Genomic DNA, 115,343 nt, shown 5'->3' with positions numbered 1-115,343 from the left:
GAGTAAAAGCGAGCGGCATACTGTATTTGATGAGTGCCATAAGGCACTTAATCAAGGAGATATCTTGATTGTCTTTCCTGAAGGTAGTCGCGGTGAACCTGAAACTATGAGCGGGTTAAAGAAAGGGATTTATCACTTAGTTAATGAACATAAAACTTGTCCTGTCATTCCGGTGGTGATGCGCGGATTAGGTCGAGCGCTCCCTAAAGGAACAGCGATGCTTGTTCCTTTTAACTGTGATGTTGTATTGGGAGTGCCAATCGCGAGGTTTGAAAATGCAGATGACTTTCTAATAACCATGCAAGTTGAATATCAACAGCTTGCACAAGCATGTATTGTGACTAACCACGAAGAGTAGATACGTTCTAGCTCGACAGTACTCCATTATCGTTTAAAGCAAGAGCCCCAAAAACTTAGGGAATCCGTTTGTCTTACTAGATCCGAACCAGCAATTTTGGACACTGAATTAAGTAATTTTCTATACTTGAAGTTACTCGTACATTACTAATTTAAGTAGAAGTTCTAAGTAACTTTGCCCACCTGCAAGCTATAGTATTTTCTCAAGCTATATTAAGTTCTTAAAACCGCAGAGCTTAAATAGTGTGGTTAAGCCTTTGATTCGGATGTGGCCTGCCTTTGTAATCTCTTTCCCCAAAATACAATGTGTTTTGTTTTACAGGAGTCAGAATGCCTGGCTCCTTTTCCCTTTGCTTGTCGTGAGCTCTACCATCTTGGTCGTAGAGTATTGGTTACCGAAACCATTAACTCATGTTAGTGAAAGGAAATTCCTGAGCCCTATAGTGCTTCTTTCACCAATCTTCTGTTTGGGCCATTATTTCTAACATCCAGACGCGAAATAGCATAAGATACACGGCCTTTACTAGCACTGAGCCACTCATCGTAATGACAGATAAAACACAGCAAGCGACATTTGCCGATCTTGGCCTGATTCCAACATTAGTCGAGCGACTAGAAGCGTTGGAATACAGCCAACCGACGCCCATTCAATCCCGTTCTATTCCTGATATCCTTGAAGGGAAAGATATTATTGGTGGTGCCAATACGGGGTCTGGTAAAACCGCTGCTTTTTCGCTGCCAATCTTGCAAAAAATTGTTCAGCAAGACGAATCAAACAATCGCCGTGGCAACTTCGTTTCCCACCTGATTTTAGTACCAACTCGTGAGTTGGCATCACAGGTGGCATATAACGTCAAATCTTACTCATACCATCTCAGAGATAAGATCAAAACGGTTGCCGTATTTGGTGGTGTATCGGTGAACCCACAAATGCTGGCGCTTCGTGGTGGCTGTGACATCATTGTTGCAACGCCGGGTCGATTACTTGATCTGGTATCCAGTAACGCGATTAAGTTGGACCAAGTAAAAACGCTTGTTCTTGACGAAGCCGACCGAATGTTGAGCCTCGGATTTACCGAAGAACTGAATAAGATTCTTGCGTTACTACCAGAGAAGAAACAGACGCTGTTATTTTCTGCTACTTTCCCTGATAAAGTCACGACGCTGGCTCAGCAGTTGCTCCGCGACCCTGTTGAAGTTCAGTTGCAGAGCGCAGAAGCCAGCACTTTGGTGCAGCGCGTGTTTAGTGTAAATAAAGGTGAGAAGACGGCGGTACTCGCGCACTTAATCAAACAGCATCAGTGGCGACAGACTTTGATTTTTGTGAATGCTAAGAATGCCTGTAACCATTTAGCTCAAAAGCTGTCAAAACGCGGTATTACCGCTGAAGTTTTCCATGGTGATAAAGGGCAGGGCGCTCGTACTCGTGTCCTTGACGGTTTTAAGTCTGGCGAGATTCAAGTTCTTATTGCCACCGATATCGCAGCACGCGGCCTTGATATTGAAAAACTTCCAGTGGTGATTAACTTCGATCTTCCGCGTAGCCCTGCTGATTATATGCATCGAATCGGTCGTAGTGGTCGTGTTGGTGAAGTAGGTTTAGGGTTATCTCTTATCGATTACGACGACTACCACCATTTCAAAGTGATAGAAAAGAAAAATAAGTTCCAACTTGAACGCGAGCAGGTAGTCGGTTTTGAAGTGGAAGACGATCAGAGTGAAGCCTACTTTTTACCAATGAAGCCGCGAGCGAAGCCAGCAGGTACGGGTAAAAAGAAGAAAAAGCGTAATCAATAGAAAACGTAAACTACATGTGATTTTACTTACGGGAGTTGCTGGAGAAAGGGAATGCTCACTAGCTTGAGTCTTCGCTTCTAGCCATTCCTTTAAAGAACAATAGAGCCCTGCTGGAGCTACCAGTAGGGCTCTATTGCTTTTCAAGATAGTGTTATTGGCGACGAGCAGGGCGTCCGCGAGGTGAACGCTTTTTAAATGCAGACGCTGCTTTAGCTTGTGACTTAAGAATAGAGTCAACGGTTAGCGGCATTGGCTCTTTAGGTTCAAGGCCATGAGGGAAGGTACGAGCTCTTGGTGGTAAGTTGTATTCTTCTTCGCTCGCGCGTGGCATACGCTTAAAGCGATAAAGGTAAAAGTTTTCTAATTTTTCTCTCGCCCATTCGGTTTTCTTTAAATACTTCACGCTACTTGCAATCGAAGGCTTAGTGTTAAAGCAATTAAAACGCATTGCTTTATCTAGAATGTCCCAGCCGTAAAAATCTACTAACTCTTGCAACATAGTCTCTAGCTTTAACCCGTGCAGTGGATTGTTCTGTTGCAGCTCGATTCTCTCTTCGTCAGTCATCATTTTTAAGGGCCTTACTCATTAAAGGGCGGAGTTTAACAAAGTATACAATGCAGAGATATCTATAGTTACTTTGCGATGGATGCGAGCACAGTGCTCTCTACCTTGAAAGTATAAATCGGAATTGGCCGCTCTACTTGGCTCTCTGCTCAAAAATGACTCTTAAAAGTTCAAGCGTCCCAGCTCGATGTTAAATTATTGTGTAATAAGTGAGATTTTTGTTGTTCTTTTACTAATGTCTAATATTCCTACCCATAGCAACACATGCTTAATAAGCTCAAAATCAAAATTGGTTCATGCCGCTTTCTTAGTATGGCCTAGAAGTTTGATGTGGGTGTTGTCTCGTATTGGTCGAAGGTCTGTCTACCAAGCGAAACTCTAGTTGACGTAGTTCAACGTTGAAACATAAAAGGATGACTCAATGTCTGACAAAAGTAAGACTTTTTACAGGGATGTGCGCAAAAAACCGCATGAATTTGAAAACCGAGAAGACTTTCTAAATCATGATTTAACAGTCATGAGCTTCCGTCGCTGGGGAATTCATTTGCCCTCACGTGATTACAGTATTGAAATTGAAGACTGGGTACCTGCATTAGCAGCAACCATTGGTAAAGTGGTTATGGTCACTGCCATGGTTTCCGCTTTTGCTGCTCAGTTTGGTTTATCTCCGGAATTCATTGCAGAAAACGTGCGTTACGAATTACTTATCGCTGGAGCCCTGTTCGTCATCCTGTTTTCTGCCATCTTAAACCCGAATGCAAACTTAGCGGGTACCCATGGTCCAATGATACCGCTGATTCCTATGATCGCAGCTGCAGGAGGGCACCCTCTCGCGCTAGGTTTGATGGTATGTGTTTTTGGTTTAATTCTCGCTTTAACCAAAGGTGGCTCTAAACTCATGACTCTGACTGGTATCGGGGTTCGAGGAGGGTTGTTGATCTACCTTGGTGCTGTTGGGTTGCTCGGGCAAATTAATAAGACGGAAGCGTGGGCTGCAAGTACGGACCAAGGTTACATTTCGTTTGTGGTCATAGGCCTAACCGTTATGGTTTACGCTTACTTAGCCAAGATCAATAAACGTTGGCTCGCTATCCCATTGTGCTCTGCACTCGCGGGTATTGTTGCTTATTTGATGGGCGCTGAGTTTGCTTTTACCACAGAGCCGGGCCTGCCTAATTTCAGTCCATTCTACTGGTGGGGGGAAGATACAGGCTGGCAGCTAGGCTGGCCAACCCTAGAGCACTTTATTGCCGTGACTCCATTTGCTCTACTGGCTGTCGCTATGTGGTCCCCTGATTATCTCGGCCATCGTGTGTTTCAAGAACTTAACTACCCGAAAGAAGCGAAAGGCGTACTAATGGATGTCGACGACACGATGGTCGGAGCATCTGTTCGTCAGGGGGTTGGTTCACTCTTAGGGGGCGGAAACCTAGCTTCTTCTTGGGGAACGTACATGATTCCTGCCGCAATTGCCAAGCGTCCTATTCCAGGTGGCGCACTGTTAACGGGTTTCATGTGTATTGCGGCGGCGGTAATTGGCTACCCAATGGATCTAGCAATGTGGGAACCTGTTCTGCGCGTTGCTTTGATTGTGGGTGTATTCTTACCACTGCTTGAAGCCGGTATGCAGATGATCCATAAACATAAAGATTCACTCAGTGCAGGTATCTGTATTTTTGCCTGTGCATTCGTTAATCCTGTCTTCGGTTGGGCAATCACGATGCTGTTGGATAACCTCGGGCTTATCGGCGACCATGAGCGTGCTAACGAACTATCGCGCAAAGATAAATATCTGATTCCTGGCACTGCGTTTATCGTTTGTGCAGGCTCCCTTGCTGTTGTTGGTCAGCTTCCAGGCATTCCAGCTCTTATCGGTTAATCGAATTATGCTTTTAAGGCATAGTGGGATTGGTGAATAAAAGGACTTGCTTCTTAAAATACAAGACACAAACAAAAAGCTACCTAGTACCAGGTAGCTTTTTGTATATAGGGTTAGGCTACGGAGTTAGGCTATATGAGTGATTCAATGCCGTATTTTGCGCCGTAGTGTTCAACGACAAAATCAATGTCTTTGTCACCACGGCCTGATAAGTTGATCAAAATCGAGCCGGTTTCTCCTTGCTGCGCGAGTTTAATTGCGTAAGCGACAGCGTGTGAGGATTCAATAGCAGGGATTATTCCCTCTTCACGAGACAGCTCAAAGAAGGCATCAATCGCTTCGTCATCGGTGATTGAGCCGTAATTGACACGGCCAATGTCTTTTAAGTAACTATGCTGAGGTCCAACCGATGGGTAATCCAAGCCACTTGCTACAGAGTGCACTTCCTGAGGTTCACCTTGTGCATCTTTAAGCATGTAAGACTTAAATCCGTGCATGATACCTGGCTCACCGAGTGTGAGTGTTGCAGCATGCTCGCCAACCTTTTGCAAAGAGCGGCCCGCAGGTTCAACGCCGTGAATGGCGACTTGTTCATCCTCTAAGAAAGCAGTAAATAGCCCCATCGCGTTAGAACCACCTCCAACGCATGCGACGAGATTATTGGGTAACTTGCCTGTCATTTCTTTGAATTGAACTCGTGCTTCGTTACCGATAATTGATTGGAAATCTCTCACCATTTTAGGGAATGGGTGAGGGCCAACGACAGAGCCTATCGCATAAAGTTGTGTATCAGGATCTTTCAGATAAGCTTCGAATGCAGAATCTACCGCTTCTTTGAGAGTCTTGCGCCCATGAGTGGCAGGAATGACATTAGCACCAAGGATTCTCATGCGGACGACATTCGGATGCTCTTTGGCGATATCAACTTCACCCATGTAAATATCGCATTTCAAGCCAACCAATGCCGCGGCTGTAGCAAGCGCAACACCGTGTTGCCCTGCGCCAGTTTCAGCAATCAGTTTCTTCTTACCCATCTTTTTAGCGAGAATGGCTTCCCCTAAGCAGTGGTTAATTTTATGTGCGCCTGTATGGTTTAAGTCTTCGCGCTTTAGGTAGATGTCTGCTCCGTATTTTTTAGACAAGTTTTCCGCATGGAAGATTGGGCTAGGTCGTCCAACAAAGTGCTTATACAGGCGAGCGAGTTCCGCTTTAAACTCAGGATCTTTGCTGCATTCCTCATAAGCTGCGTTGATGTTATGCATGATTTGTTCAAGCTCAGGTGGAACAAAGCTACCACCGTATTCACCAAAGTATCCTTCTTCGTTGGGCATAGTGAGATCAAACGAGTTTTTCATTATTTACATCCTAGTTAACGAAAGTATTGATACTTTTATACCCAAAATTTGGAAGAGGTTGTGTGATCAGTTGCTTAAATAACAATTGACGATCTAGTGAACTAGTTAAAAAGTACAGCTTGTGTAGGGGATAATAGTTGTGATGTAGAATCAGGTGGTTTGAATAGGTGCAAAAAAGCCTCGAGAGATTCTAGGCTGTCATAAGAACCTCTCGAGGCAAACAGAGTGCTGGAAATACACTCTGCGATGGTGTCTGGAAACAAAAATTAGATTCGTTTCCTTTGTCAGATATTAGGGTTTTAGAATGAGTCGATGTCAGCGAAATGTCACAAGTTAACTGCGGTATTAAAAGCTTATTTTTTATTTTTGATTAATGGATTAGAAAGTAACCTAAAACAGGCTAACCTACCGCGTGTTCCGCGTCTTTTAAGTTGAACATGATCTTTCTTTGTCTCGAATCGGCGTCTTTAACCAACACGTGCACTTTGGTCCCTAAAGTAAACGTGGCGCTCTGGCTGGAAATTTTTTGTTTGACTGCATCAAATTCGAACTCACCATTTTGGAAACTTGATAAAGGAATGAGACCTTCGATTCGGTTCCTCTAACTCAACGTCTCAGCTAGGGATTATGTCCTCGTAGTTATTAGAATTTATTGATTGAGCAGATATATTTAATTTCATTTTTTCTCTTATATTCGCCAATCGCTTTTATTTTATAAACTTTATTTTTATGAGCAAAGCATGAGGCGAAGTGATTCAGATATGAATGAGATTAATTTAGTTCCAAACTGGAATTGCAAGGTAGGCCGTGTGATTACCTAAAGATGTATACCAAAGTGACTTTATTGAAAGTGATTAATGATGGTGTGGGAGAGGTAAGTGATTTGGGTATATAAACTTAGATAGAGAATAGTAAGGGCAGTAATAAGTGGAAGGGGATTGTGGCACCGACAACATTGATGCCACACAAAGAATTACAGTGCAGTTACTTCAGCTGCTTGTAGACCTTTGTTACCTTGTTCAACAACGAACGATACTTTTTGGCCTTCAGTAAGAGTTTTGAAGCCTTCAGAAACAATAGAACGGAAGTGAACGAATACGTCATCACCGCCATTGTCTTGAGAAATAAAACCAAAACCTTTAGTTTCGTTGAACCATTTTACTGAACCAGTTAATTTATTAGACATAGATACCTCTATATTTGATTGTTTTAAATATTGAATTTTTAGCTAATATCAAGTGCTACTATATGATTTTAGAGATAACTATTTTGTCGCAGGAACGTAAACGAGGAATTCGATGTGGAACTGAGAGAAACTTTGATCTTTAATTACATTAATAGCTCTTTCCGTAAGAGCTGATGTGCAGTATACCGACAAAATTAATAAAGGCTAGCCTTTTCTTTTTTATTTTTTTGAGTACACCAAGCGCATTGCTTTCAAAGCATACGCTTGGTGTATAAGACGGCGTGATGTTATAGGTGGCGTCGAGCGCTTAGTGTTTTCTGGTTGGGCCGTTACGAACGATGTCTTTACCATTGTCATATACGTGCTGCGAAACCCAGCGGCCAAGGAGCAATTGGTGCTTTTCTCCTAATACGGCAACAAATGGACGGCCATCGGTATTAGAGGTGGCTAGCGCAACGCCAGTGACACCTTCAAGACCCAGAGCGCCGCTTTCTACTAAATGCAGAAATGCCTCTAACTCTTCAATCGTTTCGATTACATGGTTATCAATATTCATTGTATTCAATCTCTTCGAATTGCATTGCGGTCGCGTACTCTACCTAAGTTAAGCGTGGAAACCAAGCTTCTACGTGCGTCATGTAATGAGAGAACCTTGCCCTGCCACTAATCATCAATAAGTTAGTCTCGATAGTCCGGAACTTGCCTAGATTCAATGAGGCAGAAAACACTCTCTGGTTAGACATGAGTCACATAATGTTGTCTGGTTTATCTCATCAATACTTTTGCTATTGGATGGGGTGAAGGGGAGTGCAATAATTTGTAAAACTCTTTTCCTAAAGGCTGTTATGAAGAAAGTCCTGATTACCGGTTTTGAACCTTTTGGTGGTGACGCCATTAACCCCGCCTTAGAAGCGGTCAAGCAATTAGAGGCTGCGGCCATAAAAGGCGGTGTGATAGTTACTTGCCCAGTCCCCGTAGTTCGATATGACTCGGTGAAAGTCGTTATTGAAGCAATAGAAGCGCACCAGCCAGACTGTGTAATTACTGTAGGGCAAGCGGCCGGGCGTAGCGCGATAACCCCAGAACGTGTCGCAATTAATGTCGATGATTTTCGTATTCCAGATAACGTTGGTTATCAACCGATTGATGAACCCGTGGTGGCTGATGGTCCTGATGCTTACTTCTCGACACTACCGATAAAGCGTGTTGTGCAAACATTGCAAACGCAGGGTATACCTAGTCAGATTTCCAACAGTGCCGGAACATTTGTATGTAACCACCTTTTTTATGGCATCCAACATTATCTAAAAGACAAACCTATTCGTCATGGGTTTGTTCATATCCCATTATTGCCAGAACAAGCAGTAGATGGCAGTCAGCCTTCCATGTCTCTGGAGATGATAGTCGAAGGGCTAAGGCTGGTGGCGCAAGTTTGTATTGCCAATGAAAACGACATATTGGTCAGCGGCGGGTCGATTTGCTAGTAAGTGCTTTACAGTCCACTAAGTGTCTGAAAGCTAGTAATAAGTTCATCGTTTGATGTTGTAATAAATGTTAGCTTTGTCAAATTTCACAAGTAGCGAAAGGAGTAGCATTGAATAGTCAGGTTGGATGTTGTTCAAACTGGCACTCCCCCTAATACAGGAGGTATTAGGGGCTACCCTTACGAAAGGCGAGTTATCATGAAAAGCAACAAAAGTAAGTCTATCGCACTTATCTCTGTCGTTGTTTTCGCATTGGCTATCGCTGCGCTTAAATTCGAAAACACACTCGGAGTTCTTCCCATTGTAGTCGCTATTATCGCGTTTTTTGCCTGCGTCATTTACACCAGTATGTATCTTTCTGATATGAAGCGTTCAGAGTTGATAAGTCACTCTGATCATTCTCAAAAAATGTATACCCACGCATCACGCAATGAGCTTGATGAGCGCGATAAAAAGCGTTGAAGCGAGTCACATTCTCCGTATACTTTGCTGGAGCATTAATGCACTAACGTGTCGGAGATAAGCATGTCAAATCGAGTACCAACCAACATACTGACCGGATTTTTGGGTGTCGGTAAAACGACCACGATTTTAAATCTACTGAAGAACAAACCGGAAAAAGAAAACTGGGCGGTTTTGGTCAATGAATTTGGTGAGATTGGCATCGACGGTGCACTGATGACCGACCAAGGCGCGCTGATTAAAGAAGTGCCGGGTGGTTGTATGTGCTGCACTGCGGGTGTGCCGATGTCGGTAGGTATCACAGCATTATTGCGTCAAAAACCGGACCGTTTATTGATTGAGCCGACAGGCCTTGGTCATCCAAAACAGGTTATCGCGACGCTTACCTCACAGCAGTATGAACCTTACGTTGATCTTAAAGCGACGATTGCCTTGGTTGATCCGCGTAACTTAAGTGATGAAAAGTATCTTTCTAACCAAAACTTCGTGGACCAGTTAGACAGTGCAGATGTGGTTATTGGTAGTAAGGTTGACCTATGTTCCAACCACGACCTTGATGTGTTTAATGACTGGGTGACGGACCAATCCCCTTCAAAAGTATTCAGTAAGCTTATTCATGACGGTGAGTTGCCGATAGAAGTCTTGGATATTGAGCGGGTTTACGGCAGCGCTTCTTCCCATATCGAGTCACATCATCATGACCACGCTCATCAAGAGCCTCAATTCCAGTTGGCGCCTGGTGAAGCCTTTGTGCGCAAAGAGAACAAAGGGCAGGGTTATTTTAGTTGTGGGTGGTTGTTTGGGGCAGAGTATAAGTTTGATTTTGAAAAGCTTTTCTCTATGCTTTCGGACTTGACCGCAGAGCGTGTTAAAGCAGTGGTCAATACGGATCAAGGTTGTTACGCGTTTAATGTTGCCAACCGAGTCGTGTCGGTGAATGAAATCAGCTTAGAAGGCTTTGAATCACGATTAGAAGTGATAGATTCTCAGCTGTTGCCATGGGATGAGCTTGAGCGAATTCTCCTTCAGTTATCTGGCATCAAACATTAAATCGCGCAAAGGTTAAACGAAAACGGTGAACCACTAATATATCTGTGCTCACCGTTTTTTCTTTTGTAGGATTTCAATGAGAAAAGTGAGATAAATCACTCAAATTCGGGTATAGTGCACGGCTAAATTTTTAAAGCTATTTTTAGTGGTTTGTTTAAGGAATACGCTCAATGTCATTTTCATCTCAAGGTTTTGCGCCAGAAGTGGTTAAAGCACTGGCAGAATGCGGTTATGAAAAGTTAACGCCAATTCAACAGAAGGCGATTCCAATGGCTCGCAAAGGCCATGATATTTTCGCTACAGCACAAACAGGTACTGGTAAAACGGCTGCGTTTTCTCTGCCTATGATTCAGCAGTTGCTAGACAGTAACCGTAGCGCTTCTCGTAAGACTGCTCGCGCACTTATCTTGGCTCCAACTCGTGAGCTTGCTGAACAAATTGCTGACAACATCAAAGCTTACACGAAGTACACGAACCTGTCGGTGGCCGCGATTTTCGGTGGCCGTAAAATGTCTTCTCAAGTAACGGCATTAGAAAACGGTGTAGATATCCTAGTGGCTACACCTGGTCGATTGGAAGAGCACATTGAACAAGGTAATGTCTCGGTCGCACACTTAGAGTTTTTAGTGTTTGATGAAGCAGACCGTATCTTGGACATGGGCTTTATTCACGCAGTACGTAAGATCATGCTAGATGTGGATACTGATCCGCAAATTATGATGTTTTCTGCAACGACTTCGAGCCAACTAAATCTGTTAGCAAAAGATATCCTGCGTAAGCCTAAGCGTATTGAAGTTGAGCGAGCGAATACGACAGCACAGACAGTTGCTCACGTGTTATATCCAGTTGATCAAGAGCGAAAAACGGAACTGCTTTCGGAGCTGATTGGTCGCAAGAACTGGAAACAAGTGTTGGTATTTGTGAACTACAAAGAGACCGCAAACGACGTTGTAAAAGAGCTGAAACTTGATGGTATCAAAGCGGTGGTTTGTCATGGTGACCGTGCTCAAAGTGCTCGTCGTCGTGCGCTAGAAGAGTTTAAGTCCGGTAAAGCACGTGTCATGGTGGCTACCGATGTCGCTGCTCGAGGTCTAGATATTGAAGACTTACCTCACGTTGTGAACTATGACATGCCTTTCCTAGCGGAAGATTACGTTCACCGAATTGGTCGTACGGGCCGTGCAGGTAAACAAGGTCATGCTGTTTCATTTGTAAACCGAGATGAAGAGCTCACGGTGGTTCAGGTTGAAAATCTAATCCAGCAACGCATTCGCCGTATTGAGCTTGCAGGCTATGAACCAAAACAGCGTGAATCTTACATTGAAAAGCTGCACTCAAAACCAGCATTCAAGAATCGTCAAGGTCGTCGTAATAATCCGAACCAGTCGGCAACAGACCAAGGGTCGGCAGAGCGTCGTCTTGCTATGGTGAAGCGCCTGAAAGCGCGTCGTGGCGCAAAGTAAATTACACAGTCTGTGTGAAAAGAGCCCCTCAATTGAGGGGCTTTTTTTGTTTTGTCGTTTCGCGTTAATTTAGGCCAAGCATATTTGGCTCACCACGATAAATAATGCGATCGTTTCCTCGGTGAATACCAAACATAACTGTAACAGGTGGATTTTCCTCTTCACTTGTCGTGTTATCCCAATCGTATTTCAGCCAAGGGATGCGATTACCTGAGCCGTCTAAATCCAGGTGGAATTGTATTTGCTCGCGTGCTGAGTCAATTTGGCTTGCAACGATATCGGTCATCCTGCCAACATGCATTGTCCCAACTCCAGAAAGCATGGCGTTGTTTGCAGGCGCATTCGACCAAATTGGCGTGCTGAAGTAATATTCACCATTCGCCGTTGTTGAGCTGTCATCGAAGTTAGTCGTAAATCGACCGTTTTGCCAAGTTTCTACAGCAAGTGGCACTTTGATCACCATGCCTTGGTTGCCACCTACATCTTGAAAGTTCAAACGACCGAATCGAATGTCCGGTTGTTGAGTGAGCATTTCGCTGTTATCAAAGAAATTTACCTCATCAACGGCTTTAGTCGTGACTATACCTATTTTGCTGCTGTCACTGTTAGTCCCTTTATTAAATGGGCCATCAGGATATTGCTTATCTGTCGTGTTCTTTTTCCAGCATGGGCTATTGTTACAAGTCGCATTGGTCGAGGGCTTCTCTATAACAAACGTTCCAACACTCGCGCTACCCAGTAGTTTCCAGTCTACCTTCTTAGGCTTAGGCGGCAAAAACCGATCGGAGTATGAGCTTAGCTCGCCTAAATCGAAATGTTGTTGAAGGTTAGACGAAAAGTGGACGTAATTCTTCACGTTTTCCTTATTCGCATTGAGTGCGACAACATCGTAAGTGACTTTCTCAAAAGGTTGATTCATGTAAGCAAAAGTTTGGCCATGTGGGTAGTGCCATTCTTGGTCTTGCACTTGAAAATATTTTGGGTAAAAACGACCAACGTAACGATAGCCTTCGTTCACAGTCATACCTAGATATTTACTTTCTAGGTTTGCTTTTACTCTCAAGCTCCCGACTTCTTCCCAATATAATCCATTAAAGACGAATTGATCATTCTTGGCTGAATTATGCGCCTGAGCCAGTGGGTCACTACTTTTTAGCAATTTTGAGGTTTGGTTCGCTGTCTCTGATGGCGTATGTTGCTCACTCGACAAGACAACCGATGCTGCTGGAGCGTCATCAAGCGTAAAATTACGGGTGATAGAAGCATCACAATAGCGTGCTGATTCAACAGACCCACTTACAGAGCCGTCAGGTTGCCAAATGATTGGTTTCACCGTTAGAGAGAAAAGTTCTCCGGCAGCAAGAAACCCTTCTCCTTGTTCAGAGGTGCCAGAAGGCAAAGCACGTTGGTTGTCACAAATAGCGAGTGTCCATGGTCGCGAGTGCACATTAAATGTCCCTTTCACTTCCACTTTGCCTTCTTCTGGACACTCTTCAAATCCCTCACATTCAAAATGATCGGACAATGTCACTTCAAATATGCCGGACTCGTTCGTGATAAGACCATGTTCAGACAAGCCGTCTTTAAATTCCGCTGAATAGCTAAAGTTTCCTTCACTTCCTCCTAATGGTTGAACCAATGGATGAAAAACCTTAGGCGTACCATTGTAGTTGCTTGCCACTACAGGTTCGCCGGTGGAGGCACAAGCAAGCAATCGCGTATGCACGTTTTCTGGTTTACCTGCAATAACGCGTATTTCATTTAAAGTTGCGCTTTTCGTCTTTGAGTAGGCCTCAAACATAAATGGCGTAAACATAAAGCGAACAGTTTGATGCTTGCTCGTGTCTTTCGCCATAGTGAAAGTTAGTGTGTAGTTGGTATCTAACGAGAACGTATCAATATTATTCGGAACCACTCGAACAACAAGTTCACCATTATCGTCAGATATAAATTGGTTGGCTCCTAATGTCTGATGACCTTTAACCACCTCTAAAGTGAATAAGTCAGGGTGTGATAGGACGGCACTGACTTCTGCGCTTACAACTTCTCCATTATTGGTTGTTGTAGCTGTAAATTGCGGAAGATCGTCGCCGCACATCAGTGCCATGTCGTCCGATGGTGTGGCGCTGAGGTTTAAGTCGTTCTCCGATGGAGGCTGCATGCTGCAATTCGGAACACCTTGAGGGGTGATTGGACAGACTTGGGAAGAGTAGTGACAATCAGCCTCGCCCAATCCACAGTATTGCGTGTATTTGTTGTCTTGTGCTTTCGTTTGTGCACTTCCTGGCGTTTGTTGGATTTCACCACAAACTTGACTAGGCTGATTTGGAGCGTTGTTGAAGTTCAATGTTTGGAAGTATTTAATTGCTGCGATGGAACTATAGAATGAGCCACTTAATGTAGCTGACGATCCTACAGATTCAGCTGTACCATAGATCGACATATCTTTTATAATCAGAGAGTTGTGCGCAGAAACATTACCGACGACAAAATGGTCTTGTAAAGGATGGTTTGTTTTTAGGTGTAGTGTTTCGCCTTGCGATTCGACCTTACCACAGATGTTTGTATTAAGTATATTGGTCGTGCTGTGTGTCGAAATATCACCAATAATGGTGTTGTACGTTCCATCAATGTTAAGTGTCGAACCTGTTAGCTTAATATTCCCGTCTATGAGAATGTTATGCAGCTTTGTTGGGTATGCCGATAGAAGATCACCATAGATGACAGTGTGTTTGTTTTGGTAATCGTCGAGGTTTGATGCTTTCTCATTGTTAACCGTTAATCCGGTAGCGAGGGCGTGTAGAGAGATACGTTTATTGGGTTCACCAATCGTATTATTCCCCTCTAACACAATTCCATAATCTGCTTTTAACGTTATCTCTTTTTCCGGTAATGAGGAGACAATTTTATCACCAGCGGGTAGGACTAGTTTCCCTGTACAGCGATAAGTCGTGCCATCGCTTTCGATACTAAAACTCTTGTGTGAGCAAAGTTGACCTAACTTAGATAGATCTTTTACGTCATAAGTGGTGGCGTGTGAGGTTAGCGGTAAAAAAAGAACCGCAGTGAAAATACTGCAAAGACGCATCATCAAATGTCCTAATGAGTGGAACAAGATGGCATCAAGCGAGCGTGAGCAAATGCTCACTGAAATTGGAATAGCTGCGGTACTTTTTGTTTTGAAGCCGCTTAGTTATTGAACTTTGGTTATTTTTTATTTCGTATGTCATACCAAAGTTTAGCGGCCTTATTACAACGTAAGTGTCAGGTTAGTTCAAGAGGTAAGTGTGATGTGTGTCAATTTATATGTGTAACTATTTGTTAGTTAAGGATAATAAGTAAGCATGTTGGTTCAGAATCAGGAAGGACGCGATCCTGATTCTGAATGTTTATAACGCTAGGCAGCGTGAACGATGAGTGGGGCCATCTGATATAACTCTTCTAGTATGGCTTTCGTTTGTCTCGAATACACCAGACAATCTCGATCGCCAACGAGCTGAATTGCTCGCACTTTACCTGCAACCAAACATTGCCTAATCGTGCGTAGAACCATTTGGATATCAATTTCTGACGCGCCATCAAGGCTGTTTTTGGTTTTTAGAGATCCAAGGTCGATGCTAATGATTATTTGGTCGCAGTGGTCTAGGTAATTGCCGATCTGTTGCTTAACGTTATTGCGATGACGAAAAGAAAACTCTTTCTCGGTCACCCAATCACAACCTTGATCTTCCGCGTATTCCCACGTTTCCTGCTTTGTATCTTGTTCGCTAACACCAGCAAAAAATAATCGCACGTTTTGATAGCGAGAAAGAGCAAAATGGAATGCCGAGCCTAAACGTGGTTCAAGTGTTGGTTTCAAGTTCATGTCATGTCCAATATTTACCACACCCACTTCGTCTCGATAGGACACGACCACAGGTAACATGGACAAGATTGCCTCGGTACAGTTAGTGACTAAAACAGGAATTGAGTGGCGAGAAAGCGAAAGGCTTAACGCTTCCTGAAACTCGCCATTCTCCAGTTTGTCGTGGTTGAAGTGCCCATAGTTCTCAGCGGTTTCATGATCGTGTTGTTGGTAAAGCCAATCACTAGCATTTTCCAAACTTTGATCAGCTAATTCAAACGCGCCCTTAGACATGGGTGGCAAATACTCACACACTGTCATAAAAGAAAAAGGGTAATGCTGCGGCTGTTTCACGGTGTGGTGGAGTTTATAGCGTTTGAAAAAGCTTAACATGATGAATTACCTTTCTGGTGGTAGTGCCCTTGCCGCTTGCAGTACATGTAAAATAATGCGCTGCTTGTCCTTTTCGACTCGGTGGGCCGGAGCCATCACCGAGACTGCGCCAATCAGTTTGCTTCCTTTCATTACCGGTGCGCTAATACCTGACACACCAGGGTCAATCTCAGAAGTACTGACGGCATATCCGTGTTTACGGATGGTTGTGAGCTCTTTTTCCCACTCGTCACGTCGGTGATCTTGATTAAAATATCTCAAGATTTTCTCGCATCGACTTTGAGGCATAAAAGCGAGCATCACTTTAGATGAGGCACCGCGCAGCAGAGGTTGACTTTGACCCTGGACGAAGCTGCAACGCAGCGCCTGCATACTTTCTTTCTGTCTGACACAAAGCGCACGATAACCCGCTGGTACCATATAAGCGGCCATTTCCCCGGTTTGTTGTACCAACCTAGCCAGTATGGTTTCGACCATGTCGAGCCCATGTTGCGCGGTCTCATAGCTGTGCATGAGTAATAATGCCGCCGGACCAACGACAAATGTCTTGTCGTGAACGCTTTCTTCGATCAAGTTCCATTCTTTAAGCAGTTTTAAGTGTCGGTAAAGGCTGCTTAAAGGAACGTTCAATTGCTCGCTTAGCGTTTTCGCAGAAACTGGGAACGGACTAACTGCAACTTGCATTAACAACTGCAGTGATTTTTCGTTTACCTGGTTAGCATTAGCTTTGTTTGTCGTCATGAGAGTGTTGTAACGTGTTGTAGGAGTTACGACAAATATAATTCTTAATCACTGAGAAAAGAAAAATAATTTTAATGGGTAATTCTTACATGATGAGAAACAGACAGGTAAAGACTTTCGCAAGTACCGATAGACATAACATGGTGTCGAATTAAAGTCTCAGGTTTGAGGCGCTTGATACTAAATTGGAACAGGAGTGAATAAGACATTGTTTAGTTTGCGGTATTACTCAGCGTTTCGCATACTGAGTTAATCCAAACAAATAATGTTAAAAAACGTGAGTTGCTAGCGGGTATCGGAATCGAGGTACCATCTCAGTAAATCGGTTTTATAAAAGGTTACTTTTATATGCTGAATAAGGCGATTTTTAAAAAAGCCATCATTTTCCTTCTGCCTATTCCCTTGGTTATTGGAGAGGTTTTGTATTTAGCTCGTGAAAGCGTGCAAAACAATCTCAATCATTTATTAGAAAAAAATGTGCAAATTGCAGATGAAATTTTATTCCAAATAGAGACAGAAAACCGCACGGCGCTGCTACACCCTGAACGATGTGAAGAGCTCCAGCAAAGCTTAATGTTTGAACGAGATATTGAAGAAATGCTCATTGTGAAAGAGGGAGTCATTACTTGTTCTTCGAAATTGGGAAGTATCTCTAAACCGTTAGCTGAGCACATCGCCTTTCCCAAGGGACAAACGCTAGCGCTTGGTAGTGTTGATAGCTTGTACGATCAGTTCTTGCTAGTGGTAACGGAAGGAGAGCGGGGTTATCAAGCCGTAACGATTATCGATCATGACTACTTTAATGCGACAATAGGGTTTAACAACGATTTACGCCTAAAACGCTCTGCGCTGTTTATCCATGATCAAGTTTCACCAGAAGGAGCATTAAGAGCGGGAAGTAATCCTATCGGTATCAAATCGTCGCAAATGTTTGAGTATGAAGCTTTGAGCGAAGCCAGCGATCTTTTCGTCAAACAGAGAACACTTTCCTATTTTTTGTACTCAATTCCAATTATTTTCGTTATCTACCTTTGCTTGTATGCGTTGAATAAGTTTATTGATCCCCATCGCAATTTGATACTGGATCTTAAAAGAGCGATAAAAAGAGGAGAGTTGACCCTGTATTACCAACCGCAAGTTAACGTTGATACCGGTCAGTTATTCGGGTTTGAAGCGCTAGTGCGATGGGAGCATCAAAGTAAGGGGTTCATTTCTCCGGATGAGTTTGTCCCTGCGGCAGAGCAAAGTGGATTGGTTTTTTTACTTACTGATTTCGTTCTGGATAAAGCGGCAGAGGACTTCAGTAAATTAGGCTTTGATCAGCCTGTCCACCTTGGTATTAACGTGCCGCCTGGTTATTTAGTCGGACCAAACGCGATCAGAAAAATTCAATTGCTCGACAGACAGTTGAGCCGAAACAAAGTCTCATTAGGGGTAGAGATAACGGAGCGTCAGCTCATTGATTCAGAGGCGAGAAAATGCATTGCAGCGCTGCGAGTGCATGGTATTGATGTGCTGATCGATGATTTTGGAACTGGCCAAACCTCGTTAGCATTTCTACAGCACATGCGCATAGATTACTTAAAAATCGATAAGTGCTTTGTCGAAACCATTGGTATTCCTAGCCTTAGTGCTTCTGTCTTAAAAGCGATGGTTCACTTCGCGGAAGAATTACAAGTACAATTGATCGCTGAAGGCGTGGAAACCATAGCGCAAGCTGAACACTTAAAGCAGATGGGAGTGAGATATCATCAGGGATACCTGTACTCCAAACCATTACCTTATGAGCAGCTTGCGCAGCGAAGTCATTATGATTGGTAGACGTTAGCTCTATAACACTGAGCATTTTCATCAAACACAAACTCTAACTCATTTTTGATGCTATCTAAGCGGTCTTCTTGGTAGTGAGACACATACAATAGTTGGCTTAAATTCTCTCTAGCGATGAGTTCAAGTGTGTTCTTAACTAACCGTCTACCCAAAAAATCTAACCCTTGATACGGCTCGTCCAAAATCAATAATGTGGGTTGTTTCACGATGGCTCTTGCAATCAGTAATAGTCGCTGCTGACCGTACTCTAATTGCTTGAATGAGGTTTTTTTGTACTGGCTCATATGTAAGATATCGAGCCACTCGTTTGCAATATTCATCTCTTTGCGAGTTGGCTGGTTATACAACCCAATCGAATCGTAAAATCCTGACAAAATGACTTCTAATGCGCTGCAATTGACTCGATATTGGAGGTGTAGCGCTGAAGACACCATGCCGATATGTTGCTTAATTTCCCAGATTGTCTCGCCAGTACCACGCGTTTTACCAAAAATATCAATGTCATTGCTGTAGCATTGCGGATGATCGCCAAAGATCAATCCAAGTAAGGTACTCTTTCCACAACCATTTGGGCCTTTGACCTGCCAATGTTGGCCCTTGTCTATGCGCCAGTTCAAGTCAGTAAAAATCTTCTTATCGGTGTATTCGACAGCCCCATTCTTTAGTTCAAATATTGGGTTGTTGAATGGCGTCGAGTGCTGATGCTGACGTATCAAGCTCATCATTTCTTCACTCTGTTGCTTTGACTGAGATTTAATTTGTCCAATGATTGGATGATTATCCCAACTGGACTTATCCATTGTACTATCAAGCTTTCCTGCACTGAAAAGCGCGATGCTATTGATCCACTCAGGCATGTCAGATTCGCGAGAGAAGGTTATGAGTAGTTGCACATTTTGAGAAAGCGAGTGTAAATAGCGAGCGAGAGCAGCTCGGTGCGCAATATCTAAGCCAGTAAATGGATTATCTAGTAATACTAAGTCAGGTTGTGTGGCTAAAGCTCGGGCGAGCATTACTCTTCTGGTTTCTCCGGTAGAGAGAACACGGAAGCCACTATCTTTAAGATGACTTAGGTCGAGATCATTAATTAGCTGTTCAGTTAAGTTGGTGTCTTGGCTCTGCTCTAGGATTAATGAATAAACAGTGCTCCCTTGGTCGATACGATCAAGAAAATCCGTATCATCTTTTTCTAATTCTCTTTCCAGTAATCGCTGTTGCTCTGATAACGACACTTGCGCAACGGACAGCCCATTTAGCTCAATTTCCCCACTATCTGGTGACATTTCATCACAAATAAGGTCTCCAAGCAGAGAGCCAATATCTCCATCCGCGCTGAATATCCCCCAAGACTGCTGAGTGTTAATTTTCCAATCGTCAATAAACAAGTGTGTCGTGTTTCTCTTAGCTGCAAGCTGACGAAAGTGAATAGTCATTGCGTTTGCCTTCCTTGTTTTCGTTTTAGTGGATTACTTATAACAATTTACGAACTCAGTACGGAAGCGCTTTTGTGTATTAATTTTGAACAGTGCTCAGTCTTGTGCATATTAACGAAGCCTTGTATTAGAGGATAAAAATGCGACTAGAGTCATTAAGTAACAAGTGAACTTGTCAATAATTTTGTTTTATTTTTGAATCAACCTATCATTATGCATGTATATGTTATGCTGATAAATTCATATTTGCCGTTTGTTAATTAATCAATGTAAGGACACATGTTTATGAGTGAAACGGAATACGATTACCCCTCGAGTTACAGCCTAGTTTCCATTACCGATACCTCCAGTTACATCAAATATGCCAGTGAAAACTTTAATGAAGTCGCGGGGTTTGATGAAGGGGAGCTTATCGGTAAACCCCACAATGTTGTGCGTCATCCTGATATGCCAAAACAGGCTTTTAAAGATTTATGGACTCACCTGAAAACTGGCAAACACTGGATGGGAATGGTCAAAAATCGACGTAAAAACGGCGGCTATTATTGGGTTGACGCGTTTGCTTCTCCTATAAAATCTAATGGTGAAGTTGTGGAATACCAATCAGTGAGATTTAAACCTGAGCGTATACACATCCAGCGAGCGGAAAAAGCGTATTCGAAGCTTCGAAATAATCGTAAGCCGTGGAAAATGTATCTTCCTCGTACACGTTTGTGGATGAGATCGGCCTTCTTCCTTTTAATTTCAAACCTTCTTGGCTTACTCATTCTACAAATGAATCAATCACCAGTGATAGCGTTTGGCGTTGTTGCGTTACTTTCCGTTTTCTCTATTTATGTATTAACCAGACCAGTTGAGAAGCTCGCTAAACAGGCTAGGCAAGACTTCAACAATCCACTCATGGAATATATTTATTGCGGAAGAATCAACGATCTGGCTGAGATTGAGCTGGGTATGAAGATGCGTAAGCAATTTGCCAATGCGCTACTGGGGCGCGTTGGCGTGTCTGTAAAAGACTCTTGTGAAGAAACGCGCGCAAGTGCTAACAGTGCTGCGACAAATAGCCAGCAAGTGACGGAGAACTTAAGCGCACAGAAAGTGGAGATTGACTCGGTCGCAACAGCGGTCAACGAGATGCAAGCCTCTTCATCTGAGATATCAAATAATGCTCAAGCGACCGCCGAGGCTACGTTAGAAGCGCAAAATACGATGATAGACAGCCGTAGCGTTATCGATAATGTTAACCAATCGGTTTTAGAGTTGGTTGATGAGCTCGGCGAAATATCTAAAGTGGTCATACGTTTGAACCAACAAACCGAGCAAATTGGAACCGTTGTTGAAGTCATCAATGGTATTGCCGAACAAACTAATTTATTAGCGTTGAACGCTGCAATTGAAGCCGCGAGGGCAGGCGAACAAGGCAGAGGGTTTGCCGTTGTAGCAGATGAAGTGAGAACCTTAGCTAAAAGAACTCAGGAATCGACAACAGAGATTAAATCGGCCATTGAAGGGATTCAAAATGGGAGCAAATCAGCGGTTTCTGCGTTAGAGAAAGGTAACGAAATGTCGACCGGAACGGTAACATTGCTGGGTACTGCTTTGGATAGCATTCAACAACTGGAGTCCCTTGTTCAGGACGTCGTCGAACGAAACCAACAAATTGCGGTTGCGATAGAAGAGCAGGTTTATGTAACGGATGAAATAAATGAAAACATCCAGTCGCTTAATTTAAAGTACAGTGAATCGTATGAACTGATGACTGAAACGAATCATATGAACACCAAAGTGCAAAATTGCACCAATGACCTGTCTGAAATGATTAAGAAGTTTGCTTAAACTTTAGAAAATCGGAGTTAAAAGCCCGCTAAACATTAGCGGGCTTTTAACTGGAATATAGTGAAGTGCCGGATTCGTTTACGATCGAGGATTTCTAAATCTCGTTTTTGTAAGAGCTAAAACGACGAAAGCTCGCAATAAATGCGAGCTTTCTAAATAAGTGGCGGGCCAATTGGGATGATTACGGGCACTGGTCGATCAAACTTGATGCTCACCTTACCAAGAGAAAATGATGTCGAATAACTAGAAAAAAGCCTTATAAATTATAAGTTAAGCCAGATATTATACTAATTATAATATCTGGCTTGTCAGACTCTTTACGATTGAGGCACATAGCACGGTGAGGGTGCTAAGGGATGTTTATTTACTTTTGAGGCACACAGATCAAAGCGCTTTCATATCAATTTTATTGTTCACTTTTCCCTGATGGCATGAAGCGTCGCCTACCTTCTGGACGAAACACAGACACTAGCTCCATTATATTCTCTGAGCATCCTTCTCAATAACAATGATTGCATGGATTATTTTAGTTACAGAGAAAGAAGCCACTACCTCAGGAAAGATAGCCACAATATCAACGTATCCGTGGTTTTAATCAAGTATTCAACAGAATGGATATGCTAGCATAACGCACGTATTTAAGTTGCTGAAAAATATAAAGAGGCGAACCTGTGCACTTAGAAAGTCTGACAATAAAAAACTATCGTAAGTTTCGTACTTCACACAACACTGTTTGTTTCGTAGAACCAGAGGTAATCGAGCTTGATACGGAAGAAACTAGACTTGCTTCTGTAATCTCCCCGTCAACCACTTTGATAATTGGTAAGAATAATGCGGGAAAAACAACCATCGCTAATGCTATAAAGCTGTTATGCAACAATGAGCAACCATCTGCATCAGACTTTAACCTTACCTACTTAAATGAGTTGTTTAATCAATATAGGTTGGCTTTTGAAGGAGATGAAACAACTAACTTTCCCAATTTAGATACACCTAGTATAGAGTTCTGCTTGAGCATCAAAGTGAACTTTAATGATGAAGATTTGATGACTCATCTAGCTCCTTTCATAGCAATAAGCGAAGATGGGAATGAGGGGCCAGTCTGCGTAAAGATAAAGGTTCGAATTGAGCTAGCAGAGGAGCCTGAGTTTAAAGAAGAAGTCAGTAGGATTTTTAAAGAAGCTGACACCGACGAGAAAAAGAAACAGCGTTTTGAGAAGTTCTACTCGCTACTTTCTAAGACAACGAGCAGCGTTAGCAAGGAAGGTAACTTATACCAAACTTCATTTATTGACCGTTTAGGAGATGCAACTGAAAAGTTTTCTTTAAAAAAGCTAATAAACATCAAAGAGATAAAGGCGAATCGACATCTCAAGGAAGGAGTACTAAGTGATGTATTTAATAAAATTGTCGCATTTCAGCTAACAAACGATAATAGTTCACGACAAGCGCTTGAACAGAATATAGATGCTATAAATGATCTAATTACAGGAAATGTCAGCCCAAAGAGCAGTGATATATCAAAGGTTCTGGGACAGGTCGAAAGCTCCGATAAGGTAGATCTAAATCTATCAGGAAACGTCACTTATGATGATATAATAAGACGTCTGATTAAATACAATTTTATGGATGGTGAGGATTATATACCTGAAGACCAGTTTGGATTAGGCTACATAAACCTACTAAATATAATTGGTGAAATAATACACTTTGTAGATAGCTATGAGGATAAAAGTCACTTTAGTAGAATCAATCTACTCTTTATAGAGGAACCTGAAGCATTTATGCATCCACAAATGCAAGAGTTCTTTATAAAACGTATTGATGATGCTGTAAAGAAAGCACTAGAGATAGCTAACACTTCCTCTGAGATATCAAAGACCCTTCAGTGTCAGATAGCAATCACAACTCACTCTTCACATATTGTTAACAGTAAGATTCATAGTAGTAACACCTTCAATAATCTTAACTATCTAACTTCGAATCGATAAATGTACAAAATCAATAAACCTAACAGATGAAGCCATAGTTTCAAGCTCTGAGGATGATAATGGAAAGGTGCTTAATTTCATCAAGAAACACATAAAGTATAAAGTTTCAGAGTTATTTTTTTCTGACGCAATAATCTTCGTGGAAGGAATTACAGAAGAAACATTGCTGAACTACTTCTTGGAAATACATCCTAAATTAAGTAAACACTACATTTCCGTTTTCAACATCAACGGTGCTCATGGCAAGCTGTATCTACCACTTGCGAAAAAACTATGTATCCCTAGCTTAATTGTTACCGATCTGGACATTAAGAGAGCAAAATGTGAGAAGGGTGAAAGACACAAAGATACAGAAAATTGTAGTGTTTGTGGGCAGATCGCAAAAAGTGATGACACAGAGTGTGTAAGAGGAACCCTTCCATCTTTTGTACAGATTACTAGCCTAGCTGACAGAACAACTACTAACGCCACTCTAAAAGAGCTGAATAAACAACTTAGAGATAAATCAGATTCTGAAGCCGACAAGCTTGACGATATAGAGTATTTTGAAGATGAAAACCTCTACGTAGTTTTTCAAAAGGATTCGATAGAGTCGCAACACGCATCAAGCCTGGAAGAAGCTTTGATATTAACCAATTATGATAATGATCTTATCAATAATGTAATTGAGATATGTAAACCAAATATTTATAACAGCATTATAAAACTTGGGGAAGATCCAGATGGCTCTCGAAGTAACCTGATAGATAACTCTTATAAACTACAAAAGAAACTGTCAGATAGTAAGAGTGACTTCTCAAATAACCTGATCTTTGGCCTGCTCTCTTTGGAAGAAGGTGATGTTCTGCCTAAATTGCCTAACTATCTAGAACATGGCTTTGCATGGCTCGAAGGTATGTTGGAACTTAATGATATTTCTGTTGCGCCAGAGGAAAGCAACGAAAGTTCTGACAGTGTTGTTCTTCAGGAGGAAGTGCTAGATGACGCCGAATGAGATAAGAGAAAAAGAGATCCAACAAAGCATATTTGAGCAAATCGATAACTTCAGAAGTTTTCGTTTCAACGCTGGTGCAGGTTCAGGAAAAACATATGCCTTAATTGAAACGTTAAAATACGTCTCTGTTCATAAGATTTTAGCTAAGAAAAGTCCTCAGAAAATAGCATGTGTTACATATACCAACGTAGCTGTTAATGAAATTGAAGGTCGTCTCGGTAACTCAGATTTAGTGCACGTATCTACAATCCATGAAAGAGTTTGGGATCTAATCAAACGTTCTCAGCCAGAGCTATTGAAATGCCACAAAGAGAAAATTGAAGAAACGATAGAACATATTGAACTGGACTTACAAGACTCAGATAAATCCAGATTCTTTAATGAGCTTTCCGAAGGCGATCAAAGAAGCCTAGTTGAGTTTGTATTTGAAAATAAGGATATCTATTTCAGGGTAAAAAACCTTAATGCTGCTGGCTTTCGAGGTGCTTATATTCAGAACTCTAGTGGTGAAGTGCAAAGTATCCTAAGAGGATGCTTAAGTAACATAGCCAACTTCAAGTATGTAATAGCTCTTTTGTATAAGAAAGACAATCTACAAAAGTGCTTAGAAAAGATAATTGAAGGCAGAGAGAAACGCGTCACTTACGATAGTAAAACAAACACCGATAGGCTTCACTATATGAAGTTTAGTCATGATACGTTGCTAGAGTATGGGTTGAAGTTAGTAACAAGCCATAAAACACTCTGTCGTATTATTATAGATACTTATCCGTATTTCTTTATAGACGAATACCAAGACACAAATGAAAACGTAGTTAATTTATTAAGAACTATACATGAGTATGCCGCACAAAATGATAAAACCTGGATGGTTGGCTATTTTGGTGATACTGCTCAGAATATCTACGAAGATGGAGTTGGAGAGCGTATAAGCGACTTACACGGTGAATTATTCGATATTGATAAGGAATTCAATCGACGTTCTCACGAGCAAATAATTGAAATTGTAAATAAGATTCGCGATGACTCGATAGTCCAAGAACCTATTTACGAAGATAAAAACCATGGCTCAGTTAGTTTTTTTTATCACAATTCAGAAAACAAAATTCAAACAGCGAAGCAGTTTCTCTCGTTCTATAGTGACGAGCTTGAAGGGAGCACTGACCTCGATAACAATAGTACATGTAAAATAAATTGTCTTGTGCTAACTAATCAGTTAATGGCTGAATTCAATGGATTTAAAGAGGTGTACGATGCTTTTAAAGCATCTACGATTTACTATGATCAATTAAGCACTCTTGTGTTGTCAAAACAATTAGAAAAACTACACCCAACAGCTTTAAATATATATCATCTGGTCAAGCTACATCATGAGATCACAAAATCTGAAGCATCTTATTATGATATTTTTGGTGCGCATAGCAAAAACATGACCTTTTCGGAGGCAAGTTTAATAATAAGAGAAATTAAAGCTGAAGAAGTTGAAACACTTGATGATTGGTGCAACTTAATTATAACAAAGCTTGAAAATGAAGATTTGAGAAAAAATATAGCCAGAGCCCTTGATAACTGCACGAATTATGACAGAAGTGCGATAGAAACATCAGAAGCTTTCAGGGCCACTTTGATAGATAGCATTCACTCTCTTATGCTAGATGGTACTGAAGAACAAGACGAAGTTGAACAGAAAACAAATAGTATTCTAGGTCTGCCAATTCGCTCTCTAGTTTGTTGGCTCAATTTTATTGATGGGCTTGAAAGTGATAAATTTAGCTATCATACATACCATGGAACTAAAGGCGAAGAGTACGACAATGTTGCAATAATTCTAGAGCATGATTTTGGAAGCAGGAATAGGAACAAGTTTAAAAACTATTTTGATTTGTTGCAAAAAACTGGAGAAGAAAAGGACACATTGCTATCGGATCAGGATTTTAAAAATAGACATACTAACACTAAAAACTTACTGTATGTCGCTTGCTCAAGAGCCGTCAAGAACCTCAAAGTTCTATATCTAGATGATATATCCGAGATAAGGAATGGTATAGAGCATATTTTTGGGGAAGTTACTCCTTGGTTAATTGACGATATCGAAAATATAACATCGGCTTGATGAATTCTTCCTTATTTAACATAGTATGTGTCCTGTAGGTACAAGACACATACTAATGTTTGTAAGAATCCTTCACAGCTTGAAACTAACTTTATTTGTATGTCGCTGTGGTAGAAAGGTGAACTAGGGTCTTCAAATAAACAACTGAGTCTCTCTGTGTTATCATAAAAAATGAATATAACACTGTCTTCCTTCATTGTCGTAATTACCGAGCGAAGCCAGAATAATTCTGACTGATTATTTCGATTAAATCTAGATAAATTTTTAAAAAGAACCACATTATTAACACAAATCTTGTCAATAAATTTCAAAAAAATCCAGCTTATAAAATGAACTACCTTGGAGCTCTTCTTCGCCTCTTATTAAATCAATATAGTCTTGGTTATATACATCACGGCTAATCGACATTATCTTAATCGAGAGAAGTCGAGCTTTATTTATAAGATCCTTAACATTGTTCATATGACTAACCTTTATCACTTTAGTTAATCTTACAGCTATATCGATGTTAATGTAATATCAATTTGTTCTATTAATAATTAATTATATAAAGAAGTACAGTTAGATATGTTTTTCATTATTACTTCAGAGTATAAGTTCATAGGTTGTGCTTATACTATTTCGGACTATTAAAGAAAAGGTAGACTACGTACTGGTATAAGAATTATTACGTTATATTTAAAGTTATAATATGTAGGTTATATAGTTTAAATTCTATCTCTTATATATCTATCACTTAGTGAATTATTATAGCCACAATAATATAGAGCATTCTATCTACCCATTATTATTACATTTATTATTCCTATTTCATCTGAAGTTTTCTACTTGCAATATGTATATCTCAGTTCTTAACTTTACATCAAACGTAGAGGAATTGAGATATGAAAAATGAAACGAATTCTAATGGCTTTAGATTTAGTCACAAGTTTAAAAAGCGAAGTAAAATAAAAAAGGTGCTAATCGACTTGGTAAGTGACAACAAATTAATGTTCATAGAAATATACAAAGATATATCTAAAAACAAGAGAGGTGTCGAATGAATGTAGTACTTTATATCCGCGTATCTTCAAATAGGCAAGCAGAAGAAGGTCACTCTATAGAAGGTCAACTGCAAGACCTCCAAAATTTCTGTTCTCGGAATGAACATGTCATTGTAAAAGAATACATTGAAAGTGGTAGCTCAGCGTACAAAGGCGAACGGCCAGTAATCAATCAAATGCTGGCAGAAGTAACTTCAAATGTGTTCGATGTCGAAGCAGTCATAGTCTATAGCTTATCTCGATTTGCTCGTGACCTGTTATATCAGTTGGCGTCAATAAAGAAGCTTGAAGACAGCGGTATCAAACTGATTTCTGCGACAGAACCTTTACCAGAGGACGATATGACATTTAAGTCGTTGACAGTAGTCTTGGGGCTAGTAAACGAAATGAATAGCAGGCAAAACGCTATAAACGTCAAATCTAGGCTAACGCAAACAGCTGAAGCAGGATACTTTACTGGGGGCCCTGTCCCTTTTGGTTACCAGTCGGTTGCGTGTGATCCAACCAAGAAGAACTCTCGGAAAAAACTCGTCATATGTGAAAAAGAAGCTGAAATAGTTAGGAAGATATATCAACTCTCGCTCAATGGTATGCGTGGTAAAGCTCTTGGTGTTAAAGCTATTGCTAAGTACCTTAATGATAAAGCTATTAGCAATCGAGGTTCAAAATGGTCTATCAATGCAGTACATAGATTACTTTGTTCAACAACATACTTTGGAGAGTTTGTATTTGGAAAATCACGTAAAGATAATAAATTGCCACAAGTTGTTGTACCTGTACCTCCGATAATCGATAGGGAACTATTCAACTCTGTACAAAATGGATTGCAAAGCAGAGATGTCGAACAAATTCATGTAAAAGCTATTCGTTCCCGTAGCTTGCTGACTGGGTTAATAAAATGTGGTAATTGTGGTAGAGGTATGACAGTGGCAACAGGTAAATCAGGGAAGTATAAGTACTATGCTTGTGCTACTAAGTTGAAAAATGGAGTATCTCTCTGTGATTCAAAGTGGGTATCCAAACCTAATTTAGAGCTTGAAGTTGAAGAGTTAATTCTTAAGCAAGTAATCACCAAAGATTTCATTCTCGATATCATCGATGACATAAAAGTCATGCTAACGAGCAAGCACACACAAAGCGAATCAGAGCTTTTGAAATTGTGCCGTAAGCTTAAGTCGATACAACAAAAGCTAGAGAACTCTTATGAGCAAATAGCAGCAAAAGAGAGCTTAATAGACGATTCTTATGCTGACTACTTGACTGGACTACAACACCAGAGAGCGGAATTACAAGAAAAGATCGACATGATAAAAGCACAAGGACATCTGCCTATCAGAAAGTTTGGAGATAAACAAATCGAGGTATTTGTGAAAGTGATGAGGCGTTTATTCAGAGAGCAAGACAATGAGGCTAAGAAGATTCTATATTTGAGTCTTCTTCAAGAAGTCAGAGTCTTTCCTGATAAGTTGATACTAAAAGGTTCAAAACTCGGCATGTTAGCTATGGTGTCAAAGACAAAAGAGGGCACTAGTAATCTAGTGCCCTCTTTCATATCAAAGTGGCGGAGAGATAGGGATTTGAACCCTAGATACGCTATTAACGTATGCCGGTTTTCAAGACCGGTGCTTTCAACCACTCAGCCATCTCTCCGTTGTGGGCGGTATAATAAGGAGCATAGTCCGACTTGTAAAGTGCTGAATTATAATAGAAGTACTGTTTGCTTGTTTTATGATCACTGATGTGATGTTGGACAGTTTGAAAGCGGAGTGAAAAAGGGACAAAAAGTACCAATTTATAGAGTTTTTACTTTATATTGGCGCACGTCAATAAAATGGTGTTTTATTGTTATCTTGCTGATATATAAGACATAACATGCTTTTAGGGTACATGTGTTCGCCCGAAAGTATTTGCAAGACTTTGTGAACTAATTCAAAATTAACTGGTATAGCCAGTTGTGCTTAGAATTCTTAAGGGTGTTTATGAAGGTCACAAATCTATTTAAAGACAAAGTTGATGCGATTTCTGCTCATCAATCCGAGTTTATGAATTGGATGTCTCCAACGTTACGCGATTATTGGAGTGACTTTTTGGGGAAAGCTCAAAATAGCTTTCTTTTCTCAAAAGTTCGTGATCACCAGCAGCCAGCCGTCAACGAAGAAGTTGCACCTCAACCTGCACCGATCGTAATGGCACCTGAGGCTCAAAAGCTTTATGACGAGTTAAGTGAAAAAATTGGCGAAGTTATTCACACTGGTGATTGGGTTCATGTGTCTCAAGAACGTATTAACCAATTTGGTGCGGTAACGGAAGACATGCAATGGATTCATACTGATCCAGAGCGTGCTTCAACTGAATCTCCATTTAAGACAACTATCGCTCATGGCTTTTTAACATTAGCATTGCTGCCTAAACTGACGGATTCAGTCGATCCAGACAAGCCAATGTTCCCAACAGCTAAAATGGTAGTTAACTTGGGTTTAAACCAAGTCCGTTTCCCTTACCCTGTCAAAGCAGGCAATAATGTTCGTGCAGTCAGCACGTTAACAAAAGTAACGCCAATCAAAAAAGGTTTGGAGATTGAGCGCGAAATTAAAGTGGAAATTGAAGGTATTCGTCGACCTGGTGCGGTTGTGGTCTCTGTAATTCAACTGCATTTCTAATTCCGAAACCGGAGAGAACACTACATAGGAAAAGAGAGCATCAAGGTGCTCTCTTTTTTATTTTTACTGATTAAAGTTTTTTACTGGCGTATAACCGTAATCTGCAATCGCTTTTTGTCCCTGCTCTGAACGAAGGAAAGCGATAAAACCTTTACCTGCATCGCTAATCTTATCTACTTTGTATAGCACTAGGAATGGTCGCGCCAACTTGTACTTATGATTGCTAATGTTTGTCGAGGTTGGGTCAATACCATCTAACTGAATCGCCTTGATCGAGCGATCTACTGACCCTACAGAGATAAAACCAATGGCGCGAGTGTTATGGTTAACAATGGTTTTTACCATGCTGTTGCTGTTTACAACCAAGTTGTTTGGGCTGATATCCGAGACAAGGCGATCATTAACGATTTTGGTCAGTCCCAGCAAGCTTTCGAAGCTGTAACGTGAACCTGAAGACGCTTCTCTAGTAACCACCGCGATAGGCTGATCTGCGCCCCCGACCTCTTTCCAATTCTTAATTTTACCTTTGTAAATATCAAATAGTTGTTGCTGAGAAAGGTTTTCTATAGAGTTGGTACGGTTTACAACAACAGCGAGGCCATCATAAGCGATAGGGTATACATTGAGATCTTCACCTTTTTCGCTTTCAGTCAGATAGCGAGAGCTCATGCCTATTTCGGCTACTCCTTTATTGACCATGGTGATACCAGCACTCGAACCAATGCCCTGAACAGCAACGTAATCGTCTGGGTGTGTTTTGTTGTATTCCTCAGCAAGTACATCCATCACACGAGCAACCGACGTTGACCCTGAGATGTTGATTTCTTTTGCAATGGTAGGGAGGGAGACTGCTATGGCCAATAACGTCGCCACAGTAAAACGTAACATATTAAACTCCATATACGGGATAAAGCAGAGTTTATGATATTGCGTTCAGGTTACACTTTTGTGAACTGTTAGCGCTAAACAGGGGAATTGTTTCTAGTCAAGAGGTGATGGAGCTAGCGTTTCCAAGTGGATTGAGATGATAATCTGGGCAAATGATAATATAGCTATCTTATACTTGAGTTAGGTAGATAACTACCATCGGTGATGATGTAAAGGTTATATACTAGGATCGACAGCTCTAACTATCATCCATCGGGAGAACGTTGATGTCAGTGTCCCAAATGGCGACAAGTCGTTTATACAAATCAGTTCAATCGCTCTGCTCTGTGCGTAATGCTAACTTGCCTGTCGAACAGGGCAAGTGCCTCTATGAGCTAGTAGAAAATGGTGTTGAGCTTCATCGGGCGCATTTTCTCCTCGACTCCCAGCATAGCGAGTATACTTCTCCCGTCGCGAAGATCATGTTTGATGAGGACAACCAACTTTGGTATTTCTATGTTCCCACATATCACAACGAGCTGTTAAGGTGGGTGCCTTATAAGCCACTTCCATTTAGCCGAATGCTTGAGGACTTACTCAACGAATTGGAGCGTGATCCTCAAGCGTGTTTTTGGGAATAGGGCGAGCCCAACGGATGCGAATGCCGACATGATTTATACTTTAGGCTTAACGACTTGGTTTCTAAAGTCTTTGGGGGTCATGTTGTAAACGGATTTAAATGCTGTACTGAAATGCGCTGCACTTTTAAAACCAGACTCAAACGCTATTTCTGTTATTGATTTTTCTGACTTGCGCAGTTGGGTTGCTGCGAAGTTTATCCGTTTCACCTTTAATATCTGAGAAAACGAAAGATCATCTGCGGCGAGGCGACGTTTCAAGGTCGCGATGGACATGCTCATATGAGCCGCTAAGCCTTCTAGCGTGATGTCTTTTTCAATATTACCCTCAATGTACTTAATGGCTTTTTGAGAGTCGCTCAGGCTACTTGCATCATCTATGATAGATAGGATGTTTGGCTCTACCTCAACCATCAACGACAGCAATGCCATTGCGATATGGCTTTGTGTGTAGTCTGGAGCGTTGCGACTCGCTAACTTAACCAACATGTCCTTCAATTGTGCTACTTCGCTACCGGATTGCGTCGAAAAAGGATAGAAGCGCCTTTCTTCCGTTTTGGAACGTAGCATCGGGTGCGCTTTCTTAAAGTCACAGAATATGTTTGGGTTGAAGACCAAAGCCAGTGCTTTAAAGCCACCGTCACTAGAGACGGCCTCTGCACTGCTCAGATCTGCGGAGTTATAGAGTGTGAAATCTCCGGCTTTAAGTTCAAATTGCTCACCATTAGGTTGATGAACTAATAGGGCACCTTCTTCAACAATATATAACCCATTATGTGTTGCAGTGTAACGCTCACTTTTGCGCGCAGTGAAGTGATTAAAGCGAATGATCTCAATGTTCGGCATACTCGTTCTTATCGTTTTACATAACAAATAAAAAAGGCGCTCAATAGAGCGCCTTTTAACTTCATTCGGTATTATTCACTTACAGTCTGTTCTGTTTGTGCTGCTGGTTGTTCAGCGAATACCTGGGTTGGCTTTGCAACTAAACTGCGGTTTTCTTGGTTTACGTCCGTAAGGACAATTTCCAATGTATCCCCAAGTTTGTATACGACCTCTTTATCGATAGAGATGGTACCGTTGTCGCCATTGCACTCAATTCTTTCTTTATTATCAAGAATTAGTGCACCAGGAATAAAGGCTGCTGCGCCATTTTCGAGAAGTCGGACACGTGCGCCTGCACGATTAATATCGAAAATCTCACCTGTGAAACAAGTTTTCTTGCTCGGCTCATCAGCAAGCGTGCGTGCATATAGCCAATCTGAGACATTTCGCTCAGCGATTTTATGATGTTTACGATGTAGAGCTAGCTCTTCGCCTACTTGGTCATCTGGTTTTTGTACGGGTTCTTTACCAAGGATGACGGCCTTCAACATACGGTGGTTGATCATATCACCGTATTTACGAATTGGTGATGTCCAAGTTGCATAGATGTCTAAACCCATTGCGTAATGAGGCAGAGGCTGATTACCCACTTCACTGTATGCTTGGAACTTACGAATACGGTTATCTAGGTAAGACGTTTCTTGAGCAGCCAACCAGCGGCGCAATGCAGCAAAGCCTTCTAGTGTAGCAATAGACTCCGCTGTGAACTCCAACTGGCCTTCTGGATTGACAAGTTGAACCACTTCTTCAATCTTCTCGTTCTTGATACCAGCATGCGTATTGAAAACACCTGTTTCAAATTTATCGCGTAATGTACGACCTGCACAGATGTTTGCGGTAATCATGGATTCTTCAACAAGGCGGTTTGCACTGCGGCGCATGTCTGCGTGGATAGCAATTACATCGTTATCTTCACTGAGCTCAAAACGGTAGTCAGGACGATCAGGGAAGACCACTGCGTTTTTCTCACGCCATTCAGCGCGAGCAAGAGAGAACTCATAAAGATCACGAACGATGGTCGCGATCTCTTCAGATGGCTGCCATGCTTCAGAGCTGCCGTTTTCTAACCAATCAGACACGTGATCGTATGCTAGGCGTGCATGTGATTTGATGTTTGCCGCGAAGAATTTAATATCGTCGCCAATCACACCATCTTTACTTACCGTTACGGTACAGCAAATAGCAGGGCGGGTTTCACCTTCAATCAGAGAACATAGGTTGTCCGCTAAATCACGAGGTAACATCGGGATGTTGCGGCCTGGAAGATAAATAGTATAGCCACGCTCACGCGCTACTTTATCCATTTCATCTTCAGGTGTGATGTAGGCGGTTGGGTCCGCAATAGCGATGGTGAGTTCGAAATCGCCAGATACGGTTTTCTTCGCGTACAGCGCATCGTCCATATCTTTAGTCGATTCACCGTCGATAGTGACGAATGGAACATGAGTCATGTCTACGCGTTCTAGCTCCGCGTCGTCTTTCAGTTCCCAGTTATCGATGCCTGCTGGCTCAGAGTTTGGTAGATCGTTTTGAGCAAGCGTTACCCACCAAGGCGCAATTTTATCATTCGCGTCAGTGATTTTTTCAGAAATTTCTACGAAGAAAGAGTTATCGCCTTTTAGAGGATGGCGAATAAGATGTGCGACAACCCAATCACCTTCGGCGAACTCGTCAGGTTTTAGACCTTTCTTTAGTTTCGCTTTAAGAGATAGCTTTTTAAGCTGTGGGTGATCAGGTGCTACGTTGAGCTTGCCTTTGAACATTTTTACTCGACCAATAAAGCGAGTCACGGCTTGTTCCAGCAGCTCTTGTGGCTCTGCAACTTCGCGTTCATTTTCGGTGCGGATAATGGCGATGACTTTGTCACCGTGCATGCACTTTTTCATGTACGCAGGCGGGATGAAGAAGCTCGTCTTACTGTCCACTTCCAAAAAGCCAAAGCCTTTATCTGTGGCTTTTATTGAGCCTTCTTTTTTAGGCAGGTTTTCTTGGATTTGCTGCCTAAGCTGAGCGAGTAGTGGGTTATCTTGAAACATCTTTTCTTAAATTACCTATGGAGTTGGGCACACTATAATCATTGCGAGCTATTATTACTACCTGTGGAGCGTAATTTCGCCGTGAATTTTGCCAATTTAACCACGAGAAATTGGCTTAAATATTGATGAAATTCTCATCTGTGAGTTACGCGAATCTACGGGGAATGGTAGGGTTGGTGGAAAAATATGCTAAAAATACCATTGTTGAGAATAAATTGTGATGTAATTCAATTTTTTCTGGATTTTTTTATGCTTTTAAGGAATAATCCGCCTCCCTTAGTCGTCCCTAATGGCTTATCGCGGTTGTGTACTGTGCTGTGTTCCCGTCTGAATGGAATCAGTATCTGGATGGATCAGTATCGAATTGGAAGAGCATATGGGACTGTTTTTTTGTTTAATTAAGTAGGATCCCAATGCAAGATTCTGTTATTCAATTCAGTGATTTATCTCTGAATGATTCTATCCTTTCTGCTCTAGACGGAATGGGTTTCGTGTCACCAACTCCAATTCAGGCTGCGGCAATCCCACACCTATTGGAAGGTGCTGACGCGCTGGGTAAAGCTCAAACAGGTACAGGTAAAACAGCAGCGTTCTCTCTGCCTCTTCTCAACAAACTCGATCTAAACCAACGCAAACCGCAAGCGATTGTACTTGCTCCGACTCGTGAGCTGGCAATTCAGGTTGCAGCGGAAATGAAAAACCTTGGTAAAAACATCAAAGGTTTGAAAGTTCTAGAGATTTACGGTGGCGCATCTATTGTCGACCAAATGCGTGCTCTTAAAAGTGGCGCTCATGTAGTTGTCGGTACTCCAGGCCGTGTTCAAGATCTTATCAATCGCGAACGTCTACACCTAGACGAAGTTAGTACTTTCGTTCTTGATGAAGCAGACGAAATGCTAAACATGGGTTTCGTAGATGACGTAACTGCGATCATGGAGCACGCTCCAGAGTCAGCACAACGCGTTCTGTTTTCTGCAACTATGCCTCCAATGCTGAAGAAGATCGTTGAACGTTTCCTTCGTGACCCTGTAACGGTTGACGTTGCTGGTAAAAACCACACTGTAGACAAAGTTCAACAACAGTTCTGGGTAGTGAAAGGTGTAGAGAAAGATGAAGCAATGTCTCGTCTTCTTGAAACTGAAGAAACTGACGCGTCAATCGTATTCGTACGTACTCGTCAAGATACTGAGCGTCTGGCTGACTGGCTATCTGCACGTGGCTTCAAAGCAGCTGCACTGCACGGTGACATTCCTCAGTCTCTACGTGAACGTACTGTTGATCACATCAAACAAGGTGTTATTGACATCCTAGTTGCAACTGATGTTGTAGCTCGTGGTCTTGACGTTCCACGTATTACGCACGTATTTAACTACGACATCCCATTTGATGTTGAGTCATACATCCACCGTATCGGTCGTACTGGCCGTGCTGGACGTAAAGGTAAAGCGATCCTTCTAGTTCGCACTAACCAAATTCGTATGCTTCGCACTATCGAGCGTGTAACTAAGTCATCTATGGAAGAAATCCAACTTCCTCTACGTGACCAAGTTGCTGAAGCTCGTCTAGCTAAGCTAGGCGCTGAGCTTGAAGCAGAGAAAGAGCACAAAGCACTAGACAAATTTGCTGAGCTGGTAGAGAAACTACAAACTTCTCTAGACATCGACCCAGCAACACTTGCTGCTATGCTTCTTAAGCGTCAGCAAGGCAAACGTCCTCTGTTCTACATTGGCGAAGACCCAATGGTTGAAGCAATTGAGCGTGACAAGCAACGTCGTAAAGAGCGCCGTGAAGGTGGTCGCGATGGCGGTCGTAACTTCAACAACCAAGACTGGGATACTTACCAGCTTCAAGTTGGTCGTGAGCAAGGCGTTCAAGTTAAAGACATCGTTGGCGCTCTAGCAAACGAACTAGGTCTAGGTAAAGGTTCTATCGGTGCGATCAAGCTAGCTCAAGGTCACACATTCGTACAGCTACCTAAAGCAATGACTTCAGACGCGGCGAACAAGCTAAGCAAACTACGTATCCGTCAACAAGATGTTGGTGCTGTAGTATGTGATTTCGATGATTTCCGCGAGTCTCGTGGTGGTCGCCGTGACGGTGGTCGTCGCGATGGTGGTCGTCGTGATGGCGGTGGTTACCGTGGCAACCGCGAAGGCGGCAACCGTGGTGGTGATCGTCGTGAAGGCGGCCGTCGCGAAGGTGGCTTCCGTGGTAACCGTGACGGCAACCGCGATGGCAATCGTGAAGGTGGCGAACGTCGTTTCGATCGCAACCGTGGTGGTGATCACCGTGGTGCACATCGTGGTGAACGTGGTCACGGTCGTGGCCGTCGTACAGACGCATAATCACTAGTGATTAAAGCGACGGTTTAAGTCGCTACAAAAAGAATTTAAAGCCGAGCAAAGCGCTCGGCTTTTTTATGCGCGTCTAATACGGTTTTGCTTTTCATCGTGTTTGTTTACCCAACTTATTACTTCGTCTAAGGGCAGGGCAGGACAGAACAAGTAACCCTGAATGATGTCACATCCTCGACTTCTCAAAAAATGCAGTGTGTCCATGTCTTGAACGCCTTCTGCTACGACCGAATACCCTAATCCATGTGCTAGCGCAATCGTGTTCTCAACGATAGAGCGGGAGCCTTCTGTGCGGCTTGCTGTGGAGAGAAATGAGCGGTCGATTTTAATTTGATCAACCGGAAGATCTCTTAACAGTGACAAAGATGAATACCCAGTGCCAAAATCATCCAAGCTGATCTTTATACCTAATCCTTTAATTTGATGAATTAAGGGGTTGAGCTCAACGACCCTATCGATCGCCATCGTTTCAGTGATCTCTAAACTTATTAGGTCAGCGAATTGCGGGTTTACTTTGAGCAAAGTTTCTAAGCGATTAAACAGCAAGTTAGATGAGAGATCTTTCGCTGATAAGTTTACGTGGACAGGAAGCTTAATGCCTTTCTCTATAAATGTTTGCAGATCCCTTTCTACTTGGTTAAGAACCCACATGGTAATGTTGTGCACCTGATTGCTACGCTCTGCGATAGGAATGAAGTCGTTGGGTGAGATCGTTTTACCATTTTCGTCATGCCAACGAATCACTGCTTCAAAACCGACAGCTAAGTTAGTGTGTGCATCAATCAACGGTTGGTAATACAACTGAAACTCCTCTTTTTCAAGCGCACATTGAATACGAGAAGATATCTCAAGTTGGTACTTAGCCCCGACGTTCATATCCTCATTATAAAACGCAAAAAGATTGCCATTACGCTTGGCGTGATACATAGCGATATCTGCGTGCTTGATCAAAAGATCATTGGTTAGGGCGTCATATGGGTAGGTGCTTATACCAAAAACAACGCGGCAGGAAACTTGAAACTCATCTAGATGAAAGCGTTCAGACATTGCAGAATCTAGTTCTTCTATGAGTTTTTTACCCGTTTCCTCGCATGCAGAAGATGTCAGGATGACAAATTCATCACCACCAACGCGGAATATCTGGTCATTGCCTTTCAGTTTCCCCTGAAGGCGTTGACCAATTTGAATAAGTAACTGGTCTCCACAAAAGTGACCCATTGCATCGTTGACTTGTTTAAAATTAACCACGTCAAAAAGGATCACCGAGAATGGGTCTCTAGATTGTATTCTGCCTTCGATAGACTCAAAGCAGTATTTACGATTAGGGAGCCCAGTAAGAGCGTCATGGACGGCATTGCGCTTCTCTCTTTCAGCAACGGTATGAAGCTCTAATATCGAATCGTTGCTCCACTTAATCACCAGCACGACAAAGATACTGCCGCCAAAAAGTATAAGAGAAACCCCCGTTTCTAAGAGAGAAGCAATAGGTTTTTGCATGATAGCGTGCAAAAAAACGGCATAAGCAAAAATGAAACAGCTGATTAACAATAATAGGAAAGTCCACCCGGTTACGTCAGTTTTCGAGCAGATGTTTTTTGTCATCTGCCATCCCCAGCAGAGCAAAATCAAACCTAAGATCACTAATAGAAATGCAATAGTGGGCACATTATTACCCCGATTTATTGATTGGTTTGTTATTTTTGTTCACCCAATAAACAACGTAGCTTATATATCTGACTTTGTACAAATTGACCTATTCATAAATTATGTTTAACAAGTGATATTTTTTAGTCTTCAAATAAAATCAAAACTTGCTACAGATCAACAAAATTTGTTCAATCAAATCGCTTTTACTAAAAGATTGTTGAAAGATTAAAAAATTATTGAATAATAGAGGGGCAAACAAGAAGTACGCAGCGCACAAGCGCTATTACAACCTCTGCTCTACAACAGGATAACTATTTCATGTCTAATTCGTTTGTACTGGTGATCAACTCTGGTAGCTCTTCATTAAAATTTGCTGTTATTGATTCTGAAACCGGTGAAGCTTTGGTATCAGGTATTGGTGAGTGTTTTGGTCTACCTGAAGCTGAAATCAGTTGGAAATATCAGGGAGAAAAAACCGTTGAAGCAATTCCAGCTGGCGGTAACCATCATCAGTACGCTGTTGAGCGAGTGGTAAAACTACTCGAAACTCTAGGTTTGAGCTCAAAATTTGTCGCTGTAGGCCATCGCATTGTCGCAGGCGGTGAAACCTTTAAAGGAACTGTGAAAGTTGATGAAACAGTTATTCAAGAAGTAGAGCGCCTTGCTGAACTTGCACCACTTCATAACAAAGCGAACGCTGAAGGCATGAGAGCGGCAATGGCGGCGTTCCCTTCACTGCCTCAATTTGCTGTATTTGACACTGCTTTCCACCAAACAATGCCAGCCAAAGCCTTTATGTACGCACTTCCTTACGAGCTTTACGAAGAGCATAAAGTGCGTCGTTACGGTGCTCACGGCACAAGCCACTATTACGTAAGCCGTGAAGCAGCGAAAATGCTAGATAAGCCGGTTGAAGAAAGCAGCTTTATCACTGTGCACTTAGGTAACGGTGCATCAGTGAGTGCGGTTAAAAATGGCGAATGTGTTGATACAAGTATGGGTTTGACGCCGTTAGCTGGCCTAATGATGGGCACTCGCTGTGGTGACCTAGACCCAAGTGTTATCGAGTTCCTTTTCCGTAAAGGCTGGGAAAAAGACGAAGTGTTCGAGATGATGAACAAGAAGTCAGGTTTCTTAGGTGTATCTGGTGTGACAAGTGATGCTCGTGGTGTACTAGAAGCAATGGAAGCGGGGAATTCACGTGCGAAGTTGGCATTTGAGATCTTCACTTACCGCGTTGCGAAATACATTACTTCCTACCTAGCGGCTCTGGATTCATTAGACGGCATCATCTTCACTGGTGGTATTGGTGAAAACTCACTACCAATTCGTCGTGAAATCTTGAAAAACCTAAAACTGTTAGGTTTTGTTGAAGATGAGAAAGGTAACGAAGATGCAAGATTTGGTAACGCAGGTGTTATTGCAACATCTGAGTTGTTAGGTGCCAAAGCTCTTGTTATTCCTACTAACGAGGAATTTGTGATAGCCAAACAATCGGTTGAGCTATTGTAATATATAACGAAAACAGAAAGTTAAAAGCGAGCCTCGTGCTCGCTTTTTTATTTAAAGCAATTTGGTAATTACTCTTTGAGTTTCAGAGCTTCGCGCTTTTCGATTAAAAAATCCATCAAGACGCGGATTTTTTTCGGCATATGCTCTCGTGAAGGTATATATAAATAAAACCCAGGAAACTCTTTGCACCAAGGTGTCAGAACTCGGGTCAATCTTCCCTCATTTATGTGCTTTTCCACCCATAAATCAATATGCTTCACTAAACCCACACCCTGTATTGCAGCTTGTAACATACTATAGTCATCATTAAAAATAGCATTGCCTTTAGGCTCGAAAACTAGGGTGCGCTTTGCAACATCTGGAGAGGTTAGGGACCAATGATCAATTGTTCCGCTAGAGGTAAAACGATAAGCAAGGCAATTGTGACCTTCTAAATCCTCAGGAGTTTGAGGTAGTCCATTTTGCCTAAAGTATTCAGGAGAGCCCACTATTGCGGTTGTTAACGGCGGAGTAATAGGGACCGCAACCATATGTTCATCTAAGCTTAATCCTAAGCGAATGCCAGCGTCAACGCCTTCTGCGACGATGTTAGAAAAGCCATCATCCATGATTAGCTCTAGGCGTATTTTAGGATAACGAGAGAGGAACTCACCTAGATAGGGCTCAATAAGCAGCCGAGCAGCGGTTCTTGATACACTGATACGGATTAATCCCGAAGGCTCAAGATGAGAGTCGTTCAATTCGTTAACGACCTGCTCAATGTTCACCAATGAAGGTTGCAAAATATCAAGCAGACGTTGGCCTTCTTCCGTCAGCGACATACTTCTGGTGGTTCGATTAATTAACCGAACTTGTAGCTGTTGTTCTAACGCTTTTAGGTGTTGTGATAAGGCAGCACGGGTTACCCCCATTTCTAAGGCTGCTTTAGTGAAACTGCGATGGCGAGCAATATGTGCAAACCACGTCAGTGATGAAATTAAAGAAGGTTCTATTCTCATTTGTTAAGTATAACTAAACAGTCATGTAGATAAAACGATATTTATCCGAAACAGTGTGTTGACTAATATTACATCGAAGCTTAGGTCAGCCTGAGATGAACAGTTAACCTCTAATGGAGAATGTCGCTATGTCTAAAGTCACTTTCAAAAATCTCAATGGTCAAGGTATTGAGATTTCAGCGGTTATCAACTTCCCTACAGATTTTGATGCAAGTAAACAATATGCTGCAGTTGTTGTTTCACACCCAGGTGGTGGCGTAAAAGAGCAAACCGCAGGCCTATATGCGAGTAAACTTGCAAAAAGCGGCATAATTGCCATTGCGTTTGACCGTTCGTATCAAGGTGAAAGTACAGGTGAGCCTCGCCAAATGGAAAACCCTTACACGAGTACTGAAGACGTGAGCGCAGTCGTCGACTATCTGACAACATTAGAGTACGTCGATAACGATAAAATTGGCGCAATGGGGATTTGTGCTGGTGCGGGCTATAGTGCAAATGCAGCGATCAATGACCGTCGAATCAAAGCACTGGGTATGGTTAGTGCCGTAAACATTGGCCAAATGTTCCGTAATGGTTGGGATAATTCGGTTAACGATGCTGACGCTGTTGGTTACTTAGAATTTGGTTCGAATGCTCGCACAACCGACACGAATGGTACAGAATTCGCGACTATTCCTCTAGCTCCGATGCGTGAAGAAGATGCCTCAAATGCAGAGCTACGCGAAGCTTGGGAGTATTACCACACACCACGTTGTGAACATCCAAATGCGCCGGGTTTTGCTCTAACTCGTAACTTAAACCAGATCATTACTTACGATGCGTACCACAAAGCGGAAGCATTCCTAACTCAGCCAATTATTGCTGTCGTTGGTAGTGACGCAGGCAGCAAATGGATGAGTGATGACCTGATAGAGCGTGCAGCGAGTTCAGATAAAACCTTGTATGCCATTGATGGTGCAAACCATATGTCGCTTTATGATGTTGCCGAATACGTCGATGACGCAGTATCCCAACTCGCATCTTTCTTCCAACGCACTCTTTAATATTCCCGATGAAAGGCTCAATTGCTTCGAGCCTTTCTGCTCTCAAGGCTTTTTACTCTTAAGGTATTGATTATGAATATGCAAAAAATCACTTTTAGAAATGCTGATATGGCTTGGGATATGTCTGCATTAATTTTATTCCCAGAAGGCTTCAATGAATCGAAACGCTACCCAACAATGATAAGTGTTCATCCTTTTGGTAGTTGTAAAGAACAAACATCCAGCGCTGTCTATGGTAAAGCCCTTGCTGAGTTAGGTTACGTCGTGATCGCATTTGACGCGAGCTTCCAAGGAGAATCGGGGGGATTGCCTCGCTACGTAGAAGATCCAAGTCAACGTGTTGAAGATATCAGTCGCGTTATCGACTATGCAGTGACTTTACCTTATGTCGATGAGAATAGAATTGGTGGACTCGGTATCTGCGGCGGTGGTGGTTACATGGTCAATTCAGCCCTAACCGAAAAGCGCTTGAAAGCTGTCGTAGGTATTACGCCTGTCAACTTAGGCCGCTTGTTCCGTGAAGGCTTTAGTATGTACGACCCTATCGCCAATCTTGAAGCTATGGCTGCACAGAGAACAGCCGAAGCTCGCGGCTCAGAGCTGAAAATCGATGAACTTCTTCCTCCAAATATTGAATTTGCAAAAGAAAATGGATTAACAGAACGAGACGTGTTCGAAGCTACTGAATACTACAAAACATCACGTGGACAAACCGAAGGTGGTGCAACTCGTATGCTGTTTTCACATGCACAGAAAACACTGAGCTGGGATGCCTTTGCATTTGCCGAAACGTTATTGACTCAGCCTGTTATGGCCGTGGTAGGGCAAAAAGTCGGGGCATTTGGTGCTTATCGTGATGGGCAGGAAATTTATGGCCGCTCTGTTCAATCAAAAGACCGACAGCTGGTTAATTTGGAAAATTGGTCTCACTATGAACTGTATGACCATCCAGAAGCAGTCGGCATTGCAATGGACAAGGTTTCTGCATTCCTTGAAACACACTTAAAATAATCTAATAAGTTAGAAGCGTTTTGTAGAGTTGCAAAGCGCTTATTTTTAACAGCGTAAGATGTAGTTCGAAGCGAGTAGGTCGGTAAATCTTCGTGCGAATAACCTCATCTACAGGCTATTGACTAAATACCACTGCCAAATACTGTTTAAGACAATGTACACTGAAACCTAATTAAAGGCGTTAGATAGGAATGAAGTTTAATTTATGCGCAAATCAGATAAGAAGGTCGAGAATCTAATTAGAGAAGTGTTGACCGAAGTTTGTGAAGATACGCTAAAAGGCTACGATGGCTTTCTTTGGGTGACTCATACCGTCAAATTCTCTTCTTTTCCACAAAGCTTAGAAATAGTCTGCGTCTTCGAAACGAAGCAAGATCGAGCTAACTTTTTTGAAGGAGAGGGCCGCCAGCATGTTTCCACAACTATTCAAAAGGCCTTTAATAAGGTAGGAGTGCAACTAAAGAACGTCAGTAAGCAAATCAGTTACGATACAAAACAAAAGTGTTAGTGCGGGCAGCAATTGAAGTGAGTTAGGGTTGTTTTAGGCATCCAAAGCTTCATTTTATGAGTTTTGATATAAAGCCTGAAGACTAAGCTTGGGCTTTCTCTGCCAAACTTATCTTTGCCCCAAAATAAGCTGGAATAAATACCCTACAAAATTTGGTGCTTGCGTTTTACCCTACGAAAAGTTATCCGATAGAATGTAACCCAACACTATTGAGCCTTCATTGTGTTTGTTTAATCTGTCAAACTTCCTATTTAATTGGTTAAATCGTCAGGTTATCTTGTTGAGGATAATAAATTACTGAAAATATTGTTATTATCCTTCTTATTCATCAGTAAAACCGACTTCTATGAGATATGAATCCGCTCCTGTAACCCCTGTAGAAAGGCCAAAAACCACTAGAGAAAGAGCAGCTCACCAACGCCGAGAGCGTCAGGAAGAGCTGAGATATACCGCGAGCGATGAAAAACGATGGGCTGAAAATAGAGAGCGCGTTCTTGCTGAACGAAAACCTGCTCAACAAGCGTATGACCTTACGAAAGAAGAATGGAATAAGGACTTACAGGATCAAGCGAAAGAATACCAGTGGGACACCTCACAGCAAGAGAACGTCAGTATTGCCGTACTAACAGTTGAAGAAGCCAACGAGTATTTAGATTTGCTCATCAAAGACACACACGGTCAGCTTTCTACAGGTAAGGACTACACTGGCGTTGGCGTAGGACTCAAAGGGGCTTATGAAGTCGCTAAAGAGCTTGGTGGATGGGGAGCAACCGCCAAAGCCGTCAATATCAATGGTGTAATGAATATTGTGGTTGAGAACTACAAGCCTCGATATTTAGATCTCGGTATCCGTTGGCAACAAGCAACGCCTAAAATGCTTAAGATTGGTCACGCATTGAATACTGTCCAAGGTAATGTCCGTTTTTTGAGAGGCAACATCTATTTAGAGTTTGTGTTTAGTAGTGCGGTCAATGCGGTTGATTACATGCTGCACGATGAGAAGACGCTAAGCGAAGTCGTAGGCCAACTTACGGCGGATGTTGCTAAAGGTGTAGTTGCTGGCGTGGCCGCTCAGGGAGTGCTTTTGGTTGCTCGTGCTGGTGCTGGGATTTTGTTTGGGTTTTCTTTACCTGCCGCAGTTGGGTTAGGTTTGTTTGTTTATTCAGCATTTAAGATCGGTGGATATGTATCGGAATTAGATAATAAGTACAAATTCACTAAGCCAATGAAAGAAACTGTAGAGGCATTAATTGACTGATCATGTTAGATTTTTTAAAGAAACTTACATTTTTAATATTTTTTACAGGATTTGCGTTATGGTGCGGGTCGGGAGCTTATAATTTAATTCATACTGTAGAAAATGTAGGAATTAACCCCGTAATCAGAGTATCGGGATACCTTAACAATACGTCGTCATTTGTATTGTTTGGTTTTTTTCTTCCTTCTATCCCAATGGCATTACTCAACATTGCCAATGGCATTCAACTACCAAAGTTAACTCTGAGATTAATGCTATTCGGAGCATTAATCTTTGCTTTAATCGGACACTATTTCGATACCTCGTTAAGAAAAGGTATAGAAACGTCAAACTACATCGAATGTACATCTAAGCGAGAACTTACATTGAAGCACTCAAGCCGTATTTATGTTCTTCCACCTGCAAAGTGCGATGATTTAACTTAAAGACTTTTTACTGCGAACCCAGCCAATACTTTTTCTGGTGCGATGTTATTCATCGCATCAGGACTTCATAAGTAAACTTACCATACCTGTAGTTATTGATAGTTTGCTAATCTAACAAAGTCACTAGCAAGCTTTTGTCCAAAAGCTTGTTGGTCGGTGTGCTGTTATTGGTTGCTCCGTGCGCTATTAATAGAAATGCAAGCGAATAAGGAGTGGGTAATCGCTCAAAAGTCGGGTGGAAAAGCGATAAAACGGCAAAAACTATTGGAATTAAGTCAAGGTTCTTTTTTAATGAAAAGGCTTATTGATCTGAACACAACACTTCTCCATATAAGTATATCCACAAATACAAACCTCAAACTGGCGATAAAGAGCTTTAATATTGATAAATATATAAACAGCTTGGGCGCTGAAGAAATTTCAGTATACTGCGCTTAGGTTACACTGTAGAAAAAATCGCCGTATTCCCAGCGGGGTCCTTTGATGAGAAATAGAAATCGCGTTTGAATATGCAACCAAACGATTTTGCCGCTTGCAGTTTATTCGGTATACAAATAATAAACCTTTGACTAGTCCGAAGGTCGGTCGAATGAGAGAAAGTCATGTTTTTTAATAAGTCGCTTCAACAAGAAAATCAACGATTAAAGCAGGAGTTGCAAATCCTGCAGCAAATCCAAACCAGTTTAGATGAAGAGATGATCCGCTTAACATTGGATAGTAAAGGCCTCATTACTTCTGCAAATACCAAACTACAGCAAGAACTTTTCTTACATGATGATGAGATCTTAACGAAATCAATTACTGAATTGGTACCGTCAAATTCGCGCAATACAGATCACTTTCATCGAATGAAGAAAGCCGTCCAAGATAAAGTGTTCTGGAATGGGGCATTGCAAGTACAGAAAGGTAATGGTGAGGAAGCCTGGTTAAGAACGATTATCCAGCCTGTTTTAAATGAGCACAGAGAAGTAGAAAGCTTTTTTGTTTTTGCTTCTGAACTTACGCGAACGATCAAATCATCTCGTGAGCAAGAGGACATGCTAAATGCATTAAGTCGTTCTATGGCGGTGATTGAGTTCACATTAGATGGCCATGTTTTAAAAGCCAACGATAATTTCCTAAACACAATGGGTTATACGCTTGATCAGATTCTAGGGAAGCATCATCGCATGTTTTGTGATCAGGAAGAGTCGAGCTCTCAAGCTTACCGTGAGTTTTGGCAACGTTTAGCAAAAGGGCAATTTTCATCAGAGCGATTCAAACGAGTTAACCGTTATGGTGAAGAGGTGTGGTTAGAGGCTTCATATAACCCAATCCATAACGACAGAGGAGAGCTCTATAAGGTCGTTAAGTTCGCGACAGATATTACCCAGCAGGTAATGCAGGAACAGAAAATGGCCCAGGCTGCGCAATTGGCGAATGAAATCTCCCAAGAAACTGGAACACAAACCCTGCAAGGGCAAGAGGTTATAGGCTCAACGTTAGAAAAGATGCAGATACTTTCCGAGCAAATGCAGCAAGCGAACACCGCGATTGACGAGCTTAAAGCGCACTCATCGCGTATTAGCGAGTTGGTAAATAGCATCAGTGGTATCGCTGACCAAACTAACTTATTGGCGTTAAATGCGGCGATAGAAGCGGCTCGTGCGGGTGAGCATGGTAGAGGTTTTGCCGTTGTTGCTGATGAAGTCAGACAGCTTGCTACAAGAACCAATGCAACCACCGATGAAATTGTCACAATGGTCAGTGAAAACCTACAGCGAACAGATAACGCAGTTAAGCTGATCGCTAAATGCCAAAAAGAAGCACTAGATACGCTAGAGCTCTCTGAAAAAGCAGGCAATGTGATGAATGAAATACAAGATGGCGCTAGCCGTGTTGTCGAGGCCGTGGAGCAATTTAACCGCTCGTTGTAGTTAATCAATAAGTTTTCATTGTAGGGGCGATGGGTAAAAAGCAATTCGCCTTATTCAACCTGTATTGAGGAGCGCTGAAGTCGCAATACTACTCCTGCCGCAGTCAAGTTAAGCGTTTTGAAGGGGAGGTAGTTCGACACCCGGTACAGGTTTTAGCCAGTTTGCTTGCTGTATAGAATGCTAAAGTAATTTAGTATGCGAAAAGGCTTGCCTTAAGACTTTGCCTGCATTTAATGTATCTAGCAGCAGAACTTCAATCTGCGTGACAACAATACAGGAGAGGATCGGGCTTTCACTTTTTCGCTCGACACAAACCCCTTTCAAATTTACACAATAGCGCAGTAAAACTCTCTTGCTGCGCTATTGTGTGTTCCATATTTTGTGAGTACTTATGTTTAACTCAGAACGCAAAGCGACGGTTATTCTGGTTGCGACGACGATGATCGCTGCACTTGGCTGGATATTCTCTAAGGAAACAATACAGGGTTTACCACCTTTTGGCTTTATTGGGGCGCGATTTACTATCGCTTCGCTCTGCTTACTGCCTCTATGTTACCGACCTTTGCTGAAAGCAAACTTAAAAGATGTGCTTTCTGCTGGTGGTGTCGGGCTCCTGTTAGGCAGTGCCGTTATGACATGGATTTACGCTATTTCTATCAGTGATACTCTTGGGGAAGGCGCATTTATCATGAGCCTTTCCATGCTGTTTGTGCCGATTGTTGCATGGGTTATGTTTCGTCAACGACCACAACGAATTTTCTGGCTTTCTTTGCCTATCGCTGTATTAGGCCTTGCTTGTCTTTCTTTAGTTGGTGGCTGGAAACAATCGGCCAGTCAATTGTGGTTTCTTGGTGCAGCACTGGTTTTGGCGCTTCATTTTAATGTGAACAGCAAATACTCTCAAAAACTACCTGTGCTGCTGCTTACTTGCGTGCAACTTTTTTCAGCAGGTTGTTTAGGTTTGTTGGTTTCATTTTTTATGGAATCTTTCCCGGCAGAGGTGGACTCCTCTATTTGGTGGTGGTTTGCGTTGAGTACCTTATTAGCGACGAGCTTGCGTTACGTAATGCAAACCATGGGGCAAAAATTTGTTCAGGCAGGTAACGCTGCTCTAATTATGATATTAGAACCAGTTTGGACGGTTATTCTGAGCGTGCTGTGGTATGGCGAAGTACTAACGGCAAATAAACTAGTAGGTTGTGTGCTTATCTTATTTTCTCTAATTATTTATCGTACTGGCGGGCGGTTTCGCTTCCCTACCCGAAAGTAGAGCAAATTAACTTGGGTTGGGAGAATTTGAGGTGCCGGATGGCCTTCTACGAAAGTGATAATACGCGGTTACGCAATGCTAATGACACTTTTGATGTAGGCTGCCGACCCAGCTCTTCGCTGATCATCCAGCCAGCTTTAGCCAGTAGCTCTAAGTCGATCCCCGTTTCTATTCCTAACCCTTGGCACAAATACAGTACATCCTCCGTTGCGACATTTCCTGATGCGCCTTGAGCGTATGGGCATCCACCCAGCCCAGCGACACTACTGTCGATGGTATTGATGCCCATACTCAGTGCCTGATAAATGTTGGTGAGAGCTTGTCCCCATGTGTCGTGGAAATGGACAGCAAGCTGGCGAAGAGGTGCAACCAACATGACGGCTTCCAGCATAGCAGCGATACGGTTTGGCGTGCCTGTACCGATTGTGTCGCCTAGAGACACCTCATAACACCCTAAATCGATGAGTGATTTGACCACGCTCGCCACTTGTTTAGGGGCTGTTGGGCCATCGTAAGGGCAGTCGGCAACGCAGGATAGATAGCCACGAACAGGGATGCCGTGTTTGGTGGCTAATCGCATTACAGGTTCGAAGCGAGTTAGGCTTTCTGCAATCGAGCAATTGATATTGTGTTGGCAGAATCCTTCTGAGGATGAAGTGAAAATCGCGACCTGATTGGCGTCAGCCTCCAACGCTTGTTCTAAGCCTTTTAGGTTTGGTGTCAGGGCAGAGTAGGTAACATGATTTCGCCGTGTTATTGCTTTCATGACCTCTATTGAGTCCGCCATTTGTGGCACCCACTTGGGTGAGACAAAAGAGCCCGCCTCAATATGCGTTAGCCCAGTATCAGAGAGTAAGTTGATCAACCGGATTTTAGTCTGGGTCGCAACAGGAGATTCATTTTGCAATCCATCTCGTGGACCTACTTCGACAATATTTACTTTGGAAGGCAGCATTACTTGTCCTGTGATTTGGTTACCCAACTTGGGCTTCGTTTTTCAAGAAACGCTTGCAAGCCATCTTGGCCTTGTGGCGATACCCTAATGTCCGCAATGAGCTTGCTAGTATAGTGAATCAGTTGTTGATCGATGGGGTTTTGATGACATTGGTGACAGAGCGTTTTCGCTTTACGCATCGCATCTGGGCTATTAAGTAGTAACGTCTTGATCACGCTATCGACCGCATTTTCAAGTTGTTTGGCTTCTTTCACTTCGTGCACAATACCAAACCGTTCGGCATCCTCGGCTGAAATGACTTCACCACTTAAGATATAGCGTCTAGCTTGTCTATTCCCCATCGCGCGCATGACGTAAGGCGCAATGGTCGCTGGAATTAAACCAAGCTTAACTTCACTTAAGCAAAAGTTGGCACTTTGGCTTGCGATGGCGATATCACTACAACAAATCAACCCTAAAGCACCACCATAAGCGGAACCTTGAACAACTGCGATGGTGGGTTGAGGGAACGAATCTAATGTTTCCATGAGTCTTGCCAAGTTTTGGGCATCAACGAAGTTATCTTGCCTCGTGCTGTCGGCCATCGACTGCATCCAATTCAAATCGGCCCCGGATGAAAAGTGCTTGCCGTTACTTCTTAATACCAAGCACCGCACATCCGTTCGTAAAGCGAGATAATCTAGGCGGTGGATCAGCAAGTCGATCGTACAAGCGTCAAAAGCATTGTGTTTAGCTGTTCTGTTTAGGGTAATGGTCGCTACGCCATTATCATCGACATGCCAAAGAACATCATCTTGCCTTTGGGCGTTGGGAATAATGCTTGGTTGCATTTCCTGCATACTAACTTCCTTAATTCATCTTTGGATGTTTACATTCTGAAGACGCCAAACTCGCTATCAGGAATGGGGGCATTTAATGCTGCCGTTAACGCTTGACTCAACACCTGACGCGTTTTTTTAGGGTCAATAATTCCGTCATCCCATAGCCGAGCACTCGCAAAATAGGGATGTCCTTGTGTTTCATACAAGTCTATGATCGATTCTCTAAAAATGTGCTCTTCTTGCTCTGACCACGCTTCCCCCTGACGTTCCTTCGCGTCTTTTCGAACTTGTGTTAAAACGCCTGCTGCTTGTTCTCCGCCCATCACAGAAATACGCGCGTTCGGCCACATCCACATCATGGTTGGATCATACGCTCGGCCGCACATGCCGTAATTACCAGCGCCGTACGATCCACCGATGATCACGGTAAACTTCGGCACGTCAGCACAAGCGACGGCCATCACTAGCTTGGCGCCATGTTTTGCGATGCCTTCTTCTTCAACCTTTTTTCCGACCATAAAGCCGGTAATGTTTTGGAGAAAAAGAAGCGGTGTTTTCCGTTTGGCGCACAGCTCAATAAAGTGCGCGCCTTTTTGTGCCGATTCAGAAAACAAGATACCGTTGTTTGCCACAATACCAATCAAGTGTCCTTGAATACGAGCGAAGCCACACACTAGCGTTCTGCCGTACAAGGATTTGAATTCGTCGAAATCAGAATCATCGACGATGCGGGCAATAATTTCTCGAACGTCGAATGACAGTCGTAAGTTGGCATTCACGATTCCGTAGATTTCTTCTGCGTCGTAGCGGGGAGGAAGCACGGTGTTTTCTGGCTTAACAGGTCTTGTTCTATTGGCATTGGCAATGGCTTCTCTCGCAAGCATTAGGGCATGTTCATCATTTTCAGCGTAATAATCTGCGACACCAGATTTTCGACAATGCACGTCTGCACCGCCGAGCTCTTCACCCGTCACGACTTCGCCAGTGGCCGCTTTCACCAAAGGTGGCCCCGCCAAAAAAATGGTGCCTTGCTCTTTAACCATAATGGACACATCCGCCATGGCAGGAACGTACGCGCCCCCAGCAGTGCAAAGCCCCATCACAACAGCAACTTGGGGGATGCCTTTCGCCGACATTCTCGCTTGGTTAAAGAAAATGCGACCAAAGTGTTCTTTATCGGGGAAGACGTTGGACTGATGAGGGAGATTTGCGCCACCGGAGTCCACCAAGTACACGCAGGGGAGTTGGCAACGTTGGGCAATCTCTTGCGCTCTAAGGTGTTTTTTTACCGTGAGTGGGTAGTAGGTTCCGCCTTTTACCGAAGCATCGTTGGCGATGACCATGCATTGAATCCCCTCTATGATACCAATGCCGGCGATAACACCAGCGCAGGGGATCGCTTCGTCATACACTTGCCAGGCGGCAAACTGGCTGATTTCAAGAAAGTCAGTGTTGTCATCAAGCAAGCGCGCGATGCGTTCTCGTGCGGGGAGTTTTCCTTTTTGCCTCTGGTGCTCAATGGCTTTTTCACCGCCGCCCTGTTTGATGGTCTCGATGTGTTGATTAAGTTGAGTGACCAACGTTTCCATCACGGCTTTATTGGAAAGAAATAACTCGTCAGTTGGCTTAGTTTTACTTTTGATAATGGCCATAATGACTTCCTTGTCGTATGTTCCGTTAGCGAGATTCTTCGAACAGCTCTCGGCCTATTAACATGCGGCGAATCTCAGAGGTACCCGCGCCGATTTCATAAAGCTTTGCATCACGTAGCAAACGACCAGCAGGGTATTCATTGATGTAGCCATTCCCACCGAGCAACTGGATTGCATCGAGTGCCATTTGTGTGGCGAGCTCTGCACTGTACAAAATCGCGCCAGCGGCATCTTTGCGTGTTGCGTTACCTCGATCACAAGCCGCTGCGACGGTATATACATACGCTTTTGCTGCACTCATTCGAGAGTACATATCGGCGATCTTGCCCTGAACTAACTGAAACTCGCCAATGGATTTTCCAAACTGCTCTCGTTCATGTACGTACGGGACCACAATGTCCATGCAAGCTTGCATTATCCCGAGTGGTCCGGCAGCGAGGACGACGCGCTCGTAATCCAGCCCACTCATTAACACCTCGACGCCTTTATTCAACTCGCCAAGAATATTCTCTTTTGGCACTACGCAATGGTTAAATACAAGTTCGCAAGTATTCGAGCCTCTCATGCCTAGCTTGTCCAGCTTTTGAGCATGAGTGAAACCTGTGAAGTTACGTTCAATAATGAATGCGGTAATACCACGTGAACCTGCGCTGACATCCGTTTTAGCGTAAAGCACCACTACGTCAGCATCGGGCCCGTTTGTTATCCACATTTTGTTGCCATTCAGTACAAAATGGTCGCCCTTGTTCTCCGCTTTCAGTTGCATGCTTATCACGTCTGAACCGGCATTGGGCTCACTCATCGCTAGGGCGCCAACGTGCTTACCATCAATGAGTTTTGGAAGGTATTTTTCGCGTTGAGAAGGCGTGCCGTTACGAAAGATTTGGTTGACGCACAGGTTAGAATGAGCGCCGTAGCTTAAAGCGACAGACGCAGAGGCACGGCTGATTTCTTCCATGGCAACAACATGAGCGAGGTATCCCATGCCTGCACCACCAAGCTCTTCATCGACGGTCACACCAAGCAACCCCATTTCTCCGAACAAAGGCCATAAATGATTCGGGAACTGGTTATCGCGGTCTATCTCAGCGGCGATGGGCGCAATATGTTCCGTAGCAAAGGCATTAACGTGTTCTCGGAGCATATCGATGGTATCACCAAGTCCGAAATTGAGTGGGGTATAGGTGCTTTTCATAACGTCTCCCGGTATCAGAGGTAGGGTGGAAAAGCCTGTAGCGGTCTTGCTAATTGAGTATAGCGTTTATGTCTGCTTGCTTTTGAGTGTTTGAATACAACGCTCCTTAGCGGCATTCAACTCTGCCATAACGACGCTGATGTCGTTGAGTTGTTGTTGTAGGACAGCTTGTTTCTCTTCAATGATATTGAGCATTTTCAATAACTGTCCTTCGGTTTGTTGCATGTCGTAGAGCTCGAAAAGTTCACGAATTTCTGCTAACGAAAAACCGAGTCGTTTCCCTCTTAAAATCAGTTTGAGGCGAATTCTATCCCTGCGTTGATAAACGCGCATATTGCCTTTTCGCTCTGGTTCAATCAGACCCACGTCTTCATAAAACCGGATACTGCGAGTAGTAATATCAAACTCCTTGGCGAGGTCACTGATCTTGTATTTTTCCATAACATACTTACCTCGAATAAAAATCCAGTTTCTGGAAATCGAACCTTAAATGGGAAGGCCGAACATCAACTTTGAAATATAAACGTCTGCTTGGTGTGTTTTTTCATCTCATTGTAAAGGCTAGTGCTATGCTTACGTAAACGTCAAGAAATCGCGGAATGAAAGTTTGTTAGTGAAAAAGGCGATAAAGGCTGGTGTGGCGCTTGGTGAGTAATTCTATGTAGGGTGTCATCAGTCTGCCAAGTGTTCACATATACCTTAAGGGAATGCGAATCATGGGAAAAGACATCTGGATTGTCAGCGCGAAAAGAACGCCAATTGGGCGCTTTCAAGGCAAGTTGCAAACTTACTCTGCTCCTCAATTAGGCGCACTGGCGATCAAGGCGGCAATGCACGAAGTGAATGTGACTTCGGTGGATGAAGTGTTCATGGGATGTGTGCTTCCAGCAGGGTGTGGACAAGCTCCTGCTAGGCAAGCATCTATGGGGGCAGATCTTCCTTTGGGCGTAGGGTGCACCACCATTAACAAAGTGTGTGGCTCTGGCATGAAGAGCGTCATGTTAGCGCACGATCTCATTAAAGCTGGAACGATTCGCTCTGCCATTGCTGGTGGTATGGAAAGTATGACCAATGCGCCGTATTTGCTGAGGGAGGCGAGAAAGGGAATGCGCATGGGGCACCAGTCTACGTATGACCACATGTTTCTCGATGGGCTACAAGATGCTTACGAAGGGCACTTAATGGGTGTTTATGCTCAGCAAGTCGCTGACAGGCTTAAGTTCACCAGAGAGCAAATGGATGAATGGGCCGTGATGTCGGCAAAACGTGCGTTGGAAGCTCAAGAGCGAGGCTTGTTTGCCGATGAACTTTCGCCGGTTTCACTCAATACCAAGTCAGAACAAGCGGTGCTGGACTACGATGAGCACCCTCGCTCGATTGACCTTGGTAAAATTCCTCAACTCAAACCTGCATTCGATGAAAAAGGTACGGTGACCGCTGCTAATTCGAGTGCCATTTCAGATGGCGCGGCGGCTCTGGTGCTTATGGATGAAGACACTGCGCGTCATCAGGGGCTTAAACCACTTGCGATCATCAAGGCGCACTCTACACATGCCAGAAAACCTGCAGAATTTACTTTGGCCCCCGTCTACGCAATTGAGCAACTGCTGTTCCAGCTAGATTGGTCCATTTATGAAGTGGACCTGTGGGAAATCAATGAAGCCTTTGCCGTCGTGACACAAATAGCGGTGGCGGAACTTGGGCTTGATACGAGCAAAGTAAATATTAAAGGTGGAGCCTGTGCACTTGGGCATCCGATAGGGGCTAGTGGCGCACGAATTCTGGTGACATTGATTCACAGTTTGCGTCAGTTACAAGCGCTAGGCACCAATGGTGATCTCGAAGCCAAAAAAGTGATGCGGGGTGTTGCGTCACTTTGTATCGGTGGTGGAGAAGCCACGGCGATAGGCATTGAAATACCGCTTTAATTGAAATCAGAAAGGAGTAAATGATGACTCGTTTGGTTCCCTTGTTTATTGGTGGCGAGTTTCGTGAATCTCAAACATCGGATTGGGTTGAGGTAACCAATCCTGCCACTAATGATGTCATTGCGTACGTTCCATGTTCCACAGAGCACGAGATGGAAGCCGCCATTGATAATGCGAAAGAGACATTCCAATCCTGGAAGGAAGTGGCAGTATCCGAGCGTGCCAGAGTCATGCTTCGTTATCAGCACTTGCTCAAAGAGCATCATGATGAGCTTGCCACACTGCTTTCTCATGAAACGGGTAAGATTTTAGCGGATGCTAAAGGCGATGTGTGGCGAGGCATAGAGGTTGTTGAGCAGGCTGCAAATATTGCCAGCAACATGATGGGCGAAACCGTCGAAAACGTTGCCACGGATATTGATAGTTACTCAATGATTCAGCCCCTAGGTGTGTGTTGCGGCATTACGCCATTTAACTTTCCTGCCATGATTCCGTTGTGGATGTTCCCAATCGCTATCGCTGTGGGCAATACATTTGTGCTTAAACCCTCCGAACAAGTGCCGTTGACCTCTATTCGTTTAGCTGAACTATTTGAGCAAGCTGGCGCGCCGGAAGGAGTGTTGCAGATCGTTCATGGCCGCAAAGAGCAAGTCGACTTTCTTCTGGCTCATCCTGATATTCGAGCGGTGTCATTTGTTGGCTCGGTTCCCGTTGCCCGTTATATCTACACCACAGGGACTAAACATTTTAAACGGGTTCAAGCTTTTGCTGGTGCAAAGAATCACATGGTGATCATGCCTGATGCAAACAAAGATCAAGTGGTGAATAACCTAATCGGAGCCTCCGTAGGGGCTGCGGGGCAGCGTTGTATGGCAATTTCTGTTGCGGTATTTGTCGGTGATTCAAAACAATGGATTACAGACCTCAAACAGGCAATGGCGAAAGTACACCCAGGGCCTTGGGACGATGAGCAAGCTGCTTATGGCCCACTGATCAGTGAGCAAGCTAAACAACGCGTATTGGACCTAATTGAAGATGGCAAACAACAAGGCGCAGTGTGTGAACTCGATGGCAGTCAGTGTGAAGTGGAAGGCTTTCCCGATGGAAACTGGATTGGCCCAACCTTGTTTAGCGGTGTAACAGCGAACATGTCGATTTACACGCAAGAGATATTTGGCCCTGTTTTAGTTTGTATGGAAGTCGAAACGTTGCAAGAGGCCATTGAGTTGGTGAATCGCAACCCATACGGGAACGGCACTTCCATTTTTACGGCTAATGGCGCTGCTGCGAGAAAATATCAGCATGACATTCAAGTCGGTCAGGTTGGGATCAATGTGCCTATTCCAGTTCCTTTACCATTTTTCTCCTTTACTGGTTGGAGAGGCAGTTTCTATGGTGATTTACATGCGTATGGTAAACAAGCGGTACGTTTTTATACCGAGACTAAAACGGTGACGGCACGTTGGTTTGATGACGATATTCCGACGGGGCCCAATCTGACCATCCAACTGCGCTGAGTGAATAAAAGGAGCTTTTATGGACTTTGAACTTAATGAAGATCAACGTGCATTTGCCGATACCGCTCAGCAATTTGCCGATGAGTGTTTAGCACCGATGGCGGCGGAGTGGGATGAAAAGCAGATCTTCCCCAAAGACGTATTGAGAGAGGCGGGGAACTGGGGTTTCTCAGTCTCTACACTCCAGAAGCGCAAGGTGGCCTAGGGCTGAGTCGCTTGGATGCTTCAATTATCTTTGAACAACTGGCCATGGGATGTACGTCCACTACGGCGTTTATGACGATTCACAACATGGTCAGTTGGATGATCGCGAGTTTCTCGAACGAAGAAGTGAGAGCCAAATATTGCTCTAAGCTGGTCTCTGGCGAGTGGTTGGGTTCATATTGCTTAACCGAGCCTAATGCGGGATTGGATGCCGCTTCGTTGGCCACAACCGCGAGCAAAAAAGGTGATACTTACGTGCTGAATGGCGGCAAAACCTTTATCTCTGGCGCAGGAGAGACAGATGTTTTGGTCGTGATGGCGCGAACCGGAGATGCGGGTGCCAAAGGTGTGTCCGCATTTGTTGTTCCTGCTCACGCTGATGGTATCAGCTATGGGCGCAAAGAACCCAAAATGGGTTGGAACAGCCAACCAACACGAGCGGTTACTTTTGAAAATGTCGTTATTCCAGCTAGCCATTTACTGGGCGAAGAAGGGCAAGGTTTTGTCTTTGCGATGAAAGGGCTTGATGGAGGGCGTATAAATATTGCGACCTGTTCCGTCGGTACGGCTCAACAGGCCCTTGAACGGGCGGCACGGTACATTCAAGAACGTAAGCAGTTCGGCAAGTCGCTTGCGCAGTTTCAAGCCTTACAATTCAAATTGGCAGACATGGCAACAGAGCTAGTGGCTGCGCGGCAGTTAGTGCGCTATGCCGCCAGTAAACTCGACCGAAATGACCCGGATGCCACGGCTTATTGCGCGATGGCAAAACGGTTCGCAACTGATGTGGGCTTTCAGGTTTGCGACCAAGCGCTGCAGCTTTATGGCGGCTATGGTTACATCAAAGAGTATCCAATGGAGCGTCATTTCAGAGATGTGCGTGTGCATCAAATTCTGGAGGGAACGAACGAAATCATGCGCTTGATCATCGCGCGCCGTTTGCTCTCTGAGGAATCGGCCTTGCTGTAGCGAAGTATTGGATTTGCTCATTGAGAAAGGATTCAGATATGCCATTAACCCAAACTGCCATTCAACATACGATCGCTAATCACGTTGCGCTGGTGACGATGAACAACCCGCCAGCCAATACGTGGACAGCAGAGAGCCTCAAGGCACTGAAGTCGCTGATACTCACACTTAACGATGATAAGCAGGTCTATTCATTGGTTTTAACTGGCAGTGGAGACAAGTTTTTCTCTGCTGGTGCGGATCTCAAGCTATTTTCTGACGGTGACAAAGCGGTTGCATTAGACATGGCGCGATGCTTTGGTGAAGCGTTTGAAACGCTCTCTGAATTCCGTGGTGTTTCCATTGCCGCCATTAATGGTTACGCCATGGGCGGAGGGTTAGAAGTGGCATTAGCTTGTGACATTCGAGTAGTTGAAGAGCAAGCGGTACTTGCTTTACCAGAAGCCAAAGTCGGACTTTTGCCCTGCGCTGGCGGTACCCAAAACCTCACAGCGTTAGTAGGGGAAGGCTGGGCAAAGCGTATCATTTTATGTGGAGAGCAAGTCAGCGCTGACAAAGCAAAAGAACTAGGCCTAGTTGAGGAGTTGGTTCCCAAAGGTGAAGCTTTAAGTAAAGCGCTGGAACTTGCTGAATCTGTTGCGAACCAGTCACCATCTTCTGTCGCCGCATGTAAGGCGCTCATTCAAAATATGCGCTCTGCGCCACTTAAGCACGGCTTAATGAAAGAGCGAGAGTTGTTTCTGAATCTTTTTGATACGGAAGATCAAGTTGAGGGTGTTCGCGCCTTTTTAGAAAAACGCCCACCGCAATGGAAAAACCGATAGGAGGCCACATGGCAGGGATGGTAACCATTAGTGAAATAGAGTGCTTAGATGGCGTGCACCGCATTGGTATCGCAACGTTAGACAACACCGCTTCATTGAATGCATTGACGTATGACATGTTAGTCCAACTTAACGATCAGCTTATCAAGTGGCAAGACGATCCGCATGTGACTTGTGTGGTACTTACTGGCGCTGGAGAAAAAGCATTCTGTGCTGGTGGCGATGTTCGAGCTATGTATCACGTCATGCATAACGAGAGTAAAGAAAAAATCGTAGAGTTCTGTACGAACTATTTCTCGTTGGAGTATGAGTGTGACTATCTCATCCACACTTACAACAAACCCATTATCGGTTGGGGAGAAGGCATTGTCATGGGCGGTGGGATGGGGCTTTTTATGGGAACCAGCCATAACGTTGTGACAACAACATCACGCCTTGCTATGCCAGAAATCAATATCGGACTGTATCCTGATGTGGGAGGTACGTGGTTTTTAAGCCAGATAGATCCGCAAGTGGGCTTATTCCTCGGATTGACAGGTTCAATGGTAAATTCAAGTGACGCTGTCACTATTGGTTTGGCCGATTGGTTACTGTTGGAAGAGCAGTATCCCACCTTACTGGATGAGCTAAAGCGGCTCCAGTGGGGCAAAGAAGATGCGAAAGAGTTGGTAACTGCGCTACTAAAATTAATGGAAGAACAGGTTATTGATAGCAAACCAACCACGCAAATTTGTCCATACTTAGATCAGATAGAGGAAGCGTGCAAAGGCTTTGATCTTAATGCGATAGCACAGCGAATCATGACTATCGAAGGGAATAGCCAGTGGATAGAAAACGCGAAACAAACGTTCGCATCGGGCAGTCCGATCACCGCGCATATTTGCTTTAGACAAGTGAAAGAGTACCACAGCTTACCGCTTGCAGATTGCTTCCGTTTAGAGTTGAGTTTGTCGGTTCGCAGTGCCTCATTAGGTGAGTTTAAAGAGGGCGTCCGTTCTCGGCTCATTGACCGGGATGGCGAGCCGAGCTGGATATTTAACAGTGTCAGTGAAGTCGATGAAGATGTTATCGATACTTTGTTTACCTCGCTTTGGTCAGATAACGAGCATCCGCTTGCTAATTTGGGTGAACAAACACTAGGTCAATAAGGAGAATGATCATGAGTACCATCGCATTTATCGGTTTAGGAAGAATGGGGCATCCTATGGCGCAAAACTTACTCGCGTCTGGATTTAACGTGCAAGTATTCGATGTCGATAGCGAAGCCGCAAAGCAACTAGTACCTTTTGGTGCCGTGGTGGCGAGCTCTATCGAAGAGGTAGTAGATGGTGCTAGCACAGTCATCACGATGCTACCAGCAGGGTCTCACGTTCGTTCCGTGTATCTTGGTGACTTACATGGTGGCGTAGGTGTCCTCAATCTTGTCTCGCCAAGTACCTTGATGATTGATTGTTCAACCATTGATCCGGACTCTGCGCGATTAGTCGCCAATGAAGCGGCAAATAAACGTGTGTTGTTTGTCGACGCGCCCGTTTCGGGAGGCGTTGCTGGCGCTAAAGCGGCGACATTAACCTTTATTGTTGGTGGTTCGGATCAAGCGTTTTCTAAAGCCAATGCGATTTTGCAGTATATGGGAAAAAATGTTTTCCATGCTGGCAAAGCAGGCGATGGTCAAATGGCGAAAATCTGTAACAACCTTATGCTCGGCATTTTAATGTCTGGTACGTGCGAGGCATTAAACCTAGGTATCGATCATGGACTCGATCCAAAAGTGCTATCAAACATCATGCTGCAAAGCTCTGGCCGAAATTGGGCATTGGAGCTTTACAATCCTTGCCCAGGCGTGATGGACAGTGCGCCAGCTAGTCACGATTACCAACCGGGCTTTATGAGCAAACTCATGCTAAAAGATCTCGGCTTGGGGTTAGATGCGGCGTTACAAACACATTCTTCGGTTCCGATGGGGTCGTTAGCGCGCAACTTATATTCTTTCCACAACGCGAGCGGCCACGGCGAGCTCGATTTCTCAAGCTTATTTGAGTTATACAAGAGTAAGAAAGGCTAGACCGAGTTTTGTGACAAACCAGCCTGAGATGGTGACCTAAAACGCGCATCATTTCGGCCAACTTAGACTAGTTGAGATAGAGAACATTACGAGTTATGGAGTGCACCAATATGGACATAAAAAGTAGTGTTATTGCCATTACAGGAGCAGGGCAGGGGCTTGGGCAAATGATGGCCATTACCCTTGCTCAAGCTGGCGCTGATTTAGCGTTGTTGGATGTAAACGCCAGTGGCTTAATGGAAACACAAGAGCAGTGTCGAATGCTGAGTGCGAAAGCGTTGACATATCAAGTGGATGTCACCAACGAAATCGACGTTGAAACCACGTTTGAAGCGATTATCCAAGATTTTGGTCAACTCAATGGGTTAGTCAATAACGCTGGCGTGTTAAGAGATGGGTTACTTGTAAAAGCAAAAGATGGCGTGATCAGTAAGATGTCTTTGGATCAATTCAACTTGGTCATGAACGTTAACGTGACAGGAACGTTTTTGTGTGGGCGTGAAGCTGCCGTCAAGATGATTGAGAGTGGCTCCCAAGGCGTTATCATCAATATTTCTAGTGTTGCGAGAGCTGGGAATATCGGACAAACCAATTATTCTGCGTCAAAAGCGGCGGTCGCGACCATGGCGACAACATGGGCTCGTGAGCTCGCAAGATACGGTATTCGCGCGGCGGCGGTTGCACCAAGTGTAGTTCATACCGCGATGGCAGAGCAAATGAAACCCGAAGCCATAGAGCGATTAGAAAAGATGATCCCAGTTGGCAGGATGGGCGAAACAAGCGAAATCGCGCATGCAGTAAAATACATTATTGAGAGTGATTACTTTACTGGCAGGGTTTTAGAAGTGGATGGCGGCATTCGTATGTAAGTGATCACTGAAATAAGGCTCTGATAGACCTGAATAATAAGTCTCTTTCCATTTCAACATTTTCTATGTTGTGGAGTGCTAATTCTGCGCAACCCAAATGTATTTACAACTTATGTTTGGATTTACCTTGAGAATGATTTCTCACAATCCAATAAAGAGATGTAAATACCACTCAAATATTAAGTGAAATCATTAATTTGATGCTGATCACACTTTTGGTTTTTTAGTTTCCGCTTCTCATTAAGGCTATCTGCGTAAATGAAGTTGATAGTCAGTCTCATCAATTTTAAGTTTCAACTATTTGTTTTTAAATAATTAATTGTTGAAGCACGAGAAATTCGTGTTGAGGTTAATATTCGATTTAAAGTGTGTAACTTCCATTAATGGAAGGTTAGTTTCCAGTTGTGGCTAATGAGCTTTAACTTTTTACTCCTCATAATGCGCCAAATGTAACATAGTGTTTCAAAGTGTAACAATAAACTCACACTAAGAGTGTGGTTTTGATCTCCACTCAATTCCGTTTTGTTTCGCTCTGAGCCCGACGTTACTCATGCTCAACACATAAACATTCTAATGACTATAACAACTGGTTCTTGGCTTGATACCAATCGTATCGTAGCAAATAACGGTTCATTCTAGCTGGTTAAATGCTTGATGACGAAGTTGAAAAATTGTAAGTAGAATAACTACTTATCGAAGTTTCTTCTTGTTCTCATACATTACCTCTGCGCTATTTGTGAGCTCTTATTTACTTTGATTGGCATCTGCTTTGAAACCAGACAACCATCGAGAAAGTTAATGGAAGCCTCAAGATATAAACGCATCTTGTCGAGGGGAAGTTTGGCGTCCGTCATACTTATGCTCTCAGGATGTAATTCAGCTTTACTTGACCCCAAAGGTGCCATTGGTGTGCAAGAAAAAGAGTTAATTATTACTGCTCTTTTGCTGATGTTGATCGTTGTAATCCCTGTGATTTTAATGACGATTTACTTCGCTTACCGATACCGCGCCTCTAACACTGAAGAAGAGTACGCACCCGAGTGGTCACACTCGACCAAAATCGAAGTGGTGGTATGGACAATTCCAATCATCATCATTGCGATTCTTGCGACGATCACATGGCGTTCGACTCATGAACTAGAGCCATCCAAACCTTTGGAAAGTGATGTTAAACCAATGACCATCGAAGTGGTGTCACTCGATTGGAAATGGTTGTTCATCTACCCAGAAGAAAACATTGCGACGGTGAACTATGTGGCGTTCCCGAAAGACGTGCCAGTGCAGTTCAAACTGACTTCGGACAACATCATGAACGCGTTTTTCATCCCTCGCTTAGGTACACAGATCTACGCGATGCCAGGAATGGTAACCAAGCTCAACCTGATAGCGAACCACGAAGGTGACTACAAGGGTTTTGCATCGAACTACAGCGGCGAAGGCTTTTCGCAAATGAAGTTCACAGCTTCAGCAATGTCTGATCGTGCTGCGTTCCTAAATTGGGTGCAGAAAGTGAAGGCGAGCCCTGATCGTATTGAAGATTGGGAGCAATACAGCTCACTGGCAGCGCCAAGTATCGCAGAGCCAGTCACTTTGTTCTCTAGCGTTCCTCCGTTCTTGTTCACCGACGTTGTGACTCAGCATCCTGGTTCAATGAACTGTTTGCCTGAAAACCAAGGATAATCGTAATGTTTGGAAGATTAACTCTTGATTCAGTTCCATTCCACGAACCTATTATCGTCATCACCCTAGCGGTTGTGGCGCTGGTTGGTTTAGCCGTAGTTTACGCGGTGACCAAAGCCGGAAAGTGGCAATATTTGTGGAATGAATGGTTTACTTCAGTAGACCATAAAAAACTTGGCTTCATGTACATCGCAGTAGCGATGGTGATGCTTGTTCGTGGTTTTGCTGACGCAGTCATGATGCGTAGTCAGCAACTCCTTTCTTCTGCGGGTGAAGCAGGTTACTTGCCACCGCATCACTACGATCAAATTTTTACTGCCCACGGCGTGATCATGATCTTTTTTGTAGCGATGCCATTGGTCATTGGTCTGATGAACATCATCGTGCCATTGCAGATTGGTGCGCGTGACGTAGCTTTCCCGTATCTGAATAACTTGAGCTTCTGGCTGTTTGTTGTAGGTGTCATCCTAACAAACATGTCTCTCGGCTTAGGTGAATTTGGTCGTACCGGCTGGTTGGCGTATCCGCCGCTTTCAGGTATTGAGGCTAGCCCAGGAGTCGGGGTCGACTATTGGATTTGGGCGCTGCAGATATCAGGTGTTGGTACGACGTTAACAGGCGTGAACTTCTTCGCGACCATTTTACGTATGCGTACACCGTCTATGCCAATGATGAAGATGCCAGTTTTCACTTGGGCGTCTCTGTGTGCAAACATTTTGATCATCATTTCATTCCCAATCCTAACGGTGACTATCGCTCTGCTAACGCTGGATAGATACCTAGGCATGCACTTCTTTACCAATGATCTTGGCGGCAACGTAATGATGTACGTCAACCTTATTTGGGCTTGGGGTCACCCAGAAGTGTACATCTTGATCTTGCCAATTTTTGGTGTGTTCTCAGAAGTCACCGCAACCTTCTCACGTAAAAAGTTGTTCGGTTACACATCGCTAGTTTGGGCTACCGTAGTTATCACGATTCTTGCCTTTGTCGTTTGGCTACACCACTTCTTTACGATGGGGTCTGGCGCGAACGTAAATGCCTTCTTCGGTATTGCCACGATGATCATTTCTATCCCAACTGGGGTGAAGATCTTCAACTGGTTATTCACCATGTACAAAGGCCGCATCCGCTTTACGACGCCAATGATGTGGACGGTGGGTTTCCTGATCACCTTTACTGTTGGTGGTATGACGGGCGTACTAATGGCTGTTCCGGGCGCAGATTTCGTTCTGCATAACTCAGTATTCCTTATCGCTCACTTCCACAACGTTATCATCGGTGGTGTCGTGTTTGGATGTTTCGCTGCGATCACTTACTGGTTCCCGAAAGCGACCGGTTTCACCATGAATGAAACTTGGGGCAAACGTGCGTTCTATCTTTGGATTATTGGTTTCTTAATGGCGTTCCTGCCGCTTTACGCGCTGGGCTTTATGGGGATGACTCGTCGTTTAAGCCAAGACATCAACCCAGAATACTTCCCACTGTTGTCGATTGCCGCAGCCGGTACGGTTGTGATTGCGCTGGGCGTATTGTCTCAGTTCATCCAAATTTACGTGAGTATCCGTGACCGCGAGCAAAACCGTGATTTAACTGGTGACCCGTGGGGTGGTCGTACTCTTGAGTGGGCAACATCGTCTCCACCGCCGTTCTACAACTTTGCGCACCTACCAAAAGGTGATGTGCTAGATGCCTTCTGGTACCAGAAACAAAGTGGCGAGTTCGATCCAACTAAAGAAGTGGAATACGAACGTATTCATATGCCAAAAAACACGGCAACAGGCATCTACGTGTCGGCTTGGTCGCTCCTATTTGGCTTCGGCATGATTTGGTACATCTGGTGGCTAGCGGCGGCAAGTTTGGTCGGTATTATCGTGACGTGTATTCAGCATAGCTATAACGATGATGTGGATTACTACGTGGAAGTTGAAGAGATCAAAGCAATTGAGGCCGAACGTCGAGCTCAGCTTGAAGAAGCGAAGAAAAACTCAGTGAAAGACAGCGAAAGTAAAGATGATCTGGAGGTGACGTATGCAAACTAATATCGCAGCACATCACGACCATGATCACCACCATGACACGAATGGCAACAAGCTATTTGGCTTCTGGGTTTACCTGATGAGTGACTGTGTATTGTTTGCGACCTTGTTCGCGACGTACGCTGTGCTGTCGAGCAATTCAATTGCAGGCCCAACAGGTAAAGACATTTTCGAACTCCCATTCGTGTTTGTCGAAACCATGCTGCTGCTGTTTAGCAGTATCACATTTGGTTTTGGCATTATCGCGATGAAGCGCAACAACGTTGCTGGTCTCAAACGCTGGATGTTAGTCACGTTCGCGCTTGGTCTTGGCTTTATCTGTATGGAGGTCTATGAGTTCCATCACCTGATTGAAGAAGGCTATGGGCCACAAACAAGTGCATTCCTATCGGCATTCTTTACGTTGGTTGGTACGCACGGCCTGCACGTAACCTTTGGTCTGATTTGGTTAGCGGTAGCGTATCATCAACTGTCGACGAAAGGTCTGAACGACAATATGGCAATGCGCTTTAACTGCTTAAGCCTATTCTGGCACTTTCTAGATATCGTTTGGATTTGTGTCTTTACCATCGTTTACTTACTGGGGGTAATGTAATGGATCAACATGTAGAAACCAGTGCGTCAGATTACGTGAAAGGCTTTATTGCCTCACTGATTCTGACGGTAATTCCGTTCTACTTTGTTTGGACGAAATCATTACCAGATACAACGACCTATGCGATTCTATTTGGATGTGCATTAGTGCAGATATTTGTTCACTTTAAATACTTCTTGCACATGGAAACAAAAACATCCGACGGACGTTGGAACCTTGTATCACTGATGTTTACCGCCATTGTTGTACTTATCCTTATCGCTGGCTCGGTATGGATCATCTACAACATGAACGTCAACATGAAGTTGTAGGTCAAGGTATGCTGAAAAGTTATTTGTCTATCACTAAACCGGGCATTATTTTCGGCAACCTGATTTCTGTTGCGGCGGGGTTCTTCCTCGCCGCAAAAACAGAACCAGCCAGTCTAATGTTGTTCGTTACGACGTTAGTTGGTGTTGGGTTAGTCATCGCTTCAGGTTGTGTGGTGAATAATATTTTCGATCGTGATATCGACCAAAAGATGGCACGTACACGAAATCGTGAAACAGTGAAAGGCAACATCAATATCGATATTGCGTTTGTTTATGCACTTGCTTTATTGCTGGTAGGAACCGCACTGTTATTTATCCGAGTGAATCCACTATCCGCTGTCGTCGTGTTGCTTGGCTACGTGTATTACGTGTTCTTTTACACGATGTGGTACAAACGTAACTCGGTGTATGGAACCTTAGTGGGAAGTATCTCAGGCGCAGTTCCGCCATTGGTGGGTTACTTGGCGGTAACAAACTTCATTAGCTTGGAAGCGATTTTACTCTTTACCATGTTCTGTCTCTGGCAAATGCCGCACTCGTATGCCATTGCCATGTTCCGCATGCAAGACTACCGAGAAGCCGGGATTCCCGTATTGCCAGTTAAAGAAGGCATTCATAAAGCGCATCGACACATGAAAGCGTATGTCGTGGCTTTTGGGGCAGCATCATTGGGGTTATTTTTACTAGGTGAAGCCGGGTATGAATACTTAGCGGTTGCAGCGGTTGTTTGCTTTATGTGGACGAAAGTAACCTTTCGCAGCATTGATGACAACAACTACATCGCTTGGTCAAAGTCGGTGTTTAAAGTCTCACTGCTAGTGGTGATGGGGATCAGTGGTGTGCTTGGTGTCGAGTTGATTCCTCTAGCTCTGTAACAACCAGACCTAAGCGTTTGCTAAGCGCCAATATCTTTTGCTGCTGAATGCATGAATGGCCTTACCTAGAAGTAAGGTCATTTAGCTTTCTATTGTCCTTTATTTTCACTGTTTTTCCTGTTCCTCCTCTAGCTTCACTATCACGTATTCATATCTAAAAGCAAAAACAACCAGTTTGTAAAACATAGTGGGTCGCGCGTTTCCGCTGACGCGTAATAATGCCAAGAGATAGCGACTATTAAGCTAAAAAGTATAAACAGCGCAATAACTCTATTTACCATATGAGAATTCAATATCGATAGTTTGTAATGTAAACATTTGGGGTAGTGCTAGTTCCGATAGCAGCATACAAACTAACAATGTGAATGTTTGAGTTGAATCACCTGCTAGCGAAATACACAAGTTTTACGACTGAAAGTGGGTGACGAAGCATCTTAGCTCCAGTGAAATGAACACGATTAAGAATCATCCTTTTACATAATCTAAAAACTCACTAAACATTAACCCAGATTAAAGTTTTGTCGTCTCCGAGGCATTAAGGTGCGCCTGTAGTTTGCAGGTCTCAAGGATTCAGAGAAGGAACAGCCATACATCGTGTATCGCTGTTCCTTTTTCGTTCTTGTTTACTTGCGAACAGATAAAACATAAAGACAACTTTAAGAGGACTGGTTTTGAGCATTTTGTTTTCCGAAGCCCGCATTGGCAACATGACCCTAAAGAACCGTTTTGTGAGAAGCGCAACGTGGGAGAACATGGCGACTGAAGATGGTCATATGACGGCAAAGCTTTACGATATTTACGAAACGCTTGCGAAAGGGGAAGTTGGGCTTATTGTTACGGGTTATGCCAATATCGTTGAAGAAGAGAAACCCAACGCAGGTATGATGGGGATCTACAACGACTCTTTTATTGAAGAATACAAAAAGCTAACAGAGCTAGTACATCAACAAGATTCTAAAATCGTGATGCAAATTGCTTACGGTGGCACCAAAACCACCCATAACGTCGGTGAGCGTGTCATCTTCGCTCCGAGTGACGTGCCTGAGCGTGGTACAAATACGCAAGGCAAAGCGATGACAAAGGACGAAATCGACTACATCGTAAAGGCATTCGCATTGGCGAGCAAACGTGCTCAAGACGCTGGTTTTGACGGCGTAGAGATTCATGCGGCGCACACTTATTTAATTAACCAGTTTTTAAGCCCGTACTATAATCGTCGAGAAGACGAATATGGTGGTGACTTAGAAAATCGCATGCGCTTTCTTTTAGAAATTTATTCTGAAACCAGAAAGCTGGTTGGAAGCGAATTTCCCATCCTCGTTAAACTGACGGCAACAGAGTTCTTTGACGGCGGTTTAACGTTCGATGAAACTCGCGTCGTCTGTAAGAAACTTGAAGAAGTAGGCGTTGATGCGATCGTCGTGTCTGGCAATATTCACGGCAAAGCAAACGAACTTGTTGGTCAAACGTTCGATGGTTACACACTACAAGAAGAAGGTTACTTTCACGAATATGGTCACGTGATCAGTCAGGACGTTAGCATACCGGTGATTACTGTCGGCGGGCTGAGCGACATTGATGCGATTGAGAAAATTGCAGAAAACACAGATATCCAATTTTTTGCTGTGTCACGCCCTTTATTGGCTGAGCCGCAGTTGATCAAACGTTGGAAAGAAGGCAATCGCGCACCAGTAGATTGCGAACGTTGCTCAAAGTGTCGTACCAAGCGTGGTAACTTTTGCGTGGTGTATAAGAACCGAAATCGTCGCAAAAAATAAAACGAAGCGACTACACAAATACAAATTAGCCTCCACTCTGAATATGGAGGCTTTTAATTATCCGCATGTTAATCGAACCATTATTTATCTTCTTTTTGATAGTTTAAATAATGCACACAAAGATCGTGAAATGCTTTAGCTTGAGGCGAGATCGTGCGATCGGTTAACGTAAATATACCAATTTGCCTTTCAAGTGGTGGATCGATAAGCGGAATCCAAACCAAGCGTGTTTCATTGGTTGGGAAAGCAAGCTTCGGTAGGGTCGTGACACCAATCCCAAGTTCTAAGACAGAAAATAGCGAAGTAATATTTTCGACCGAATAGAGCGCTTGCTGACTCAGAGCTCTTGCTGGGGTTGGATCGAGAAGTGTACAAGTGCCGTTACGGATAAAGGGTTGTTCCAACAAAGTTTGCCACTCGATTCCTTCTGGATGACTCGCAATAGGGTTGTCCTTTAAACACACCACGCCTATTGGATCGGCTAACAGCGGCGTAAAGTCAATGCCGCCCTCATCGAGGTGAGAGGGGTTACCGAGCGCTAAGTCGACTTCACCGGAGAGTAAGCGAGCCTCGACGCCCGCCGCGTTATCATCAATCAAGCTTACTTCTACATTTGGATACTGCTCGCAAAAGGCACCCAACACGCTCGGGATGAGTTTCGCTGCAACAGAAGGAACGCTCGCAATTCGCACTCTCCCTTGCTGTCCGGCCGCGGCAGCTTTGAGATCGTTGTCCAGCGCACTGTAGATATTGAGAAACTGTACCACCTTGGGCAAACAAATCTCACCAAAAGGCGTTAATTTGGTTTTGTTGCCGGGCTCAAACAGCGTTTGTCCTAGCATTTTCTCTAGCTCTTTTATCGACGTGGAGAGCGCAGCCTGAGATCGATTTGCTCGATGTGAAGCGGCTCGAAACCCACCTTCCTCGACTACCATCACAAAATGCATTAATTGTTGAAGCTTAATACTCATCCCTAATGCCTCTTAATCCCTTTATTTACGTTATTCTCAATGAGGTGATAAGTTTTATTTATCAAATGTAAAAAATTTACCGTTAGATTTATCGCCTGTCAATGTGCATCATTTAACCATATTGAAACAAAGCTGTTACAAAGGTTGAAAGGCACGTGAATACTCCTACTAAAAAACACCCAGTTAAAACCAGTCTATTTGCTTCTAAAGCGCCGCTTGAATGGGCGATTGTCAACAATGGAACTCTGTATACAGCACAAATTCCTATTGATGATACAGGTACGGTTGTTGAAGGTGGCATCGAAGCACAAACACGCCAAACCTTTAACAATCTCATTCACACCCTGGAGTGTGCAGGGGAGTCTTTGGACTCTGTATTGCAGGTCCTGATTTACGTGACCGACAGAGAATACTTAAAAACCGTTAACCAAGTGTACGCGGAATATTTTGAAGCGCCGTACCCAAATCGCGCCGCCATGGTGGTTGCAGGGTTAGCACGAGAAGAAATGTTGGTGGAGTTTGTCGTCTACGCGTCGGCAAGCCAACCAGAATAAATCCAATAAGAACAATTAGAGATCAGTGAGTGGGTGGCTTGCCATCACAAATCGGAAGAACAAGGAAAGAACCATGACTTTTATTAATAATGTTCAAGCAGAAAAATCCCTCTATATAGCAGGTGAATGGCAATCGGGCATGGACACCATCGCCAATATTAACCCTTCTGATATCAGCGAAAACATTGGCGATTTCGCACAAGCGAGTGTGTCGCAAGTAGAGCAAGCGATTCAAGCGGCTAAATCAGCGCAGCCAGAGTGGGAAAAAACACCAATCGAGCGCAAACAAGTAGTGCTGCAAGCGATTGGTGATGAGCTCATTGCACGATGTGACGAATTGGGTACCTTGCTTTCGCGTGAAGAAGGTAAGCCATTTGCTGAAGGTCGAGGTGAGATTTACCGTGCTGGCCAATTCTTCCAATACTTTGCTGCTGAGGTTCTGCGTCAAATTGGCGATAACGCTGCTTCCGTCCGTCCAGGTGTCTCCGTTGAAGTTACTCGTGAAGCCGTCGGCGTTATCGCCATTATCTCTCCTTGGAACTTTCCAACAGCAACAGCGGCTTGGAAAATCGCGCCAGCACTTGCGTTTGGCAACAGCGTCGTCTGGAAGCCTGCCAACCTAACCCCAGCAAGTGCCGTTGCGCTGACAGAGATTATCCATCGCCAAGGTTTACCTGCCGGCACGTTTAACCTCGTTTTGGGTAGCGGTTCGCAAGTCGGTAATACCCTTATTAATTCGAAGGAAGTGAACGGCGTGAGCTTCACTGGTTCTGTGGGCACTGGCCGTAAAGTTGCAGCGGCAACGGCACCAAATTTTGTGCGTTGTCAGCTAGAGATGGGTAGCAAAAATGCGCTCGTAGTGGCAGATGATGCAGACATTCAGATTGCTGTCGAAGCGACAATCGCAGGCTCATTCTCGGGTGCAGGTCAAAAGTGCACCGCGTCTTCTCGTCTTGTGGTTATGGACGGAATTCACGACGCGTATGTTGAAGCGCTAATCAAACGCATGAGCGAACTTAAAGTGGGTCACGCTCTAGAAGAGGGCGTATTCATGGGCCCTGTTGTTGATGGTAACCAGCTGAATGCGAACTTTGAGTGGATCGAAAACGCACGCCAAGCAGGCGCGGAGCTGGCTTTCGGTGGTGAGCGTCTGAGCCTAGAGCATGACGGTTACTACATGTCACCAACTCTGTTTTTAAATACACAGAATGGCTGGGAAGTGAACCAAGAAGAAGTCTTTGCGCCAATGGCGAGCGTGATTCGCGTTTCTGATCTGGATGAGGCAATTGCAGTCGCGAACGATACGCGCTTTGGCCTGACAGGCGGCATTATCACGCAAAGCTTGCGCAATAGCGCGATCTTCAAACAGCAAGTCCAAACGGGCTGCGTCATGGTTAACTTGCCAACTGCGGGTACAGATTATCACGTTCCATTTGGTGGTCGTAAAGAATCTAGCTTTGGTCCTCGTGAGCAAGGTCAGTACGCCAAAGAGTTCTACACCGTAGTGAAAACCGCTTATCAGCGTCCTTACTAAGATCGGCAGGGTAACTGATGGTGTCAGTTGCCCGCACGAAAAGGCTAAGAAATTGTTTAAGGAGTGGTTATGTACCAACAACGGATTGTGATTGACGGATTGCAGTACTGCAATTGGGATCGAGAGTATTTCCAAACGCTTAAGGCGAGTGGCATTACCGCCGTTCATGCCACCATCGTCTACCACGAAACTGCGCGCGAAACCTTAACGCGTTTTGCTGAATGGAACTTGCGCTTCGAGCAAAATGCGGACCTCATCATGCCTATTTATTCAATGGCAGATGTAGAAAAAGCCAAAGCAGAAGGCAAAGTCGGCATCTTCTTCGGCGCGCAAAATTGCTCACCAATCGATGATGAAATTGGCCTGATTGAAGTGATGCGCCGTCAAGGTCTGCTGATCATGCAACTGACCTACAACAACCAAAGCTTACTGGCGACAGGTTGTTACGAACAAAACGATTCCGGCGTAACTCGCTTTGGTAAGCAAGCGATTGAAGAGATGAACCGAGTCGGGATGATCATTGATATGTCCCACAGTGCAGAGCGTTCGACGTTGGAAGCTATCGAGCTCTCTTCGCGTCCAATTTGTATCAGCCATGCTAACCCGACGTTTGCGCATGACGCACTGCGCAACAAGTCCAACACCGTGATCAAAGCACTGACGGAGCGCGGTGGTTTGATTGGATTCAGTTTATATCCATTCCATTTGCCAAATGGCAGCCAGTGCACGCTGGATGATTTCTGCCAGATGGTTGCGAAAACCGCAGACATGTTTGGCGTTGACCATTTAGGTATCGGTAGCGATTTGTGCCTAAATCAGCCGCAACAAGTGTTGGAGTGGATGCGCAACGGGCGTTGGTCAAAAGCGATGGATTACGGCGAAGGTTCTGCAAGTAACTCGGGATGGCCAGATGCGCTGCCATGGTTCTGCGGCAGCGCAGGGATGGAGAACATCTACAACGGATTAATGGGTCACGGATTCAGTGAATCTGAGGCTGGAAAAATATTGGGTGAAAACTGGTTCAACTTCCTTAAAGAAGGATTAGAGCCTATTTCATAGCATTCCCCAAAGTAGGAACCGCCTGCCCACATAATAACAATACGGCAGGCGTAAAACTCACATTTGTAGCCAGTCTTTGGCTGCTGCAAAGAACCTCTGGAGCCAGAGTATGTCTGATTTAACCAATAGCATGAAAGCTTCCACGATGAGCGTGTCATCGGGCAAGTCGAAAGCAAAACACAACACATCAACAACAGAAAACACGACGGACAAATTAGGACTGAGTAACCCGGCCTTTTGGTATAGCGGTGGTTTCATCGCGTTGTTCGTTGCTATTGCACTTTATGACGGCGAGCTGTTATCTACGATCGTTAACGCTGGCTTTGGCTGGGCAGTTCAGGTATTTGGTCCATACTGGCAGTTACTGCTGCTTCTCACTTTTCTTATTGGTCTTGGCTTGGCTGCAGGGCGAACAGGCAAGGTGATGTTGGGCGGGATTGCAAAACCAGAAATGGACTCTTTCCGCTGGATGGCGATTATTTTCTGTACCTTATTGGCTGGTGGTGGTGTTTTCTGGGCCGCGGCTGAGCCTATCGCGCATTACGTTAGCCCACCCCCTTTGTACGGCGCGCAAGATAACCCGCAGCAAGGTGCGGTGAATGCGTTGTCGCAATCCTTTATGCACTGGGGCTTTCTAGCTTGGGCGATTGTAGGTAGCTTAACTTCCATCGTGGTGATGCACCTACATTACGACAAAGGTTTACCACTAAAACCCCGTATTTTGCTTTACCCAGTCTTGGGCGAACGAGCACTTAAAGGCCAACTCGGTGCATTGATTGACGCGTGCTGCATTATCGCGGTAGCCGCAGGCACCATCGGGCCAATTGGGTTTCTAGGCTTACAGGTTAGCTACGCGTTAAATGCGTTGTTTGATATCCCTGATGGCTTTACCACTCAGCTTATCATCATCTTGTTTGCGATTGCGCTTTACACCTTGTCAGCACTCAGTGGATTAAGCCGAGGCATGCAACTGCTTAGTCGTTACAACGTGATTCTGGCAATGGCATTGATGGTTTACATCCTGTTTTTTGGTCCTACGAATTTTATCTTTAACGGATACATTCAAGGGGTCGGAAGCATGTTGGATAACTTTATCCCAATGGCGACCTATCGCGGTGACGAAGGTTGGCTAAGTTGGTGGACAGTATTTTTCTGGGGCTGGTTCCTCGGTTATGGTCCGATGATGGCAATCTTTATTGCGCGTATTTCCCGTGGTCGCACTATTCGCCAAGTCATTTCCACCATCAGCATTGTGGCTCCGTTAACCACCTGTTTTTGGTTCACGATTGTGGGCGGCTCTGGCCTAGCGTTTGAAATTGCTGAACCGGGTAGCGTGAGTGCGGCGTTTGAGGGCTTTAACTTGCCAGGTGCTTTGCTTGCAGTGACTCAGCAACTACCAATGCCAATGCTGACTTCAATTCTATTTCTGATTTTAACCACGATCTTCATCGTCACGACGGGCGACTCAATGACCTACACAATCAGTGTCGTGATCAGTGGTGAAACGGAGCCGAATGCGATCATCCGTACCTTCTGGGGCGTAATGATGGGTGTGACGGCATTGATCCTAATTTCCCTTGGCTCTGGCGGCATCTCTGCACTGCAATCTTTCATTGTGATTACCGCGGTTCCGGTTTCGCTGATTCTGTTGCCGTCACTTTGGAATGCACCGCAAATCGCAATCAAAATGGCGAAAGAGCAAGGGCTATAACAATTATCTAATTCAAACAACGTGGAGCTTGTGCGGGTGTTTTCCTCCTGCATCCGCACAAACCCTAGTATTCTTACAATAACAAATAGGTGGTGAGCAAAATGGATGCACATCGTTCTACTTATACGGAAGCAACTATGCGCGATGCAGCGATTGTCATGGCAGCCGAAAGGCTTGGCGCAATGCACCAAAACCGAATTAGCTTTGTACGCAGTCTGATTCGTAATATGGCAAGCCAAAACTGGCAAGTAACCAAGCATGAGTGGCAGCTTTGTCCTCGTGGTTATGGTCATGTGATTTACAAATTGACCACGCCAGAGCACGTTTATCATTTGGTGGTATTCTGTGATGAAATTGCCGACGACGAGCGTAATGATCGCGTAATTGCTGAGAAGTGGGACGTCACATTTGCACTGGTTCAAGGCGATGTTGATGTTACTTTGTTGGAAAGATTGCGAGAAAATGTACCGCTGCAAGAAGCGGGACGTAATCCAAACAACGTACTTGTTCTTGCTCGCGCAAATAAAAGTGTGCGCGTGTTTGAGCACATTGTTAGCGCGCTTTCTCAAGGCGAGCAGCCTGAGCCGAAAGAATTAGCGGAAGTGGGTTATATCCTGCGTACCACAGCTGTTTATGGTAACGGAAAGTTTGGTATCGCCGACTTCAAACTGTTAGAGAATAACTCAGATTTCAGCCAGTCTTTTAGTGCGCAAATGTGTGCCGTATATATGTTGCGTGAATTCAGCCTAGATTGGGTGCACTATCTGGCACTTCAACAAGGTGGCGACAACGCGGTGGCTTTGCATCGTGGCTTGCAGCGCTACCTTGGTGTCGGCAATGCGACTGGCTTAGGCATGGCTCCATACTTGATTAATCACCCGTGTATTGTTGACCAATGGATGACCTCTCGCGAACGTGCGGTAGCGCGAGTCTTTGCGATGCCTTGTGAAGCGTCGTTCCATGCTCCTTTGCAAGGATTGCTGCAAAAAGCACAGCGTCATTTAGAGCAAGTCATCACCATTAATGAACATCAAGACAGGCTCAATCATCAAGCGATAGCAGACATCAAACAACTGCTATCAGAGCTAACAACGTTAATGGCATTACATCCGAACTGGGCGAGTTTGGTCGAGCATAAGAAAACAATGAGTGTGGAAGCCCAAGAAATCCTCACCTCTTGCTTGATCGAACTCTACCCATCTTTAGTGGATGAATTTGCTAGCCAAATCAATACGGATGAAACGTTATCTATTCCGGGCGGGAAAAAATCCAAGATTTACTGGAAGTGTTGCAAAGCAAGTACCGCTGGGCGATTGATGCGGATTACTCACTAGCCGAGAACAACTACTGGTTCTGGTATCGCTCACAAGACAAAGAAGAGCCAAGGCTTGGTGTCCGCGGGGAAGAGGCTGGAGAAGAAAAAGAACTGCCGCTTGATATTGGCAGACAAGTGAATCGCTTGTACCAGGCCTTGCTTGACTGTGATGTAGAAATGTCCGTAGCAGAGTTTCTATTGCAAAAACCGGCTTATCGTTCGATCACACGTCGCGTATGGACGTTAGGCAACCGTGCGATGGGGGATATTCAAATGAATGTGCTGCGTAAAGATGCGTTACCAATGCACTTACTGCGCTGTAAATTGGCGATCTTTGGTGCGACTAAGTTTGATCCGCGCTCGGATCGTTGGGTTCGAGTAACTTTCTTCCAAGGTGCGCCGTTGTTAGATGAAATTCACGACCCTAAACTGGCAGACACATGGATTTTCCCTAGCATGCCGCCGCGTGACGAAATTGCGCAAAGTGACAATCAAAAAATCCACGGAGGATTTGCATTATGATCGTCTCTCACAACGAATTGGTGGCCGCGGTTAATAAGGCATTTCTTGGCATGCGCCGTCACTGTGGTGAGGCGGATGTCATTGCGAACATGGTGGCGGACTTGCAAATGGTTGGCTTACATGGAGTTCGTCATTTTAATAACGCCAGTCTGTTTCTTGGGTTAGATTCAGACTGCGCCGTATCGGTGACCAACAGTACGCCGTCAAGCATAGAGGTAGAACTGCACAACGGGAGTGTAGCGTGTCATTTACCCGCTGTGTTGGATTTCGCACTTGAGAAAATGATTAACCGTAAGTCGATTACTATCACGTTGACGCAGTGCCATAACCGTTGGCTAGGTTTTAGTGAGTTGTTGAAGCTCTCTGCAAAAGGCATTGCGTGCCGTGCACAATGGGTCAATGGCTCTAGTCCCAAGCGAACGCTTTATGTGTTAAACCGTGGACGAATCGCGCCAGAAGTCTTTTTCTCGGATCAGTTTGATGGGCATGATACGGATTTGCATAGTATGGTTATCGAGCTCTCCGTGAACGATTTCGATATCGAGAAAAGTGCACAAGGGTATACCACCCACATTGAAGGTGATGAGTTAAGCCGCACGCAACAAGCTTCTTGGCAAAATGGTATCTTTGTCGAAGACCAAGAATGGGAAACACTGAAACAAACCGCAACCGCGTTGCTGGTGGAGAACAGTGAGCGTTCTATGCTCGGTGCTGGCGGTGTGGTTTAAGCGATGAAAGGCGATGATTCCAAGTAGAAGTGATGAAGGCTGCTCTTTAGCGGCCTTTTTGTGCGCGAAGTTTGGTCACTTCTGAAGTTCAAAGACTATGATTACCGTTATCCGCAAGATGGAGCAACACAGGTAAGAAAAATGGATCTGCAAGAGAACAAAAGAAATGCCATTGCGTTTTACGAAACCGCCTATCGAGGTAATCCAAGAAAAGCGGTTGAAGACTATGTTGGCGATGAGTACATCCAGCACAATCCATTAGTTGGAAATGGCCCCGAGGCTTTTATCGAGTATTTTGAGCGGATGCAAAATGAGTATCCCAATAAAGACATTACGTTTGTGCGAGCCATTGCTGAAGGGAACTTGGTGGCACTACACACTCACCAAACATGGCCTAATGATATTGAATACGTGACGATGGATTTCTTTCGTTTTGATCATAATGGGAAGATTGTTGAACATTGGGACGCTCTGCAAGAGATTCCTAAAGAAACATTGAATGGTCACACCATGTATTAACGAGTCGTTGACGAGTCTCCCATGCCGTTTATTCAAACGGTATGGGAGGTTAAATGATTTGTGGCACTTTAAGTATTAATCATCAAAGCGCTTTTTCGATTCTCACCGCGACGTCTTCAGATACCCAGCCTTTCCACAAGTCAGGGTAGGTATTAAAGAAGTAAAACATCGCTTCTTCACCGTCCGCGTAGTTATCTTCCATCCAGGCCAGCATTTCACTCATTTGCTCGTTGGTAAATCCGCGTTTCTGCAAGTACGCGAATGCTTGGGGTTCTTTGCTCGCAAACGCCTCAGTTGTTACTGTGCGAACTGGAGAAGGTGGGTACATTGTTACTTTTGGTGAAGCGCAATCAGGCTGAGTGGTACAGTTGCGATACTCTTCTAAATCTGTCCCGCTACCAAAATCCACTTTGACCATATCATACTTGCCCAATACGGGGGTCGGTGACCAGTAGTAACCAAACCAAGGCATTTTGCGATCATAGGCTTTGGCGATGGTGCCAGCTAATGCTGCGCCAGATCCTGGGTCAACCATCTCAAAGCCGTGCTCACTTAACCCTAATGCATTAAACAAGTGACCGGAGGTGATTTGGCATGTCCAACCAGCAGGACAGCTATAGAACGCGAACTTGTCATCATCTTCTGGGTGTTCAAATAGTTTGGCGTGCTTGATGACGCCTTCTATCGTCGCGAGTTCTGGATACTGTTTTACCAGATAGGCGGGAACCCAAAACCCTTCTTCACCACCATTGACAAGCGATTCACTAGCGATGCGCAAGCGTTTATCCGCAATCCCTTTATCAAGTGCTTCTTTAATGCCGTTTGTCCATAACTCTGGCGCAACGTCAGGTTGCCCCTTTTCAATCATAGAGGTGCCTGTAGGAACGCTATCACCAGGGATCAATTCCGCATCGCACTGGTAGCCTTCATTTAAGACAAATTGGTCGATGTGCGCCATTAAGCTGGCCGAATTCCAATTCATGTCTGCGATGGTTATTTTTCCGCATTCGTCTGCATTTGCATGAGTAGATAATGCTGATAGCAGCAGAACAGAGAGCATTGAAGGTGTCGTCTTCATGTGACTGAATTTCCTTGTCGTTGTCATTTACTTCAGTATATACATCGGTTTATAAAGATTCAGTGAACAAGTTTTTTTCAGTGACGTTAAGCATAAAAACGGTGATTTATGAAGCGTTTGGTGAGAAGGGTTTAAAGGGTGTTAATACAGCAAGAACACTCCTTCGTAGCCGCCAATCTCAATATGAGAAACATAGTCGCCGATGTTACCGTCTTGATCTACAGGTCGCATAGGCTCTGGAAGCACGATTGTCATCTTCGGTGAGGTGAAATAATCGATATTCTTGCCAAAGAAATCAGTTCGATACAGAACTCGGCCTTTGGTGAATTCTCGGGCTAACACCATCTCTGTAGGGCCATGCATCACTACCGTATCGTCTGAGTGATACGCAAAGTACGTATGGGTTGGTAACAAATCGATAGCGCCTTTAGGCAAGTCAGGATGAGCCACTTTGCTCATAGAAGCATCTCCAATCACCGTGTAATCGGCGGAATAGGGCGTGCTGGTGGACATCATTAGCGGAGTCGCCTGATACCCCTCTGGTATTTGATTGGCAGGCTCTCCCAAATCAACGGCAAGCAAGGCGCTAGGTTGATAAGCAATATTCTTTGGTACGCCTGCCTTCCAGAAGTTGTCACTTGTTGTGTTATTACTTCCATATAAGTAGCCATTGTTCCACTGATTAAAGTAAATGCGCTCAGGGTGATAGTTTAAGTAGAACACCGCTAGTGCAGAGTATTGGTCCTGTTTCCAATTGTTTTCTGTGTTACCAAAGTATTGAACGCGACCATAACGCGTGGTCGCTTGATAAATCACTTTCTGGCCAGCTTTGGCGAGTGCAGAGTTATCCCAAAATTTAGCCAAGCCAGCATAGCCACTAAAGCCGGTAGCAGGGAAAAGGTAGTGCTCGCGCAAGTACAAGGAGCCAGCGTTAACCAAGTGGTTTTGCCCATTACGACCGAATAAGTTTGCCGTACCTATGTTGAGGCCAATTAACGCATCTTCATCCAGCGTTGCCAGTTTATTCAAGAACGCCGTGAATTGCGCTTTGTAAGCATCGTCAGCAGCTTGGCTACCCGCCACCAAACCAAGTTCATCCACTGTGCCTCCGGAATATATGTAGAACTGATTTGCACCGAGTAACTTATTCGTATCGTCGTTGTACGCACCATTTAAACCTTGTTTCGCCCATTCAGCTTGGTAATAGTGGCGCATTGTATTGGTAAAAACGGGATTACCGAGATTGGTCAATGCCCATGAAGAGGTTTGATTCCACATACGACCAAATGGAATAACCCGTGACTCCCAACGAAATCGTGCCGTTGCATTCTTATTCGAACGGTTTTTGTATTCATTCCAAGAAAGATAATTGTCTTGGTTTCGATCTGCAGATTTGTCGAAGCCACGAATTTTACGCCAGCGTTGAATGGTTTGACCTTCAGGTGTCTCCGTTGGTGCTCCTGAGATATTGACGGCAGGGAAGCTATCTTTGAGTTGAATGTTTTCGAGACGTGGGCGGTTTTCTATGTTGTCGTCATGCCAAGTAATTTTCGCAACGTAAAGGCGGCCGCCGTCGCGTAAAAAGGTGGAGCCAAAGTACTGACCGCCACCATAAGTTTTTCCGCTACCATCATGCGTTGTAGCGCGAACCCAATCCGAAGGAACAGACCAGTTTACTGTTTGGTTTTTAGTCATGTTCTCAGTTTTGTCTTTTTTAATCGCGAAGCGTTTCCATTCTGTTACCCGACCAAACGAGTCGATAGCAGAAGGGTATTCAATCGTGAAGCTGCCGCCTTGAGCAAACTGAGAGAACGTAAAGGCTAAGCGGTCGAACTTCTCTGAGTGATAGACATAGAGGGCTCCACCATTATTCGCCTGGCCAAATACATCAGCATCCCATGGCGGTGGTTGATATAGCCAAAAGCCGGCGTGGTCAGCGCTGGCGGTATAGCCAACGATCATCGGTTTTCGATTGAGTAAGGTATTTTCACCATGGCTTGAGTCGACTTCAGCTAGGATAGTGTCTTCAGAAAAGTGGAGAAAGAAATCTTCGTAGTCAATTCCATTCAGTTCTGCTTGGTTACGTATATCGTTTTCCAGCCAACCTGAGTTAAGTTCCAGCTTTTGGTTGTACATGTAACCAAGCGCTTTTACACGCTCGTTATCACTCTTATCTTTGTAAGCTCCAAACACGATATCGGCATTATCCAACTCCCATTCAAGTGCAGCGGCAGCAGATATAGGCTTATCTTGAAGATCAATACCCTGTTCATGCAATCCAGGTAACACGATTGATGTTCTACTCCAAACGCTGGGTATAGAAAGTAAGCTCAGAGAAGCAAGTGCAATGAGAGAAAAACAATGCGACTTCAACATGGGGTTATCTCACTCATACTTAGATGACTCGAATTAAGGGCCAGAATACAAAGAGAAATTATAGTCCATTCACAAAGTCCTAATCAGGAACCCGCCGATAGAAGGCTTTACCGGAAATCGAGGGGGGAAGCCCGGCAAAAATGAGAAGGTCTGCGTCGGGTGTAGTACGTTCAAAGACTCAAAACTCCGTCTACACAAGCACAAAAGTAACCAGAATTTTAACCTTGTTTCGATTGCCATCATATTGTTGGATTTTCATCAACAATTTCAGTTAAAACCAACTGATTAAACCAGTCATATTCTCTGTTGTATTGATTGCTTATCATACAAAAATTTAACAAAATTAATTTTTATACATTTTTATTGCATAAAAAATCCTTTTGAGTAATATAAATGCCAAGTGACAATTAATGCGGTATGTCAGCATGACTATTCAGGTAAGCGGAATCAATAAATCCTACGGTGAGACACAAGTGCTTCACGATGTCAGCTTTAAGTGTGAAAGCGGCGAAACACTGGTGTTACTCGGTCCGAGTGGTGCAGGGAAGAGCTCTCTACTACGTGTTCTTAACCTTCTTGAAGGAGCGGATAACGGCAAGCTAAACATCGCAAATGATGTTTTTGATTTCTCTACTGAAATCAAAGAGAAACAAGGTTTAGCACTTCGTCGTAAAGTGGGCATGGTGTTCCAGCAGTACAACCTATGGCCACACATGACAGTGATGGAGAACCTGATTGAGGCTCCGGTAAAAGTCGCTGGCATGGATAAAGAAGAAGCGAAGAAGCAGGCAATGCAAATTCTCGCGACGCTGCATTTGGCAGACAAAGCGGATGCATGGCCGATGCAACTTTCTGGTGGTCAGCAACAACGTGTGGCGATTGCTCGTGCATTGATGATGAAACCGGAAGTCTTGCTTTTTGATGAACCGACCGCTGCGCTTGATCCGGAAATTACTAACCAAGTCGTTAAGATTATTAAAAATTTAAGCGAAACCGGAATTACACAAGTAGTTGTGACGCACGAAGTGGATTTCGCCAAGAAAATCGCTAGCCACGTACTGTATTTAGAAAAAGGACACATCGTTGAGCACGGCACAAATGATTCGTTTTCTAATCCGCAAACCGCCCAGTTTGCTGACTACCTAAATCACTAAATTACGTTTTTAAAGTTCAGTCTATTTAACAGATAAGCTCGGCTGTCATTGCGAGTGTCAGCCCACTAAGTACACACGGAGTATTGCAATGAAAAAGATTCTACTAGCTTCACTAATCGGCCTTTCTTCTGCAACTGTGGCAGCAAACGCAGCAGCACAAGAAGAGATCAAATTCGCGATGGAAGCGACGTACGCACCATTCGAATACATGGATGAAAACAACCAAATCCAAGGTTTTGACGTGGATCTGGCGAACGCACTATGTAAAGAAATGGAAGCCAAATGTACCTTCCATAACCAATCTTTTGACAGCCTGATCCCTGCATTAAAATTCAAACGTTACGATGCGGCTATCTCTGCAATGGACATTACCGAGGCGCGTTTGGAGCAAGTGAATTTCACGAATGCATACTATGACAACTCAGCTGCGTTTGTTTCTATCAAAGAAAAAGTGGCTGATCAAAAAGCACTAGAAGGTAAGCGTGTTGGTGTTCAAAACGGTTCAACACACCAAAGTTACCTGATTGAGCAAATGCCAGGTGTAACTGCGGTTCCTTACTCAAGCTACCAAGACGCATTCATCGATATGAAGAACGGTCGTATTGATTCTGTATTCGGCGATACAGCTGTTGTAGCTGAATGGTTCAAGAAAGAAGACAATCTAGCATACGTGGGCGAGCACGTAACCAACCCTAAATACTTCGGTAACGGTTTCGGTATCGCAGTAAATAAAGGTAACGACGAGCTAGTGAACAAGCTGAACACAGCACTGAAAACAGTGAAAGCAAACGGCGAATACGACGTAATCTACAACAAATACTTCGGTAAGTAATATGGCACTAACGGGTTACTCTTTATCGCTTGTTCAAGCTAGTTGGATGACTGTCCAGCTGGCCTTCACAAGCCTTTTAGTCGGTTTGATTCTGGCAGTGGTATTCGCCAGTGGTGAAATGTCTCGCCGCGTTTTCGTTAAATGGCCAATGACGGCGTTTGTGACGATTGTACGTGGTTTGCCAGAAATCCTTGTCGTGTTGTTCATCTATTTTGGTTCGACGCAGGTTCTGTTTTTAATCACCGGCGATTTTATTGAAGTTAGCCCGTTCTTGTCTGGCGTGGTGGCGTTGTCATTGATCTTCGCTTCCTACGCTTCTCAAACTCTACGTGGCGCATTAAAAGCCGTTGGAAGAGGGCAGAGAGAAGCAGCAAGTGCACTCGGCATCAGTCAAGCACACGCTTTCGTTCGCATTGTTTTACCACAAGCAGTAAGACACGCACTACCAGGTTTAACTAACCAATGGTTGGTTCTGCTGAAAGACACCGCGCTTGTATCACTGATTGGCGTAACGGATTTGTTGAAACAAGCGCAGCTAACATCTGCAGCGACGCATGAAGCGTTTACATGGTACGCAACAGCTGCGGCGATTTACTTAGGCATTACTTTGATTACGCAACGTGCCGTAAAACTGATTGATAAGAAGTTCTCAATTCAAGGCATGAGCATGGGACAGGAGGCAACTGCATGAACGAACAACACGTTTGGCAAATGCTGGATGGCTTAGGCACTAGCCTTCAATTGACCGCCGCTTCCTTGGTTGTGGGCTGTCTTTTAGCTTTGATGATGACGCTGACTCTGATCCTACGTACTCCGGGTTTGCATTGGGTAAGTCGTGGCATCATCACCTTGTTCACTGGTACACCTTTGTTGGTGCAGATCTTCTTGGTGTACTACGGTCCGGGTCAGTTTGATGCCGTAAGAGAAAGTGTATTCTGGACATGGTTAAGCCAACCTTGGTTCTGTGCGATGTTGGCGTTAGCGTTGAATACCGCTGCATACAGCACTCAGTTGTTCAAAGGAGCGTTTAACGCGATTCCTTCCGGTCAATGGCAAGCGTGTCGTGCTCTGGGTATGAACAAAACCGCAACGCTAAAAGTGCTGCTACCATACGCTATTCGTCGTGCTGTTCCTGCTTACTCGAACGAAGTGATTTTGGTCTTCAAAGGCACGTCACTAGCAAGCACGATTACGATCATGGATCTGATGGGTTATGCGCAGCGCATTAACGCACAAACCTACGATACGTTGACGGTATTTGGTATTGCAGGCGCATTTTATTTAACGGTAAATGGTGTGCTAACTCTCATTTTCCGTCAGGTAGAGAAGAAAGCATTGGCGTTCGAAGCCGCATAATCCTTCAATCAACACTCATCATTTAGTTCCACAGTGCCTCTGCGAATGGCTCTCTTGCAGGGGCATTTTTTATATTCGTCATGGCAAATTCCTTAAGTTCCCCCAAACTTAATTCAACGCAATTGTATTGGTGGCACCATGGAAAGAAGACACTTTTTAGCGCTGTGGACATTGTTGTTCGCCCCCTCTTTAAAAGCGAAAACACCAATGCGGCCAACGCCAGCACAAACTGAAGGGCCATTTTATCCAGTAGTGAACATTCCTCTTCGTCAAAACTTGATTCTGCAATCAGAAGGTTTGGTCGGTGAAGCTATCGTGTTGCAAGGTAAAGTCGTAGATACATCGGGAAACCCAGTTTCAGGCATCAAAGTAGAAATCTGGCAATGCGATGGGCAGGGGATTTACGATCACCCTAAGCAGCCAAATAATGATAAGTTTGATACTCACTTTGCAGGTTTTGGTGCAGTTTTAACTGACGAAGATGGGAATTACCTTTTTCAAACGTTATTTCCGGTTCCATACAGCTCTCGACCTCCCCACATCCACGTCAAACTATGGCGTGGAGGGAAAGAGTTATTAACGACTCAGCTTTATTTGAAAGGGCGAACTGGTAACGAGTGGTGGGGCGGAAAAGCCCGTGATTATTTGCAGTTTGAGCCTGTCAACATTGATGGTCGAGTCGTCGGTAAGTTCAATTTTGTGCTCGCTTAGTGTGATTAAGCATTATTTTGAAAATTCACATCGTAGATTACAAAAGTAATTAGCAAACAGAAGCTTCTAACAGATTAGTCTTGTCCGCCTCTGACTCTTAGTTTGTAGAAATCGCTGTACCCAGATTTGCGGAGTTGAACACCGCTTACACCTTTCGCTCTGGTGATTTTTTCTTGCCCCCAGAACAATGGTAAGATTGTGGTATCAGCTCTGAGCTCTGAGAGTATCCCCTCCAAACGTTTTTCAGGCTTGGTATCTGAGACTGCATCGTGTACGTGGTTAATGTGCTGTTCAAATTCATCAGAGTGAAGAGAAAATCGAATACCTGTACCTGTTAATAGCCACTCATAAATTCCATAGGTTAAAGGTGGCTCAATAACATCTTCGACAAAGAGCAAGTCGGCTTGTTCTTTTACAAGTTGAGGATTACTAGCGTCAGTTAGCTCCACAAATTCTACATGCAACCCAGTTTGACGGATTAAATCTACGATCCATTGGTTCGCTTTACTTAAATAATCAATCGTCCACTTTGGATGGGTTATGACCAACGTTCCTTCAAGCTGAGGAACATTCTCGTTATGAGAGTTATCATCGAGAATGTGCATTGTTTCCAAGCCATTCGCTTTGGCAAATTCAAATCTACGATTCTCGATAAAAGAAAATAGGCGCTGCCAAGTTTGCTCGCTTAGTGAGCACTCGGCGCGACGATTACGTGCTAGAAAAGAAAATGCCTGAATCATATAACATTCGGTATCGTCAGTTTCCTGGTTATAACTGATGTATTGATCCAGCTCAGTCCCTTGATGAGAGAGCGTTATTTGCTCCAATAATGCCTTTTTTGCGAAATAGTTATGATGTTTCTTCAGTACTATTTTGTCGGTATCCCAATGTCTAAGTACAAACGGGCCAGTACCTATTGTGATACTGCGACCTTTAAAGCTCTTCTGACGTCGAGTAGTGATAGACGCATTTGCGGTTGCTAAGCAGTAAATAAATAAGTTATTAGGCTGCTTTAAGTCAATACGGATAGCTTGTTTGGCATTATCGAAGCTGATACGAGTGACTTGCTGAAGTAATTTTTGGACGGGGCCATCGGTTGTAATGAGCTTATTTAAAGAGTGTACGACATCTTCTGCTTGTAATGTTAGACCATCGTGACAGTAGATATCAGGGCGGAGCCAAATATATATACAACTGCCTTCATTTTTGTACTCACAAGCGAGGTGATTTTTTAATTGACCGTAGTGATCAACGGTAAAAAGAGTGTCATACAAGCTGCGTATTACCTGCAGTTCCGAAAAGCGATAGGTCAGTGAAGGGTTTAGCTCATCTACCCAAGGATACTGGCTGACGATGAGTGTGTTTGAATCTTTGTTTTCTTCTGAAACTTCTGCGAGTGCCTGGCTAAGCGCGTTTACGGCGGTGCTACGATAATGTTCAAGTAATCGTGAGATAACATCAAAGCTACCATTGTTGATTTCATGACGGATCGTAAAGTAGAGCGCTTGATGTATCGTTGCCGTAACTTTTAGTGTACTGGCTTTCCCACGGCCACGACCTGGTTCCCAATGAATCCAATTGTAGCTATCCAGTATTCTCAGTATGTTAGATATATTTCGTCTAGAGGTTGAAAAAACCAGTTCTAAATCGTCGAGATTTACCTGATACGTTTGAGAGTGTTTGTAATGTTTTAATAGCTGGCTCAATCTACGAAGACATGTTTCTGTCATGTTTTATTATGTTTCCTCAATAGATGATTGATGTATTAAAGTTATATAATAAATTGGTTTCATATTGTGATGAAGGAAAGGTGATAGCTTAAACCCTTCAGTGCTATTGATTGGCTGTTCTTCTTCCCATTTAAAAGTATTGGTGGTTTTTATTTTGACTCTAATATATTACTACTAATAGAGAGTAAAGGCTCACTTTTAATTTTTACTATAATATTAGAGGGTTATGATTAATGTTAGTGTTTGTTTTATTAGTTGTATCTAATTAGCTAGGCGTAATGACATGAAAAGTAACCCCCGCTCATCTATGTAAATAAGCAGGGGGAAAGTTTATTTTACTTCTGGGAAAGTAGTGAATATCGTCCACTCATCTTTAACCATTCCTTGATGACCGACAACAGTGGCAGTAACGCGGCGGTTTAATGCGTGGCTGACACGATCCATGCCCGGCTCTGCTAACTGTGTGTCGCCAAAAGCAATAATTGCAAGGCGGTTACCTTGGATTCCCTTTTTTATCAATAGATTGCGTACATTCTCTGCACGATGGCGAGATAGGTTTAAATTATAGTCTGCGCGTCCGACCTTACTTGCGTATCCTTGTATCTCTATAGAAGTGGTTGGATACTTTTTAAGAAATGCAGCTAACTCATCTATTTTATTTTTAAAAATTTGGTTAATGAGAGCAGAGTCATTATCAAATAAAATCTTAAGTTGGTATTGCTCTTCTTTATGCAAATAGGTTTCACAACCATCATTGTCCACTTCTGCCCCTATTGGAGTGCCTGCGCAAAGATCGCGAGCGTTTATCACACCATCTTGGTCCAAGTCATTTAGGTCAGCAATCTGATTCGCCTTTGGTATAGGAATGTACGTTAGCTCATCTTGTGCGTATGCATTATGATGACTCATTATGATTAAAGCCAGAGTGATTAGAAGATTCTTTTTCATTGTATTTAGTACTCCACCGATTGAGTCCACTCTTCCGGTATGTCGACGCGCAATGCGTCTAAAAGTTGCCCGGTTGAAGTCAGGGTCCGATATTGTGCGTATTGCTGTGCAAATTGTGTTTCTAAGTAGTTTTTGCGTGATTCAAACAACTCGTTTTCAGTGTTCAGCAGATCAAGTAGGGTGCGCTTTCCAATACGATATTGTTTTTGGTATGCAATAACGGTGTTTGACATGGAATCAACGTGTTGTATTAAAAAAGACTTTTGTTGTTTAGTCAGCTCAAGAGCGCTCCAAGAAAGGCGAAGCTCTTGCTCTACACTTCGGTATGCTCGCTCTCTGAGGTCTTTCGCTTTGTTTAGTTGGTAGGCCATGCTGTCGCTATTCGCTGAGTCCTGGCCACCGTTGTAAAGATTATATCGCATACGAAGCATTGCTTGCGTTTCAGTGTTGAGACCGCTTACTCCACCAACGTCGTCATTCCAGCTTTGTTTCGCTTCAAATGAGATGACTGGAAAATAGTTTGCATTCGCTTGTTTGTATTGAAACCTAGCAGAATCTACGTCTGCGAGTGCAGTTTTTATAACAGGATGATTGTCAAAAGCCTGCGATTTGGCCTCGGCGAGAGAGCTTGGGATGAAGTTTTGGTCTGCGTGCGGAAAAATAAGGTTAGTTGGAACTTCGCCAACTAAGCGAAAGAATGCTGTCTTTGCATCTTTATGATTATTTTGCGCGGCTAAGACGTTACTTTGGGCTTTTGCAAGGCGAGCTTTAACTTGATTAAGATCTGCAACTGAGCCAATTCCTGACTCTGTACGTTTTTTAATATCGGTATATATCCGCTTATGTGTGTTGAGATTGCTAGTTGAAAGCGCAGTTAACTTTTGTGTTTTTACAACATCCAAGTAAGTTTTGATGACTTCTAGCGCAACGTTTTGAGCATCTGCAAGTAACTGATAACGTACAGATTCTGCATCTGCAGAAGTACGATCGATATCATATAAAGTTTTTGAACCATCCCATATCAGTTGAGTGAGACTAATTGCCATATCTTTACGAGTCATTTCCGTATCACTCTTACCTGTTGAGTTGGAAGGGTGAATGCTCTCGTAACCGATACCTGCGTCAATATCGAGGCTAGGTTTATATGCTCCACGCGATTTGTCTATAAGATAATGGCTACTCATGTATTCGTTAAACGCACTTTTGATATCAGGGTTAGTTGCAAATGTTGTAGCTATTGCTTGTTCTAAAGTTTGTGCGCTAGAAACCAGTGGTATTAGCAAACCAAAACACGCGACACTAATATTACTTAGCTTCACTTAAATCTCCCCAAATAATTTTGACGCCAGTTATTTTTAAGAATAAACATTAAAGATTACTAATATTCCAGGGCAAACGTTTTCTCCTGACTTTCGCTTGTGGAATATAAGCTGCTATGTGCTATTTCAATAAAAATTTAATGACAAGTTTAAAAAATATTAAAAATAGGTCGCATAACATATGTTTTTACGGTGCAAAATAAAACAAATTTAAAACATGAAAATTATTGATAGGATAATTGCGTGTTTTAGATGGGTTAATTGATGCTAGCTTACGCCCAATTGTGTATATCGCTTCTTGAAAATAAGTCTTATTACTTTCTTGGTTTTATGGACTTTGAGATTTTTGTATTTACTAAATGAGGTATAAGCTCTTGGTTGGACCATCAAAATTAACCGCACAAACTTATGTTGTAATCGGCCTAGATGGTCAAACTAAAGCTTTTGCGTCTAAAGAAAACTTGCTACCGGGAGAAGTGGTCGTTGAATTAGTAGAAGGGAAGATCCAACCTCAGCATGTATATATTGCTGGCACAGGAGGTGAAGCTCAAACGGATTCTACCGACAAGCTTGCGAAAATATTAGAGGCCATCGAAAAAGGGCAAGACCCGAGTGAATTAGGTGATGAATATGCTACTGAAGCCGGTGAACTTACGGGTTCAAGTTTGACGGCCTCTGGTACTGTTGAACGAACGGGTGCAGAAGTACTAGCAAGTACTTTTTTTGAAACCGCCGGCGTGACGACAGAGCAAAGTACAACGCTATTTAATATTTCTCGATTCACAGCCTCAGAAGTTGGTGAAACTGAAGCGTTGATTGATGGTGAAGATAGAGGTGCCGTTCAAGAAGACGTGACGTTTGAAGCTTCTGGCAACCTCAGTGTTACTGATCGAAACGCAGGTGAAGCGTTATTCCAATCACAGAGTGAGGTTCAAGATAGTCATTGGGGCGTTTTCTCAATTGATGCTTTCGGTAACTGGAATTATCAGCTGAATAATGAGCACGAAGAAGTGCAGGCTTTGGATCATGACAGTGACCCAATCATCAGAAGTATTACCGTTTTATCTGTAGATGGCACTGAGCATGAAGTAGTGATCTCTATTACAGGCACCGAAGACACGCCTATGGTTGACGGTACGTTCACCGGCAAGGTGACCGAAGGCAATCTCGGTGATGTTGCGACCGCAACAGGCACCATTGCTATTACTGATGTTGATAATGGCGACGATCCGATTTTTGCAAACACTACCGTTACGGGCACCTATGGTGAGCTAGCATTGGTGGATGGTCAGTGGACGTATACGCTGGACCAAAGCCAGGTTCAACAGCTAGACGAGGGTGACCAGGTACAAGATACCATCACCCTCACGGCGACCGATGGCACCCAACAAAACATCGTGATTGATATTACGGGCACCGAAGACACGCCAGTCGTGACGGGTACGTTCACCGGCAAGGTGACCGAAGGCAATCTCGGTGATGTCGCAACCGCAACAGGCACCATCACCATCTCTGATGTTGATAATGGCGATGAGCCAGTGTTCAGCAATACTACCGTTACGGGCACCTATGGTGAGCTAGTATTGGTGGACGGGCAGTGGACGTATACGCAGGACCAAAGCCAGGTTCAACAGCTGGACGGGTGTGATCAGGTGCAAGACACCATCACCCTGACGGCAACCGATGGCACCCAACAAAACATCGTGATTGATATTACGGGCACCGAAGACACGCCCGTCGTGGCGGGTACGTTCACCGGCAAGGTGACCGAAGGTAATCTCGGTGATGTCGCAACCGCAACAGGCTCCATTGCTATTACTGATGTTGATAATGGCGACGATCCGATTTTTGCAAACACTACCGTTACGGGCACCTATGGTGAGCTAGCATTGGTGGATGGGAAGTGGACGTATACGCTGGACCAAAGCCAGGTTCAACAGCTAGACGAGAGTGATCAGGTGCAAGACACCATCACCCTCACGGCAACCGATGGCACCCAACAGAACATCGTGATTGATATTACGGGCACCGAAGATGCGCCCGTCGTGACGGGCACGTTTACGGGGTCGGTGACCGAAGGCAATCTCGGTGATGCCGCAACCGCAACAGGTACCATTACTATTTCTGATGTTGATAATGGCGATGAGCCAGTGTTTAACAACACCACTGTTACGGGCACCTATGGTGAGCTAGCATTGGTGGATGGTCAGTGGACGTATACGCTGGACCAAAGCCAGGTTCAACAGCTAGACGAGGGTGACCAGGTACAAGATACCATCACCCTCACGGCGACCGATGGCACCCAACAAAACATCGTGATTGATATTACGGGCACCGAAGACACGCCAGTCGTGACGGGTACGTTCACCGGCAAGGTGACCGAAGGCAATCTCGGTGATGTCGCAACCGCAACAGGCACCATCACCATCTCTGATGTTGATAATGGCGATGAGCCAGTGTTCAGCAATACTACCGTTACGGGCACCTATGGTGAGTTGGTATTGGTGGACGGGCAGTGGACGTATACGCTGGACCAAAGCCAGGTTCAACAGCTGGACGAGGGTGATCAGGTGCAAGACACCATCACCCTGACGGCAACCGATGGCACCCAACAAAACATCGTGATTGATATTACGGGCACCGAAGACACGCCCGTCGTGGCGAGTACGTTCACCGGCAAGGTGACCGAAGGCAATCTCGGTGATGCCGCAACCGCAACAGGCTCCATTGCTATTACTGATGTTGATAATGGCGACGATCCGATTTTTGCAAACACTACCGTTACGGGCACCTATGGTGAGCTAGCATTGGTGGATGGGAAGTGGACGTATACGCTGGCCCAAAGCCTAGTTCAACAGCTGGACGAGGGTGATCAGGTACAAGACACCATCACTCTCACGGCAACCGATGGCACCCAACAAAACATCGTGATTGATATTACGGGCACCGAAGACACGCCAGTCGTGACGGGCACGTTCACCGGCAAGGTGACCGAAGGTAATCTCGGTGATGTTGCGACCGCAACAGGCACCATTGCTATTACTGATGTTGATAATGGCGACGATCCGATTTTTGCAAACACTACCGTTACGGGCACCTATGGTGAGCTAGCATTGGTGGACGGGAAGTGGACGTATACGCTGGACCAAAGCCTAGTTCAACAGCTAGACGAGGGTGACCAGGTACAAGACATCATCACCCTGACGGCAACCGATGGCACCCAACAAAACATCGTGATTGATATTACGGGCACCGAAGATGCGCCCGTCGTGACGGGCACGTTTACGGGGTCGGTGACCGAAGGCAATCTCGGTGATGCCGCAACCGCAACAGGTACCATCACCATCTCTGATGTTGATAATGGCGATGAGCCAGTGTTCAGCAATACTACCGTTACGGGCACCTATGGTGAGTTGGTATTGGTGGACGGGCAGTGGACGTATACGCTGGACCAAAGCCAGGTTCAACAGCTGGACGAGGGTGATCAGGTGCAAGACACCATCACCCTGACGGCAACCGATGGCACCCAACAAAACATCGTGATTGATATTACGGGCACCGAAGACACGCCCGTCGTGGCGAGTACGTTCACCGGCAAGGTGACCGAAGGCAATCTCGGTGATGCCGCAACCGCAACAGGCACCATTGCTATTACTGATGTTGATAATGGCGACGATCCGATTTTTGCAAACACTACCGTTACGGGCACCTATGGTGAGCTAGCATTGGTGGATGGGAAGTGGACGTATACGCTGGCCCAAAGCCTAGTTCAACAGCTGGACGAGGGTGATCAGGTACAAGACACCATCACCCTGACGGCAACCGATGGCACCCAACAGAACATCGTGATTGATATTACGGGCACCGAAGACACGCCCGTCGTGGCGGGTACGTTCACCGGCAAGGTGACCGAAGGCAATCTCGGTGATGCCGCAACCGCAACAGGCACCATTGCTATTACTGATGTTGATAATGGCGACGATCCGATTTTTGCAAACACTACCGTTACGGGCACCTATGGTGAGCTAGCATTGGTGGATGGGAAGTGGACGTATACGCTGGCCCAAAGCCTAGTTCAACAGCTGGACGAGGGTGATCAGGTACAAGACACCATCACTCTCACGGCAACCGATGGCACCCAACAAAACATCGTGATTGATATTACGGGCACCGAAGACACGCCAGTCGTGACGGGCACGTTCACCGGCAAGGTGACCGAAGGTAATCTCGGTGATGTTGCGACCGCAACAGGCACCATTGCTATTACTGATGTTGATAATGGCGACGATCCGATTTTTGCAAACACTACCGTTACGGGCACCTATGGTGAGCTAGCATTGGTGGACGGGAAGTGGACGTATACGCTGGACCAAAGCCTAGTTCAACAGCTAGACGAGGGTGACCAGGTACAAGACATCATCACCCTGACGGCAACCGATGGCACCCAACAAAACATCGTGATTGATATTACGGGCACTAATGATGTTCCTGAATTTGTTAGCGGAAATAATGACAACTTTGGTCTGGATGCCCAAGGTAAAACCGACATCGATAGTTACCAGTTTAGCGTTGATGAAAACAGTCAATCGGGTGTAATTGGAAAAGTAAATGCATTCGATGTCGATCAGGACAGTCAGATAACGTATCACTTAAACAGTCATAGCGAACTGTTTGAAATCAACAGTCTTACCGGTGAGATCAGTGTCAAAAATGGTGCAAATTTGGACCATGAATCTATCGATAACTACCAGCTAGAAGTGGAAGCTCGTGACCAGTTTGGCGGTAAAGACACCGCTCAGGTCGAAGTGTTGGTTCTCGATATTAATGAAGCCCCTATTGCTGAAGATGATAAGGGTATTGAAAAAACAACCAAGACAATTGACCAGAGCAACTGGGATGATAGCACTGATATCACTGTCGATTACTATGTGATTGATACTCGATCTGGAAACAAGGTTTCTGATGCATCGAAAGCTGATTATATTGGTGACGGTGACCACAAATATGGCGTTAGTTCTGCGCTAGACAGCGGCTCAGACCGGGTTCAAGATGGTCAGATTCGATATGATGATGCAACTGGACAAAGTGAAGCAATGCGCTTCTCCTTTGCTAAAGGTCAGGTTGCCGATCATGCTGAAGTTGAAGTGAAAAACCTATGGACAGACACTTCGAACGGTAGCTGGGAGCCTGGTATTGAGCGCGGTGTTTGGAAGGCTTACTACAAAGGTGACTTGGTTGCGACAGGTGTGTTTGAAGGTACCCGTGGTGGTAATCAAGTAGTCAACATCAATGCAGATGGGCGTTTCTTCGATAGTATTGAAATGTCTACTACCAGCTATAAAGACGGTGTCATTGATCCTAAAGGCTCAGAGTACTTTATTACTCAGGTATCAGCGGACCTGACGACCTTTGATGAAGCTTACCAGACCAACGGCTCAGGCACTTTAGAGCTGGATGTTCTAGCGAATGACAGCGACCCGGATGGTGACGCTCTGACTATTATCGACTATCCATCAGAAAGTTTCCTCAGTCTGCAAGATGGTAAATTGGTCTTTGATGCGGCCAAGTACCTAGAGTCACTGCCAGCTGATCAACAAACTCTGAAAACGGGTGAAGTGAAAGATTATACCTTCGAATACACCATCCGTGATGACGACGGCCTGACTGATAAAGCAGAAGTTACCGTTAGTGTGATGGGTGAGCCTATGTCGCTCAGTGATGCGCACGCAGCATTGGATGAATCTCAAGTTGGCACGGATACTGGCGTACATGCTGAAGGCAACTTTATCGCAAACCTCGGGTCTGCAACGGAGGCTGAATATCACTTCAACGCCGATCAAAACCTAGGTGGTTTCACCAGCGATGGTAAAGAGGTTGTGTTTGAAGTGAGTGCAGATCAGAGCACTCTAACTGGTTATACTGGAACAGGTGCCGACCGCATCAAAGTAGTTCAAGCCAACATAGATAGCAAAACGGGTCATTTCACAGTTGATCAACATATGCCCCTTGATCATTCGGAGCAGGGGGCGGACATGCTGGATATCCGCGCTAGGGTCGAGGTGGGTGCCGGAAGTCAGTCTGAGAGTGCCACCTTGCATCTGAATGTGACGGATTCATTACCGTCATCGTCTTCAGCTCACTACGAAATAAATGATGTTGATTCACAAAGTAATAGTGTTGTGATTGCACTTGATGCGTCAGAATCAATGCTCGACTGGGTAACAGATGCAGACGGACAATATGTTACTCGCTGGCAACTTGCTCAAGACTCTATTAAGTCAATGTTTGAGCAATACCAAGATTTGGGTCCAGTAAGTTTTAGAATTGCAACTTACAGCGGACAACCATCTGGCCAGATTTCTGAGTGGCTAGATTCTGCCGAGGCCATTGATGCCTTTATCTCTGGTATACATCCATATGCATCGACGCCATATAACCAGGCCGTTGACCAAATAAATGAAATACTTAGTGATCCAGAAGATGATGCATTGCTTAGTAATACCGATACCCAGCTTTACTTTATCTCAGATGGTCGACCTTCCGATTTTACCTATTGGACAAATCAAACGAACGTGGGAGAAATTCAAACCCGTGAAAACTTGATTAAGTGGTCAACATCAGATGATTTTGAAAGTGAACAGCGTTATCAGGACATAGTGAATGGTCGGGTTCAGCCTACTTCTGAAGAAGAGGGCATCATTCTGCAAAATGCGATGGAAAATGGCATCAGCAGTAGCGGTCAGGATGTTGAAAATATCTGGTCTGTCGGTATCGGTAATGGTGCGTCTCTGGAACATCTGGAGTCGATCGCGACAGATAAAGGCAGTGCTATTGTCGTTGTAGATGATTCTCAAATTGTGGATTTGCTTAGTAAAACGGTCTCAGGCCAGTTGCAAGGCAATCTTTTGGATGACAATGGCGGTGATGCTCAGTGGGTAGATCACATCACTATCGATGGCGAAATATATTACTACAACAAAGTAAACGGTGATGTCACTACCAGCGATGGAGCGAAAATATCGGATCATTCTCTCGCTCAGATTGATACCAACCACGGCAAGCTAACCATTAACTTTGAAAATGGTCACTACGACTATCAAGCGAGTAATGTTGTAGGTCACCAACAAGAGAAGCTTGACGTTACGGTTATTGATGCTGACGGTGATACTACAAATAGCGAAGTTACCATTGATATCCGAGATCGGGCACCAGAATTCATCAGTGTCGGTGATGCAGATCAAACCCACGGCACCGATGCCAACGGTATGCCAACAGAAGATACAGCAAGCTTTGACGTCGCTGAGCAAGAAGTTGGAGTATTAGTCGGCCAGGTGGAAGCGTTTGATCCGGATGGTAGTGACACCATAAAGTATGAATTGAGTGGTGGTGATGCTGATCTATTCCGTGTTGACTCTAAGAGTGGCGAGATTTGGCTGAAAGATGGTGTAAAACTGGATCACTCAACTCAGCAAACGTATCAGTTGGAAGTGTCTGCAAGTGATGGTGTGGATACCGATACAACTCAGGTTATCCTGAATGTCACTGAGAACCATGCCCCAACCTCATCTCCAGTTCAGGGCTTTGCTCAGATGGAAGACTTACCGATCAATAAAGTGACGGTAGTGTTCGACCATTCGAACAGTATGACCCGTACCTTTGACGGTGAGAATACCGTGGGTCGTGATGCAACCGCACCGAAAACTGAATCGAGAGCTTACAAAGCAGCTGCTGCGTTACATTCCATGGTTGAAAACATGACTGCCGATGGAGGAGAATCAAACACCTATATCCGCCTGGTACGTTTCGACGGTGATACATCCACACATAGCTGGCTGACCTTGAGTGAAGTTGAGTTGATGACACGCCCACCAGAGATGAATGGCCGTGATCCAAACGACTTAAGTTTCCAAAATGAAGTGTCAGAATATGTGCGTAACTGGTGTGACGTAGAATACGGTACTAATACGGATTACGATAAAGCTTTAGAAGCTGTAATGGAGCCTGGTGAGGCAAGTAATGCCGTTTACCCTTGGCAGGATGGTTGGGACTATTTCGGTCCAGAAAAACCGTCAGAGAGTAAGGACACTATATTCTTTATCTCAGATGGCGAACCTAACCCTAGCGAGGGCGCTGTTACTTCTCCTGATCTAGCCGAGCGCTGGGAGGATTACAAACAGACTCATGACGCCAAAGTATATGGAATTGGTATCGCTCTCTCTGATAATGTAAAAGCAGCAGAGGCTCTAGATGAACTTAGCGACAAAGTGGTGTTTATCGACTCAGGTGAAGAATTGGGGCAGTACCTAAACCAGTTCTCTCCCGATCCAATTGCCGGTGAGTTACTGGCGGGAAGCCAGGACGCTGATGGTGACAGCATGACCGTTTCTTTGGCAGAAGGCGATTTCACTCTGTTGGGCGCAGACCTGCACGGTGTAAGTGTAAATCAGCCGTTAGTTTCTTCGTCCAGTGAAGTAGATGGTCAGCTTCATATCCAGACAGCGTTCGGCACCTTGGAAGTGTCATCCAATGGCAGTTATAGCTTTACTCAAAGCGATGAACTTACTCTACAGGGCGACCAGCAGGCGGATTTACATTTCTTGTTTAAAGTGTCTGATGGTAAAGGTGGCATAAGTGAAAACGTCTTTACACTTACATTAAACGATTCTGGTACCGATATTGTCCAAACTGAGCGCCATGCGTCGGTGGGAGATGAGTTTGCGAATAGCATCACTGGTGGCGAAAGTATTGATATTTTGCTAGGACAAGCAGGTGGAGATACGTTGAGTGGTGGCGCAGGCGATGACATTCTGGTTGGTGGGTTTGGAAACGATATCCTGATGGGAGGTCTAGGCAGTGACATCTTGACAGGTGGAGAGGGTATTGACACCTTTACCTTTACTCAAGAAGCACTGGACATGACGCCATCAAGAGATGTGATTAAAGACTTTAGGCTGGATGAAGACAAGTTGGATTTGAGTGATATTCTTGAGTTTGTCGGTGACGACACAACGGATATGGATAACTTGTTGGAACACGTAAGCGCAGACTACGATAGTGACCAAGATACTCTGAATTTGACGATTACTGGAGAAGGCAGCAACACAATGTCAGTGGCATTAGAGAACTTTGATTTATCAGGGTTGGAGCTAGGGTCGTCATCGACATCTCATGAAATCGTTGATCAGCTGTTCCATCACCAAGTTTTTAGCGTGGATTAATATTACCTGAAGATAACGTTATTTTAGTAAACAGCACCTGATTGAATCATCAGGTGCTGTTTTTCTTTTCTGCCGCTGTTAACTACTGACTTTTTGCTTAACCACTTCAAAAATTAGCAGTAGTAAATGCACTGCTTCTGCACTATAAGTGGTTCTTCGATTACATGTTTTGATAGCTCGGTCCACCGCCACCTTCTGGTGCTTTCCACGTGATGTTTTGCGAAGGATCTTTGATGTCACAGGTTTTGCAATGCACGCAGTTGGCGGCATTTATCTGAAACTTTAACTTATTGTCCACTTCCACCACTTCGTAAACCCCAGCGGGGCAATAGCGCTGACTCGGCTCGTCATACATACCTAAATTCACATCAATTGGAATGTGAGGGTAAGTCAGAACAAGGTGACAAGGTTGATTCTCTTCGTGCTGTGTTCCCGACAAAAATACCGACGAAGGCTTATCAAAACTGATTTCACCATCTGGTTTTGGGTATGCAATTGGGTGGCACTCTTGTTTAGGTTTTAACTGCTCATGATCGTGCGAATAGTCCTTGATAGACCAAGGTAACGGTTTCTTAACCAGTGGTTGCCACAGGTTGTGTTCAAAAGTCGAAAGAGCACCGCCAAGTATGCTGCCAAACTTATGAATGTTCGCACCAAAGTTACGCGTTTCGGCGAGTTCGTCATACAACCATGATGATTCAAACAACGACTGGTAGTCTGGCTCAGAAGCTCCAGTTTGTCGGGCCGTATGTACCGCTTCTGCTGCAATGATTCCGGATTTCATTGCTGTGTGGCTGCCTTTAATTTTAGCAACGTTCAAAGTCCCCGCATCACAACCAATCAATAAACCGCCAGGGAATTGCTGTCTCGGCAGAGAGGAAAGTCCACCTTTCGCAATGGCTCTTGCGCCGTAAGCGATGCGTTGAGCACCTTTCAAATGTGGTTCAATAGCCGGATGGTGCTTAAAGCGTTGAAATTCGTCAAACGGACTCAAGTAAGGATTGCTGTAATTCAAGTCGACAATAAGCCCGACGGCGATTTGGTTGTTCTCCATGTGATAGAGAAAACCGCCGCCTGTGGTATTTGTTTCACTCAAGGGCCAGCCAGCGGAGTGGATAACACTGCCAGATACATCCTTGCTGTCAGTGGGTAACTCCCATATCTCTTTTAGGCCAAGCGCGTAGTGCTGTGGTTGCTTTCCTGCGTCTAGGTCGAACCTTTGAATAAGTTCTTTACCCAGATGTCCGTGACAACCTTCAGCAAAAAGGGTGTATTTTGCCCTTAGCTCGATACCTGGTTCAAAGTTAGGTTTGGCCTGGCCGTTCTTATCTAGTCCCATATCGCTCGTGTTAATGCCTGTCACGGCGCCAGTCTGATCATAATTGATGCTTGCAGCGGCAAAGCCCGGAAAAACTTCCACCCCAAGATTTTCTGCTTGGTTAGCGAGCCAACGGCAAAGGTTGGCAAGGCTAATTACGTAATTATTCTCGCCATTTATCATTGGACGCGGTGTAAGCAAGTGGGGAACGCGAATATGGTTTTGTTCAGTAGTAAGATAAAGGAAATCATCTCGTTGAACTGAGGCTGCTAGCGGGGCGTCCATTTCTTTCCAATTGGGGAAAAGCTCATCTAAGGCACTAGTTTCAAAAACAGCGCCAGATAGAATATGTGCGCCCACTTCTGAGCCTTTTTCTACAACGCAAATTGAAAGAGCGTCACCTTCACTGTCTTGGTTGAGTTGAGCTAGCCGACAAGCGGCGCTTAAGCCTGCAGGTCCGGCCCCCACGATCACGACATCAAACTCCATGCATTCTCGTTCCATCTTTATGCTTCCTTTCTATTATCGTCATCTGCGTGACAGGTTTTTGGTTTCTATACAGAAAACTATAGCTCAGTTGACGTTAACGTGAAGTGGACTAAGCTCAAGTAATGGATCTGATGTGTTATATGAGGCATGACCATGGAAGACCGACCATTAGCAACACTTGTGCTCGCAGAGCATGACAACCAATCGTTGGCTGTAGGGACGCTGTGTGCAATTAAAGCGGCATTTGAGATTAAGGATGATGATAAATCGCTTCCTGTTTCTGTGTTGCTTATTGGTTATCAGTGCCAATCAGTTTTGGATGAGTTGAATTGCGTTCAGGGTGTTGCAGAAATTATCTGGGTTGATGCGAAGGGATATGAACATGGATTAGCGGAAAATATCGCACCTTTGATCTCACAAGTAGCCAAAAACTACTCACACATTCTTTCTCCTGCCAGTACATTTGGTAAGAATGTGATGCCTCGTGTGGCGGCGTTGCTTAATGTTGGTCAACTTTCTGACGTGATGACAATCGAGTCTATCGATACGGTGATTCGTCCAATTTATGCTGGAAATGCATTGGCGAGAGTCACGTCGAATGATCCCTATAAAGTGATGACCATAAGAAGTACGGCTTTTGATGCCGCAGAGCTATCTGACACGCCAGTTGTCCCTAAGCTTACTCAAGTCGACACGGTGATTATCAATAAACTTAGTGAGTTTGTTTCGCAACAAACGCCAGAAAGTGAGCGACCAGAATTGCCAGCTGCTAGAGTAGTAGTGTCGGGTGGTCGTGCATTCGGGAGTAAAGAGAAGTTTGTTTTAGTAGAACAATTGGCTGACAAGCTAGGTGGAGCGGTAGGGGCGTCACGAGCGGCGGTCGATGCGGGCTATGTGTCTAATGACCATCAAGTCGGGCAAACCGGCAAAATTGTTGCACCGGAGTTATACATTGCCGTCGGAATTTCTGGCGCGATCCAGCATTTGGCGGGAATGAAAGATTCCAAGGTGATTGTTGCAATTAATAGCGATCCTGATGCGCCTATTTTTGACATTGCAGATTATGGATTGGTCGGCGATTTGTTTGTGGTAATGCCTGAGCTGTTAGAGAAGCTGTAGATATAGTCTTGTTCCCTAAAACAAAAGGCTTCCGGACTGGAAGCCTTTATCATTTGATTTTAATAAGTTACTTTTCGCTCGGACGTTGCAGGTGCTCTGCAAGTACTTTCGTAAACCTTGCAGCTTCACCACCAGTACAAGCGCGATGATCAAACGTTACGGATAGCGGCATTGCTTTCACCGAAATTGCTTGACCATTTCTTATCACAACTCGGTCGAGTATTCGGCCCGCGCCGACAATAGCGACTTGTGGCGGTGTGACGACAGGTGTTGCGTAAATACCGGCAATCGCGCCGAAGTTGGAAAGCGTAATCGTCGCGTGCTGCAATTGCTCACGACCGATTTTTCTCTCTCTGATCCCTTCAACGGTTTGATCGAGCCAACGACGAACATCTTGTGGCTCGTATTCATCTGCGTGGCGCAAAACTGGTACGTACAATCCATGACGGCTATCTACTGCAATTCCTACATTGACCGTTGTGTGTACACAGCGTGTCATGGTTTCGGCATCAAACCAAGCGTTTAAAGCAGGCTCTTCTTGACACGCATGAACAATCGCTTGAACAAGGCGGATACTGATATCTTCGTTTGGCAGCCAATCTTCCAACAACGCTTCTTCCGTAATGGTTACGGCTGCAACATGTTCGTGCGATTCGGTCATAGACGACACCATGGTACGTCGAGCGCCTTTCAAAACTTCGGTGCCTGGACGCTGTTTTCCGGCTTCGTCGTAAATATCGGCATCAACGATAAGTCCGTTCGGGCCACTACCTGACACGAGGTTAAGATCTACCCCAAGTTTTTGTGCCAACAAGCGAGCCGAAGGCAGGGCGGTAACGAGGTTACTTTCTGTCGTGTTGTGGTTGCCACCAATCCAGAAATCATCAACGTTAACATGATGCGCTTGGTGAGAAACGCTACCGACGACGGTTGCGGCGTCAGCAGTGGCTTTTTTCTCTGCCGTTACTTCTCTCCCGGCACCTGTTTCATCAATCTCTAGCAGTAATGCACCAATATTGACGATTTCACCTTCCTCACCATGACGGCTGACCACACGGCCCGAATAGGGGGCAGGGACGTCTACCGTCGCTTTTGCTGTCTCTACGGTTAAGATCACTTGATCTAATTTAACCATGTCTCCGACATTAACGTGCCATTTGACAATTTCTGACTCAGCGAGACCTTCACCGAGATCGGGTAAATTAAACGTCTTCATTTCCAATCCTCCACGAGTTCGCGCGCCGCGGTCACAATGTCTTCTTCCTGAACCATGAAATAATCTTCGTTACGGTAATAAGGCATAATGGTGTCCATTCCAGTTACTCGTTTAGGTGGGGCTTTAAGTAAGCACATGGCATGTTCAGCGGTTCGAGCTAATAGCTCAGAGCCCACACCACAAGTTTTACTCGCTTCATGAACAACGAGTAAACGTCCAGTTTTTTCTAGTGAGCTGAAAATCGTCGCGGTATCAATTGGCTTAATACTCGCCAAATCAATCACCTCGACTTCAATTCCCTGACTAGACAAGGTTTGCGCGGCCTGAAGTGACTCTACGACGCATGCGCCCCAAGTAACGAGCGTGATATCTCGCCCCTTACGTAAGGTGAAGCAGGTGTCGAGTGGGAGTGCTTCGCCGTTATCAACGACTTCAGATTTAACGGTGCGATATATGCGCTTCGGTTCGAAGAACATGACGGGATCATTGCTTCTAATTGCAGCGAGAAGTAAGCCGTATGCGCGTTGTGGAGAAGAAGGAATCACCACTTTAAATCCAGCAGTGTGAGCAAATAACGCTTCCACGCTTTCTGAGTGGTGTTCCGGAGCGTGGATACCGCCGCCAAATGGCGCACGGAAAACCGCGGGACAAGTGAGCCGACCGCGAGTTCTGTTACGCATTCGAGCCGCGTGGCACATTAAGTGCTCCATCGCAGGAAAAACGAAACCTTGAAACTGAAATTCGGCGACAGGTCGTAATCCTTGCGTTGCCATACCGACCGCAACCCCGCCGATTAAGGCTTCAGCGAGTGGCGTATCGATGACTCGTTTAAGACCAAACTCTTGCTTGAGTCCAACAGTGGCACGAAATACACCACCATTATCGCCCACGTCTTCACCTAATACGACAACATTGGGGTCTTGTTGCATTTCATGGTGCAGGGCAAGGTTTACTGCTTCAACCAACGTTAGCTCAGCCATGTCTGCCTCCCTGCATTCTCATTGCCTTGTTGATGAGTTCATCTCTTTGTGCATGAAGCTCTTGAGGTAGCGATTCATACAAATAATCGAAACCGGTTTCTGGTGCTTGTGGCGGTAAGCTCAGATAGCGTTCAACAGCTAACTCTACTTGCTCTTTACAGTAATCTAGCCATTGCTGTTCTTGTTCGTCGCTCCAAGCGCCTTGATTAAGGAGGTACGTTTTAAGACGTGCGATAGGTTCGTATTGCCATGCAGTTTGAACATCATCTTCTTTACGATAACGAGTCGCATCATCGGCCGTAGTGTGGTCACTCAGTCGGTAACTCACCGCTTCGATGAGTGTTGCACCTTTCCCTTTTCTTGCTCTCTCAAGGGCGGTTTTAGTTGCATCATAAACGGCGACGACATCGTTACCATCGACAGTAATACCCGGTATACCTGCACCTTGCGCTTTTTCTGATAAGAAATCGGCGGCACATTGGAGACTACGCGGCACTGAAATTGCCCACTGGTTATTGTTTACGACGAAAACAAGTGGAATATTCCAAGTACCTGCGCAGTTTATTGACTCAAGAAAGTCCCCTTTGGATGTACCACCATCGCCGCACATGACTAGCGCAGCTTCATGGTTACCTTGAATTTTTAGTGCGGAAGCCACCCCGACAGCATGCGTACATTGCGTCGCTATGGGTACACAGTAGGGAAGGTCTCGGCTAGGAACCGGACTACCTTCAGGAGCAAAATCACTCCCGCGCTCATCGCCACCCCAGTATTGAAGGTTCTTTTCCATGCCAATGCCACGACACCACATCGCAGGCATATCGCGGTAGTAAGGAACAAACACATCATCGGCTTTAAGTGCTCTGCCGACCGCAATGCCTATGGCTTCCGCGCCTAAGTGTGAGGGATAGGTCCCTAGCTTACCGGTGCGTTGCAAGGCAACTGCTTTGTTGTCGTAAGTGCGAGTTAATACCATATCTCGGTAAAACCCGACCAATGTTTCAGTGTCAGCCCAGTTGGGTAGTTGGCCGACTAGGTCCCCACGATGGTCGATAAACCGATGCATGGGTAATGCCTGAACGTTCATCTCAAGCTCCTTTTGACGCTGCGGGTCTTTTGGACTGCAGCTGTTCATACAAAACCAGAGTTTGTATGGGTACTCAAACTCTGATATCAGCGCAAAGGCCATACCTAAGGTTACGTGTGCTTTCGATAGCGGTAGGCATCTGTTCGTCCCTTAAACTATTTGTCGATAACATCGCTGCGACTATTTCACCGCAAGATACAGAGAAAGGCTTTTCTGTATCTAACCCTCTAACTAAATCGTGGTATAGCCAGATACAATAAGTGTAAACAAATTGTTAAATTATGCTTCATTTTGACTTTCGCTCAGTAGTAAAGTTTTGCTTACACCCTGATTTTGCAGAGTAATATGCTGCTATTTTGTTGGTGGTATTTTTAAACTCGAATTTAATTACTGGCTAATGAAACATATTTGCAACAAAATTTGGCTGTAAAATTTGACAAAGTGAGTCATTATTAATGAATCAACTCAAACAGTTGCTATATGATGAATTGCAAATTTTTGTTGTGCTCGAAGCCTCGACCTTATGAGAATGCATAACTTCTTCCCAACTGAGTGGAATCAAGGTAGGGTGACGGCATTACAAATGTATACCCTCGGCAGTCCTTGAGCTTATCCAAAGTAGGTGGTGCTCAAGCGGAAGTGATTATGGAGAAGTTATGTACCACGCTCATGTTTATTTTCCCCTAAGAGAACAAGATAAAGCGCAAGCCTTGAACGAGATCATCCGTCAAGAGCGTCAAGATGTGCTGCGTGTGTTTCCATTAGTTGGAAGGTTAGTTGGCCCACACAAGATGCCGATGTTTGAAATTCACCTAGAATCATTGAGTGAAGAGTTCTTGGCGTGGCTTGATACGATTCGAGGCGATTTTTCTGTGCTTATTCACCCAGTAAGCGAAGAAGAGTTGCTCGATCACACAGAACGCGCGATTTGGTTGGGCAGAGAGATTGGTGTATTTGAAGAAAAGTTAGAGAAATAGTTGCTCTTCTCGTCCATGCATGGCCGCTTTGAATCCTTCTCTTCTCATTGCGGTCGCAGCTTCTGCTTAACGCCTCATCTTCATTGATGGATGCGGAATCCCTTTCTTACGCTTTGCTGTAGCTATTTTTGTGCTAAACCTAAAAGTAGGCTTTCGAACTTCACGCACAAAGCGTGAAAATGTCGCTGTTTAGCATGCCATTAAATGAATTTTGGTGGTAATAAAATAATAAGTATTTGATAAATCAAATAGGTATAGCAGGGAAGTGCAGTTTACGACCCCAACGCCATTGGCAGTGGCGCCGATAATTTCTGAGGGGGAAGGGTATGTTTTCAATACTCTTGGTTATACTTGCACTCTATATATTTTGGCTGTTGTTTCGCAACGGGCCTGAGTTTGCCGAGCGTACCGCCCAAAAAAAACGTGACTGGGTAGGGCCTACCGCCAACAAAGAAGAATGGCGAGGATTTTGTAGGGATGTATTTCAGCCGTTCAGTTCTCAAACGACTTTCTACGCTATTGCTTATTTTGCCAATTACGTAGCAGCAGCGAACGCAATATCTTGGTCAACGATATACGAAGGCGATTATCCGGTCATCATAAGCCGATTTGGTAGCTACTTCATTTTAAGCACGCATGATGCACTGGTCGTAGCTGGGTTTATTGCGCTTGCTTTCTTTATCATTAATTGGCAACTTGCCATGCGCTGCTCCGGTATTCTTAGCCAGTATCTAGTGCGGATTCTTATTATTAATCAAAAGCGCTTTGTCGCGATTAGCTTGGTGTTTTGCAGCTACTTTTCGTACCTACTGACGCTTGGTATATTCTGGCTGTTCCATGATGGGTATTCAATCTGGCATGGATTAATGCTTAGCCCTGTGTTCCTGCTGTTAGCTTTATTGGTAGCGGTTGTTGTGCCATCTGCAAAAAGAGAAAATAGTGTACCTAAGTAATCCCGAGATGGTTTGTTCAGCGGGAATAGTTTGGCTTGTAGACTAGGTAGTGATGTAAAGGACTAGCCAGTCTAAATCACGAAGCGGCAACAAAGTATACGAGCCGAGATCTTTACTTCATCAGGTATTTGGATGGCTTTGGGGCGTTTACTTAAGCAAGGTAGGCTGCACTTTTAACTCGATCAGATTATCACGTTCTGGTTTAGCCTTATCGAATGACAAAATAAAGCTGCAATTCGATAACCCTAGACAAGATGATATGTCTTCGTAAAAGGGTGAAGTGTTCGTACTGGGAACTTAGAATTAAAAAACGCGGCCAAAGAATAGCCGCGTTTATTAGAATAAGAGATTTAACTTTCTGTCACAGGTTCAGAGGCTTGTTCAGCGCTTGAATCCACAGCTTTTACAAGTAGTAGACCAACACCTCCAACGATGGCACCACATAGAATAAACACTAAGCGCCCCCATACTGGGTTAGGTAGCAGAGCCATAAACATGACACCTATACCTGCGACCGCGATAAGTTTACCCAGCATTTGACGTTGCTTGTTATCGAGCTTTCTCTGTGCCACTGATTCCGCTACAAGAGGCGTTGATAGGTTTTCAAAGAACTTATCGACATCTGCTTGACGTTTGTCAGTTAGAGGCTTGTAGAATAGAGTCGACAACATGAAGAAGCCACCAGTTAGCGTCATGTGTCCGATTAGACCTATTGCTACTTTCACATCAGACCATTCTCGGCTAGTCAACTCCTCAAGGCCAAACGCCGATGACACCATATCAGCTGTGATAACAAACCCAACAAGGTAGGAAACGATGCCACCCACGACTAGAGTTCCCCAACCGGCCCAGTCTGGAGTTTTCTTGATAAAGAAGCCTAAAAACGCTGGAATTGTCATTGGGAACCCGATGAGCGCACCAACGTACATCATAGTGTCGAATAGACTCAGACCTTTTAGAGAGTTTATAAACTGCGCGATTAGAATAATTGCAATGCCAAATACCGCCGATGTTGCTTTAGAAACTGCGACTAGCTCTTTCTCTGATGCTTGGCCTTTACGAACGATCGGTTCATAAAAGTTCTTTACGAAAATACCTGAATTGCGGTTAAGACCAGAGTCCATAGAGGACATCGTAGCAGCAAACATTGCAGCGACCAGAAGTCCAACCATACCTGCTGGCATGTACTCTTGAACGAAGTATAGGTACGCGAAGTCGCCTGCTTTGTTACCAGCATCTGGATAAGCTGCCGCTAAATCAACACCTTGGCCTGCAATATACCAAGAAGGCATGAACCAAATGAAAACTCCACCCAGCATCAATACACATGCTAGCAAAGCTGCTTTTTTTGCATTTTTAGAGTCTTTTGCAGCTAGGTAACGGTAAGAGTTCAACATATTGTTTGTAATAGAGAACTGCTTAACGAAGATAAAGAACGCCCAAATACTAAAGATGCTTAAGTAGTTCAGGTTGTTACCTGCAACAAAGCTGCCACTTTCTGCGACTGGGAAGTTAGAGATAATTTCAGTAACGCCACCACCTTGAACAATAGCAACGGCTGCACATGTGATCGTTACCGCCATGATGATGACCATTTGCATGAAATCGGAGGCGATAACCGCCCAAGAGCCGCCAGTTACCGACATCGCAAGTACAACTAAACCGGTAATCCAGATGGTTGCTGTCATATCAAAACCAAAAATACCTGAAGCTATAATAGCAAGGGCGTTAAGCCATACACTTGCAGAGACAACACTGTTTGGCATCGAAGACCAAGTAAATACTTGTTCGTTTGTTGTACCAAAACGCATACGAATGGCTTCTATGACAGTTACGACGCGTAACTGACGAAATTTCGGTGCAAAGTAAGCGAAGTTCATGAAGTAACCAAACGCGTTTGCAAGGAAAATAATGGCGACAGCAAAACCATCATTGTAGGCTTTACCAGCGGCGCCAGTAAATGTCCAAGCAGAGAATTGAGTCATAAACGCCGTTGCTCCAACCATCCACCAAAGCATGTTGCCGCCACCTCGGAAGTAGTCGCTTGTAGTACTAGTAAAAGTTCTGAACATCCAACCTATTGCGATTAAGAATAGAAAATAGATGCCCACAATGAGAGTATTGAGTTCCATCTTTAGACCTTTGAAGTAGTTTATTGTCCTAAGTAATAGTAACGTTCGCTTCTCTTATTTGTAGTACAATAACTCAAAACCGTGACCAGTAAGGCGTAATAAACCCGTTAATTAATCATACAAGTGATCGGTGTCAGATATTGCTTTTCTCTGAAGCCGCTAAAGGTGTCGAGTTTAGGTATGGGTTCTATGAATATACTTATAAAGAATCTTAAGTCCTCTAATAAGAATGGACGCGGATTTATGCATATCTGGCAGAGGGATTTAACATCGATTGATGTAGGATTGTTAAAAAAAAAGCCCATGCAAGCCTGTACTGCATGGGCCAAACGGTACTAGTACCGCGAGCTGTCGGCTGAAGTTCGCAACAGCGGCTTTACATGATTACTAACCACTGCAGATGACGTTCGAGGGGACATCACCTGAATTCGGTTGTTTATGTAACGCTGCTAGATCTTCGACAATCATTGCGCACATGCAATGCTAAGCTCTCTAAAATGTAGTTATGATATGGAGCAACTAATCAGTTTACACTCGCTCTGATGTTGGCAAGTGACAATGGCTATTCGCTGCATTTTGCTAACGCCGACCCCATTAATGATATTGTATTATTAATCAAGGTAAATGCTGATGATACCAAATTGTGACAGAGAACATGTTTAGCAAATAGGCCTGTGATCTGGATGATTACAGGCTAAGTCGGTAAAGGGGCCCGACTGTCGCTTTTGTCTGAGGTGCGATACGGGTTTGTTGAACTAATAGTAACTCTGCAGTTGCAATTGCATCTGCAAGTGCATTATGGCCGTTGTAAGCGGGTAACCCGTAACGTTCCCTTGTCGCTGCTAGAGTCACATCTGATTCATCGGAAGCATTGATAGCTCTTTGTAACCTTTTTTCTATTCGCAAGGTGTCTATCCAAATGAGCGGCAACTCTTTTATGTTGAAAACTCGCTGTAAATATTGATTAATAAAGCTAGTTTCGACTATACATCCGTGCGCAACAATAACTTTGTTTTCTGCTGCTTTAAAGAATGTCCGCATTGCTTCATGAATAGAGATTCCATCAGTCAGCATCTGTTGGGTAATATGGTTAACAACTATGGTTTCGGGCTTAATTTTTGAGTCGCTATGTACATAAAGGTGTTGGCTTGTTGCTAAGTCAATATGGCCTTGTCGAATCTCTACCCAGCCCATGGAAAGAATGACTTCGTCCTCACTGTCTAAGCCAGTTGTTTCAAGATCTAGAACGATGAACTCAGTGTCAAAAGCTCGTTGATTTACGTCCAGATTTGGCGAGCGAAGCAGCTTTTTAAGATAAAGAGGGATGTGCTTCTTTTTACAGTGCTTTTGTCTCTGACGATTTTTTCGTGTCAATGGATGAAAGTACTCAAGTAAGCGCTTCATTATCGGCTCCCAAAACGGAGTTTGGCGACTTCTTGTAGATCTGCAATGATGCGGAACGCGTCTTTTAAATGTTGACGTTCAAAACTACCGAACGTATTGGGGTCAATGTGGTTATTTGGCTCATCTCCACTTTTTAGTGCTTCTAATTGATGGGCAAATCGAAACGACAAGATGAATTGATATGCGTTTATTATATTTTTGTACGCGTCATGGCTGAGCAGCCCTTTTTCGTTGGCTGCTTTAAAACGCTCATCAGTTGCAGTGAGGTCACATTCAACTGCAAGACCATAAATCCTTGCAAGATCAATGATTAGATTAATCGCGTATTTTTTTACGTCGAGCGTTTTCTTGTTCTCTCCCGATTTTTGTAATACTAGGCTATTGAATATTCCTAGCGGTGGGTTTGTTTTCACCGCATCGTTAACTAACATCGTAAGGAATTCTCTATTAGCGTTGATGTTAGAGTGAAGCTCATCGCGAAGTATCTGTTCAAAGTCTTTGTTTCCATAAACGGTTCGGATTTCTAAAAAGACACTGATATTGAGGAGGCGCTCGTATTCAGGATTTGCCACCCCATTTCTTATAGTACTTTTTCCAAACAGAGAGAGGCTGGCACCATTTAGGGGTCGCTGCCATAAACTTCCCTGGACACAATGGATAGTTACATTTATTCAGGCCATTACTTACTATCATTGCTAAATGTTTGAAGTAGATACGGTCGTTATCTGTTGCCGAATCATCTAATACGATGGCGCTATCTTGATCTGACAGCATATGTACTTCTTGGCGAGCATGAGAGCCTGCCACAATCCAAGAGAAGTCACAGGGAGGTGTTCCCAACTTATCAATGGCTATTTGTATTAACCTACGAGTGTACGCATCCATAATCATGGTCATCACTTTACCAATGATTTCTGGTGAAACCCGTCCTTCGACTAATGCTTCAAAAATAGCTTGGCGCTCAGACGTAAAACTAGACAACGCTTTGACACTGCCAGCATATTTGATCTTTTCAATTAAAAATATTGCTTGGACTCGATGGTTTTGAACCAAGTGCGTTGTTGTCAAAACGCCAACGACGTTATTGTCTCTGACTAGGGGTAAATTTCTTATGTTGTGCTGCATCATAATGGAGGCTGCGTGCAGAACTAAATCGTCAGGATGAATTGTTTTAGGATCAGGCGACATGACTTCGACGACTGGTGTTGAGATGCTTAATCCTTTGGCGATGACTCGCTTTGTCATATCTCGGTCGGTAATCAGTCCAACTATTTTATTATCACGATAAACGACAGCGCAGGGAGAGCACTTATCGATCATCTCGTTGGCGACTGACTGAATGGATTGCTCAGCGGTTACAATTGCAACTCGACCACTAGCAACTTCCTCTACACGCCGAATAAACAACCCTTTTTCTTTGTTAGACCACACGACATCTAATGCTGACTTTAGCCGTACCTGAGCTTGTGATGCAAAATGTTCAGCACATTCAGGATGAGAAGTGCACAACTTTTTCAGCGCAGCATTTGGAATTACATAAACTAATGAATTTTCGATTGCAATTGCTTTGTATTCTTTTCCGCTTTCGACTTCGTTACCAAGAAAAGTGAAGCCAAACAAATCTTCCGGACCAAGTTTAGCTCTCAATATGCCATCAGATTTACGCTGTTCGATAGAGCCAGTTCTAATAATATAAAGTGACTTTTCGTTCTTAGAAGAACATTGATCAACAACATCCCCCTTGCTTAAATAAGTGATCTTAACAGATGAAGCAAGCTCGCGAAGTGCACCTTTAGGTACCTTGTCAAACGGATCAATCTGGCTGATAAACTGTATGATATTTGGCAGTAGCGAGTCGGTCATAACACAACATTCTCAAAATACATTTGTATTACTATATATCAAAATATTGATGGTGTGCCATAAAGAATTGGAGGAAACGAAATTAAAAAAGCACGCGAGATGCGTGCTTTTGCCTAGTTATTAGATCGCCCAAGCCCTAAGCTTAACTGGCTTCGGGTAAGCGATGTTTTGACTCCAACAAGTGGTTAGCCGAAGCTTGACGTGCTTTTTCAGCATTGCCTGCCATTATTGCTTCATAAATCTCACGATGTTCTTCGATGCACGTATTGCCTTCCTCAGATGAGTGAGCAATAAAGTTAATGAACATTGTAGTCAGAACATGCCCAAACGGTAAGAAAAAGTCGTTTCCGGTTGAGTTAAAAATAATGCTATGGAAACGAATATCTACATCCATCCAGCGCGCTTTGTCCAGTTCGTCTGCTTTAGCGACTTCCAACATATCTTGGAATGCTTCTGATAGCTGAATTCGCTGTTCCGCAGTGGCATTTTTCGCTGCGAGTGCACAAGCTTCAGGCTCTATCGCGCGTCGTAACCCCAAAAATTGATGACAGAACTGATCTATCTCTGTTAGACCGTCCATCCATTCAATTAATTGTGGGTCTAAAAAGTTCCAGTACGCTCGGTTGATGACTCGAGTACCAACTTTTGGACGTGACTCGAGTAAACCTTTTGATGTTAAAAGTTTTACGGCTTCACGCAAAGCTGTGCGACTGATACCAAACTGTTCACACAGGGACATTTCTCCTGGAAGAATGGACCCTTGAGGGATCTTGCCTGACAAAATGCTACGAGCAATTTCGCGAGCTACTTGTACATGTAAGCTGCGCTTGGAACCGGAGATAGAATGAAATTCACCAGACATAAAATCACTTATCGTTAAAATTGTATTATTTAAGCTTGGACTATATCATCCAAAGTGTAGCTCACCAAGAAGATGTTTACGTAATAACAGCTGTCTTCACAAATCCATTTTGAATCTCCGACTGCTTTATGAAGCCTTCATGATTATGATACTTAGCGTATAACAGATGAGGCCACCGATTCTTACATCATTCCTTATTTATTTGTTAGCTCAATATGTTAGTTAACTCTAGTCGCGCCTACTTATTGTACTCACTGATTTTCAATACACAGCACACAATTTGAATAGAAGATCAGGTTTCTTGTTAAATAAAGTGATATTGTATTATTATATACTAAAGATCGGTGTGCATGATGTTACTACTCGACCATTCAATATTGAGTTTGGCCAATATACCTCGCGAGTAAAAATCATATTCATAAGATCGTTAGATTTTAGACGCTAAATAACAGTGCTTTACATTTACACAGAAAGTCTCCGCCTTCAAAGCGTGTTTCATTTGGCCTTTTCTAATTATTAGCTAAACAAGTCGTTTAGGCTGCTGGCAATGAGGAATATAGATGGCAGAGTTTTCACTTCTCGGGAATTCAAATCACAAGATACATGTACAAGTAGCAAGACAGATTTCTCGCAAAATATTGTCAGGAGAATTAAGTCAAAATGAGAAGCTCCCGAGTGAAATAGAACTGTGTAAGTTGTTTGGTGTTAGTCGGACAGCACTACGAGAGTCGACGAAGTTGCTGTCTGCTAAAGGCTTAATTATCTCTAAACCAAAAGTTGGAACTACGGTACTACCAAGAAACTATTGGCATTTTCTTGATCCTCAACTCTTAGAGTGGATCCAAGATTTAGAAGATACTAAGCCGTTTCTATCTCAGTTTTTAGGATTGCGTAAAGCCATAGAACCAGAGGCGTGTGCGCTGGCAGCCCAAAATGCCAATGCTGAGCAAAGAAAGCTGTTGTCAATTGTATTTCAAAGAATGATGATGGCAGCACGATGTCACGATTATGATGAGTGGATTGCTAACGATCATTTGTTTCATCAAACGATATTCCTTTGTACCGATAATCAATTCTACGTTCCCTTCAGCAATATACTTTCGACCATATTTAAGGTGTTTATTGACAAGTCAGTTGAAGGAGGGAGGTTCTGCCTTAATGAGCACCGTGCAATTTATGATGCAATTATGGTCGGAAACTCATTTCAAGCTCGTTTAGCCTCTCAAACGCTGTTAAATGATGAGAATCAGAGGCTTTCCGACGCCGTGAATAGTTAAGATCTTGCGTACATTTTTATTGACTAAAAAGAGTTTTCTGTCGTTTCTTTTTGTCATGAACTTTGCCTAATGACAGGGCTCTTTAGTTTAAACGTTTAACCTCATTACAAAGGTTTACTAATGTTTTCCCAACCATATATAAAGAAAAACTTATCTCTTGCTTGGCCGCTTGCTCTTAATGCTTTGTTGATGCAATCAATGCTTATGATTGATACGCTGCTTGTTACGCCATTAGGTGAAGTTTCACTTGCTGCTATGGGGATTGCTACAACAATAGTTTCTTTTGTTTTAGGTATCCAAATGGCTCTAGCAAATGGGTCTCAATTGGTACTTAGCCGTGCCGTAGGCTCTGGTCATTATCTATCGTTAAATAAAGGTTTCTGGGCAGCTTTAGTTATCAACGTTCTAGTCGCATCCTTATTCTGGCTGTTGATTACTGTCTTTGATGAAGCGTTAATCAGTAAGTTGACGGATAACGTTGATCTCTATGCGGAGACAAAATGCTACCTTGCAATTGCTAAGTTCATCGTCATATTCAATGCCATTACTCAGGTTATGATTGCGGTGTTCAATGCGCTTGGACGGACCAAAGTTCCATTTAAAGGCTATTTGATTGAATTGCCAGTCAACGTGGCGATGTCTTATGTTCTGATTCACGGCCTGACTAATTTTGAAGGTATTGGCGTTCAAGGCGCCGCGGCGGGTAGTTTGGTTGCTATTAGTATTCGGCTGTTATATTTAACCATGTGCATTAAGCTTGACGATTCTATCATCTTGTCTATTAAGAAGCTTGATGCGTCATTGAAAAGCAATATACATAAGCATTTTAAAGAGATTTTCCCCGTCGCGGCGAACGTCACAATGCTACAAACTGGCGCAACGATATACATGTTGCTGTACTCGCAACTGA

The 115,343-nt window shown here is 44.2% G+C and carries 84 protein-coding genes, 1 tRNA gene and 6 pseudogenes (2 of these 91 only partly in view); 57 read left to right on the top strand and 34 right to left on the bottom strand.

What is annotated here, in order from left to right; all coding sequences use genetic code 11:
- Together UQW94_RS02900 and UQW94_RS02895 are read left to right on the top strand one after the other, a co-directional pair.
- On the top strand, window positions 1-358 hold the 3' portion of the coding sequence (locus UQW94_RS02900) for a lysophospholipid acyltransferase family protein (RefSeq protein WP_225473279.1). The gene continues 287 nt to the left of window position 1, outside the view; the window shows 358 of its 645 coding nt (coding positions 288-645); its start codon lies off the left edge, out of view; the stop codon is at window positions 356-358.
- Window positions 359-903: 545 nt separating this feature from the next.
- Window positions 904-2,154: a DEAD/DEAH box helicase gene (locus UQW94_RS02895; RefSeq protein ID WP_322141985.1), complete on the top strand. Its 1,251-nt coding sequence runs from the start codon at window positions 904-906 to the stop codon at window positions 2,152-2,154.
- 151 nt (window positions 2,155-2,305) lie between these two features.
- Here UQW94_RS02895 and UQW94_RS02890 read toward each other — a convergent pair whose 3' ends face one another.
- Window positions 2,306-2,722 carry a VF530 family DNA-binding protein gene (locus UQW94_RS02890; protein WP_322141984.1) on the bottom strand — a complete coding sequence of 139 codons (417 nt, stop codon included), beginning with the start codon at window positions 2,720-2,722 and terminating at the stop codon, window positions 2,306-2,308.
- A 418-nt stretch (window positions 2,723-3,140) separates the two neighbouring features.
- On the opposite strand from UQW94_RS02890, the gene UQW94_RS02885 reads away from it, so the two are divergent.
- On the top strand, window positions 3,141-4,598 hold the full coding sequence (locus UQW94_RS02885; protein ID WP_054576803.1) for a DUF3360 domain-containing protein: 1,458 nt from the start codon (window positions 3,141-3,143) through the stop codon (window positions 4,596-4,598).
- Between the two features lie 131 nt (window positions 4,599-4,729).
- On the opposite strand, the gene trpB is transcribed toward UQW94_RS02885, so the two are convergent.
- The 4 genes and pseudogenes from trpB to UQW94_RS02865 form a co-directional block, all read right to left on the bottom strand.
- Window positions 4,730-5,953, bottom strand: a complete 1,224-nt coding sequence (gene trpB / locus UQW94_RS02880) for a tryptophan synthase subunit beta (RefSeq protein ID WP_167415948.1) — start codon at window positions 5,951-5,953, stop codon at window positions 4,730-4,732.
- 400 nt (window positions 5,954-6,353) lie between these two features.
- Window positions 6,354-6,551 (bottom strand): annotated as a pseudogene (locus tag UQW94_RS02875) (hypothetical protein); the annotation flags it as partial.
- Between the two features lie 375 nt (window positions 6,552-6,926).
- Window positions 6,927-7,139 (bottom strand): cold-shock protein, encoded by a 213-nt coding sequence (locus UQW94_RS02870; protein ID WP_005375644.1) that lies wholly within the window; start codon window positions 7,137-7,139, stop codon window positions 6,927-6,929.
- A 307-nt stretch (window positions 7,140-7,446) separates the two neighbouring features.
- Complete coding sequence (locus tag UQW94_RS02865) at window positions 7,447-7,695, bottom strand: hypothetical protein (protein WP_005375646.1); 249 nt, start codon at window positions 7,693-7,695, stop codon at window positions 7,447-7,449.
- A 289-nt stretch (window positions 7,696-7,984) separates the two neighbouring features.
- On the opposite strand from UQW94_RS02865, the gene pcp reads away from it, so the two are divergent.
- The 4 genes from pcp (at window position 7,985) to UQW94_RS02845 (ending at window position 11,598) form a co-directional block, all read left to right on the top strand.
- Window positions 7,985-8,623: a pyroglutamyl-peptidase I gene (gene pcp / locus UQW94_RS02860; protein WP_253657151.1), complete on the top strand. Its 639-nt coding sequence runs from the start codon at window positions 7,985-7,987 to the stop codon at window positions 8,621-8,623.
- Between the two features lie 198 nt (window positions 8,624-8,821).
- The gene (locus UQW94_RS02855) at window positions 8,822-9,085 is read left to right on the top strand and encodes a hypothetical protein (protein WP_017635759.1); all 264 of its coding nucleotides are present in this window, start codon (window positions 8,822-8,824) and stop codon (window positions 9,083-9,085) included.
- A gap of 63 nt (window positions 9,086-9,148) precedes the next feature.
- Window positions 9,149-10,135 carry a CobW family GTP-binding protein gene (locus tag UQW94_RS02850; RefSeq protein ID WP_262638893.1) on the top strand — a complete coding sequence of 329 codons (987 nt, stop codon included), beginning with the start codon at window positions 9,149-9,151 and terminating at the stop codon, window positions 10,133-10,135.
- Window positions 10,136-10,305: 170 nt separating this feature from the next.
- Window positions 10,306-11,598, top strand: a complete 1,293-nt coding sequence (locus UQW94_RS02845) for a DEAD/DEAH box helicase (RefSeq protein ID WP_025768979.1) — start codon at window positions 10,306-10,308, stop codon at window positions 11,596-11,598.
- Window positions 11,599-11,662: 64 nt separating this feature from the next.
- Here the strand turns inward: UQW94_RS02845 and UQW94_RS02840 are convergent, their stop codons facing one another.
- From UQW94_RS02840 to UQW94_RS02830, 3 genes are all read right to left on the bottom strand, one after another.
- Window positions 11,663-14,689 carry a DUF6701 domain-containing protein gene (locus tag UQW94_RS02840; RefSeq protein ID WP_322141983.1) on the bottom strand — a complete coding sequence of 1,009 codons (3,027 nt, stop codon included), beginning with the start codon at window positions 14,687-14,689 and terminating at the stop codon, window positions 11,663-11,665.
- Window positions 14,690-14,995: 306 nt separating this feature from the next.
- The gene (locus UQW94_RS02835; RefSeq protein WP_322141982.1) at window positions 14,996-15,835 is read right to left on the bottom strand and encodes an arginase family protein; all 840 of its coding nucleotides are present in this window, start codon (window positions 15,833-15,835) and stop codon (window positions 14,996-14,998) included.
- Window positions 15,836-15,841: 6 nt separating this feature from the next.
- The gene (locus UQW94_RS02830; protein WP_005386192.1) at window positions 15,842-16,576 is read right to left on the bottom strand and encodes an IclR family transcriptional regulator; all 735 of its coding nucleotides are present in this window, start codon (window positions 16,574-16,576) and stop codon (window positions 15,842-15,844) included.
- 348 nt (window positions 16,577-16,924) lie between these two features.
- Between UQW94_RS02830 and UQW94_RS02825 the strand changes: the two genes are divergently transcribed.
- Complete coding sequence (locus tag UQW94_RS02825) at window positions 16,925-18,397, top strand: EAL domain-containing protein (protein ID WP_005386194.1); 1,473 nt, start codon at window positions 16,925-16,927, stop codon at window positions 18,395-18,397.
- On the opposite strand, the gene modF is transcribed toward UQW94_RS02825, so the two are convergent.
- On the bottom strand, window positions 18,385-19,839 hold the full coding sequence (gene modF, locus UQW94_RS02820; protein WP_005386196.1) for a molybdate ABC transporter ATP-binding protein ModF: 1,455 nt from the start codon (window positions 19,837-19,839) through the stop codon (window positions 18,385-18,387). The two genes, UQW94_RS02825 and modF, sit on opposite strands and share 13 nt — an antisense overlap.
- 285 nt (window positions 19,840-20,124) lie before the next feature.
- Here modF and UQW94_RS02815 point away from each other — a divergent pair, with 285 nt between their 5' ends.
- From UQW94_RS02815 to UQW94_RS23510, 5 genes and pseudogenes are all read left to right on the top strand, one after another.
- The gene (locus UQW94_RS02815; protein WP_198556859.1) at window positions 20,125-21,675 is read left to right on the top strand and encodes a PAS domain-containing methyl-accepting chemotaxis protein; all 1,551 of its coding nucleotides are present in this window, start codon (window positions 20,125-20,127) and stop codon (window positions 21,673-21,675) included.
- A gap of 671 nt (window positions 21,676-22,346) precedes the next feature.
- Complete coding sequence (locus UQW94_RS02810; RefSeq protein WP_322141981.1) at window positions 22,347-23,666, top strand: AAA family ATPase; 1,320 nt, start codon at window positions 22,347-22,349, stop codon at window positions 23,664-23,666.
- Window positions 23,667-23,733: 67 nt separating this feature from the next.
- Window positions 23,734-24,660 (top strand): ATP-dependent endonuclease, encoded by a 927-nt coding sequence (locus tag UQW94_RS02805; RefSeq protein ID WP_322141980.1) that lies wholly within the window; start codon window positions 23,734-23,736, stop codon window positions 24,658-24,660.
- On the top strand, window positions 24,647-26,773 hold the full coding sequence (locus UQW94_RS02800; RefSeq protein ID WP_322141979.1) for a UvrD-helicase domain-containing protein: 2,127 nt from the start codon (window positions 24,647-24,649) through the stop codon (window positions 26,771-26,773). The genes UQW94_RS02805 and UQW94_RS02800 overlap by 14 nt, the downstream gene beginning before the upstream one ends.
- A 1,039-nt stretch (window positions 26,774-27,812) precedes the next feature.
- Window positions 27,813-28,859 (top strand): annotated as a pseudogene (locus UQW94_RS23510) (recombinase family protein); the annotation flags it as partial.
- 516 nt (window positions 28,860-29,375) lie between these two features.
- On the opposite strand, the gene UQW94_RS02795 reads toward UQW94_RS23510, so the two are convergent.
- Window positions 29,376-29,466, bottom strand: a tRNA-Ser gene (locus UQW94_RS02795).
- A gap of 329 nt (window positions 29,467-29,795) precedes the next feature.
- Between UQW94_RS02795 and UQW94_RS02790 the strand changes: the two genes are divergently transcribed.
- On the top strand, window positions 29,796-30,476 hold the full coding sequence (locus UQW94_RS02790) for a MaoC family dehydratase (protein WP_005375670.1): 681 nt from the start codon (window positions 29,796-29,798) through the stop codon (window positions 30,474-30,476).
- 63 nt (window positions 30,477-30,539) lie between these two features.
- Here the strand turns inward: UQW94_RS02790 and UQW94_RS02785 are convergent, their stop codons facing one another.
- Window positions 30,540-31,364 (bottom strand): phosphate ABC transporter substrate-binding protein, encoded by an 825-nt coding sequence (locus tag UQW94_RS02785; RefSeq protein WP_285386069.1) that lies wholly within the window; start codon window positions 31,362-31,364, stop codon window positions 30,540-30,542.
- A gap of 266 nt (window positions 31,365-31,630) precedes the next feature.
- Between UQW94_RS02785 and UQW94_RS02780 the strand changes: the two genes are divergently transcribed.
- On the top strand, window positions 31,631-31,984 hold the full coding sequence (locus tag UQW94_RS02780; RefSeq protein WP_285386071.1) for a DUF3024 domain-containing protein: 354 nt from the start codon (window positions 31,631-31,633) through the stop codon (window positions 31,982-31,984).
- Between the two features lie 33 nt (window positions 31,985-32,017).
- Here the strand turns inward: UQW94_RS02780 and UQW94_RS02775 are convergent, their stop codons facing one another.
- Window positions 32,018-32,827: a helix-turn-helix transcriptional regulator gene (locus UQW94_RS02775; RefSeq protein ID WP_151515454.1), complete on the bottom strand. Its 810-nt coding sequence runs from the start codon at window positions 32,825-32,827 to the stop codon at window positions 32,018-32,020.
- Between the two features lie 71 nt (window positions 32,828-32,898).
- Complete coding sequence (gene rnb / locus UQW94_RS02770; protein WP_322141978.1) at window positions 32,899-34,902, bottom strand: exoribonuclease II; 2,004 nt, start codon at window positions 34,900-34,902, stop codon at window positions 32,899-32,901.
- Window positions 34,903-35,315: 413 nt separating this feature from the next.
- On the opposite strand from rnb, the gene UQW94_RS02765 reads away from it, so the two are divergent.
- Entirely contained in the window at window positions 35,316-37,247 is a 1,932-nt protein-coding gene (locus UQW94_RS02765) for a DEAD/DEAH box helicase (protein WP_005375680.1), read from the top strand.
- Window positions 37,248-37,319: 72 nt separating this feature from the next.
- Here the strand turns inward: UQW94_RS02765 and UQW94_RS02760 are convergent, their stop codons facing one another.
- Complete coding sequence (locus tag UQW94_RS02760; RefSeq protein WP_031781023.1) at window positions 37,320-38,858, bottom strand: putative bifunctional diguanylate cyclase/phosphodiesterase; 1,539 nt, start codon at window positions 38,856-38,858, stop codon at window positions 37,320-37,322.
- A gap of 363 nt (window positions 38,859-39,221) precedes the next feature.
- Here UQW94_RS02760 and UQW94_RS02755 point away from each other — a divergent pair, with 363 nt between their 5' ends.
- Entirely contained in the window at window positions 39,222-40,415 is a 1,194-nt protein-coding gene (locus tag UQW94_RS02755; RefSeq protein ID WP_005386205.1) for an acetate/propionate family kinase, read from the top strand.
- A gap of 68 nt (window positions 40,416-40,483) precedes the next feature.
- Here UQW94_RS02755 and UQW94_RS02750 read toward each other — a convergent pair whose 3' ends face one another.
- Window positions 40,484-41,413: a LysR family transcriptional regulator gene (locus UQW94_RS02750; protein WP_137282529.1), complete on the bottom strand. Its 930-nt coding sequence runs from the start codon at window positions 41,411-41,413 to the stop codon at window positions 40,484-40,486.
- Between the two features lie 128 nt (window positions 41,414-41,541).
- On the opposite strand from UQW94_RS02750, the gene UQW94_RS02745 reads away from it, so the two are divergent.
- The 7 genes and pseudogenes from UQW94_RS02745 (at window position 41,542) to UQW94_RS02720 (ending at window position 48,844) form a co-directional block, all read left to right on the top strand.
- Entirely contained in the window at window positions 41,542-42,456 is a 915-nt protein-coding gene (locus UQW94_RS02745; protein WP_262643368.1) for an alpha/beta hydrolase, read from the top strand.
- A 72-nt stretch (window positions 42,457-42,528) separates the two neighbouring features.
- Window positions 42,529-43,467: an alpha/beta hydrolase gene (locus tag UQW94_RS02740; protein ID WP_262643367.1), complete on the top strand. Its 939-nt coding sequence runs from the start codon at window positions 42,529-42,531 to the stop codon at window positions 43,465-43,467.
- Window positions 43,468-43,672: 205 nt separating this feature from the next.
- A complete protein-coding gene (locus UQW94_RS02735; protein ID WP_031781024.1) occupies window positions 43,673-43,975 on the top strand; it encodes a hypothetical protein in 303 nt (100 codons plus the stop codon).
- A gap of 346 nt (window positions 43,976-44,321) precedes the next feature.
- A complete protein-coding gene (locus UQW94_RS02730) occupies window positions 44,322-45,233 on the top strand; it encodes a hypothetical protein (RefSeq protein ID WP_025816241.1) in 912 nt (303 codons plus the stop codon).
- A gap of 1,027 nt (window positions 45,234-46,260) precedes the next feature.
- Window positions 46,261-47,040, top strand: a pseudogene (locus UQW94_RS23505) (PAS domain-containing protein); the annotation flags it as partial.
- The gene (locus tag UQW94_RS23500) at window positions 47,038-47,574 is read left to right on the top strand and encodes a methyl-accepting chemotaxis protein (protein ID WP_372036153.1); all 537 of its coding nucleotides are present in this window, start codon (window positions 47,038-47,040) and stop codon (window positions 47,572-47,574) included. The pseudogene UQW94_RS23505 and the gene UQW94_RS23500, both read left to right, overlap by 3 nt.
- 391 nt (window positions 47,575-47,965) lie before the next feature.
- Window positions 47,966-48,844 carry a DMT family transporter gene (locus UQW94_RS02720; RefSeq protein ID WP_005375761.1) on the top strand — a complete coding sequence of 293 codons (879 nt, stop codon included), beginning with the start codon at window positions 47,966-47,968 and terminating at the stop codon, window positions 48,842-48,844.
- A gap of 46 nt (window positions 48,845-48,890) precedes the next feature.
- Here UQW94_RS02720 and UQW94_RS02715 read toward each other — a convergent pair whose 3' ends face one another.
- From UQW94_RS02715 to UQW94_RS02695, 5 genes are all read right to left on the bottom strand, one after another.
- Entirely contained in the window at window positions 48,891-49,799 is a 909-nt protein-coding gene (locus tag UQW94_RS02715) for a hydroxymethylglutaryl-CoA lyase (RefSeq protein WP_322142180.1), read from the bottom strand.
- Entirely contained in the window at window positions 49,799-50,638 is an 840-nt protein-coding gene (locus UQW94_RS02710) for an enoyl-CoA hydratase-related protein (RefSeq protein ID WP_193837739.1), read from the bottom strand. Before UQW94_RS02710 ends, UQW94_RS02715 begins: the two co-directional genes overlap by 1 nt.
- Before the next feature lie 29 nt (window positions 50,639-50,667).
- The gene (locus UQW94_RS02705) at window positions 50,668-52,272 is read right to left on the bottom strand and encodes a carboxyl transferase domain-containing protein (protein ID WP_322141977.1); all 1,605 of its coding nucleotides are present in this window, start codon (window positions 52,270-52,272) and stop codon (window positions 50,668-50,670) included.
- Between the two features lie 25 nt (window positions 52,273-52,297).
- Window positions 52,298-53,467: an isovaleryl-CoA dehydrogenase gene (locus UQW94_RS02700; protein WP_322141976.1), complete on the bottom strand. Its 1,170-nt coding sequence runs from the start codon at window positions 53,465-53,467 to the stop codon at window positions 52,298-52,300.
- Between the two features lie 66 nt (window positions 53,468-53,533).
- Window positions 53,534-53,908 carry a MerR family transcriptional regulator gene (locus UQW94_RS02695; RefSeq protein ID WP_017821195.1) on the bottom strand — a complete coding sequence of 125 codons (375 nt, stop codon included), beginning with the start codon at window positions 53,906-53,908 and terminating at the stop codon, window positions 53,534-53,536.
- A gap of 275 nt (window positions 53,909-54,183) precedes the next feature.
- Here UQW94_RS02695 and UQW94_RS02690 point away from each other — a divergent pair, with 275 nt between their 5' ends.
- The 14 genes and pseudogenes from UQW94_RS02690 (at window position 54,184) to UQW94_RS02630 (ending at window position 69,121) form a co-directional block, all read left to right on the top strand.
- Window positions 54,184-55,395 carry an acetyl-CoA C-acyltransferase gene (locus UQW94_RS02690; RefSeq protein WP_017821196.1) on the top strand — a complete coding sequence of 404 codons (1,212 nt, stop codon included), beginning with the start codon at window positions 54,184-54,186 and terminating at the stop codon, window positions 55,393-55,395.
- Window positions 55,396-55,418: 23 nt separating this feature from the next.
- A complete protein-coding gene (locus tag UQW94_RS02685) occupies window positions 55,419-56,912 on the top strand; it encodes a CoA-acylating methylmalonate-semialdehyde dehydrogenase (protein ID WP_322142179.1) in 1,494 nt (497 codons plus the stop codon).
- Window positions 56,913-56,931: 19 nt separating this feature from the next.
- Window positions 56,932-57,221 (top strand): annotated as a pseudogene (locus tag UQW94_RS23495) (acyl-CoA dehydrogenase family protein); the annotation flags it as partial.
- Complete coding sequence (locus UQW94_RS02680; protein WP_416153100.1) at window positions 57,204-58,085, top strand: acyl-CoA dehydrogenase family protein; 882 nt, start codon at window positions 57,204-57,206, stop codon at window positions 58,083-58,085. The pseudogene UQW94_RS23495 and the gene UQW94_RS02680, both read left to right, overlap by 18 nt.
- 38 nt (window positions 58,086-58,123) lie before the next feature.
- The gene (locus tag UQW94_RS02675; protein ID WP_322141975.1) at window positions 58,124-58,909 is read left to right on the top strand and encodes an enoyl-CoA hydratase; all 786 of its coding nucleotides are present in this window, start codon (window positions 58,124-58,126) and stop codon (window positions 58,907-58,909) included.
- An 8-nt stretch (window positions 58,910-58,917) separates the two neighbouring features.
- Window positions 58,918-60,057, top strand: coding sequence for an enoyl-CoA hydratase/isomerase family protein (locus tag UQW94_RS02670; RefSeq protein ID WP_322141974.1), 1,140 nt, complete (start codon window positions 58,918-58,920; stop codon window positions 60,055-60,057).
- An 11-nt stretch (window positions 60,058-60,068) separates the two neighbouring features.
- Window positions 60,069-60,974 (top strand): 3-hydroxyisobutyrate dehydrogenase, encoded by a 906-nt coding sequence (gene mmsB / locus UQW94_RS02665; protein ID WP_005375775.1) that lies wholly within the window; start codon window positions 60,069-60,071, stop codon window positions 60,972-60,974.
- A gap of 110 nt (window positions 60,975-61,084) precedes the next feature.
- Entirely contained in the window at window positions 61,085-61,843 is a 759-nt protein-coding gene (locus UQW94_RS02660; RefSeq protein WP_322141973.1) for an SDR family oxidoreductase, read from the top strand.
- Window positions 61,844-62,641: 798 nt separating this feature from the next.
- Window positions 62,642-63,523 (top strand): ubiquinol oxidase subunit II, encoded by an 882-nt coding sequence (gene cyoA, locus UQW94_RS02655; RefSeq protein WP_005388604.1) that lies wholly within the window; start codon window positions 62,642-62,644, stop codon window positions 63,521-63,523.
- Window positions 63,524-63,528: 5 nt separating this feature from the next.
- On the top strand, window positions 63,529-65,565 hold the full coding sequence (cyoB, locus tag UQW94_RS02650) for a cytochrome o ubiquinol oxidase subunit I (RefSeq protein WP_005375781.1): 2,037 nt from the start codon (window positions 63,529-63,531) through the stop codon (window positions 65,563-65,565).
- Window positions 65,555-66,157: a cytochrome o ubiquinol oxidase subunit III gene (cyoC, locus tag UQW94_RS02645; protein ID WP_005375782.1), complete on the top strand. Its 603-nt coding sequence runs from the start codon at window positions 65,555-65,557 to the stop codon at window positions 66,155-66,157. The genes cyoB and cyoC overlap by 11 nt, the downstream gene beginning before the upstream one ends.
- Window positions 66,157-66,468, top strand: a complete 312-nt coding sequence (gene cyoD / locus UQW94_RS02640; RefSeq protein WP_012842490.1) for a cytochrome o ubiquinol oxidase subunit IV — start codon at window positions 66,157-66,159, stop codon at window positions 66,466-66,468. Before cyoC ends, cyoD begins: the two co-directional genes overlap by 1 nt.
- Entirely contained in the window at window positions 66,429-67,343 is a 915-nt protein-coding gene (cyoE, locus tag UQW94_RS02635) for a heme o synthase (protein ID WP_033906955.1), read from the top strand. Before cyoD ends, cyoE begins: the two co-directional genes overlap by 40 nt.
- 671 nt (window positions 67,344-68,014) lie before the next feature.
- Window positions 68,015-69,121: an NADH:flavin oxidoreductase gene (locus UQW94_RS02630; RefSeq protein ID WP_031781216.1), complete on the top strand. Its 1,107-nt coding sequence runs from the start codon at window positions 68,015-68,017 to the stop codon at window positions 69,119-69,121.
- An 80-nt stretch (window positions 69,122-69,201) separates the two neighbouring features.
- On the opposite strand, the gene UQW94_RS02625 is transcribed toward UQW94_RS02630, so the two are convergent.
- Entirely contained in the window at window positions 69,202-70,092 is an 891-nt protein-coding gene (locus UQW94_RS02625; protein WP_170893293.1) for a LysR family transcriptional regulator, read from the bottom strand.
- Window positions 70,093-70,247: 155 nt separating this feature from the next.
- Here UQW94_RS02625 and UQW94_RS02620 point away from each other — a divergent pair, with 155 nt between their 5' ends.
- The 7 genes and pseudogenes from UQW94_RS02620 (at window position 70,248) to UQW94_RS02590 (ending at window position 78,034) form a co-directional block, all read left to right on the top strand.
- Window positions 70,248-70,646, top strand: a complete 399-nt coding sequence (locus UQW94_RS02620) for a RidA family protein (RefSeq protein ID WP_170893292.1) — start codon at window positions 70,248-70,250, stop codon at window positions 70,644-70,646.
- A gap of 73 nt (window positions 70,647-70,719) precedes the next feature.
- Window positions 70,720-72,180, top strand: coding sequence for an aldehyde dehydrogenase family protein (locus tag UQW94_RS02615; protein WP_262597767.1), 1,461 nt, complete (start codon window positions 70,720-70,722; stop codon window positions 72,178-72,180).
- 69 nt (window positions 72,181-72,249) lie between these two features.
- A complete protein-coding gene (locus UQW94_RS02610; RefSeq protein ID WP_053303711.1) occupies window positions 72,250-73,239 on the top strand; it encodes a membrane dipeptidase in 990 nt (329 codons plus the stop codon).
- A gap of 109 nt (window positions 73,240-73,348) precedes the next feature.
- Window positions 73,349-74,950, top strand: coding sequence for a BCCT family transporter (locus tag UQW94_RS02605; RefSeq protein ID WP_172563867.1), 1,602 nt, complete (start codon window positions 73,349-73,351; stop codon window positions 74,948-74,950).
- Between the two features lie 101 nt (window positions 74,951-75,051).
- Window positions 75,052-76,787: pseudogene (locus UQW94_RS02600) on the top strand (hypothetical protein).
- Window positions 76,784-77,515, top strand: a complete 732-nt coding sequence (locus tag UQW94_RS02595) for a DUF3726 domain-containing protein (RefSeq protein WP_158173123.1) — start codon at window positions 76,784-76,786, stop codon at window positions 77,513-77,515. The pseudogene UQW94_RS02600 and the gene UQW94_RS02595 overlap by 4 nt, the downstream one beginning before the upstream one ends.
- A gap of 141 nt (window positions 77,516-77,656) precedes the next feature.
- Window positions 77,657-78,034, top strand: coding sequence for a nuclear transport factor 2 family protein (locus UQW94_RS02590; RefSeq protein WP_005390944.1), 378 nt, complete (start codon window positions 77,657-77,659; stop codon window positions 78,032-78,034).
- 82 nt (window positions 78,035-78,116) lie between these two features.
- On the opposite strand, the gene UQW94_RS02585 is transcribed toward UQW94_RS02590, so the two are convergent.
- A complete protein-coding gene (locus tag UQW94_RS02585) occupies window positions 78,117-79,112 on the bottom strand; it encodes an ABC transporter substrate-binding protein (protein WP_005375798.1) in 996 nt (331 codons plus the stop codon).
- A gap of 141 nt (window positions 79,113-79,253) precedes the next feature.
- The gene (locus UQW94_RS02580) at window positions 79,254-81,488 is read right to left on the bottom strand and encodes a hypothetical protein (RefSeq protein ID WP_322141972.1); all 2,235 of its coding nucleotides are present in this window, start codon (window positions 81,486-81,488) and stop codon (window positions 79,254-79,256) included.
- Window positions 81,489-81,913: 425 nt separating this feature from the next.
- Here UQW94_RS02580 and artP point away from each other — a divergent pair, with 425 nt between their 5' ends.
- The 5 genes from artP (at window position 81,914) to UQW94_RS02555 (ending at window position 85,541) form a co-directional block, all read left to right on the top strand.
- On the top strand, window positions 81,914-82,642 hold the full coding sequence (artP, locus tag UQW94_RS02575) for an arginine ABC transporter ATP-binding protein ArtP (protein ID WP_086013014.1): 729 nt from the start codon (window positions 81,914-81,916) through the stop codon (window positions 82,640-82,642).
- Window positions 82,643-82,730: 88 nt separating this feature from the next.
- Entirely contained in the window at window positions 82,731-83,474 is a 744-nt protein-coding gene (locus UQW94_RS02570) for an arginine ABC transporter substrate-binding protein (protein WP_213966286.1), read from the top strand.
- A 1-nt stretch (window position 83,475) separates the two neighbouring features.
- The gene (gene artQ / locus UQW94_RS02565) at window positions 83,476-84,165 is read left to right on the top strand and encodes an arginine ABC transporter permease ArtQ (RefSeq protein ID WP_005388570.1); all 690 of its coding nucleotides are present in this window, start codon (window positions 83,476-83,478) and stop codon (window positions 84,163-84,165) included.
- Complete coding sequence (gene artM / locus UQW94_RS02560) at window positions 84,162-84,830, top strand: arginine ABC transporter permease ArtM (RefSeq protein ID WP_005388569.1); 669 nt, start codon at window positions 84,162-84,164, stop codon at window positions 84,828-84,830. Before artQ ends, artM begins: the two co-directional genes overlap by 4 nt.
- Before the next feature lie 138 nt (window positions 84,831-84,968).
- Window positions 84,969-85,541 (top strand): protocatechuate 3,4-dioxygenase, encoded by a 573-nt coding sequence (locus UQW94_RS02555; RefSeq protein WP_225473306.1) that lies wholly within the window; start codon window positions 84,969-84,971, stop codon window positions 85,539-85,541.
- Between the two features lie 74 nt (window positions 85,542-85,615).
- Here UQW94_RS02555 and UQW94_RS02550 read toward each other — a convergent pair whose 3' ends face one another.
- From UQW94_RS02550 to UQW94_RS02540, 3 genes are all read right to left on the bottom strand, one after another.
- Entirely contained in the window at window positions 85,616-87,271 is a 1,656-nt protein-coding gene (locus UQW94_RS02550) for an ABC transporter substrate-binding protein (protein WP_213869713.1), read from the bottom strand.
- A 330-nt stretch (window positions 87,272-87,601) separates the two neighbouring features.
- Entirely contained in the window at window positions 87,602-88,219 is a 618-nt protein-coding gene (locus UQW94_RS02545) for an OmpA family protein (RefSeq protein ID WP_213869714.1), read from the bottom strand.
- 5 nt (window positions 88,220-88,224) lie between these two features.
- The gene (locus tag UQW94_RS02540) at window positions 88,225-89,538 is read right to left on the bottom strand and encodes a TolC family outer membrane protein (protein WP_225473307.1); all 1,314 of its coding nucleotides are present in this window, start codon (window positions 89,536-89,538) and stop codon (window positions 88,225-88,227) included.
- A 374-nt stretch (window positions 89,539-89,912) separates the two neighbouring features.
- On the opposite strand from UQW94_RS02540, the gene UQW94_RS02535 reads away from it, so the two are divergent.
- The gene (locus UQW94_RS02535) at window positions 89,913-98,756 is read left to right on the top strand and encodes a VCBS domain-containing protein (protein WP_322141971.1); all 8,844 of its coding nucleotides are present in this window, start codon (window positions 89,913-89,915) and stop codon (window positions 98,754-98,756) included.
- Between the two features lie 160 nt (window positions 98,757-98,916).
- Here UQW94_RS02535 and UQW94_RS02530 read toward each other — a convergent pair whose 3' ends face one another.
- Entirely contained in the window at window positions 98,917-100,578 is a 1,662-nt protein-coding gene (locus UQW94_RS02530) for an electron transfer flavoprotein-ubiquinone oxidoreductase (protein ID WP_322141970.1), read from the bottom strand.
- Window positions 100,579-100,716: 138 nt separating this feature from the next.
- Between UQW94_RS02530 and UQW94_RS02525 the strand changes: the two genes are divergently transcribed.
- Window positions 100,717-101,682, top strand: a complete 966-nt coding sequence (locus UQW94_RS02525; protein ID WP_005375829.1) for an electron transfer flavoprotein subunit alpha/FixB family protein — start codon at window positions 100,717-100,719, stop codon at window positions 101,680-101,682.
- Between the two features lie 67 nt (window positions 101,683-101,749).
- Here the strand turns inward: UQW94_RS02525 and UQW94_RS02520 are convergent, their stop codons facing one another.
- The 3 genes from UQW94_RS02520 to pdhA are packed head-to-tail and all read right to left on the bottom strand — an operon-like array spanning window position 101,750 to window position 104,965.
- Complete coding sequence (locus UQW94_RS02520) at window positions 101,750-102,898, bottom strand: dihydrolipoamide acetyltransferase family protein (protein WP_005375831.1); 1,149 nt, start codon at window positions 102,896-102,898, stop codon at window positions 101,750-101,752.
- On the bottom strand, window positions 102,895-103,878 hold the full coding sequence (locus tag UQW94_RS02515; RefSeq protein ID WP_017634235.1) for an alpha-ketoacid dehydrogenase subunit beta: 984 nt from the start codon (window positions 103,876-103,878) through the stop codon (window positions 102,895-102,897). Before UQW94_RS02515 ends, UQW94_RS02520 begins: the two co-directional genes overlap by 4 nt.
- On the bottom strand, window positions 103,871-104,965 hold the full coding sequence (gene pdhA, locus UQW94_RS02510) for a pyruvate dehydrogenase (acetyl-transferring) E1 component subunit alpha (RefSeq protein ID WP_025998586.1): 1,095 nt from the start codon (window positions 104,963-104,965) through the stop codon (window positions 103,871-103,873). The genes UQW94_RS02515 and pdhA overlap by 8 nt, the downstream gene beginning before the upstream one ends.
- A gap of 65 nt (window positions 104,966-105,030) precedes the next feature.
- Between pdhA and UQW94_RS02505 the strand changes: the two genes are divergently transcribed.
- From UQW94_RS02505 to UQW94_RS02495, 3 genes are all read left to right on the top strand, one after another.
- Window positions 105,031-105,225 carry a hypothetical protein gene (locus tag UQW94_RS02505; RefSeq protein WP_127891143.1) on the top strand — a complete coding sequence of 65 codons (195 nt, stop codon included), beginning with the start codon at window positions 105,031-105,033 and terminating at the stop codon, window positions 105,223-105,225.
- 396 nt (window positions 105,226-105,621) lie between these two features.
- Window positions 105,622-105,942 carry a DOPA 4,5-dioxygenase family protein gene (locus UQW94_RS02500; RefSeq protein WP_005375836.1) on the top strand — a complete coding sequence of 107 codons (321 nt, stop codon included), beginning with the start codon at window positions 105,622-105,624 and terminating at the stop codon, window positions 105,940-105,942.
- A gap of 326 nt (window positions 105,943-106,268) precedes the next feature.
- Window positions 106,269-106,895: a hypothetical protein gene (locus tag UQW94_RS02495; RefSeq protein WP_005388545.1), complete on the top strand. Its 627-nt coding sequence runs from the start codon at window positions 106,269-106,271 to the stop codon at window positions 106,893-106,895.
- A 350-nt stretch (window positions 106,896-107,245) separates the two neighbouring features.
- Here the strand turns inward: UQW94_RS02495 and UQW94_RS02490 are convergent, their stop codons facing one another.
- From UQW94_RS02490 to UQW94_RS02475, 4 genes and pseudogenes are all read right to left on the bottom strand, one after another.
- The gene (locus UQW94_RS02490; RefSeq protein WP_322141969.1) at window positions 107,246-109,027 is read right to left on the bottom strand and encodes a sodium:solute symporter family transporter; all 1,782 of its coding nucleotides are present in this window, start codon (window positions 109,025-109,027) and stop codon (window positions 107,246-107,248) included.
- Window positions 109,028-109,714: 687 nt separating this feature from the next.
- A complete protein-coding gene (locus UQW94_RS02485; RefSeq protein ID WP_033906974.1) occupies window positions 109,715-110,431 on the bottom strand; it encodes a 3'-5' exonuclease in 717 nt (238 codons plus the stop codon).
- A pseudogene (locus UQW94_RS02480) lies at window positions 110,431-112,294 on the bottom strand (putative nucleotidyltransferase substrate binding domain-containing protein). The gene UQW94_RS02485 and the pseudogene UQW94_RS02480 overlap by 1 nt, the downstream one beginning before the upstream one ends.
- A 142-nt stretch (window positions 112,295-112,436) precedes the next feature.
- On the bottom strand, window positions 112,437-113,156 hold the full coding sequence (locus UQW94_RS02475; protein ID WP_005388529.1) for a FadR/GntR family transcriptional regulator: 720 nt from the start codon (window positions 113,154-113,156) through the stop codon (window positions 112,437-112,439).
- Between the two features lie 560 nt (window positions 113,157-113,716).
- Here UQW94_RS02475 and UQW94_RS02470 point away from each other — a divergent pair.
- Together UQW94_RS02470 and UQW94_RS02465 are read left to right on the top strand one after the other, a co-directional pair.
- Window positions 113,717-114,433, top strand: a complete 717-nt coding sequence (locus UQW94_RS02470) for a FadR/GntR family transcriptional regulator (RefSeq protein WP_170893278.1) — start codon at window positions 113,717-113,719, stop codon at window positions 114,431-114,433.
- A gap of 189 nt (window positions 114,434-114,622) precedes the next feature.
- Window positions 114,623-115,343, top strand: partial view of an MATE family efflux transporter gene (locus tag UQW94_RS02465; RefSeq protein ID WP_025998585.1) — the 5' portion only. Its footprint extends 569 nt past the window's final position; the window shows 721 of its 1,290 coding nt (coding positions 1-721); it begins with the start codon at window positions 114,623-114,625; the stop codon falls past the right edge of the window.

Source organism: Vibrio sp. PBL-C16, from assembly GCF_034321865.1.
Taxonomy (GTDB): Bacteria; Pseudomonadota; Gammaproteobacteria; order Enterobacterales; family Vibrionaceae; genus Vibrio; species Vibrio alginolyticus.
The sequence above is the reverse complement of the archived record's forward strand: the minus strand, read 5'-3'. Positions and strand labels throughout refer to the sequence as shown.

Bases quoted from the DNA above. Each gene is read 5' to 3' on its own strand.
- UQW94_RS02800 (WP_322141979.1), top strand. From the start codon at position 24,647: ATGACGCCGAATGAGATAAGAGAAAAAGAGATCCAACAAAGCATATTT.
- UQW94_RS02500 (WP_005375836.1), top strand. From the start codon at position 105,622: ATGTACCACGCTCATGTTTATTTTCCCCTAAGAGAACAAGATAAAGCG.
- cyoD (WP_012842490.1), top strand. From the start codon at position 66,157: ATGGATCAACATGTAGAAACCAGTGCGTCAGATTACGTGAAAGGCTTT.
- UQW94_RS02705 (WP_322141977.1), bottom strand. From the start codon at position 52,272: ATGGCCATTATCAAAAGTAAAACTAAGCCAACTGACGAGTTATTTCTT.
- UQW94_RS02595 (WP_158173123.1), top strand. From the start codon at position 76,784: ATGATCGTCTCTCACAACGAATTGGTGGCCGCGGTTAATAAGGCATTT.
- cyoC (WP_005375782.1), top strand. From the start codon at position 65,555: ATGCAAACTAATATCGCAGCACATCACGACCATGATCACCACCATGAC.
- UQW94_RS02840 (WP_322141983.1), bottom strand. From the start codon at position 14,689: ATGATGCGTCTTTGCAGTATTTTCACTGCGGTTCTTTTTTTACCGCTA.
- UQW94_RS02610 (WP_053303711.1), top strand. From the start codon at position 72,250: ATGTACCAACAACGGATTGTGATTGACGGATTGCAGTACTGCAATTGG.
- UQW94_RS02885 (WP_054576803.1), top strand. From the start codon at position 3,141: ATGTCTGACAAAAGTAAGACTTTTTACAGGGATGTGCGCAAAAAACCG.
- UQW94_RS02515 (WP_017634235.1), bottom strand. From the start codon at position 103,878: ATGGCTGAGCTAACGTTGGTTGAAGCAGTAAACCTTGCCCTGCACCAT.
- UQW94_RS02735 (WP_031781024.1), top strand. From the start codon at position 43,673: ATGCGCAAATCAGATAAGAAGGTCGAGAATCTAATTAGAGAAGTGTTG.
- UQW94_RS02490 (WP_322141969.1), bottom strand. From the start codon at position 109,027: ATGGAACTCAATACTCTCATTGTGGGCATCTATTTTCTATTCTTAATC.
- UQW94_RS02855 (WP_017635759.1), top strand. From the start codon at position 8,822: ATGAAAAGCAACAAAAGTAAGTCTATCGCACTTATCTCTGTCGTTGTT.
- UQW94_RS02895 (WP_322141985.1), top strand. From the start codon at position 904: ATGACAGATAAAACACAGCAAGCGACATTTGCCGATCTTGGCCTGATT.
- UQW94_RS02485 (WP_033906974.1), bottom strand. From the start codon at position 110,431: ATGAAGCGCTTACTTGAGTACTTTCATCCATTGACACGAAAAAATCGT.
- UQW94_RS02520 (WP_005375831.1), bottom strand. From the start codon at position 102,898: ATGAAGACGTTTAATTTACCCGATCTCGGTGAAGGTCTCGCTGAGTCA.
- UQW94_RS02845 (WP_025768979.1), top strand. From the start codon at position 10,306: ATGTCATTTTCATCTCAAGGTTTTGCGCCAGAAGTGGTTAAAGCACTG.
- UQW94_RS02825 (WP_005386194.1), top strand. From the start codon at position 16,925: ATGCTGAATAAGGCGATTTTTAAAAAAGCCATCATTTTCCTTCTGCCT.
- UQW94_RS02530 (WP_322141970.1), bottom strand. From the start codon at position 100,578: ATGGAACGAGAATGCATGGAGTTTGATGTCGTGATCGTGGGGGCCGGA.
- UQW94_RS02700 (WP_322141976.1), bottom strand. From the start codon at position 53,467: ATGAAAAGCACCTATACCCCACTCAATTTCGGACTTGGTGATACCATC.
- UQW94_RS02775 (WP_151515454.1), bottom strand. From the start codon at position 32,827: ATGCCGAACATTGAGATCATTCGCTTTAATCACTTCACTGCGCGCAAA.
- UQW94_RS02730 (WP_025816241.1), top strand. From the start codon at position 44,322: ATGAGATATGAATCCGCTCCTGTAACCCCTGTAGAAAGGCCAAAAACC.
- UQW94_RS02690 (WP_017821196.1), top strand. From the start codon at position 54,184: ATGGGAAAAGACATCTGGATTGTCAGCGCGAAAAGAACGCCAATTGGG.
- UQW94_RS02755 (WP_005386205.1), top strand. From the start codon at position 39,222: ATGTCTAATTCGTTTGTACTGGTGATCAACTCTGGTAGCTCTTCATTA.
- UQW94_RS02790 (WP_005375670.1), top strand. From the start codon at position 29,796: ATGAAGGTCACAAATCTATTTAAAGACAAAGTTGATGCGATTTCTGCT.
- UQW94_RS02505 (WP_127891143.1), top strand. From the start codon at position 105,031: ATGGGTACTCAAACTCTGATATCAGCGCAAAGGCCATACCTAAGGTTA.
- UQW94_RS02720 (WP_005375761.1), top strand. From the start codon at position 47,966: ATGTTTAACTCAGAACGCAAAGCGACGGTTATTCTGGTTGCGACGACG.
- UQW94_RS02680 (WP_416153100.1), top strand. From the start codon at position 57,204: ATGGTCAGTTGGATGATCGCGAGTTTCTCGAACGAAGAAGTGAGAGCC.
- UQW94_RS02835 (WP_322141982.1), bottom strand. From the start codon at position 15,835: ATGTTAAGCTTTTTCAAACGCTATAAACTCCACCACACCGTGAAACAG.
- UQW94_RS02660 (WP_322141973.1), top strand. From the start codon at position 61,085: ATGGACATAAAAAGTAGTGTTATTGCCATTACAGGAGCAGGGCAGGGG.
- UQW94_RS02740 (WP_262643367.1), top strand. From the start codon at position 42,529: ATGAATATGCAAAAAATCACTTTTAGAAATGCTGATATGGCTTGGGAT.
- UQW94_RS02830 (WP_005386192.1), bottom strand. From the start codon at position 16,576: ATGACGACAAACAAAGCTAATGCTAACCAGGTAAACGAAAAATCACTG.
- trpB (WP_167415948.1), bottom strand. From the start codon at position 5,953: ATGAAAAACTCGTTTGATCTCACTATGCCCAACGAAGAAGGATACTTT.
- UQW94_RS02470 (WP_170893278.1), top strand. From the start codon at position 113,717: ATGGCAGAGTTTTCACTTCTCGGGAATTCAAATCACAAGATACATGTA.
- pcp (WP_253657151.1), top strand. From the start codon at position 7,985: ATGAAGAAAGTCCTGATTACCGGTTTTGAACCTTTTGGTGGTGACGCC.
- UQW94_RS02555 (WP_225473306.1), top strand. From the start codon at position 84,969: ATGGAAAGAAGACACTTTTTAGCGCTGTGGACATTGTTGTTCGCCCCC.
- UQW94_RS02865 (WP_005375646.1), bottom strand. From the start codon at position 7,695: ATGAATATTGATAACCATGTAATCGAAACGATTGAAGAGTTAGAGGCA.
- artP (WP_086013014.1), top strand. From the start codon at position 81,914: ATGACTATTCAGGTAAGCGGAATCAATAAATCCTACGGTGAGACACAA.
- UQW94_RS02615 (WP_262597767.1), top strand. From the start codon at position 70,720: ATGACTTTTATTAATAATGTTCAAGCAGAAAAATCCCTCTATATAGCA.
- UQW94_RS02550 (WP_213869713.1), bottom strand. From the start codon at position 87,271: ATGACAGAAACATGTCTTCGTAGATTGAGCCAGCTATTAAAACATTAC.
- UQW94_RS02525 (WP_005375829.1), top strand. From the start codon at position 100,717: ATGGAAGACCGACCATTAGCAACACTTGTGCTCGCAGAGCATGACAAC.
- UQW94_RS02605 (WP_172563867.1), top strand. From the start codon at position 73,349: ATGTCTGATTTAACCAATAGCATGAAAGCTTCCACGATGAGCGTGTCA.
- rnb (WP_322141978.1), bottom strand. From the start codon at position 34,902: ATGTTTCAAGATAACCCACTACTCGCTCAGCTTAGGCAGCAAATCCAA.
- modF (WP_005386196.1), bottom strand. From the start codon at position 19,839: ATGACTATTCACTTTCGTCAGCTTGCAGCTAAGAGAAACACGACACAC.
- UQW94_RS02765 (WP_005375680.1), top strand. From the start codon at position 35,316: ATGCAAGATTCTGTTATTCAATTCAGTGATTTATCTCTGAATGATTCT.
- UQW94_RS02670 (WP_322141974.1), top strand. From the start codon at position 58,918: ATGGCAGGGATGGTAACCATTAGTGAAATAGAGTGCTTAGATGGCGTG.
- mmsB (WP_005375775.1), top strand. From the start codon at position 60,069: ATGAGTACCATCGCATTTATCGGTTTAGGAAGAATGGGGCATCCTATG.
- UQW94_RS02495 (WP_005388545.1), top strand. From the start codon at position 106,269: ATGTTTTCAATACTCTTGGTTATACTTGCACTCTATATATTTTGGCTG.
- cyoE (WP_033906955.1), top strand. From the start codon at position 66,429: ATGGATCATCTACAACATGAACGTCAACATGAAGTTGTAGGTCAAGGT.
- pdhA (WP_025998586.1), bottom strand. From the start codon at position 104,965: ATGAACGTTCAGGCATTACCCATGCATCGGTTTATCGACCATCGTGGG.
- UQW94_RS02850 (WP_262638893.1), top strand. From the start codon at position 9,149: ATGTCAAATCGAGTACCAACCAACATACTGACCGGATTTTTGGGTGTC.
- UQW94_RS02545 (WP_213869714.1), bottom strand. From the start codon at position 88,219: ATGAAAAAGAATCTTCTAATCACTCTGGCTTTAATCATAATGAGTCAT.
- artQ (WP_005388570.1), top strand. From the start codon at position 83,476: ATGGCACTAACGGGTTACTCTTTATCGCTTGTTCAAGCTAGTTGGATG.
- UQW94_RS02715 (WP_322142180.1), bottom strand. From the start codon at position 49,799: ATGCTGCCTTCCAAAGTAAATATTGTCGAAGTAGGTCCACGAGATGGA.
- artM (WP_005388569.1), top strand. From the start codon at position 84,162: ATGAACGAACAACACGTTTGGCAAATGCTGGATGGCTTAGGCACTAGC.
- UQW94_RS02695 (WP_017821195.1), bottom strand. From the start codon at position 53,908: ATGGAAAAATACAAGATCAGTGACCTCGCCAAGGAGTTTGATATTACT.
- UQW94_RS02570 (WP_213966286.1), top strand. From the start codon at position 82,731: ATGAAAAAGATTCTACTAGCTTCACTAATCGGCCTTTCTTCTGCAACT.
- UQW94_RS02780 (WP_285386071.1), top strand. From the start codon at position 31,631: ATGTCAGTGTCCCAAATGGCGACAAGTCGTTTATACAAATCAGTTCAA.
- UQW94_RS23500 (WP_372036153.1), top strand. From the start codon at position 47,038: ATGCAGGAACAGAAAATGGCCCAGGCTGCGCAATTGGCGAATGAAATC.
- UQW94_RS02785 (WP_285386069.1), bottom strand. From the start codon at position 31,364: ATGTTACGTTTTACTGTGGCGACGTTATTGGCCATAGCAGTCTCCCTC.
- cyoB (WP_005375781.1), top strand. From the start codon at position 63,529: ATGTTTGGAAGATTAACTCTTGATTCAGTTCCATTCCACGAACCTATT.
- UQW94_RS02590 (WP_005390944.1), top strand. From the start codon at position 77,657: ATGGATCTGCAAGAGAACAAAAGAAATGCCATTGCGTTTTACGAAACC.
- UQW94_RS02890 (WP_322141984.1), bottom strand. From the start codon at position 2,722: ATGATGACTGACGAAGAGAGAATCGAGCTGCAACAGAACAATCCACTG.
- UQW94_RS02580 (WP_322141972.1), bottom strand. From the start codon at position 81,488: ATGTTGAAGTCGCATTGTTTTTCTCTCATTGCACTTGCTTCTCTGAGC.
- cyoA (WP_005388604.1), top strand. From the start codon at position 62,642: ATGGAAGCCTCAAGATATAAACGCATCTTGTCGAGGGGAAGTTTGGCG.
- UQW94_RS02870 (WP_005375644.1), bottom strand. From the start codon at position 7,139: ATGTCTAATAAATTAACTGGTTCAGTAAAATGGTTCAACGAAACTAAA.
- UQW94_RS02625 (WP_170893293.1), bottom strand. From the start codon at position 70,092: ATGAGTATTAAGCTTCAACAATTAATGCATTTTGTGATGGTAGTCGAG.
- UQW94_RS02760 (WP_031781023.1), bottom strand. From the start codon at position 38,858: ATGACAAAAAACATCTGCTCGAAAACTGACGTAACCGGGTGGACTTTC.
- UQW94_RS02685 (WP_322142179.1), top strand. From the start codon at position 55,419: ATGACTCGTTTGGTTCCCTTGTTTATTGGTGGCGAGTTTCGTGAATCT.
- UQW94_RS02745 (WP_262643368.1), top strand. From the start codon at position 41,542: ATGTCTAAAGTCACTTTCAAAAATCTCAATGGTCAAGGTATTGAGATT.
- UQW94_RS02710 (WP_193837739.1), bottom strand. From the start codon at position 50,638: ATGCAGGAAATGCAACCAAGCATTATTCCCAACGCCCAAAGGCAAGAT.
- UQW94_RS02585 (WP_005375798.1), bottom strand. From the start codon at position 79,112: ATGAAGACGACACCTTCAATGCTCTCTGTTCTGCTGCTATCAGCATTA.
- UQW94_RS02815 (WP_198556859.1), top strand. From the start codon at position 20,125: ATGAGTGAAACGGAATACGATTACCCCTCGAGTTACAGCCTAGTTTCC.
- UQW94_RS02675 (WP_322141975.1), top strand. From the start codon at position 58,124: ATGCCATTAACCCAAACTGCCATTCAACATACGATCGCTAATCACGTT.
- UQW94_RS02750 (WP_137282529.1), bottom strand. From the start codon at position 41,413: ATGAGAATAGAACCTTCTTTAATTTCATCACTGACGTGGTTTGCACAT.
- UQW94_RS02475 (WP_005388529.1), bottom strand. From the start codon at position 113,156: ATGTCTGGTGAATTTCATTCTATCTCCGGTTCCAAGCGCAGCTTACAT.